Annotated in this window: 76 protein-coding genes, 1 tRNA gene, 1 other RNA gene and 5 pseudogenes; 45 read left to right on the plus strand and 38 right to left on the minus strand. The window is 35.6% G+C overall.

Annotated elements, in window-relative coordinates; genetic code table 11:
* Positions 1-127 (minus strand): annotated as a pseudogene (locus M4Z11_RS04715) (lambda exonuclease family protein); the annotation flags it as partial.
* A 1-nt stretch (position 128) separates the two neighbouring features.
* The gene (locus M4Z11_RS04720) at positions 129-503 is read right to left on the minus strand and encodes a recombinase RecT (RefSeq protein ID WP_249677032.1); all 375 of its coding nucleotides are present in this window, start codon (positions 501-503) and stop codon (positions 129-131) included.
* Positions 504-505: 2 nt separating this feature from the next.
* On the opposite strand from M4Z11_RS04720, the pseudogene M4Z11_RS04725 reads away from it, so the two are divergent.
* The 6 genes and pseudogenes from M4Z11_RS04725 (at position 506) to M4Z11_RS07430 (ending at position 3,866) form a co-directional block, all read left to right on the plus strand.
* Positions 506-1,049 (plus strand): annotated as a pseudogene (locus tag M4Z11_RS04725) (phage tail protein).
* 238 nt (positions 1,050-1,287) lie between these two features.
* Positions 1,288-2,007, plus strand: a complete 720-nt coding sequence (locus M4Z11_RS04730) for an enterotoxin A family protein (RefSeq protein WP_249677034.1) — start codon at positions 1,288-1,290, stop codon at positions 2,005-2,007.
* Between the two features lie 461 nt (positions 2,008-2,468).
* Positions 2,469-2,786 (plus strand): hypothetical protein, encoded by a 318-nt coding sequence (locus M4Z11_RS04735; protein ID WP_249677036.1) that lies wholly within the window; start codon positions 2,469-2,471, stop codon positions 2,784-2,786.
* A 139-nt stretch (positions 2,787-2,925) separates the two neighbouring features.
* Positions 2,926-3,039 (plus strand): annotated as a pseudogene (locus M4Z11_RS04740) (phage antirepressor Ant); the annotation flags it as partial.
* Positions 3,040-3,336: 297 nt separating this feature from the next.
* Positions 3,337-3,646, plus strand: a pseudogene (locus M4Z11_RS04745) (lysozyme); the annotation flags it as partial.
* A gap of 19 nt (positions 3,647-3,665) precedes the next feature.
* A pseudogene (locus M4Z11_RS07430) lies at positions 3,666-3,866 on the plus strand (hypothetical protein).
* Positions 3,867-4,048: 182 nt separating this feature from the next.
* On the opposite strand, the gene M4Z11_RS04750 reads toward M4Z11_RS07430, so the two are convergent.
* A tRNA-Thr gene (locus tag M4Z11_RS04750) sits at positions 4,049-4,121 on the minus strand.
* Between the two features lie 435 nt (positions 4,122-4,556).
* Here M4Z11_RS04750 and M4Z11_RS04755 point away from each other — a divergent pair.
* The 5 genes from M4Z11_RS04755 to M4Z11_RS04775 all read left to right on the plus strand — a co-directional run bounded on the left by M4Z11_RS04755 (position 4,557) and on the right by M4Z11_RS04775 (position 8,181).
* Positions 4,557-4,763 carry a SlyX family protein gene (locus tag M4Z11_RS04755; protein WP_249677038.1) on the plus strand — a complete coding sequence of 69 codons (207 nt, stop codon included), beginning with the start codon at positions 4,557-4,559 and terminating at the stop codon, positions 4,761-4,763.
* 90 nt (positions 4,764-4,853) lie between these two features.
* On the plus strand, positions 4,854-6,287 hold the full coding sequence (locus tag M4Z11_RS04760) for an amino acid permease (RefSeq protein ID WP_249677039.1): 1,434 nt from the start codon (positions 4,854-4,856) through the stop codon (positions 6,285-6,287).
* A 37-nt stretch (positions 6,288-6,324) separates the two neighbouring features.
* Positions 6,325-7,002, plus strand: a complete 678-nt coding sequence (locus M4Z11_RS04765; protein WP_249677041.1) for an energy-coupling factor ABC transporter ATP-binding protein — start codon at positions 6,325-6,327, stop codon at positions 7,000-7,002.
* Positions 6,999-7,622: an energy-coupling factor transporter transmembrane component T family protein gene (locus M4Z11_RS04770; protein ID WP_249677043.1), complete on the plus strand. Its 624-nt coding sequence runs from the start codon at positions 6,999-7,001 to the stop codon at positions 7,620-7,622. Before M4Z11_RS04765 ends, M4Z11_RS04770 begins: the two co-directional genes overlap by 4 nt.
* 4 nt (positions 7,623-7,626) lie before the next feature.
* Positions 7,627-8,181, plus strand: a complete 555-nt coding sequence (locus M4Z11_RS04775; RefSeq protein WP_249677045.1) for a biotin transporter BioY — start codon at positions 7,627-7,629, stop codon at positions 8,179-8,181.
* A 557-nt stretch (positions 8,182-8,738) separates the two neighbouring features.
* On the opposite strand, the gene lldD is transcribed toward M4Z11_RS04775, so the two are convergent.
* A complete protein-coding gene (gene lldD / locus M4Z11_RS04780; protein ID WP_249677046.1) occupies positions 8,739-9,890 on the minus strand; it encodes an FMN-dependent L-lactate dehydrogenase LldD in 1,152 nt (383 codons plus the stop codon).
* 91 nt (positions 9,891-9,981) lie between these two features.
* On the minus strand, positions 9,982-11,070 hold the full coding sequence (locus M4Z11_RS04785) for a 2'-deoxycytidine 5'-triphosphate deaminase (RefSeq protein WP_249677050.1): 1,089 nt from the start codon (positions 11,068-11,070) through the stop codon (positions 9,982-9,984).
* A 326-nt stretch (positions 11,071-11,396) separates the two neighbouring features.
* On the opposite strand from M4Z11_RS04785, the gene mutL reads away from it, so the two are divergent.
* Together mutL and M4Z11_RS04795 are read left to right on the plus strand one after the other, a co-directional pair.
* Entirely contained in the window at positions 11,397-13,235 is a 1,839-nt protein-coding gene (gene mutL / locus M4Z11_RS04790) for a DNA mismatch repair endonuclease MutL (protein WP_249677054.1), read from the plus strand.
* Positions 13,236-13,355: 120 nt separating this feature from the next.
* Positions 13,356-13,589: a DUF2093 domain-containing protein gene (locus M4Z11_RS04795; protein ID WP_249677058.1), complete on the plus strand. Its 234-nt coding sequence runs from the start codon at positions 13,356-13,358 to the stop codon at positions 13,587-13,589.
* 43 nt (positions 13,590-13,632) lie between these two features.
* On the opposite strand, the gene lpxK is transcribed toward M4Z11_RS04795, so the two are convergent.
* From lpxK to M4Z11_RS04840, 9 genes are all read right to left on the minus strand, one after another.
* A complete protein-coding gene (gene lpxK, locus M4Z11_RS04800) occupies positions 13,633-14,655 on the minus strand; it encodes a tetraacyldisaccharide 4'-kinase (protein WP_249677180.1) in 1,023 nt (340 codons plus the stop codon).
* 2 nt (positions 14,656-14,657) lie between these two features.
* A complete protein-coding gene (waaA, locus tag M4Z11_RS04805) occupies positions 14,658-15,968 on the minus strand; it encodes a lipid IV(A) 3-deoxy-D-manno-octulosonic acid transferase (RefSeq protein ID WP_249677060.1) in 1,311 nt (436 codons plus the stop codon).
* A gap of 10 nt (positions 15,969-15,978) precedes the next feature.
* Positions 15,979-16,734, minus strand: coding sequence for a lysophospholipid acyltransferase family protein (locus M4Z11_RS04810; protein ID WP_249677064.1), 756 nt, complete (start codon positions 16,732-16,734; stop codon positions 15,979-15,981).
* A gap of 75 nt (positions 16,735-16,809) precedes the next feature.
* On the minus strand, positions 16,810-17,055 hold the full coding sequence (locus M4Z11_RS04815; protein WP_249677067.1) for a DUF4170 domain-containing protein: 246 nt from the start codon (positions 17,053-17,055) through the stop codon (positions 16,810-16,812).
* Between the two features lie 46 nt (positions 17,056-17,101).
* On the minus strand, positions 17,102-17,911 hold the full coding sequence (locus tag M4Z11_RS04820; RefSeq protein ID WP_249677070.1) for a 3'(2'),5'-bisphosphate nucleotidase CysQ: 810 nt from the start codon (positions 17,909-17,911) through the stop codon (positions 17,102-17,104).
* Positions 17,898-19,232 (minus strand): TldD/PmbA family protein, encoded by a 1,335-nt coding sequence (locus M4Z11_RS04825; RefSeq protein WP_249677073.1) that lies wholly within the window; start codon positions 19,230-19,232, stop codon positions 17,898-17,900. Before M4Z11_RS04825 ends, M4Z11_RS04820 begins: the two co-directional genes overlap by 14 nt.
* 94 nt (positions 19,233-19,326) lie before the next feature.
* The gene (locus tag M4Z11_RS04830) at positions 19,327-20,160 is read right to left on the minus strand and encodes a patatin-like phospholipase family protein (protein ID WP_249677076.1); all 834 of its coding nucleotides are present in this window, start codon (positions 20,158-20,160) and stop codon (positions 19,327-19,329) included.
* 414 nt (positions 20,161-20,574) lie between these two features.
* Positions 20,575-21,132: an RsmD family RNA methyltransferase gene (locus M4Z11_RS04835; RefSeq protein WP_249677182.1), complete on the minus strand. Its 558-nt coding sequence runs from the start codon at positions 21,130-21,132 to the stop codon at positions 20,575-20,577.
* Between the two features lies 1 nt (position 21,133).
* Positions 21,134-22,513, minus strand: a complete 1,380-nt coding sequence (locus M4Z11_RS04840) for a pseudouridine synthase (protein ID WP_249677078.1) — start codon at positions 22,511-22,513, stop codon at positions 21,134-21,136.
* Positions 22,514-22,782: 269 nt separating this feature from the next.
* Between M4Z11_RS04840 and M4Z11_RS04845 the strand changes: the two genes are divergently transcribed.
* On the plus strand, positions 22,783-23,229 hold the full coding sequence (locus tag M4Z11_RS04845) for a nucleoside deaminase (protein WP_249677081.1): 447 nt from the start codon (positions 22,783-22,785) through the stop codon (positions 23,227-23,229).
* Positions 23,230-23,342: 113 nt separating this feature from the next.
* On the opposite strand, the gene M4Z11_RS04850 is transcribed toward M4Z11_RS04845, so the two are convergent.
* From M4Z11_RS04850 to gshB, 17 genes are all read right to left on the minus strand, one after another.
* Positions 23,343-23,921 carry a hypothetical protein gene (locus M4Z11_RS04850; protein WP_249677085.1) on the minus strand — a complete coding sequence of 193 codons (579 nt, stop codon included), beginning with the start codon at positions 23,919-23,921 and terminating at the stop codon, positions 23,343-23,345.
* A 226-nt stretch (positions 23,922-24,147) separates the two neighbouring features.
* A complete protein-coding gene (gene ileS, locus M4Z11_RS04855) occupies positions 24,148-27,063 on the minus strand; it encodes an isoleucine--tRNA ligase (RefSeq protein ID WP_249677086.1) in 2,916 nt (971 codons plus the stop codon).
* Between the two features lie 254 nt (positions 27,064-27,317).
* Positions 27,318-28,193, minus strand: coding sequence for an outer membrane protein (locus M4Z11_RS04860; RefSeq protein ID WP_249677088.1), 876 nt, complete (start codon positions 28,191-28,193; stop codon positions 27,318-27,320).
* Positions 28,194-28,330: 137 nt separating this feature from the next.
* Positions 28,331-29,128, minus strand: a complete 798-nt coding sequence (locus M4Z11_RS04865; RefSeq protein ID WP_249677089.1) for an outer membrane protein — start codon at positions 29,126-29,128, stop codon at positions 28,331-28,333.
* 143 nt (positions 29,129-29,271) lie between these two features.
* On the minus strand, positions 29,272-30,111 hold the full coding sequence (locus M4Z11_RS04870) for an outer membrane protein (protein WP_249677092.1): 840 nt from the start codon (positions 30,109-30,111) through the stop codon (positions 29,272-29,274).
* A gap of 405 nt (positions 30,112-30,516) precedes the next feature.
* On the minus strand, positions 30,517-30,843 hold the full coding sequence (locus M4Z11_RS04875; protein WP_249677093.1) for a hypothetical protein: 327 nt from the start codon (positions 30,841-30,843) through the stop codon (positions 30,517-30,519).
* 626 nt (positions 30,844-31,469) lie between these two features.
* The gene (locus M4Z11_RS04880) at positions 31,470-32,090 is read right to left on the minus strand and encodes a ribonuclease D (protein WP_249677095.1); all 621 of its coding nucleotides are present in this window, start codon (positions 32,088-32,090) and stop codon (positions 31,470-31,472) included.
* Positions 32,083-33,477, minus strand: coding sequence for a M20/M25/M40 family metallo-hydrolase (locus tag M4Z11_RS04885; protein WP_249677097.1), 1,395 nt, complete (start codon positions 33,475-33,477; stop codon positions 32,083-32,085). The genes M4Z11_RS04880 and M4Z11_RS04885 overlap by 8 nt, the downstream gene beginning before the upstream one ends.
* Positions 33,478-33,553: 76 nt before the next feature.
* The gene (mutM, locus tag M4Z11_RS04890) at positions 33,554-34,429 is read right to left on the minus strand and encodes a bifunctional DNA-formamidopyrimidine glycosylase/DNA-(apurinic or apyrimidinic site) lyase (protein WP_249677099.1); all 876 of its coding nucleotides are present in this window, start codon (positions 34,427-34,429) and stop codon (positions 33,554-33,556) included.
* Between the two features lie 29 nt (positions 34,430-34,458).
* Positions 34,459-35,706: an aminopeptidase gene (locus tag M4Z11_RS04895; RefSeq protein WP_249677101.1), complete on the minus strand. Its 1,248-nt coding sequence runs from the start codon at positions 35,704-35,706 to the stop codon at positions 34,459-34,461.
* 30 nt (positions 35,707-35,736) lie between these two features.
* Positions 35,737-36,585, minus strand: coding sequence for a cell wall hydrolase (locus M4Z11_RS04900; protein WP_249677103.1), 849 nt, complete (start codon positions 36,583-36,585; stop codon positions 35,737-35,739).
* Positions 36,586-37,047: 462 nt separating this feature from the next.
* A complete protein-coding gene (phoU, locus tag M4Z11_RS04905; RefSeq protein WP_249677105.1) occupies positions 37,048-37,764 on the minus strand; it encodes a phosphate signaling complex protein PhoU in 717 nt (238 codons plus the stop codon).
* A 27-nt stretch (positions 37,765-37,791) separates the two neighbouring features.
* The gene (gene pstB, locus M4Z11_RS04910; RefSeq protein ID WP_249677184.1) at positions 37,792-38,550 is read right to left on the minus strand and encodes a phosphate ABC transporter ATP-binding protein PstB; all 759 of its coding nucleotides are present in this window, start codon (positions 38,548-38,550) and stop codon (positions 37,792-37,794) included.
* Between the two features lie 40 nt (positions 38,551-38,590).
* Complete coding sequence (pstA, locus tag M4Z11_RS04915; protein ID WP_249677107.1) at positions 38,591-39,883, minus strand: phosphate ABC transporter permease PstA; 1,293 nt, start codon at positions 39,881-39,883, stop codon at positions 38,591-38,593.
* Positions 39,880-41,328 (minus strand): phosphate ABC transporter permease subunit PstC, encoded by a 1,449-nt coding sequence (gene pstC / locus M4Z11_RS04920; protein WP_249677108.1) that lies wholly within the window; start codon positions 41,326-41,328, stop codon positions 39,880-39,882. Before pstC ends, pstA begins: the two co-directional genes overlap by 4 nt.
* A gap of 59 nt (positions 41,329-41,387) precedes the next feature.
* Positions 41,388-42,434, minus strand: coding sequence for a PstS family phosphate ABC transporter substrate-binding protein (locus M4Z11_RS04925; protein ID WP_249677110.1), 1,047 nt, complete (start codon positions 42,432-42,434; stop codon positions 41,388-41,390).
* 95 nt (positions 42,435-42,529) lie between these two features.
* The gene (gene gshB / locus M4Z11_RS04930; RefSeq protein WP_249677112.1) at positions 42,530-43,468 is read right to left on the minus strand and encodes a glutathione synthase; all 939 of its coding nucleotides are present in this window, start codon (positions 43,466-43,468) and stop codon (positions 42,530-42,532) included.
* Between the two features lie 88 nt (positions 43,469-43,556).
* Between gshB and M4Z11_RS04935 the strand changes: the two genes are divergently transcribed.
* On the plus strand, positions 43,557-44,345 hold the full coding sequence (locus tag M4Z11_RS04935; RefSeq protein ID WP_249677114.1) for a molybdopterin-synthase adenylyltransferase MoeB: 789 nt from the start codon (positions 43,557-43,559) through the stop codon (positions 44,343-44,345).
* On the opposite strand, the gene M4Z11_RS04940 is transcribed toward M4Z11_RS04935, so the two are convergent.
* The 4 genes from M4Z11_RS04940 to M4Z11_RS04955 all read right to left on the minus strand — a co-directional run bounded on the left by M4Z11_RS04940 (position 44,291) and on the right by M4Z11_RS04955 (position 48,830).
* Entirely contained in the window at positions 44,291-45,901 is a 1,611-nt protein-coding gene (locus M4Z11_RS04940; RefSeq protein WP_249677116.1) for an ABC transporter ATP-binding protein, read from the minus strand. The genes M4Z11_RS04935 and M4Z11_RS04940 overlap by 55 nt on opposite strands.
* A complete protein-coding gene (locus tag M4Z11_RS04945; RefSeq protein ID WP_249677118.1) occupies positions 45,901-47,040 on the minus strand; it encodes an ABC transporter permease in 1,140 nt (379 codons plus the stop codon). The genes M4Z11_RS04940 and M4Z11_RS04945 overlap by 1 nt, the downstream gene beginning before the upstream one ends.
* Positions 47,040-48,161 carry a microcin C ABC transporter permease YejB gene (locus M4Z11_RS04950; RefSeq protein WP_249677120.1) on the minus strand — a complete coding sequence of 374 codons (1,122 nt, stop codon included), beginning with the start codon at positions 48,159-48,161 and terminating at the stop codon, positions 47,040-47,042. Before M4Z11_RS04950 ends, M4Z11_RS04945 begins: the two co-directional genes overlap by 1 nt.
* Before the next feature lie 123 nt (positions 48,162-48,284).
* Entirely contained in the window at positions 48,285-48,830 is a 546-nt protein-coding gene (locus tag M4Z11_RS04955) for a c-type cytochrome (protein ID WP_249677122.1), read from the minus strand.
* Positions 48,831-48,941: 111 nt separating this feature from the next.
* Here M4Z11_RS04955 and M4Z11_RS04960 point away from each other — a divergent pair, with 111 nt between their 5' ends.
* The 23 genes from M4Z11_RS04960 (at position 48,942) to truB (ending at position 71,729) form a co-directional block, all read left to right on the plus strand.
* Entirely contained in the window at positions 48,942-49,673 is a 732-nt protein-coding gene (locus M4Z11_RS04960; protein WP_249677124.1) for a 3-deoxy-manno-octulosonate cytidylyltransferase, read from the plus strand.
* A 152-nt stretch (positions 49,674-49,825) separates the two neighbouring features.
* Entirely contained in the window at positions 49,826-50,227 is a 402-nt protein-coding gene (locus tag M4Z11_RS04965) for a hypothetical protein (protein ID WP_249677126.1), read from the plus strand.
* A gap of 194 nt (positions 50,228-50,421) precedes the next feature.
* Positions 50,422-50,519, plus strand: an RNA gene (gene ffs / locus M4Z11_RS04970) — signal recognition particle sRNA small type.
* Between the two features lie 228 nt (positions 50,520-50,747).
* A complete protein-coding gene (locus tag M4Z11_RS04975; RefSeq protein ID WP_249677186.1) occupies positions 50,748-52,637 on the plus strand; it encodes a DNA polymerase III subunit gamma/tau in 1,890 nt (629 codons plus the stop codon).
* Positions 52,638-52,651: 14 nt separating this feature from the next.
* Positions 52,652-52,978, plus strand: coding sequence for a YbaB/EbfC family nucleoid-associated protein (locus M4Z11_RS04980; RefSeq protein WP_249677128.1), 327 nt, complete (start codon positions 52,652-52,654; stop codon positions 52,976-52,978).
* A 33-nt stretch (positions 52,979-53,011) separates the two neighbouring features.
* The gene (gene recR / locus M4Z11_RS04985) at positions 53,012-53,617 is read left to right on the plus strand and encodes a recombination mediator RecR (RefSeq protein WP_249677131.1); all 606 of its coding nucleotides are present in this window, start codon (positions 53,012-53,014) and stop codon (positions 53,615-53,617) included.
* 91 nt (positions 53,618-53,708) lie between these two features.
* Positions 53,709-54,734 carry a YeiH family protein gene (locus M4Z11_RS04990; RefSeq protein ID WP_249677189.1) on the plus strand — a complete coding sequence of 342 codons (1,026 nt, stop codon included), beginning with the start codon at positions 53,709-53,711 and terminating at the stop codon, positions 54,732-54,734.
* Between the two features lie 236 nt (positions 54,735-54,970).
* On the plus strand, positions 54,971-55,654 hold the full coding sequence (gene tsaB, locus M4Z11_RS04995; protein ID WP_249677133.1) for a tRNA (adenosine(37)-N6)-threonylcarbamoyltransferase complex dimerization subunit type 1 TsaB: 684 nt from the start codon (positions 54,971-54,973) through the stop codon (positions 55,652-55,654).
* Positions 55,654-56,145 carry a ribosomal protein S18-alanine N-acetyltransferase gene (rimI, locus tag M4Z11_RS05000; protein WP_249677134.1) on the plus strand — a complete coding sequence of 164 codons (492 nt, stop codon included), beginning with the start codon at positions 55,654-55,656 and terminating at the stop codon, positions 56,143-56,145. Before tsaB ends, rimI begins: the two co-directional genes overlap by 1 nt.
* Before the next feature lie 31 nt (positions 56,146-56,176).
* Positions 56,177-57,559: a tRNA (N6-isopentenyl adenosine(37)-C2)-methylthiotransferase MiaB gene (gene miaB, locus M4Z11_RS05005; RefSeq protein ID WP_249677136.1), complete on the plus strand. Its 1,383-nt coding sequence runs from the start codon at positions 56,177-56,179 to the stop codon at positions 57,557-57,559.
* Positions 57,560-57,665: 106 nt separating this feature from the next.
* Positions 57,666-58,775 carry a PhoH family protein gene (locus tag M4Z11_RS05010; RefSeq protein WP_249677139.1) on the plus strand — a complete coding sequence of 370 codons (1,110 nt, stop codon included), beginning with the start codon at positions 57,666-57,668 and terminating at the stop codon, positions 58,773-58,775.
* A gap of 12 nt (positions 58,776-58,787) precedes the next feature.
* Complete coding sequence (gene ybeY / locus M4Z11_RS05015; RefSeq protein WP_249677141.1) at positions 58,788-59,264, plus strand: rRNA maturation RNase YbeY; 477 nt, start codon at positions 58,788-58,790, stop codon at positions 59,262-59,264.
* 113 nt (positions 59,265-59,377) lie between these two features.
* The gene (locus M4Z11_RS05020) at positions 59,378-60,400 is read left to right on the plus strand and encodes a hemolysin family protein (RefSeq protein ID WP_249677142.1); all 1,023 of its coding nucleotides are present in this window, start codon (positions 59,378-59,380) and stop codon (positions 60,398-60,400) included.
* Positions 60,401-61,996, plus strand: coding sequence for an apolipoprotein N-acyltransferase (lnt, locus tag M4Z11_RS05025; protein ID WP_249677144.1), 1,596 nt, complete (start codon positions 60,401-60,403; stop codon positions 61,994-61,996). It abuts the gene before it with no gap.
* 144 nt (positions 61,997-62,140) lie between these two features.
* A complete protein-coding gene (locus M4Z11_RS05030) occupies positions 62,141-62,554 on the plus strand; it encodes a helix-turn-helix domain-containing protein (RefSeq protein WP_249677146.1) in 414 nt (137 codons plus the stop codon).
* A gap of 115 nt (positions 62,555-62,669) precedes the next feature.
* Entirely contained in the window at positions 62,670-63,938 is a 1,269-nt protein-coding gene (gene metK / locus M4Z11_RS05035) for a methionine adenosyltransferase (protein ID WP_249677147.1), read from the plus strand.
* Complete coding sequence (gene trmB, locus M4Z11_RS05040) at positions 63,935-64,636, plus strand: tRNA (guanine(46)-N(7))-methyltransferase TrmB (RefSeq protein WP_249677149.1); 702 nt, start codon at positions 63,935-63,937, stop codon at positions 64,634-64,636. The genes metK and trmB overlap by 4 nt, the downstream gene beginning before the upstream one ends.
* 145 nt (positions 64,637-64,781) lie before the next feature.
* Complete coding sequence (gene rimP, locus M4Z11_RS05045; protein WP_249677191.1) at positions 64,782-65,408, plus strand: ribosome maturation factor RimP; 627 nt, start codon at positions 64,782-64,784, stop codon at positions 65,406-65,408.
* A 46-nt stretch (positions 65,409-65,454) separates the two neighbouring features.
* Positions 65,455-67,068 carry a transcription termination factor NusA gene (gene nusA, locus M4Z11_RS05050; RefSeq protein ID WP_249677151.1) on the plus strand — a complete coding sequence of 538 codons (1,614 nt, stop codon included), beginning with the start codon at positions 65,455-65,457 and terminating at the stop codon, positions 67,066-67,068.
* Positions 67,069-67,704 (plus strand): RNA-binding protein, encoded by a 636-nt coding sequence (locus tag M4Z11_RS05055; protein ID WP_249677153.1) that lies wholly within the window; start codon positions 67,069-67,071, stop codon positions 67,702-67,704.
* Positions 67,701-70,232, plus strand: a complete 2,532-nt coding sequence (gene infB, locus M4Z11_RS05060) for a translation initiation factor IF-2 (RefSeq protein WP_249677155.1) — start codon at positions 67,701-67,703, stop codon at positions 70,230-70,232. The genes M4Z11_RS05055 and infB overlap by 4 nt, the downstream gene beginning before the upstream one ends.
* Before the next feature lie 124 nt (positions 70,233-70,356).
* Positions 70,357-70,773 (plus strand): 30S ribosome-binding factor RbfA, encoded by a 417-nt coding sequence (rbfA, locus tag M4Z11_RS05065; RefSeq protein WP_249677157.1) that lies wholly within the window; start codon positions 70,357-70,359, stop codon positions 70,771-70,773.
* The gene (truB, locus tag M4Z11_RS05070) at positions 70,770-71,729 is read left to right on the plus strand and encodes a tRNA pseudouridine(55) synthase TruB (RefSeq protein ID WP_249677160.1); all 960 of its coding nucleotides are present in this window, start codon (positions 70,770-70,772) and stop codon (positions 71,727-71,729) included. Before rbfA ends, truB begins: the two co-directional genes overlap by 4 nt.
* Positions 71,730-71,833: 104 nt before the next feature.
* Here the strand turns inward: truB and M4Z11_RS05075 are convergent, their stop codons facing one another.
* On the minus strand, positions 71,834-73,456 hold the full coding sequence (locus M4Z11_RS05075; RefSeq protein WP_249677162.1) for an MFS transporter: 1,623 nt from the start codon (positions 73,454-73,456) through the stop codon (positions 71,834-71,836).
* Positions 73,457-73,765: 309 nt separating this feature from the next.
* On the opposite strand from M4Z11_RS05075, the gene rpsO reads away from it, so the two are divergent.
* The 3 genes from rpsO to M4Z11_RS05090 all read left to right on the plus strand — a co-directional run bounded on the left by rpsO (position 73,766) and on the right by M4Z11_RS05090 (position 77,538).
* Entirely contained in the window at positions 73,766-74,035 is a 270-nt protein-coding gene (rpsO, locus tag M4Z11_RS05080; protein WP_249677164.1) for a 30S ribosomal protein S15, read from the plus strand.
* A 230-nt stretch (positions 74,036-74,265) separates the two neighbouring features.
* Positions 74,266-76,467 (plus strand): polyribonucleotide nucleotidyltransferase, encoded by a 2,202-nt coding sequence (gene pnp / locus M4Z11_RS05085; protein WP_249677166.1) that lies wholly within the window; start codon positions 74,266-74,268, stop codon positions 76,465-76,467.
* Between the two features lie 72 nt (positions 76,468-76,539).
* Positions 76,540-77,538: a class I SAM-dependent methyltransferase gene (locus M4Z11_RS05090; RefSeq protein WP_249677168.1), complete on the plus strand. Its 999-nt coding sequence runs from the start codon at positions 76,540-76,542 to the stop codon at positions 77,536-77,538.
* A 20-nt stretch (positions 77,539-77,558) separates the two neighbouring features.
* On the opposite strand, the gene hslU is transcribed toward M4Z11_RS05090, so the two are convergent.
* Together hslU and hslV are read right to left on the minus strand one after the other, a co-directional pair.
* The gene (gene hslU / locus M4Z11_RS05095; RefSeq protein WP_249677169.1) at positions 77,559-78,866 is read right to left on the minus strand and encodes an ATP-dependent protease ATPase subunit HslU; all 1,308 of its coding nucleotides are present in this window, start codon (positions 78,864-78,866) and stop codon (positions 77,559-77,561) included.
* Positions 78,867-79,448: an ATP-dependent protease subunit HslV gene (gene hslV / locus M4Z11_RS05100; protein WP_249677171.1), complete on the minus strand. Its 582-nt coding sequence runs from the start codon at positions 79,446-79,448 to the stop codon at positions 78,867-78,869.
* A gap of 202 nt (positions 79,449-79,650) precedes the next feature.
* Here hslV and M4Z11_RS05105 point away from each other — a divergent pair, with 202 nt between their 5' ends.
* The 4 genes from M4Z11_RS05105 to M4Z11_RS05120 all read left to right on the plus strand — a co-directional run bounded on the left by M4Z11_RS05105 (position 79,651) and on the right by M4Z11_RS05120 (position 84,068).
* Positions 79,651-80,640 (plus strand): asparaginase, encoded by a 990-nt coding sequence (locus M4Z11_RS05105; RefSeq protein ID WP_249677173.1) that lies wholly within the window; start codon positions 79,651-79,653, stop codon positions 80,638-80,640.
* Positions 80,641-80,749: 109 nt separating this feature from the next.
* Positions 80,750-81,748 (plus strand): type I pantothenate kinase, encoded by a 999-nt coding sequence (gene coaA, locus M4Z11_RS05110; RefSeq protein ID WP_249677175.1) that lies wholly within the window; start codon positions 80,750-80,752, stop codon positions 81,746-81,748.
* 13 nt (positions 81,749-81,761) lie between these two features.
* The gene (locus M4Z11_RS05115) at positions 81,762-83,135 is read left to right on the plus strand and encodes a leucyl aminopeptidase family protein (protein ID WP_249677177.1); all 1,374 of its coding nucleotides are present in this window, start codon (positions 81,762-81,764) and stop codon (positions 83,133-83,135) included.
* A gap of 78 nt (positions 83,136-83,213) precedes the next feature.
* Positions 83,214-84,068, plus strand: a complete 855-nt coding sequence (locus tag M4Z11_RS05120; RefSeq protein ID WP_249677179.1) for a C40 family peptidase — start codon at positions 83,214-83,216, stop codon at positions 84,066-84,068.
* The last annotated feature ends 465 nt before the right edge of the window (positions 84,069-84,533 follow it).

Here is an 84,533-nt window from a genome sequence, read left to right on the forward strand (position 1 = left end):
TGATTTTGTATTCTTCATATTTGCTTGTGGGCAAGTTTTTAGTGGTTCGACTAAGGACGTTGTAAATATTTGAAGAGGTGACCTTCCCTAAACGTGCTTGAAACCATTCTGCAGTTCTTTGCTTCATCTCACACCGCCCGTTGCTCTGGGTGATGAACACTGTCTTGACTGTAAGCCTCATCATAGTCATAGACAATTTCAACAGGCTGTTGTTCTTGAGAGGAGTGCTTCTCTCTTTTTTTCTGTAAGAGATGCAAAACCGTCTGTCCTTCTTGAAGAGAAAGATCTATTATATTTCTGACATTTGCAAAGCTCAAAACTTTCGTTTCGTCTGTTTGTGTTTCATGCATAAGGCTTTGGATTTCCATGATCATTTCCTCGGAGACAGGCTGCCTTTGTGAACTGGCGCCCTGATTAATCCGTTCAGCTTCATCTTCGTCATAAATACCGGAAAATCCGAAAGCATAACGAGCACATTGGATAACTGCTTTATGACGCAACATACGTGCAGGATACTTTTGCCAGTCTTCAAGCACCACATCTTAATTGGGCTTTGCGTAATGCTGTAAACACCTCTGCAAAACAAGTCGAACGCTTTGCTGAAAAACAAATTGCTGACGTTACATCTGCCCAATCAAAGCGTGTCAAAAAAGGTGTTTATATTAAAGAAAAGGCTACAACAAAGCTTCTCGAGACAGATATCATTGGTTCTGGAACACCGATAGCTCTTAAATTTTTCCAAGCAAAAGAAACAAAACGCGGTGTGACTTACAGAATGTTTGGCAAAAAAGAAATCTTGCCTCATGGTTTTATCAAGGGTGGGAGTTTTCCAAAACGTGTTGAATTAAAAAAGATGAAAGGGAATGTGTTTCAAAGAGTGGATGGAGATAATTTCCCATTGCAAAACAAGACGGACCGTCAATTGCTGCGGTGATGTCCAAGCCAGAAATTGCAAGTGCTATTGTAAAAAAGCCAATGAAAAACTAATCAAAAACATACAGTACCAACTTGCTCGTCAAGAATATGCCGCCAATAAGAAAGCTAAATAATGTTCTTAAGCTATGCTTACAAACTCCTCACTTTAATTGTAATTTTAAAAACAGATTGTCGCTTGTGTTTTGATCTTTCCCAAAAAAATTAATGAGAATTTACCCTTACTTAACTTAAATTTTTATATTAGAAAAGTAAATGAAACCTTTCATAAGGAAAGTAAGAAAGTAAGAGCTTGCTCATATGTTCTATAAAGTGATCAACTCATCCTTAAGGATGCGAGGGGGATAAAAAAAAGTGTTTAAATTATTTGTTTCTGTAATAATTATTATATTTTCGCAATCTGTCTTTGCGAATGATCTTGTTCGTAAAGTCTATCGAGCGACTATGCAATCTCCTGAAGAAATAAAACGTGAGGGTGGTTTCCTATCGCGAGGGATGGATGGAACACGGCCTAATCAACCTCCACCAGATATAAATTTATGGAATCATGTGACTGGAAATGCGACAGGAATGGCGCGCCATAATTCTGGCTATGTATCTACAACAATCAATCGAACAATTGCAATTGATTGGGTAAATGATCGTCTTAATCATAATGGTTATGTTTATCATATTAGAGCTACTCCTAATTTCATTGATGTTAATGCGTCGTTAGGGGGTTACTCTCCATACCATGATGAAGAAGAAATAGCTGCATTGGGTATGATTCACTGGAATCAAATTATTGGATGGGAAAGTGTGAGAGGGGAAACTGTTGGTGATTTTGTTCCGAATCCAGATTATAGAGAGCAGTTATATATGTATCTTGCAGGCGGAGGAGCTCAACCGCAGCTAGCTGCTTTCCCTGATAGACATCCAGCTTGGGGAGAAGAGAAATGGAAGAAATACGCTGAATGTACATCAAAGTCATTCTGTTCTCCTAAAAAATCACCACAGCAATTTGGAACGGATTGGTTTTGGAAATCTCATTACGCTATACTTGCAATATTCGTTATTAATCTTGATGATGAGTAGCTTATAAATGTATTTACTATAATAAAAAAATATATTTTTTTATAAATCAAATACTGCATAAATAATAACAGAATATTTTTATCCTTCATATTGTAAAGCCTTGTTTTTAAAACATGAATATAAGATGTGCATTAATTAAAACTTGCAAAAGGGAGCCTGGAAAAACTGGAGAAACAAAGCAAAACAAAAATCATGTTTAAATCGCTCTATCTGAGATTAATCTTGGTATGAGTTTAGATAATAATCTGCTTACAAAAAGCTGATAGGGAGATAGTTTATTAATATTAGTATCACTGCACAACACAAACCGCATCTGTTTTTCTCGCAGTCATATACAGAGAAAATGGGTAAGCGCAAACAAATTTTGAATATGTAAAAGGAAAACTCTTAAGAATCTTTATCCTTTGCAATGAGAAGAAAATTAAATTCTACTATTTTAAATTTTAGAGAGGGAAACTATTATGAAAATTAAAAGAAAAATACTTCTATCCTTGATTATGACAATCTTAATGATAAAACCATCTATCAGCGCATCTTATGTACAACCAGGTTATATAGATTCGGTTACAGTTAAAACAGAGGCACCTACCTGTACTTTAAAAATAAAATATAAGTCCAGTTCAGATACACAGTTAGGAGCTTGGTCCTGTGACAACCTAGCGGGAAAAGCCATCCTTGATTTGGCTAAAATAGCAGCCATACTAGACAGACCAGTAGAGGTAATCTTTACGGCTGGTACACAAACAGTAAAACAAGTAATAGGCATTACTTTAAAATGAAGTCAATAATTGAAATCGAGTTTAGGAATACTAGTATTTCTGTAAATGCCTTAGATATTATTTTTCTCTCCGCACTAATAAAAAAATGGGGCGACTAGTAAGAGGCTATGTTATTTAAAAATAATATAGCAATAGACTGCTTCACATGCATCTTGTTAAAGCCTTTACGCTAGCAGAAGAGAGCAAACACTACAAAGCCCTCATTAAAAAGGCAAAACAAGTCTTAGCAAGATCTGTCGTGAAAGCTGCTTAGATTTAAAATACAATCTTATCTTCTCTACTTTCAGAGTAGAGAAGATGTTAATTTAAAGAAGATTATCAATTATGCCTCTCCTATTTCCAAAAAAATACAATAAAATCAATGCAAAAGGTACTTTCCAGCAGGTTAGGTCTGTTGCGGGGCGGAACAGCGCGAACTATCGCTAGCGACAGAATTTTTAAATTGACTGTACATTGTACAGTATATGATTATTATAAGATAAAAACTATTTTTATTCTTTACATTATTGCATCAATGTATATTTCCAAGTTAAGTACTTGAAAACACCCTGAACTACAAAAATGGACCAAAGCCGGTGATAAGCACTTGCAAGGTCTCGTCTGTCGATGTATAGTAGAAGCAGGGTTATGGGTGAGAGGTGATTTTGATCCTTCCAACTATCAAATAGCAAAATTCAAAGAGCCAACAGGATTTTTTTAAACCAGAATCCTTTGTACCAGTCGTTGGTTCTTTTTCAGGTCTTGGTGGTTTGTTGGCAGGCAATGGTCCAGTGCAATGGACACTAGCCGGCATTATGGTTTTAGTAGCAAGTGTTGCTATTTTCTTTGTCGTCAAATACTTTCAAAAGCATCACTTATGATCTAGTGTATTAGAAAAATCTGCTGATAAAAAGTGCGTCTTTAGCTGCTTTTTTATGACTTTAGCAAAAACTTTTACCCTTGGCAAAAAATTGAACAGAAAAAGCAAACAGAAAAAACTGTAAAAGCAGCAACAACACAACTGGAAGTAGAAGATGAAGTTAATCAAAAATTAACGCCGATGTGCGGACTGCTCTTTCTCGCTGGTTGTGTAACAAATAAGCATATTTTTTGTGTTGGTTGGTTACCCATTATAATCAATCAAAGCAAAATACGGAATAAAGAGTAAATAAGCATAAATTAGGTAAAATTATATAAATCGCAAAGGATGATTGAAAGGTGATCCTCAAATAGTAATTTAAAGGAGAAATCTATATATTTCAATGTATTAAAGACAAAAACGGTGCCGCATGCCGGATTCGAACCAGCGACCCCATCATTACGAATGATGTGCTCTACCAACTGAGCTAATACGGCATAGACTTGTATATTACTTAAAACTAAAGACTATTTCGAGGGTAATAACTAAAAGTATATATAAAAGCAAGCAGGTAATTTTTTCAATAATTCATAAAATGTCACGGTTACTAAAATAGAAAAATAGATCCTTATAAGGAAAAGAAATAAAGTTATATTTCTTGAGTTTTTATTATTTTAAAGCGAATGAAATATTTCTTCGATTTATGATCAATCCAATTTTAGAAGTAGGACTGAAAATAAAAATTTTTGTATAATAAAATGACGCGAAATGTTCTGTTTAGAAGAGTGTTTGTAATTTTGCGAGCAATGAAAAAATAAGAGCGTTTGTGTTTTTATACAATCAAAACCATACTAATATGATAATTATTTAATAGAAAAGTGTTTCTCATTTCTGTACTTATAGTTATAAAGTTAAAATGGAGTTAGAAGGCAATGTCATATGAAAATAGAATAACAGAATTAGAGATTAAACTATCTCATCAAGAAAAGCTTATTGAGGAACTTTCTTGTGTGGTGACTGATCAATGGAAAAGTTTAGATGAAATGTCTAAAAAATTAAATGTTTTAACAAAACGATTGCTAGATTTAGAAGAGCGAAATCTCTCCGAAATTCCTGTTGAACGTCCTCCTCACTGGTAAAAGTATAGTGAAATTAGCGTGTTTATTCTTCATAGCTTACAAAAGTATTTTTTGTTTTTATATAAAATTTAGGTTGAATACATCAGAATAATGAACAATGTTGAGCTAAAATACAATGAGTTAAAACGTGGCCTTAAAAATCGTCATGTTCAAATGATTGCCTTGGGAGGTGTTATTGGAACAGGCCTTTTTTATGGATCAACAGAAGCTATCCAATTAGCTGGCCCTTCAACTATTTTAGCATATCTTATTGGAGGGTGCATTATCTATCTTATTATGCGAATGCTTGGTGAAATGTCAGCTGAAGAACCAACTTCAGGCGCTTTTAGTTTCTTCGCTTACAAGTATTGGGGATGTCTTGCTGGTTTTATAACAGGTTGGAATTACTGGTTTCTTTATATTCTTGTTGGTATGACCGAGCTGACAGTTATTGGATTTTATCTTGATCACTGGATTTTAATTGATCATTGGAAATCATCTTTGTTCGTTCTCTTGTTTATTACATTGATTAATCTTATTGATGTCCGTTTTTATGGAGAATTTGAATTTGGTTTAGCTTTGATTAAAATTATTGCTGTTGTTGGTATGATCGTATTTGGAATCTTTATCATTATAACAGGGATGAATGGAAGTCAGGCTAACATTAATTATCTTTGGGATCACGGCGGTTTTTTCCCTTATGGTGCAATGGGAGTTGTATTTGCTACTTCTATACTCATGTTTTCTTTTGGTGGCACAGAGCTTATCAGTATTGCAGCTGGAGAAACATCAAATCCACAAAAAACAATTCCAACAGCTATTCGTAAAGTTATGTGGCGTGTTATCATTTTTTATATCGGTTCTATAAGTGTAATTATGATGATAAGCCCATGGAATATGATTAGAAAAAATGGCAGTCCTTTCGTCACTATTTTTGAAACTATAGGTATTCCTGTAGCTGGTCATATTTTGAATTTTGTTGTGATTATGGCTGCTATTTCAGTTTACAATAGTGCCATTTATTCTAATGGCCGTATACTTTATAGTTTAGCAATGCAAAAAAATGCGCCACGTATTTTTAGTAAACTTAATGCTACTTGTGTTCCTTATATTGCCATTCTTTTTTCATCAATTTGTACTGCGACAATTATTGTCATTAATATTTTTATACCAGACAATAGTTTTATGAGAATTATGTCGATTACAACTGTAACAGTAGCTATTACTTGGACAATCATTGTTATTGTACATTTTAAGTTTCGAAAAATACATAAAGGCAAAGAAAAATCGTTTGTTTATGCATTTGGCTTATATCCTTATGCAAATTATCTTTGTCTTTGTTTTCTTCTACTATTGTTTTGCATCATGTTTGTAAGTGGCTTAGGAAAAAATGGGTTAATTGCTCAACTTTTTGAAATGGTAGGAATAAAAGTAAACTTTCTCGAATCCTATATTCCTCTACAAATGCCTGATATGAGCTTAGCAGTTATTACCATTCCTATATGGTGTTTACTTTTGTTACTAGGGTATAAACTTAAACGATAGCTCTGAAATCATATAAAGAAATTGATTGGAATAAATTTTGGGGATAAAATTTGATAAGGTGACGCAAATCTTTGATGATTTATGCGTTTTAAAAAATATTAACATAAATCTCACTGAAAAAAGGATTGCAATTATTGGTGCAAATGGTTCTGGAAAAAGTACATTTGTTCGCCTTATTAATGGTTTACAGCTTCCATCAATTGGCTCTGTAAATATTGATGGATTGGATACAAAACATGATACAAAAGCAATAAGACGTAAAGTAGGATTTGTTTTCCAAAATCCCGATAATCAAATTGTATTACCTTTAGTGGAAGAAGATTTATCCTTTGGTCTTAAAAACTTAAAATTGAGCAAGGATGAAATAAAAAAACGAGTAGATGAAATTTTACAGTATTATGACCTCCAGGCATTTAGAAACCATGCCATTCATTTATTAAGTGGTGGACAAAAACAATTAGTTGCTATCTCAAGTGTGGTGGCAATGAAACCAAACTATATTGTTTTTGATGAACCAACAACATCACTTGATTTACAAAATAAACGCCGCGTTACACAAGCCATTAAAGAATTACCACAAACAACTATCGTTGTATCGCACGATTTGGAATTCCTAAAAGAATTTGATAGAGTGCTTGTTTTTGATAAGGGAGAAATAGCCGTTGATGATATACCTTTGGTTGCAATCAAAGAATATATAAGAAGAATGTCATGATCAGTTCATATATATCTCAAGACACATTTATTCACCGGCTTAGACCAGGAATAAAATTATCACTTCTTATCCTGTGTGGAACCACTATCTTTATGGTTTCATCAATATCTACTTTTTTATTTTTTTTATTATTTATATCCTTATTATATAGAATAGCTAAAATTCCTTTCAATAAAATAATAAAACAGTTTAAATCAGTATGGCTATTTTTAATCTTTATATTTATTTTTCAAGCTATTTTTGATAATTGGCTTACAGGTTTTTCGATTATATTGCGCTTGATTATTCTTATTTCTCTAGCATCACTTATTTCGTTCACAACAAAAGTTTCAGATATGATAACTTCGATTGAAGTAGGGTTTCGATTCTTTTCATGTTTGGGTGTAAATTCATCAAAATTAAGTATTGCCTTATCTATGGCAATTAGATTTATTCCGGTTATTAGTGAAAAATTCAATGAGATACGTGAAGCACAGAGAGCGCGTGGACTTAATATAAACATTATAGCTCTTGCAATACCCTTAATTATCCGAACAATAAGGATAGCATCAGAAGTAGCAGAAGCATTAGATGCACGTTCTTATAATTATGATGATAACCAATTGTATTTAAAGGAATAATTTAGTGAAAACAAAAGATTTAACTTATATTGCTTTATTTGCCGCCCTTTATGCAGTTTTAGGTTTTTTCCCTCCTATTTTTCTTCCTTTTTTTCTTGGTCTTCCTATTACTGCCCAGTCTATGGGACCAATGTTAGCCGGATCTATTCTTGGAGCAAAAAGAGGCGCTGCAGCATCAGCACTTTTTCTTTTCTTGGTTGCTATCGGTTTGCCTCTGTTGGCTGGTGGACGTGGAGGTATTGGTGTTTTTTTGGGAGTTGGTGGTGGCTATATGATTGGTTATCCATTTGCAGCATTCTTTATTGGTCTTATGGTTAAATCGTTTTGGCAACGACTAAATTTTATAAAATTGGTTATAATAAATAGTATAGGTGGAATTGGGATTATCTATCTTTTTGGAATATTTTGGATCGTATATGTTTTTAAGATTCCTTTATTGACAGCTTTCGCAATGTCATTAGGATTTATGATAGGTGATTTGTTAAAAGTTCTAATTGCCTCATTTATTGCGCTTACAGTCAAAAAATCCGTTCCACTCATTGCTTCCTCAAAAAAGTAACAGCCATTCACATCAACTACAAGAATTCTATTCTAAAGATTGCAAAAAATAATTGAAATATTATCAAAACAGATGAAAATATATTTATACTTACAATATTGATGGTTTGTTTAAGCTGTTGGACATCTAATTCTTAGAATTAATGAATTCGTACTGAAAATGACAGGTATAATTTTGAATGAGAAAAATATTTCAGAATTAATTTTCTATAGTCGAAACAAGTTATTGATATGCTACATCGCAACGTAACTATCTTTATAATTTTAGACTTTTGTTGTAGTGTTAATTGTATAATTTTTTTCCAATTCAAGAGCCGTTTCGGAAGCTTCTCACAGAATATAAAGTATTTTTCATATCAGTATAACCCATTACTCTGCAGTTAAACAGAACATGAAACATCCAACCTAATCGTCTTTATTGAATAGATTTAATTTTTAGAAAAAATTACCGATATCGATAATGGCAAAACAAAATCAAATAACAGTACATCATACTTCTCTCGCATTTAATCAAAATAATTTTACGCAATCTACAATGCTAAACTCTTCTTATCTTGATTATCCTTGTAGACTCTCTGGACTAACTAAATTTTCACGTGTAATTTCTCTAATTGTACGCACACCAGTTAATGTCATAGCCACGCGCATTTCTTGAGCAAAAAGCTCAAGGAGATTGATGACACCTTGCTCACCTGCTGCAGCAAGCGCGTAAACAAAAGCACGACCGATCATCACAGCATCCGCACCTTGCGCTATCATACGAATCACATCAAGACCAGAACGAATACCAGAATCAACTAAAATAGTTAAATCACCTTTTATAATATCCGCAATTTTCGGTAATGCCTGTGCAGTTGATAATACCCCATCAAGCTGACGTCCACCGTGATTGGACACAACAATACCATCAGCTCCAAATCGTACTGCCTCACGTGCATCCTCTGGATCAAGAATACCTTTTAAAATCATCTTTCCTTTCCAAAAGTCTCTAATCCATTGCAAATCACTCCAGCCAATTGATGGATCAAAGTTCGCACCAAGCCAACCAATATAATCTTGTAGTGTTGTTTTCTTTTTAAGATAGGCAGAAATATTTCCAAGATCATGTGGATGACCCATAATACCAACATTCCAAGCCCAATGCGGATGAAAAAGAGCTTGTATAATACGGCGCACTCCAGCATAAGGCCCAGACATCCCTGAATGAGCATCACGATAACGCGCTCCAGGAACCGGCATATCAACTGTAAAAACTAATGTACGAACACCAGCAGCCCACGATCTTTCCAATGCATCACGCATAAATCCACGATCCTTGAGAACATAAAGTTGAAACCAAAATTCTTTTCCAACCGCCGCTTGTATTTCTGAAATAGGACAAACTGAAACTGAGGACAAAGTAAAAGGAATATTTTTCGCAACAGCTGCACGTGCAGCCTTTACTTCACCACGGCGTGCATACATACCAGTTAACCCAACAGGTGCAAGTACAACTGGCATACCAAGTTTTTGATCCAAAATCTCAGTTGAAAGATCAATATCGCCAATTTGTTTTAGAATTCGTTGACGCAATGCAAGTTTTTGAAGATCTGTATAATTACGCCGCATTGTTTCTTCAGCATAAGCACCACCATCAATATAATGAAACAAAAAAGAAGGTAAGCGACGTTTTGCTGCTTTACGATAATCAAATGTTGAGGAAATAATCATAATAACACCATTACTCTAAATACAATACGAAAAGCTTTCTTCAAAGAAGAGAATTCTTGCATATATTACATCAAAATCTGTATTTCTAAACTCATTTAAAATGCTTAGACAATTTTAAACCTTGTCCCTGATAATGTGAACCAACATCATGCCCATAAAGCTTTAATGGCCGATTAAGCATATGTTCATAAACTAAACGGCCAATGATTTGGCCATGCTCTAAAATAAATGGAATTTCATGGTTCCTTACTTCTAAAACTGCACGTGCTCCTTTTCTACTTATTTCCATATTTCCAAATCCTGGATCAAAAAAACCTGCATAATGTACTCTAAATTCTCCAATTAAGGGATCAAATGGTTTCATTTCAGCAGCATAAAAGGGAGGAATATGAATAACCTCCCGTGAAACCAAAATATAAAATTCATGAGGATCAAGAACTATTTCTTTCGTTCCATGATCATAAATAGGCTCCCAAAAATCTAAAATATGAGCAACAGCACTTTTATCCACATCGATAACATCAGTATGACGTTTACCACGATACCCAACAAGTCCATTTTCATTGCCTTCTAAATTAACGGAAATTCCAATACCACCATCGTTAATATTAGGAGTATCATCAGATACAAGCATTTCATTTTTATGCAATTCATACAATTCAACTTCTTTTAAATAACTATGTCCCTTACGAAATCGAAGTTGTGATAAGCGTGAACCCGTGCGAACCAAAATCGGAAATGTTCGTGGACTAATTTCAAGATACAGTGGCCCATGATAACCCATACAAATTTTATCAAATTCTTGAGTATAATCTGAAATCACGCGCGTAAAAACATCCAACCGCCCAGTAGAACTTTTTGGATTAGCAACCGCAGAAAGAACTTTCGATAAAGCTAAATTTTCTAAAAGAGGAACGATATAAACACAACCCGTTTCTAAAACTGCCCCATCTTGTAAATCAAATTCGTACAGCTTTAATCGTTCAAGTTTATCAATAACTGTCGCACTAGATCCCGGCATAAAAGAAGCTCGTATACGATATGCCTTATCTCCTAAACGTAAATCAAGACTTGCAGGTTGTATTTGATCCTTATCAAACGAGCAAATGGCATTAACAGTACCATTATTAACTAAAACCTGTATATCACTATCTGCAAGAATACCATTCATGCGTGTCATACATTTTACCTTCCATCTTTTTGATTCCTTTTTGATCAGTATTAGTGATTGAAGCAAGCACTTTCAAAAATAACAAATATTTATACCCAATTTAACAATTTAGTTCACAACCACAATTAATAATTTTGAACTATAAAATGATATTTAGTAAAATATTCTTCTGTAAGAGAAACTCTGGATATCCATCATGAATGAACTTTTACCAAAAGCCTACATATTTCTCTTAGAATATATTTTCAGTTTTTTCTCTTCGAAAAAGTTATAAATATTGCTATTATAGTTTAAAGTTTCTATACAGTGAAAGGGAAGGCTGTTAAAATTTAACTATGATTATACGTCATCTTAGCGAAACTATTATTAATCAAATTGCAGCTGGTGAAGTTATTGAACGACCCGCTAATGTCGTTAAAGAGCTTGTTGAAAATGCTATTGATGCAGGAGCAAGCCGTATTGAAATTGTCATAGCAAATGGTGGAAAAAGCCTGATAAGAGTAAGTGACAATGGCTGTGGTATTCCAGAAGATCAATTAATTTTAGCAATTTCTCGTCATTGTACATCTAAAATTATTGACGATGTACATAATATCTGTTTCCTCGGCTTTCGTGGAGAAGCGTTACCCTCTATTGGCTCTGTTTCAAAACTTAAACTGACCTCACGAACACAAAATTCCAATAGTGCTGCTGAAATTATTGTTACTGCAGGAAGAATTGAAGAACCAAAACCTTCTGCTGCTAATCCTGGAACTATTGTTGAAGTTCGTGATCTTTTTTTTGTTACACCAGCACGACTGAAATTTATGAAATCTGATCGTGCTGAAACAAATGCTATCACGGACACAATTAAACGAATTGCAATCGCCTTTCCACATATACGTTTTTCTCTTGCCGGTATAGATCGAGCGCCCATGGAATTCCCTGCTATGGAACAAAATACCCAAGGGCAATTACAACGTATTACACAAATCATGGGAAAAGAATTTGCTCCAAATAGTCTTCTCCTTGATGCTAAACGTGAATCTGTTCACCTAACTGGTTTTGTCGGTTTGCCATCTTTCAATCGCAGTAACAGTCTTTATCAATTTGCTTATGTTAATGGCCGCCCAGTGCGTGACAAACTTCTATGGGGAGCGATCCGAGGAGCGTATGCCGATGTTATTGCTCGAGATCGTCATGCTATAGCCATTCTTTTTATTCATTTACCGCCTACCGATGTAGACGTTAATGTACACCCTGCAAAAATGGATGTACGGTTTCGTGACCCAAGTCTTATTCGTGGTTTAATCATCGGAGCAATCCGTGAAGCATTGCATCAAACTGGCATTCGTCCTACGTCAACAGGATCTGAAGCAATGTTGGCTGCGTTTCGAACACAACCCTTAGAAGCTGTAAAAATGCATCAACCTTTTTCTGATAATACACCACCATATCATTTTGGGTCAGAGATAACATCAATATTTCATAAACCATTAGATATGACCAGCTCTATTGATTTACAAGAAGATACAATTCCTATTATCGATCACCTTAGCACACCAAGTGGCGATACACGCGCTGCAATTAATACACCAACATCAGAAGAATTACATTATCCATTAGGAGCAGCAAGAGCGCAAATCCATAAAAACTATATTGTTGCTCAAACTCAAGATAGTCTTATCATTGTAGACCAGCATGCTGCTCATGAGAGACTGGTTTATGAATCACTTAAAAATGCTCTGTATTCCAAACCGCTTCCTTCACAATTATTGCTTATTCCTGAAATTGTAGAACTCTCTGAAGAAGATGCCACGTGCCTTTTATTTCACAAAGATACTTTGAAAAAATTTGGATTAGGAATTGAGTCCTTTGGAATTGGGGCAATCGCTGTACACGAAACACCTTCTATGTTAGGAGAAATTAATGTACAAGCTTTAATTAAAGATCTCGCCGATGAAGCAGCTGAATATGATACAATAGATAATTTAAAAGGAATGCTTGATTATGTTGCAGCAACTATGGCTTGTCATAGCTCAATACGTTCAGGACGTCTTTTGCATCCTGAAGAGATGAATGCACTTTTACGACAAATAGAAGCAACACCTAATTCAGCCACATGTAACCACGGACGCCCTACTTATATTGAACTTAAACTGGCTGATATAGAACGTCTTTTTGGTAGAAAATAAAATTTCATAAACTATTCTGGCTAAAAACTACTTGCTTCATTTATGCTCAACTCTATAAAATATCTGTAATATTTTATCTGTATTATTTTTTCATAATTACATAGAAAGGGCACATAAAATATGTTCTCTCAAAATGAATGCGAAGCAACAATTCATTACTTTAATAATAGTTATAAAATTGTTAAATATGGCACTTATACTGTTTGTGCAGTTAGTGGACAAAAAATCCCTATCGACAATCTAAAATACTGGAATCATCAACGTCAAGAAGCATATGCCAGTTGTGAATTATCCTATCAACGTGAACTTGAGTGTAACCCATATCTTAGTCAATTACTAAAAAACATAAAATAGCTCATAAGAAATTCTAAAATAGTGTCCATATGCTTTTAATATATTAATTAAAGGTGATATTTCGTTTCTTAAAACGAGCAATAGTTTTCTCAAGGAGCATATGGCAAAAATCTCTTTGAACAAAATCAACTTTGACATCAAAGACAATAAGCCTTTCTAAGCTTTTATGTAAGTCATTAGCTTGTATGCGTATATAGTCCTTGGCAGTCGTAGTCAGCCATAAATTATGAATTTTGGCCTTCCGTACCAAATTCTTTAAATCCGTAGCTGTAAAAAAATAGTGATCTGGATAAGAATAAGCTTGAACAACATGACCAGACATTTCTTTAATGGATTTGAAAAATTTATCTGGATTGCCAATGCCCGCAAATGCTAAAAAAGATTTTCCAGCAACTTCATCATCAACAAGTGATTTAAGATGCGCATAATGCAAAGGTTTTCCAGTACGTGCAACAAAAAGAGCAACATCATCATTCTCATTCAAACAACCAATGACTAAAACACTATCCATTAAAGATAATTGCGTTTTTAACGGTGCACGCAAAGGTCCCGCTGGAAAAACAGCTTTATTACCAAAACCACGCATCGCATCCACAACAAGCAATGCATAATCCATATAAAGGCGACGACTTTGAAACCCATCATCCATTAAAATAAAATTACATCCCTTTTCTTTAAGCAGTTGTGCTGCTGCATAACGATCAGGTGATATAGCAACAAAAGCATGACGTGCAAGCAAAAGTGATTCATCGCCAACATCATACGCATTATCACATCTAACATCAACGAGGTGCACTCTTTCGGCTCTTCCACCATAACCACGTGATACAATACCAGGTATTAAGCCAAGTTCCTTGGCCACTTGAGCAAAAGCAATAACAACAGGTGTTTTACCTGCCCCGCCTAATGTAAAATTTCCAACACACAAAACTGGCAAATCAATAGCAAGAGGCTCTCTTTCCATACAGCACCGTGCACAATAACCGTAAACCTCAGCAATTGGTGCTAATAAAAAACGCAAAAAGCTTTTATTTTTCCACCAAAAACGCGGAGAGCAAATACGCATGCCTATTTTTGACACTGCCTTAAACCCGTCTGTATCACAAGCGGCTGCAAAAATGGATCAAGAACCTTTAATGTACACTCAAGTGCACCAGCCATACTTGTTGCTACTTTATAAGCTTTATCAACTACTTCTTGTCGCAAAGTTTCATTTGTTAAGAATTTATTCACTTGGATAGCAAGTTGCATCGTATCTTCAACTATAGAAGCTGCATCACAGGATAAAAATCGCTCAAACGTATTTTGAAAATTTGCAATATGAGGCCCAGTTAAAATAGCTACTCCAAGCAAAGCTAGCTCTAATGGATTATGCCCACCATAGTTACACAATGATTTGCCAATGAAAGCAACTTTCGACAAACGAAGAAAAAGACCCATTTCTCCAATTGTATCTCCTAATAAAATATCCGTATCCATATCTGGAATAGTATTGCTGCTTCTAAGAACAAAACGCAAACCCTCATGACCACATACTTTAATAATATCTTCTGAACGTTCAGGGTGACGTGGGACAATAATCGTTAATAAATCTGGAAAATGACTCTTGAGAATTTTATGAACTTTACAAGCAATTCTCTCTTCTCCTTCATGGGTTGAAATAGCTGCCCAAACTGGACGATTACCAATAGCCTTACAATAACGCGTAAGCAATTCCTGATCTCCAACCGGACACACCTCAGCCTTAAGATTGCCAGAAAGCGCAACTGATTTTACACCAAGCGTATAGTAATAAGTTACATCCGTTTCATTTTGGCCAATAGCTACATCAATATGTTTAAAAATATGCTTAGCAAGAAAGAGTCGTTTGTGCCAAGCTTTAAAAGACTGTTCTGACATACGAGCATTAACTAAAATCTGTGGAATGCGCATTTTAGCAAGTTCTTTAATACGTAAAGGCCAAATCTCTGATTCACAAATCAATGCCAAGTCAGGTTTCCAATGACTAATAAAATGACGCACAGCCAATTCTAAATCCAATGGAGCATATTGGTGAATTAATCGATTGCCAAAATATTTCTTAACAAGCGCAGAAGATGTCACAGTACATGTTGTCAATAATACCTGTATTTTTAAAGATAAAATATAATTAATGAGTGGCAAAAGAGCTACTGTTTCTCCAATACTCGCCGCATGAAACCAAATTAATGGACTTTGAGGACGCACTTTTTGGCTTTTCCCTAAACGCTCCTTGTGTCGCCCTCGTTCCTCTTTCCCACGCATCGCTCTAAAAAACAAATAAAATGGTACCACAGGATGTAAACAAAAACCAACTATCCGATAGATTGAAAGGGCCACACGTGCCTTTAATTCCATCATTTTACCCCCCTTATTTTCTTGTCTTGAGATAGCTGTAAGCTTCATCTGTCAAACGATTCATTATACTTGTTAATTGTATACGTTTTTCTTCTAACAAAGAATTATCTGCATCTTTAGGAACAAAAAATGCTTCACCTGTGAGAACAATCGAACGTCCAAAAGGAAGTGGAATTGCAGTTTTATCCCGTGTTTTTTCAAGAATTTTTTCTCGCGAAAATGCATACACACAAGGTATAATAGGACGGCCAGATAATTTAGCTAATAAAATAATTCCTTTTCCAGACTCACGTGCTTTTCCACACGCGATATCTGCAATCATAGCAGCTGTTTTACCAGATTTAAGAGCATTTTTAAGCGTTAATAATGCTTTTGCTCCTCCTTTATGAATATGATGCGTTTTGCCGCGCCCCCCTGAGCCACGGACAATTTCAAGTCCTAATTTTTGGGCTAATTGTGCATTTATTTCTGCATCAGCAGAACGAGAAAACATAGCAATAACTTCTTCACTTTGAGAACGTAAAAAAGGCCCCATAATATGACGTCCATGCCAAAAAGTTATAATAAACGGATTATAAGCATTATATATTTTTCTAATATCATTTGAATTTTTTAACCGTGGATTCGTCCAATAAACAAAACGCAGATAGTTCGCCAAAATCCATACAACAAAAACTTTTATAAATCGTGTTTTCATTAATGAATGACGATTATCCCGCCACATTTTTTTCAAAACGCTATTTTTTTTCTTATTAAAAGTTTCTCTCATACCGATATCAAAATTAGTAAACTCAATCTTGTAGTATCCTTGTAGAATAAAAAATAATAATTGAATATTTAAACTTTATGATATATCGCTTGTTGCGTGATCAAGAAACTGATGTAAAGGCACAACATAATAACGTTGTAATGCATTATCTACACTGCTTTGTGCTTTTGCCCGCCATACTTCCTGTGCTGACTGATAGTCTGGAAAAATACCAACCACATCCAAGTTACTGAGGTCTTTAAATTGATTATCATTCAGATTTTTTAATTCTCCACCAAATACAAGATGCAATAATTGTCTCTTTTCGTTGACTTCAGCCATATTTGCCCTCCGTATCATTTAAATAATTTAATATGTTTTTATTTGATTAAACTAACTTTGCTTGACGAACAACATTTATCATATTTTGACAGCAATTACTTTCACCAGCAACTAAAAAACCATCTTGATAAGCTCCAATCCCATAAGAAATAAACGGCGCCTCAAGCGGCATAAAACATCCACCACACTCCTGTAAAATAAGATCAGCAGCAGCAATATCCCAATCATGACAATTCGGCTGAACCAATACAATATCAATTTCACCTTGAGCAACAAGAACAATACGGTAAGCAAGAGAAGGAATATAACGAAAAAAACTGATTCGATTACTAAAATCATATGGTAATTTTTGAGCAATTAATTGATCAATCGAAACCCTATATTTTCGATTGATGTTAGATCTTAAAAGAGGCAGTCTTACACCATTCAATGTTGCTCCTTCCCCTGTTATAGCTGCATATATTTCATCTTTAGCAGGACATTGTAAAACACCTACAACAGGACGACTATTCTCAATAATAGCAACCGAAATACACCACTCAATACTTCCGGAAAGAAAACCTCGAGTCCCATCAATGGGATCAACCACAAAATAGCGTTTATAAATAGCTTCTCCCCTATTATCTTCTGTTTCTTCTGAAATCCAACCATAATTTGGACGTGCACCAAGAAGTTTTTCTTTTAAAAAAACATCTATAGCAACATCGGCTTCACTAACTGGTGAATTACCATCTTTAAACCGAACATCCAATTCACATCCAAAATACTTCATTGCTAAATCTCCTGCCTCCCAACAAACATCGAGCAAAAGATTTAAATCTGCATAATCATAATAATGTGCATTATTTTCCTGCAAGTATCATTCCTTCAATTAATAATGTCGGTGCCGATGTACTATAACGTCGATCAATATCATTCGCAGGTATTAAATGCGCCAACATATGGAGTAGATTAGAGCCTAGTGTTACTTCACTCACTGGATAAGTGATGTCGCCATTTTCAATCCAAAAACCAGAAGCTCCACGGCTATATTGCCCCGTAACAAAATCAACACCATGCCCAAATAATTCTGTAACATAAAAACCATTCTGCACACTTTTTACCATATCATGAGGTGATACTAAACCTGGTTCAATAGAAAAATTAGTACTTGCTGGCTGAACAAGCGATGCAGAACGTACACCACGACCATTTGTTTTAAGTCCTAATTCACGAGCCGAAGATGATGAAAGAAGCCAGTTTTTTAGAACACCATTTTCAATAATATTCAGTGTATGTCCTTCCACCCCTTCACCGTCAAAAGGACGAGAAGCATTTCCGCGTAATCTTAAAGGCTGATCCATCACATTAATACCGGCCTTCATGATCCTTTTCCCCTTTAAATTCTGTAAAAGACTTGTTTTGCGAGCAATCGACGCTCCATTAACCATAGACGCAATATGACCAGCGATTCCACGAGCCACACGTGGATCAAAAACAACAGTCACAACCCCAGTTTCTGCACGAACTGCTCCTAAACGTCGAACTGCGCCTAGTCCAGCATTTTTACCTATCGTATCTGCTGATACTAAATCAGAGAAATGTAAAGCCGTCGTATAATCATAATCTCGCTCCATTTCTGTTCCCTCACCAGCAAGTGCGCTACAAGAACGGGAAAAATAGCTGGAATGATAAGATCCGTAAAAACCATCACTGTTTACAAGCACAAACCCATTCTTGCCATAAGCTGTTGCTGCACCACCAGAATTGCTTACGCCCTTCACATCAAGAGCTGCTGCCTCCATTTGCAAAGCATCTTCTGTTAAAAAATGACTTTGTGGAGTAAAATGATCAAAAAGATCAAGATCCTTAGGATGAGTAACTAAACATTCTTTATCCGCCAAACCTTCAAATAAACTATCAGGTGAAGCTTTAGCCATTGCAATAGCACGTTCTGCTAATTCCTGCGGATCAACAACAAAATTAGCAGAAACACTTGCCACCTTTTTACCAACAAAAACCCTCAATGTAAAATCATCACTTTCTGAAGCTTCAGTGGATTCTACTTTGCCAAGACGAACTGCTACACAAACAGAATTTGAGTGGATAACAACAGCATCAGCAGCATCAGCTCCAAAACGCTTTGCTGCTTCAACCAACGAACTAGCTTTATCAAGCTGTTTTTTGTTTATCTTCATAAATATCCTTTAAATAATAATTATTCATCTTAATTAAGAAATTTTAAATGAAAAATATAATTTTTTTCTATTCATAGTTAAAAGTTATGCGCTACTAATGTATCATTTTTCTTTCAACTAATTCTGAAATTTGTCTCTTAGCTTTTTCACGAAAAGGCTCTACACGTTGTAAAATTTCTTTGACTTCAAAAAAATTTAAAATTTGAATCTCGTTAACAGGAGGGCATAATAAAAGATCTAACTTTGCAGACTGCAAACGTGCTGTCACAAGCGCTTGTTGTCCTATAATACCTGTAGCAACAAGACTTTCAGAAATTGAAAGGTGTCCATTTTTACATTCAATAATTGGAAGTCCTGTAACATCAACACCGATTGACAAATCAACTGGTTCAGTAAAACAATCAAAAGGTACTGGATTACAAACCGCCCCATCAATCAAAAAATCATGATTGCGTAAAACAGGCTTAAATAAACCAGGCAGAGCAGAAGAAGCTGCCAAAGCAGAACGCAAATCTCCTTCTTGAATAACAACCATCTCTGCTGTTTTTAAATTTGAAGCTACAGCACAAAAAGGTATTTCTAATGCACAAAAATCTCGCGGAAAGTTCAATGGTAAAAAATTTTCTAAAATTAACTCCAAATTAAATTGAAAAAGATGCAAACTGCATTCGCAAAACTCTCTCCATGACGTCGGCATTAAAGACCATAAACGCCTCAAAATATCATTTGAATTAGAAAAAGTTGATAGACAATACTCTTTCCAATCAGTCTCTGTCATTCCAGAAGCTACACCAGCACCGACAATAGAACCAATAGAAGATCCTGCAATAACATTTGGTTTCAAACCCAAATCCTCGAATGCCCCAATAACTGGAAGATGACCTAAACCACGAGCCCCTCCACCACCGAATGCCAAACCAATTTTCACTCTATTCCTCCTACATCATGCTTTAATCCCCAAGTAAGTATAAAAAACGCTGTCCCCTATGACTACTTTCTTTTATGTTTATAGAAGTCTCTTAGAAACAACAATAAAAAATATGCAATCTTTATCTTCCTTTTAATTCATCCACTAATCTTAGATAATGCGAAATTAATCTGTACGATAATTCGAATACCAATTCTTCAATCATGCTTACTTTAATCCATTAGCTAAAACGAAACTTTGAAACAAAATTCTTTTACTCAATTGCAAAAAATAGCTATTTTCTTTCTCTCAAAATCTTTAACTAAACTAGAAAAAATTCTGCAATAACGAAACAACTTCTTCATAAGGAAATATGGTAAACTATGTAAAATAATCCTGTTTCACTTTATAGAGAAAAAATTTCTCAAATGTAAATTACTGCTGAAGTTTATAGATCCGTATTACTGTATCACTATAAAAACGCTCATCATCCAAATGAAATGGATCAGGCAAATTAATAATCGCTTCTTTTGTTTCTTCAAGAATAAAAAATGTTTCAGTTTTTGCCCATCCTCCTTTAAGAGCTTGAATAAAAGCCTTCTCACCTAAAGAACAACCATAAGGAGGATCTGCAAAAATAACATCAAATGCAAGTATTGTCCCAATATTTCCAAGTTTGGTTGCATCACGGCGTAAAATTCGCCCAACACCTTGCAGCCCTAAAGTTTCAATGTTTTTTTGAATTAAACTACGCCCTTCTATTGAATTTTCAACAAAAACAGCTGCCTTTGCTCCTCGTGAAAGCGCTTCAATCCCTAAAGCACCAGTGCCTGCGAAAAGATCAAGAACACGCTTATCTGTCCAAAAATTTTCTTCCCGACTCGTAAGAATATTAAAAATGCTTTCACGCGTACGATCACTTGTTGGGCGAATGAATCGACCAAGAGGTTTTGCCAAAACATGCCCTGAAAACTTACCGCTGATAACTCGCACATTATCCTCCGGATCGCTTAGATATTCTTGCACCGTGACTATATCTCTTAAACTTCTTCATAGTCTTATCAAAAAACCTAGATTTCCGTTCATTATTAAAAAAATATTCATCATGATCATCTTTAATAACCTTTCCCTCCCTTTTAAATAATTGATCTTTTTTGCTAAGAATACGTGATTCAACGGAAGTTGTTTTGCTGCGTTTTTTAGAAAAATCAATACACTTATCTTTTTCTACTCGTCTTTCTAATCGTTTTTCCTTTCCTCTATCGGTAGATTTCTTATCAATCCAATTGCTCTTACGATCATGATGATTATCTGTATTAGAAGAGGATTTCTTACGTATAATCTGCGGACAAGCACCAGGAGCCATCCAAACATTAGAACAACGTGAACGTAAAAAAGCACGCTCTTCCTTCCCACCCTTGTTTTGATCTTTCCCTCTTAATTTTTCATCAATTTTTTTACTTAATTGTACCTGACTATGCCCAGAAAATTTTCTTTTTTTTCCATATAACAGACTTTCTTTGCTAGAGATAATCCAACTATCCTTAATCACAGGAGTTTTTGTACTGTTTTGTTTTTCAACAACAGCAGAATTTGAAAAAGGTTTAAGAATAGGCGCATCAAAATCCGCATTAGCTTGCAAAATCAAACGTTCTCCTAATTGATCACGCAACATTCGGCCTTTTAACTCACGAACTGCACCTTCTTTCAAATCAGATAATTGAAATGGACCATACGACACGCGAATTAAACGATTCACCGATAATCCTAAAGCTCCCAAAACATTCTTAATTTCACGATTTTTTCCTTCACGTAAAGCTACAGAAAGCCATACATTTGATCCCTGATCACGTTCAATCGAAGCTTCAATTGAACCATAAAAAATCCCATTAACTGCAATACCATTCTTTAAATCTTGAAGTGCGCTTTGTTTAACTTTTCCATGAGCACGAACCCGATATTTGCGCACCCATCCCGTTAAAGGAAGCTCCAATACACGTGCTAAACCACCATCATTGGTTAAAAGCAAAAGTCCTTCTGTATTAATATCAAGCCTCCCCACAGAAAGCACACGAGGCATACCTTTTGGCAAATTATCAAATACTGTTGGTCTCCCTTGAGGATCGCGATTAGTCGTAACAAATCCTGTTGGTTTGTAATAAAGCCATAACCGTGTTCGTTCTATAGGGGGTAAAGGCTTACCATCAACTGTAATAACATCAGAGCGAGTAACATTAAAAGCAGGTGTAGTTACAACTACACCATTAACAACAATACGACCTGCAGCTATCATCATCTCTGCATCACGCCGTGATGCTAATCCGGCACGCGCTAATCTTTTAGCAATTCTTTCACTTTCACTGTTTTCACTCATTTTCTCTTCATTTCGATTTTTTTAAATTGTATAGTAAATTTCTCATGCACACTATATCGTTTATTCTGAAAAGAGGGGGAGTGCAATCGTTCATCATATTCTATCATTTTATATCCTAAGTCCCCATTTACTTTTAATGCAGCTCTAAACACTTTTAAGACGTAATAAAACCCTTTCATTACACAATGTTCATAATAAAACAGCTTGCTCACTTCATAGACCTCTGTAATATAACTTTTTAGTTACTTATACTTCAATGGAAGAATAATATGAGACTTACTCCTATGGAAATAGCCCTTTTAGAAGCACAATCAGCAAAAAAACAAGATGAAATTCCCGTAGGAGCAGTTATCACACATGGTCAAACAATCATTGCACGTGCTGGCAATTACACAAAAAAACCACATGATCCTACAGGACACGCGGAAATGCGTGTCATTCGTATAGCTTGTCAAATCTTCAAAAGTGAAAGAATTCCTGAATGCGATCTTTATGTAACACTCGAACCATGCGCTATGTGTGCCGCGGCCATTTCATTTGCACGCATAAGAAACTTGTATTATGCAACCAAGGATTCAAAGGGTGGCGCTATTGAACACGGATCGCGTTTCTACCAACAACCAACCTGTCATCATAAACCTAATGTTTATTCTGGTTTTAAAGAAAAAGAAGCCTCTCAATTACTCAAAGACTTTTTTATACAAAAACGACGTTAAAAATAAACTTTACTTCAACCTAAATATCCTAATCTTTAAAAAACAAAACCCTTTTTTTAAAATTCTTATTGCTTCCTACTTGCCAACTGCTGTCTCTTCTCACATATTTTTATTTATTCTTCTTTTTGTTCTGCAGGTGCAGTTACTGCTGGTTGACGATAAATTAAAGGTGGCTCACTAAGGTAGCGACGATAATTTGCATTGCCACCGATAGCTTCCTTTTTCTGACGCAAATACTCCTCACGTTGTTGTTTTTCATTAAGCTGTACAACACCCTTTGGATCATCAAAATTTGCATGATCTCTTGTCACTACTTTTTTATCTGAAGCAAAAGAAACCTTACCGTTAGAACTCATTCTATTAGCCCCTACTCCATTTCGCAAATTTTTCTGAGACTGCTCGGACATCTTTATCTCATTATGAGAATTAATCTCCGTACTATCCACCTGAGGTAGAGGTAAAACTACATGCGTATTAGGTTCTGGAAATACAAGTTGTGGGCGCTGTTTCATAACAAGCTGACTATTCTTATTTGTTGATTTTAGTGAAGCAAGATTAGTTATATCATCAAAAAATTGTAATGAAACTGTTTTATCTGTACCGTAAGTAGGAGCAGACAAATTACACCCCGTCAATATATAACATACACTCAGCGTACTCGCTAAAAATATTTTCATTGCATATTTATTCATTGCTCACCCACTTTCCTAAGCGCACAATTCACTGACATTATTATGTCTCTTTGGAGACTGCCAATAACGTACAAATTGCCTATTCATAGATAAAACAACACATTTTATTTCTGACATAAATTTCCTCTCCATCAATGATAGAATTTAAGTGATGTTAAAACTATCGAATATCGCCCTTTCACACTGCTCTGCTCAAAACATCTTCTACTAAAATAGGTTGAACCTCTTAAACTTTGCCAAGTGCTTGTAATTCTCGTAAAGCAGCTGCATCACGGGCAGAGACATCAGGATAATTTGGATCACTCCCAACATCTTGTGTATAACGCCATGATCGAGCACATTTAATACCCACAGCCTTATTCGAATATACACCAACACCTTCAACATCGCTCAAAGCAAAAGCATCTGAAGGAGGTTTATCTTGAACGATTGTTAGAGCACTGGTAATACAAATCTCTGCCATATCTAAATTGTTCAAAGATTCTAATAAAACCGGATTAGAAATAAAAACAATAGGTGCTGCTTCTAAAGATGACCCAATACGTCTATCTGCTCGCTCAATCTCTAAAGCACCCGTTACAACTCTACGAACCTGTCGGACTTTTTTCCAACGCTCTGCTAAAAGTTCATTTTTCCATTCTGCCAACACAGGACGAAACTGCTGCAAATGCACCGAACAACTTTCTGGATAACGTTCTAACCAAGCTTCTTCCATTGTAAAAGGTAACATTGGAGCAAGCCACGTTACCATTCGATCAAAAATTTCACGAATGACTTGCAAAGAGGCTTTACGTTTTCCTGATGAGGACGGATCACAATAAAGAGTATCTTTACGAATATCAAAATAAAACGCCGATAACTCAACGATTGAAAAATCTAATAATGCACGCATAATTTTCTTAAAATCAAACTCATCATAGGACCGATTAATCAACTGATCAAGTTCATAAAGCCGATGCAATATCAATTTTTCAAGATCTGGTAGTGTACAATAGGGTATTTCTTCTCCTTCATCATAAACTAAAATGCCAAGCATCCAACGAATTGCATTCCGCAATTTGCGATATGAATCCACATTTGTTTGAAGAATCTTTTTACCCAAACGCTGATCTTCCCAATAGTCAGTTGTCATCACCCAAAGACGAAAAATATCAGCACCAAATGTTTTAATAATATCTTGTGGCATAATCGTATTGCCTAAAGACTTAGACATTTTTTTGCCATTCTCATCCAAAGTAAAACCATGTGTAACAACAGCTTTATAGGGTGAACAAGCTCGTGTTCCACAACTTTCTAAAAGAGAAGACTGAAACCATCCACGATGCTGGTCAGATCCTTCAAAATAAACATCAGCAGGCCATTTCAAATCAGCACGGTCTTCTAATACAAAACTATGACTCGCTCCAGAATCAAACCAAACATCTAAAATATCATAGACCTGTGTCCAAGTTTCATGAACACGTTCACCTAGAAAACGTTCACGAGCTCCTTCTGTAAACCACGCATCTGCCCCTTCTGCTTCAAAAGCTTTTAAAATACGTTTATTCACTTGCTCATCTTTAAGAATAATCCCCTCCTCATTAACAAAAATACAAATTGGAACACCCCAAGCACGCTGACGAGAAAGTACCCAATCTGGACGATCTGCGATCATAGAAACTAAACGATTTTGAGCGGAAGATGGAACAAAACGTGTCATCATAACAGCTTCCAGAGCTCGGCTACGTAAGGTTGAACCATCACCAAGATCTTTATCCATTGCAATAAACCATTGAGGCGTGTTCCGGAAAATAATTGGTTTTTTTGAACGCCAACTATGAGGATAAGAATGTTTTAAACGACCACGCGCAAATAATAGCCCTGCTTTCATTAAAGCATTAATAACTTCTTTATTAGCATTACCCATTTTTCCATTATCATCAATAACACGAAGAGCTCCTTCTTCACGATCTGGCCCAAAACCGGGGACATCTTTCGTATAAAAACCTGCATCATCAACAGGAAAAGGTATAGTAGTGTCAATACCAGCTTGCTCCAATACAGACCTATAAGCATTCCAAATTTCAAAATCCTCACGCCCATGGCTAGGTGCTGTATGGACAAAACCTGTACCAACATCCTCTGTCACATGGACGCCATCAAGCATCGCAATCTTATGGTTGTATCCCCCAGCTAAACCTTTAAGCGGATGAGAAAGAATAAGAGTTTTAAGTTCATCAGCGCACACAGAACGCAAACGCTTTAAAATAAGTTTTGCTTTTTCTGCACAATTCTCAACTAACGCATCAGCAAAAAGAAGTTTTTCCCCAACCTGAGGACCAAAATCATTTTCTGCGCTTTCCACAAGATAAACGCCATAAGAAATTTGTGAAGAGTAACTAACCGCACGATTACCAGGAATTGTCCATGGCGTTGTTGTCCAAATCACAACATAGGTATCATATAAATCACAAGAACACGTTTCCAAAATAGGAAATTTAACCCAGATAACATCAGATTCATGATCATGATACTCAATTTCTGCTTCAGCCAAAGCTGTACGCTCAACAACAGACCACATCACAGGTTTTGAACCACAATAAAGTTGATCAGACATAGCAAATTTTATCAATTCGCTAGCAATGCGTGCTTCCGAATGAAAAGCCATCGTCGTATAAGGATTTTTAAAATCCCCCACAATGCCAAGTCTCTTAAATTCTTCACTTTGAACTATTATCCAAGACTGCGCAAAATCACGACATTCCTGACGAAATTCACTAAGGGGAACATCATCCTTGTTTTTCCCTTGAGCACGATACTTTTCCTCAATTTTCCACTCAATTGGAAGTCCATGACAATCCCAACCAGGAACATAATTCGCATTAAAACCTCGCATTTGAAATGAACGAACAATAACATCCTTTAAAACTTTGTTTAAAGCATGCCCAATATGAATATTGCCATTTGCATAAGGTGGACCATCATGAAGAATGTAAGGTGGACGATCTTTCGCTTGTTGTCGCAATTGAGTATAAAGATCTATCTCTTCCCATCGGGTTATTAATTCAAGCTCTTTTTGCGGCAAACCCGCACGCATAGGAAAATCAGTTTTTGGTAAATAAAGAGTTTTTGAATAATCTATTACTTCATTTTTCACAGACATTGTGAAATATTCCTGTTCACTTTTAATATTTTATTTTTACCATTTCCCTGAACCCTGAAAATATAGTTATCTAATCTATGAAAGAAGCTAGACTAATAATTCGTACTCAGCAGTGATCAAGAATACATAATACCACAAATTACGTGGCTTTATCATGAAACCATTAAAAAAGAAAACAAAAAAAATAACTCTTAAAAAAAAGACCCTACATAAGTAGAGCCTTGTTATAATGAAAGTTTAAATTTCTCAATAAATTAGAATTTATAAGCTACACCGACACGAAAGTCATTGGTTTTATAACTAAGCTCAACTTCTCCTTTTGCAAATTCCTTTTTACCAAAATCTGAATAACGATACTCGGCACGCATAACAACATTACCAATCATTGCAATATCAATACCACCACCAACGGTATAACCGACCATTTTCTTTTTTTCAGTTATTTCACTCTCTTGAGTAACTAACGATACCGATAAAGTATCTTTAAGCTCCACATAAGAAACACCAGCAGCAATATAAGGCATAATATGATCAGCAGCAAAACCTATACGTACCCGCGTAGCACCAGTCCATTTTTCTTTTAAAGTGTGATTAAAAATGCTGACATCCCCTTCTGTATTATCTATTTTAGCAATATGATTATACATCGCACTCTTATTTCTGAAACTTCCTAAAGGATTGAATATCACCCTCCCGCTTCCATTTAACTCCCTGTGCTTATACATTGGCATATTACCATTATCTATGATAATATTTCGGCTATCCTCTTTTCCGGACCACGTTATATCCGTATCAACACCTACAATAAGACCATTACCAATATCAATATTTAGACCTGTATAAATACCACCCCTTATCCCTAAGGGTTTAGGCAAAAAAACCGGATCAACTTTATGCCATTTATTAGTTTTGCTCCTATCATCTAGTAGAGGTATTTCAAGATCCAAAGCTTTTGCAGCGACCGTACTTGAAAAATTACTAATCTGACCACCAACATAAAAACCCGTCCAAGAAAATCGAGAAGAAGCTGATGATGATATTGGTTCTTGAAATGACATACGTTCTGATGCTTGCACTACGGAAACACAAGCTGAAGTAATAGTTAATAATAAAAAATATTTAATACTCATAGATCTACCTCCATATAAATTCCAGAGTGTATTCTATATAATATCTAATTTGGAAAATCTGTAGTAAAAATAACACAACAAAAAGATCTCCGCTTCAAAGCAAAGCAGAGATCTTTTATGATCCAATCACCAATAAACTAGAATTTATAAGCTACACCGACACGAAAGTCATTGGTTTTATAACTAAGCTCACCATCTTCCTTCGCAAATTTCTTTTTACCAAAATCTGAATAACGATACTCAGCACGCATAATAATATTATCAGTCATTGCAACATCAATACCACCACCAATACTATAACCAACTAGAATCTTTGTTTCATCTAATTTCACTTCATTTGTATCTTTTTGTATTTTTCCTGTAATTTCTGCTTTCTTTACTTCAAAAACATTTTGAAGCTGCACATAAGAAACACCACCAGAAACATAAGGCATCACACGATCGACTATAAAACCAACACGCATTCGCGTAGCACCAGCCCATTTTTCTTTTAAGATATAGTTAAATTGACTTGTTATATTAGAATCAATAAACTGGTAATTTGTCCTTTCAAGCTCATCTGGTGTATTAATCACTTTTGTATATTTTTTTCCAGACCACGCCATATCAGTATCAATGCCTAGAATAATGTCTTTGCTCAAACCAACATTCGAACCTGCATAAACACCCCCTATAAAACCTGAAAGCTCAGGTGATAGCAGTTTAGAAAACTCTTCATTCTCATCATCTCTACTTTTTAAGGTAGCTTCACCTGAAAAACCACCAAGCTGACCACCAATATAAAAACCCGTCCAAGAAAAATTGCTAGAAGATGCAATCACCGGTACTGGTTGATAACTCTGTGACTGATGCGGTCTCATAATGTCAGCTGCTTGTACTATAGAAACTGGAATAAAAGCCCAAATAAAAGCTCCCTTAAATATCTTAATATTCATACAATACTCTCCTACTTCTAATTATCCAAACTGAGCTTTATAAAATACTTTATTTCGAATATCTGTAACTTAAATGATACTCTCGCAGAAAAAAAGGCCCTATCTCTGATAGGACCTCTTTATGACTTAAATTTTACAATAAATTAGAATTTGTAAGCTACCCCAACGCGGAAATCATTGGCTTTATAACTAACTTCAAATTTGTCATTATGCAATTTCTTTTTACCGAAATCTGAGTAACGATACTCTGCACGAAGCATTACATTGTCAGTCATAGCAAAATCAACACCAGCAGCAAGAGTATAGCCAATCATTGTTTTTGATTCATCAACCGTACTTGTCTGACTAGAAGGCTCTGTTTCATCAACTCTTTGTACAGGCATTTTCCCCTGACTAACTGACACGTCAAGGGTATCTTGAAGCTGTGTATAAGCAACACCCCCAGCAACATAAGGCATAATACGATCAGCAGCAAAACCAATACGAACCCGTGTAGCACCAGCCCACTTCTCTTTTAAAGTATGATTATATTTCGTAATTTCAGCGTCTTTTTCCTCTGGCGCTGGCTCCTCTTCTTCCTTTTTTTCTGTGCTTGGATTTCTTAATTCAACTGCCACTGTGTGCTCTTTTGTGTCTTTCTGTCCAGACAAAACAATATCCGTATCAACACCTAGAATCAGGCCGTTTCCTAAATCAACATTCGAACCTGCATAAAAACCACCCATAAAACCTGAAGGCTTAGACCACAAAGCTTTATCAAGCGGATTCCACTTATTAAGATCATCACCATCACGGCCACTGAAAGAAGTCTTACTAGAAAAACCACCAATCTGTCCACCAAAATAAAAACCCGTCCAAGAAAAAGCTGGAGCAACAACAATTGTTTCTCCTATTTCTTGAGGAACTGTAATATCCGCTGCTTGTGCTGCAGAAGCTGTCATTAAAGCAATAACAGACGCCGTCATTAAACATTTCATATTCATAAATTTGCTCCATAGCTAATGTTCATGGGCATATATGTTACACACTTACTTCAAAATATCTGTAGCAAAAATGACACAGACATAAAAAAACCATAATTATAAGTGATAATTCTTGGCTTTTTGCTTAGTTTGTAGATATAAAAATAGAATATTGTAACCATAAAGCTCACTATTTCCAAAATTTCTTAATTACTAAAATTCGAATAATACTGATTATTATGGAATCAACAATATCATGGATATAATGAAATCACATCTTGCTGAGTTGTATTCAGTTATCTAGAATATTCTTCTAGCCACCCACTTTTCTCACTGACTAGAAACAAAATTAAGCCTCTGCAACCAGTGATAACAAAATATATCCCCGAAAATAAAAAACCCACGTAAAAACCGCACACTTATCAACTACCAACCCAATGGACTTAACTTAGATAAACTAGGTCTTTTTTTTCTGTGATGAGATGTCTCTGGCCCTTTCTTTTTTTTATATTTTATCTTTCTTGAATCATTCGATGCAAAAATCACACGCACTGGTTCTGTTATTTCTTCCCACTTACTGTAAACACTACGACCATAAATTAGAAAAAAATCTTTTAACGACTTCTTATTCCATTCACTAACACAAAAAGTTGAAGAAATAAGTGGTATCTCCTTTTTAAGATCAGATCCTTGAACTGTAGAAGCTGTCATCATAGTGAAACTCGTTACTGTAATAAAATACTTTATATTCATAACTTATCTCCATACAATAAAATACAAAACGTGTCTTTTATAAATCATTTCATAACACATATCTACAAAAAAATGATGTACACATAGAAAAATCAAAAATCTTGTCTTTAACAAGGTCTTCCTATAAATTACCCTCATAACACATTAAAATTTACGAGATGCACCAATGCAAAAATCATTAGTAAAGAAAATTTTAAATTCTAAATAAAATCTGAGTAATGTTATCGCTTAGCGCTTCAAAATTAACGGTAAGTCTAGAAAAAAAAGAAGGTATTTTTATTTTATCTATCTCATCACCAATTCAATAAGCTCTTCATAAGTTCAACTTGATTTGAAAAATACCTTACCAAACTCATTTTTCTGAATAGCACGTTCACTGATTAGCCGTATTCCCAAAGATAATCCTAACAACAACACAAAACCTCATATTCATAAAAGATTCATTTGTAACCTACTATCATACTTTATAAAAACATAATGTATTTTACTTTTTGTAAAAATGTCAGTTGACACTCCTCAAAATGATACAGAAAAATGGATAAAGAAAGATTTGTAATGCACTGATATTCTGTATAATGATATCAACTATTTCTTCTGTTTCCGATTTCAGAAATAAATTTTAAAGCTCAAACATGTGCAAAAATATCAACTTCTGACCATCCCAAAAGATCAAGCTTTGCTCTTACAGGCAAAAATTGAAAACACGCCTTTGCAATATCTTCGCGTTCTTCACGTTTTAAACGTTCTTCAAATATACTTTTTAAACGATGTAGATATAAAACATCGGATGCTGCATATTCAATTTGTGCACGCGATAAAGCATCTGCTGCCCAATCTGATGATTGTTGCTGTTTAGAAATATTAACATTCAATAATTCACTACAAATTTCCTTCAAACCATGCCGATCCGTATAAGTACGCGTCAGTTTTGAGGCAATCTTTGTGCAAAAAACAACATCGGGCATCACAGCAAATGTATGCGCTAAAATAGCAAGATCAAAACGTCCAAAATGAAATATTTTCGTAATTGTTTTATCTTCAAGCAATGCAACTAAATTAGGAGCTCTATTTTGTCCTTTAGCAATCTGTATAATATCAGCAGTACCATCTCCAGAAGAAAGTTGAACTACACACAAACGATCACGGTGTGGCTGTAATCCTAAAGTTTCAGTATCAATTGCAATAGAATCAACACAATAATTATCCAAATTTGGTAAATCACCTTGATGAATACGAATCTCAGCCATTTATTCTCCTGTTTGCTAAGGCAGCAAGAATGCGTACCCAAGACCGTTGCCCCTTATGAAATGATTTTAAATTATATTTCTCATTAGGTGAATGAATCCGATCATCAGCTAATGCAAATCCAACTAAAATAGTTTCCATATTAAAAATTGATTGAAAGTCCCCAACAATTGGAATAGAGCCCCCCATAGCCGTTAATAAAGCAGGTGTCCCCCATTCCTGAAATAAAGCGTCTTGTGCTACTTGAATAAAAGGCGACTTATAAGAAAGTTGAATTGCTGGAGAAGCACCATGCTCTTTAAATGCAACTTTACAATCTGCAGGAATAAGAGAGTGCACATAATTACGAAAAGCTTGGCGTATCTTTTCTGGATTCTGCTTATGCACTAAACGAAAAGAAACTTTTGCATACGCTTGAGAAGCAATCACCGTCTTAAATCCTTCGCCCTCATATCCTCCACTAATGCCGTTAATTTCTGCTGTAGGACGAGCCCATATTTGTTCTAAAAGACTCCGTCCCTTTTCTCCAGCAGGAATAGAAAGACCAATAGGATTAAGAAATGTCTCAGCATTACAACCAAGTTTATCCCATGATTGTAAAATTTGTAAAGGCGTCTCTTCTACACCATCATAAAATCCAGGAAGTGTTACTCCACCATTTTCATCATGAAGCCCTGCCAAAATTTTAGTTAAAATGCGAATAGGATTAGCTGCTGCGCCTCCAAAATAACCTGAGTGCAGATCACAATTAGCTGCCGTAACAATAATCTCTTCCTCTAGAATCCCTCGAAGACCGACAGAAATCGATGGCGTATTCGCATCCCACATTGAGGTATCACAAACTAATGCACAATCAGCCTTCAGTTCATTAATATTTTCCTTTAAAAAAGGAATAAGTGAAGGCGAGCCACTTTCTTCTTCACCTTCCAACAAAATAGTAACCTTTACAGGAAGCTGTTTTGTTTCTTCTTTAAAAGAACGACATGCCTCAATAAAAGTCATAAGCTGGCCTTTATCATCTGAAGCACCACGAGCACAGATAATCTTGTGTCCATTCTTCTCTTTTAAAGAAGGCTCAAACGGATTATTTTCCCATAAATCTAGTGGATCAACTGGTTGTACATCATAATGCCCATAAAATAATACATGCAAACAATCATCAAAAGGTCCTGGATGATGACCAACAACTATTGGATGACCAGGTGTATCACGGCGTGAAGCTGTGAAACCTATACTCTTCAAATCTTCCACCAGCCAATCAGCTGTTTTACGACATTCATCTTTATATGCTGGATCTGTAGAAATAGATTGAAAACGTAAAAGAGAAAAAAGATGTTCAAGATTTTTTTCTAGATTCCTATCAAGATGCTCTAACACTTTATTAAGCATAAAAAAAAGCCTTCCAATCTTCGAAAATTATAGATATGACTTTAAGCTTGTTACAAAATTTTGCAAGACACATTATTCATTTTTGACATTGTGGACAATAAAAACTCGAACGCCCTGACTGTAAAATACGCACAATAGGTACCCTACAATTCAAACATTCTTTTCCTTCACGTCCATAAACTGAAAAATAATGTTGAAAGTATCCAAGTGAACCATCTGCATGCATATAATCACGTAAAGAAGTCCCCCCAGAAATAATTGCTTCAGTAATCAAATTACATATATTTTGTGCAAGAAAATTTGCAGATTCCAGCATATATACATCTTCTAATGCCAATGTAAATGCACTACGCCGTGGTGATAAATGACTACGCCAAAGTGCTTCACAAACATAAATATTCCCCAGGCCAGCAACAATAGACTGATCAAGCAAAGCTGTTTTCAGAGATGTTTTTTTATTGGCAAAAGCTTTTTTTAAATAAGCACCAGAAAGCGTATTGTTCATAGGCTCAACCCCTAGCCTTCTTAAAAGTGGATGTTCATAAAGCTTTGTTGTATCTGTTAAAAGTATAAAACCAAAACGGCGAGCATCATTATAAGTGAGACGATAAATTTTATCATCTTTTGCTTGAACATTTATAATACAATGATCATGCGCAACTAATTTGCCTATAGAAGAATGCTCTTTTCTTGAAAATTCATCCTCTATACGCCACGATCCTGACATACCTAAATGACTTAAAATTGTTTCATTATGTGAAAGATAAAATAATAAATATTTCGCGCGACGACTAAGTTTTATGATCGTTCTACCCACCAATCGCTCAGAAAATGCTTCTGGAAAAGGAAAACGCAAATTTTTACGATTAAGTTTAACAGATATAATTTTTGCGCCAGTTAAAAGCGGATCAAGTCCACGGCGAACTGTTTCTACTTCAGGAAGTTCAGGCATTATCTCCCCAATGATTTCATATGTGTAAATTAAGCCCACTCACCCTGACGAAATACAGGAATTTTTGCACCATTCTGCATAACACCGTCTATGTTGATTTCATTTGATCCAATCATCCAGTCAATATGAATAATACTCTTATTCCCACCACGCATCTCAATCTCTTCTGTCGTCAATGCTGCTCCATTTAAAAAACATTTAGAATAACATTGCCCTAAAGCGATATGACATGCAGCATTTTCATCAAACAATGTATTATAAAAAAGTAAACCGCTCTTAGAAATAGGTGAAGAATGGGGGACAAGAGCGACTTCGCCCAATCGACTAGCACCCTCATCGCTTTGTAAAACTTTTCGCAAAACTTCTTGTCCCTTTGAAGCCGACGCATTGACAATACGCCCTGCTTCAAAACGCACTTCAATATTATCAATGAGCATTCCTTGATAGGAAAGTGGCTTCGTTGAACGAACAAAACCATCAACTTTATAAGCATGAGGAGTTGTAAATACTTCTTCAGTAGGAATATTAGGGTTACAGACAACGCCATTTTGAGCAATCGAGGCACCTCCATGCCATTCATGTTCATCAGCTAAACCAACCATTAAATCAGTTCCTGGACCTGTAAAATGCAAAGCAATAAAACGTTGCTCATTAAGCCAAGCTGAACGTTGTTTTAAATTAGCATTGTGCGCATGCCATGCATATACAGCATTATCCTGTGTCACACGTGAAGCAAAAAAAATAGCTTCTGCTAATTTCTGAATTGCTTCACCAAGAGGCAAATCAGGAAACATTGCTGTAGCCCATCCCGCTGTTGGATAAGCGATAATTGACCAGTTAATCGCAAAATTCGATATTTTATTAAGAGCTGGCTGATAAGCTACTGAAGTGGCCTTATTCAAACGTGAAACCTTATTCAAATCTTGATTGGAAAGCAACAACGGATTATCTCCAACAATTGCCAAACGTGCAGCACCATTTTCAAATGCTTTTGCCATTCCTTCATAAAGCCAAGAAGGCGCACAATCAAAACTAGCAGAATGCGCATTTTCAAAACGGATAAGTGATAATGCTTCATCACCAAACAGTGGTGTAATAACGCCAGCGCCAGCTTTATAAGCATGATAAGCTACCTGTCGAACCAAAGGTAAAGCTGTAACTGGAGCTGTCAAAACAAGATCCTGCCCTTCTTGTAAATTGAGCCCTACCTTTATTGTGACTTCTGCAAGGCGGTCAAGCATTTCAGGAGAAATCATCTCATCAAGATCAAAACGCATAACCCTCATCTCTTATTTTAACTACAAAAATTACCGACTCTTATATCGTTCTTCTAACATTGCAACAACTGCATTTAACTGGTGTGTTGAAGGCATAGCATATGCTAAAATCGTTGTGTTTTCTCTTAGCTCATCTTCACGACGAGGTGCAGATATAGGAATAGGGATTCTATCAAGCTGTGCAACAACAAAAGGTACAAAACTCTTTTTATCTGCTTGTGCAATCTCTATTGAAACAGGAACTTCTTGTATTTCTTCTGTTTTTATTTCTCTACCGTCTACACTTGAATTCATAAAGTTGGGCATATCATCAGAACGTTCCTGAGAAAAAGCAAACGCAACATCATAAGGACGGTCATTAACAGGAACTTGAAGCGATCCATCATGCAAACGTTTTTCATAGAAAGCGTTGCCTCCCGCGACACGAACATAGTGCATATTTTTATAAGGAAAAGATAAACCAGCAGTATGGAAAAACATGGCATTTTTACTTTTCTTATCTCGCTCACCACGTAAAACAGCATCGGCAGCCTCTTTAACACGAGCAACAGATGCTTTCTCAAGCATAGGGCGTGTTAAAACACCCGGAGCAAATTGCTTACGCTGACCAACAACACCACAAATAGTCTTTGGATAAGCGCTTGAATTTACACGATTCATAACAACCGTTCCAACAGCAATCATTCCCTCACGACTTGAACGATTTGATTCAAAATACATTGCACGCATAAGACATTGGCGTTCTGTCAATGAATACTCAACTGATTTAGTTTTTTTATAGTCGCTCGCTTTTTGAAGATTCACATGATCTGAGGAGCACCCTACGATAACGGACGATATAACGCAAAGAATAATAATAACCCACTGATTTTTTTTCATTTTACAAAATACGTTCCTATGCCTTCAAATATCAAAAATTCAAATGAATTTTTAAATACAAATCAAAAAAGTATACAATTAATTGCTTAATTGCTAATTTTTAACACATATAATCTAATCATCAAAAAACGCTTATACACAAAAAACAATAAAAAAATCTTAATTTAAAACATCTCTCATTGTCTAAATGATTCAATGAAACATTGTTTTATTCTTAAGTTTCAAACATAACCTTACAAGACTAATATCTCTACAATTACTATAGTATTCGATAACCAATAAACATTCACACCTCAGTACCATCCAAAAACTTTTTACACAAAAAATAAAGCTGAGTAGATCCATAAAAATTTTGCCATCCTCAAATGTAATTCAAAACAGATTTAGAAGTCTTATAGGGCATACCAGTTAACAACAAAGTCTATCCCTCCTTAATAATCGGTTCATTTAAAATAAAAAAGCCTAATCTGTTTTCTTCTCACTCACTCCAACTTTATACGTCATATCATCACGGGGACGACCAGACGTCATATGATGGCCTGTAATAATATAATGAAGCGTTTCAGCAATATTAGTCACATGATCACCAATCCGTTCAATATTTTTTGCACAAAAAAGTAAGTGTGTACAAACTGTAATATTACGCATATCTTCCATCATATAAGTTAAAAGTTCACGAAAAAGAGATGTATACAAAGCATCAATTTTATCATCACTTTCACGTACTGCATCAATGCGATCTAATAAACGACTCCTATAAGCATCAAGGACTTCCTTTAACTGATTGCGTGCTAAAGCTGTAATTGTTTCAAGCCCACGGTAAAAAGCTGCAGGTTGACGTGTTTCCGAAATAGCAACTGTCCGCTTTGCAATGTTTTTCGCCATATCTCCAATTCGCTCAAGATCAGAAGCAATACGGATAGCACCAACAATTTCACGTAAATCAACAGCCATTGGTTGGCGTTTACAAATAATGGTAATCGCTTTTTCATCAAGATCACGTTCTGCTTCATCCAAAAATAAATCATCGGCAATAACTGTAGCCGCTAACTCAGAATCATCACACACAATTGATGCCACAGCACGTTCAATCATTCTTTCAGCATGGCATCCCATTTCAGAAATCTTGGATTCCAAATATTCTAATTCTATATCATAAGAATGAACAATATGGCTCATGATAGTACCTTATACCCTTCAATTCACTTACCCAAAACGCCCAGTAATATAATCCTGCGTCCGTTGCTCTTTTGGTGAAGTAAACATCATTTCTGTTGCACCAACTTCGACCAAATGCCCTAAATGAAACATAGCCGTATATTGAGAAACACGTGCTGCCTGTTGCATAGAGTGTGTCACAATAACAATTGTATAATTTTGTCTCAACGCATCGATCAGCTCTTCAATACGCGCTGTCGCAATTGGATCAAGAGCTGAACAGGGCTCATCCATCAATATAACTTCAGGACTTATAGCAATAGCACGTGCAATACATAAACGTTGTTGCTGTCCACCTGATAAACTCGTTCCTGGCCCATGAAGGCGATCTTTCACTTCTTCGAATAATCCCGCTTGTATCAAACTTTTTTCAACAATATCCTGTAATTCAGTACGAGATTTCACTAAACCGTGAATACGTGGCCCATAAGCAACATTTTCAAAAATAGATTTTGGAAAAGGATTAGGTTTTTGAAAAACCATTCCAACACGTGCACGCAATTCTACAACATCAATACGTGAGTTATAAATATCTTCCTCATCTAAAGTAATCAAACCTGTTACTTTAGCACCTTCAATTGTATCATTCATACGGTTAAAACATCGTAAAAAAGTCGATTTTCCACAACCTGAAGGTCCAATTAATGCAGTGACTTGATGTTCAATAATATCAAGAGTGATGCCATGAATAGCCTCTTTCTTTCCATAAAAAACACGAACATCTTGACCACGCATCTTGATCTTCATACTAGATTCAACCTCAGTTTTATACATAAACTCTCCAAAATTACCAACGTTGTTCAAACCGTCGGCGCAAAAGAACAGCTGAAATATTCATAAAAATAAGAAAAATCATTAATATAATAATAGCACCTGATGTCTTCTCAACAAAAGAACGTTCTGCTTCACTTGCCCACATAAAAATTTGAACAGGCAAAGCTGTTGCTGGATCCATTGGTGTCACAGGAATATCTACAATAAAAGCAACCATCCCAATCAAAAGCAAAGGTGCTGTTTCACCTAAAGCTTGAGCCAAACCAATAATTGTACCTGTCAAAATACCAGGAGCGGCTAAAGGAATAACATGATGAAAAACCATCTGCGTCTTCGATGCACCTAATCCTAAAGCTCCTGCACGAATAGAGAATGGAACAGCTCGTAAAGCAGAACGCGTAGCAATAATAATTGTTGGTAACGTCATAAGAGCTAAAACAAGCCCTCCAACAAAAGATGCTGAACGCGGCATTCCCATAAAATTGATAAAAACAGAAAGCCCTAAAAGACCAAAAACAATCGAAGGAACAGCAGCAAGATTATTAATATTAATCTCAATAAAATCTGTAAATTTGTTTTTTCGTGCATATTCTTCAAGATAAAGAGCTGTCGCTATCCCTATTGGCAATGAAATTACTAAAACAATAATCGTCATATAAAAAGAACCAATCATTGCGACACCTAATCCCGAAGTCTCAGGACGACTCGATGCACCAAATGTAAAAAAATGACGATTGAAAGTCTTATAAAGAGTACCGTCATTAATTAAATATTTCATCCATTTTATCTGTTGATCAGAAATTTTACGATTTTTTTCTGGTACATGTAAATCAATTTGCCCTTTATAGGCTGAATCAATGTCTGATGCTGCTAAAACTTTAACTTTTTGCGTCGTCCCAATTAAGTTTGGATTTTTTATCACTATATCACGCAACTGAACGCGAACGCTCTGAGAAAACATACGGTTAACATCACGCATAGATATCTGATCATTGTGATCTACCCCAAGTTTTTTCGCCAAAGCATTCCGTACAAGAAGTGGGTAATTAGCAGTTATCAATATTTTTGGATCACTCTTACGATGACCACTAGGGTCAATCACTTTTTCATCCAAATAAACCGACAAAATCATCTCGCTTTGAAAAAAAGCTGTATAACCTTGACTAACAATAGACCATAAAAGAACTGCCAAAAAAAACAAACTAATAAAGATAGCACTTAAACCATAAGCGCGAAAACGACGCTCAGCTCGATAACGACCTTTGAGACCAATATTACGACGATGCGAAAAAAAAACTTCACTCATTCATATCGTTCCTGATATTTACGCACTATATAAAGAGCTAGAATATTCATTAAAAGAGTCAAAATAAAAAGCGTCATCCCCAACGCAAAAGCTACAAGTGTTTGTGGAGAATTAAACTCAAAATCACCCGTTAATTGATTAACAATTTTAACCGTCATTGTAGTCATCGCTTCAAATGGATTAAAAGTAAAATTTGCTGCAACACCGGCCGCTAACACCACAATCATTGTCTCTCCAATCGCACGTGATGCTGTCAACAGAAGTGCTCCTATAATCCCAGGAAGTGCAGCTGGTAGAACTACTTTTTTAATTGTTTCAGATTGTGTTGCTCCTAAACCATAAGAACCTTCACGTAAAAAACGTGGAACAGCAGTAATGATATCATCTGACAAAGATGAAACAAAAGGAATCAACATAATTCCCATGACAATACCAGCTGTCAAAACACTTTGAGCCATAATAAAACTAATCCCACCAGAAAGAGACAGTGAAAGATTATGTAGAAAAGGCCCAACAATTTTCAAAGCAAAAAAACCGTATACAATAGTTGGAATGCCAGCAAGTACTTCTAATAATGGTTTCACAATCGACCGTAATCGAGTTGAAGCATATTCAGCCATATAAAGAGCAGAAAATAACCCAATAGGTACAGCAAAAAGCATAGCGACAAAAGCGATATAAAGTGTACCAGCTAATAGCGGTATTAAACCAAATTGTCCCACACTATTGTCTGCATTATTCATTGAAAAACGAGGATCCCATACTGTTCCAAAAAAGAAATTTGAAAATGATACAGATTGAAAAAAATTCATTGTTTGAAAGAACATAGAAAGCGCAATACCAACTGTTATTAAAATAGCAATTGTAGATGCACAAACCAATCCAATAACAATCAAGCGCTCAACTTTATTACGGGCACGTTGGCGCGGAGAAACTTGCATAATACCAAAAATAAAACAGCAAAGTGTAATAATAAAAAACAAAATATGACCAATAAATTGCAATTTATCATAAAAAAAGTGCCATAACTCTGCAACTTTCAACATGTAATCCGGCACTATTAAAGGCAAAACAAACCCTTGCGCTAATAATTGGTTTCTCATACTCTCATATACAGTAGCAGTAAGAGCTCCTTGAAAGTGAGGTATCATTTTGCTTAACCTGCCGATAAGTCTACGATTATCTATTTCTGTCGTAGGCACCATATATGCTTCTAGTTCTCGTGAAACAATATATTCCAAATAAGCAGAACTACCACCATTCCAAAAAATTAAAAAAATCAGAGCTGGAATAATAGTTATTAAAAATGTCCACCAACCATAATAATGTGCACGAGAATGCATCTTAAATCCTGAACGTTCAAAGAAACGAGCTCGCATATAAGAAATGCAAAAGCCAACAATACTAAAAATCAACAAGAGAAAAATAATGAAAGAAACAGGCATCTTATTTTTCAATTTCTATAAAAAAACATAAAAGAATTTCACATCATCAACGCAGAAAATTATTGCAAGACCATGACTTTGCCAGAAGAAAAAGCATCTCGTTGCACCTGTCTTGCTCTTTCAGAAATAGGAACTAAGCCGTATTCAGCTAATGGACTATGTAAACCAATCATTTGATCAGAAAGAAACAAATCAATATATTCCTGCATACCTGGAACAATGTTTAAATGCAATTTCTTAACATAAAAAAACAATGGGCGTGAAATCAAATATGAGCCATCAGAAATTGTTTCGACACTTGGATAAATACCATTAATAGATGCAACCTTAAGTTTATCTGCATTGTTTTCATAAAAAGACAAATCAAAAACACCAATCCCTGTTTTACCAGAAGTAAGACGAGCAAATGTCTCAGAATAATCACCATCAATATCAATAGCTTTCCCATCTTTACGGACAGCAATACAAGCAGCATTAATGGCCTTATCACTCATTCCCAAAGCCTTCATCTGCTCAACCGCACCACTGGCTTTACAACCAACAGCAAGCACCTTTTCTTCAAAAACTTCACGAGTTCCATGCTTTTCGCCAGGAATATAAGCTGTAATTGTCCAATCAGGAAGATCACTATTGACTGCACTCCATTTCATAAATTCATTTGGTTGCAATTTTCCATCAACAATAACCTGCGCAGCTAATGCTCTGTAAAAATCTACTGGTTGTAATTTCCAATCAGGACCATTGATATCTGTTGCAAAAACAATACCATCATACCCAATACGCATTTCTTCAATATCCTTTACGCCAGTATTAAAACAAGATCGTAATTCATCTGGCTTCATTGCCCGCGAAGTATGAACAATATCAACTGTATTATTACCAATACCACGACAGAATTCCTTAATACCAGCTCCTGAACCTCCGGATTCAATAATAGGAACTTTAAAATTAGAGTATATTTCTCCAAAAATCTCAGCAACAATTTTCCCATAAGGCAAAACCGTCGATGAACCTACAATATGAACTCGATTGCGAGCATAACTAATATCAATCAATAATATAATAGAGAAAACAAAACCTATTCCAATTGATAATAATTTGCTCATCTATAATTCCTTTAAATTTAATTCACATCAATCGTATGATAAATAAAAAATGACGTTTACAATTCTTTTTATAATAAAGTATGTTTTAGTCATCTTTAATTTAAACGTTTAAGTTCAACAATGTCCCAAAAAAGAGAAGCTATATCTGCACCTCCAAAGCGTTTAATTTCACGAATGCCTGTAGGAGATGTAACATTGATTTCAGTTATATAGTCTCCAATCACATCAATTCCTACGAGAAGCAAACCACGTTTTTTCAAAGATGGGCCAATACGTGCACAAATTTCATAATCACGTTCTGTCAAATCAATACATTCTACGCGCCCTCCAACATGAATATTAGAACGAACATCAGTAGCTATAGGAATCCGATTAATTGCCCCAACCGGTTCACCATCAAGCAAAATAATTCGTTTATCTCCTTCTCGTATGCTCTCTAAATAACGCTGCACAATAAAAGGTTCTTTATAACTTTTTTCAAACATTTCGATAAGTGAGGCGAAATTGCGATCATCGTTTTTTAAATGAAAGACACCTATCCCTCCATTTCCATAAAGTGGCTTAATAATGATATCACCAAACATAGATCTAAATGCCTTTATTTCTTCAATATCCTTTGTAATGAGTGTTTCTGGCATCAAATCAAAAAATTCAGTAACAAAAATCTTTTCCGGGCTATTACGCACCCATACCGGATCGTTCACAATTAGTGTCTTAGGATGAATACGTTCTAAAAAATGAGTAGTGGTAATATAATTCATATCAAAAGGAGGATCTTGTCGTAACAGAACTACGTCCATATCTACCAATTCTGTGCGCACAGACTCACCTAATTGATAGTGACATCCTTCTTCATCACGCACAGTCAGTGGTTCTAACCGTGCAATCACACACCCATTGTGTATAAATAAGCGGTCCGGTGTATAATGGAATAGAGAATGTCCACGTTCTTGAGCGGCCAAAGCAAGTGCAAACGTAGTATCTCCCTGAATTTTAAGAGTCGCAATGTGATCCATCTGAATAGCAATTTTCATTAATAAATCCTCCTACCGCTGAATGCGAACTAGTCAAGAAAACATAAACTTATTAAATAGTAAAAGAAACTATGACAAGAGAGAGCCTATGATAAAAGAAGTTGATGAAAAATTAAGTAAAGAGGAAATTGAACGCTACGCACGCCATATCATCCTGCCTGAAATTGGTGGAATAGGACAACAAAAGCTTAAAGCTGCACGTGTTCTTGTCATTGGTGTAGGTGGTCTTGGAACTCCTGTCTTACTCTATCTTGCTGCAGCAGGCATTGGAACTATTGGAATTGTTGATGATGACATTGTTTCATTATCCAATTTACAACGCCAAGTTATTCACAACACAAATACAATTAACCAATACAAAACCATCAGTGCAGAAACAACAATAAAAGCAATAAACCCTCATGTTAAAGTTGAAAGATACAACATTCGATTAAATGAAAGCAATGTGGATCAACTACTTAACGCCTATCACATCATTATTGATGGCAGCGATAATTTTGCCACGCACTATCTCCTTGCAGATCATGCTGCCCAATGTGCAAAGCCTTTAATAAGTGGAGCTATACACCGATTCAAAGGTTCACTAACAGTACTTATGCCTTATAAAGATAATAATCCACACTATCGAGATTTATTTCCTAATCCCCCACCTCTAGGTACTACACCGGCATGTGCTGAAATTGGTATCATCGGTGCCTTGCCTGGAGTTATCGGCACATTACAAGCAATGGAAACAATTAAATTGATCACAAATATTGGTGAACTTTTAGTGGGAAAGCTCCTCCTTTATAACGGATTGTTAGCACAATTTGATATAATTTCCTATAAACGATCAGCTTCTAGCGCAAATGCAGCAGACATCAAAGTTTGCGTATAAGGATTTTCGGGACAAGAAAAAATACGATCAGCAGAACTATATTCAACTATTTTGCCATGATGCATAACGATTACTTCATGTGCAAGCGCTTTAACAATTTTTAAATCATGACTAATGAACAGATAACTTAAATGATATTTTAGTTGCAAATAACGTAAAAGATTAACAATTTGTGCCTGCGCACTCATATCAAGAGATGACGTTGGTTCATCAAGCACAATAAGGCGTGGTTTAAGAATAATTGCACGTGCAAGGGCAATCCGCTGTCTCTGTCCACCAGAAAACTCATGAGGATAACGAAAACGGGTCGTAGGATCGAGATCAACTTCACACAAAACTTCAATCACACGAGCATTACGCTCAGAATAAGAAAGCTTAGGTTCATGAATTGATAACCCTTCAGCAATAATTTCACCGATAGACATACGTGGAGAAAGTGAACTAAAAGGATCTTGAAAAACAATTTGGATGTGACGACGCAAAGAACGCATCTGCTTAAAATTAAAATTGCTTATATCAATACCATCAAAAATAATTTGACCTTTAGAAGAAAGCATTCGTGTTAATGCGAAGCCTAATGTTGTTTTTCCTGACCCCGATTCTCCTACAACGCCAAGCGTTTGGCCAGAACGAATTATAACATCAATATCCTGAACAGCTTTTACATAATCAACCGTTTGTCGAAACAATCCTTTTTTTATTGGAAACCAAACTCGTATTTTTTGACCTTGCATCAAAACAGGTGCGTTATCATCAACTTGAAGAGGATGATTCTTAGGCTCTGCTGCTAATAATTGCTTGGTATAAGGATGTTGAGGATTTTTAAAAATTTCATTTGTTAAACCACTTTCAACAATTTTTCCCTCCTTCATAACGTAGACACGATCTGCAATACGACGCACAATAGCCAAATTATGCGTAATAAAAAGCATTGACATTTTATGATGTTTTTTAAGCTGTATTAATAGCTCAAGAATTTGTGCTTGAACAGTTACATCAAGTGCAGTTGTTGGCTCATCAGCAATCAATAATTTTGGATTATTCGCAAGTGCCATTGCAATCATCACACGTTGTCGTTGACCACCTGATAATTGATGAGGAAATGAATCTAAACGTTTTTGTGGTTCACAAATACCTACTTTTTTCAGTAAATCAATAATATGCATGCGTAACAGTTTATCAGAAATAACTGAATGCATCTTAAGGACTTCACCTATTTGACGTTCTACAGTATGTAAAGGATTAAGAGAGATCATCGGCTCTTGAAAAATCATGGCAATATCTTTGCCACGAATTTTACGCAAATCCTCTTCTTTCAACTTCATTAAATCTTTATTATTAAAGAGAATTTCACCCGATTGATCAAGCCTTTTTAAAAAAGATAATAATTGCAAAATAGATAGTGCTGTTATTGATTTTCCTGAACCTGATTCTCCAACAAAAGCGACTGTTTCTCCTTCCTGAATATCAAAAGAAATCTGTTTAAGAATATATTTTTTTGTCTCTGCCTGACGAAATACAACCGAGAGATCACGTACTGAAAGCAATTTTGTCATTATTGTATTTTTCTCGGATCAAAAGCATCGCGAGCTGCCTCGCCAATAAATGCCAGCAATGACAATATCACAGCAATAACAACAAAACCTGTAATACCAATCCAAGGGGCATTTAAATTAGAAGTAGCTTGCCGCATCACTTCTCCTAAAGAAGCATAACCAGGAGGAAGACCAAAGCCTAAATAATCAAGCGATGTCAACAATGAAATCCCTGATGTCAATAAAAACGGCAAATAAGTTAAAGCAGCAACCATAGCATTAGGCAATAAATGACGCATCATAATGATTCTATTAGGAACACCTAATGCACGTGCAGCACTAATATAGGTAAAATTTCTTGCTCGCAAAAATTCCGCACGTACTACGCCAACCAATACTACCCATTGAAAAAGCAACATAACACCTAATAGCATCCAAAAGCCCTGTGCTAAAACTGCAGCCATAATGATCACTAAATAAAGTGATGGTACAGACGACCATATTTCAATCAAACGCTGACAAATTAAATCGATCCAACCACCAAAATAACCCTGAACTGCACCAACTATAATCCCTATAATTGCAGAAATAGCTGTTAAAAGAATACTAAAAATTATTGATACACGAAAACCATATAAAACCCGCGCAAAAATATCACGTGTTAGATCATCCGTTCCAAGCCAATTCCAATGATTAACGTTACATTCTGGATGAGCATTTCCCTGTGCATAACCAACACAACGCTCTTCTTTATTTTGGAGCCAAAAAGGAGGAGATAATGCTAAAGCTTTGTTCCCTACTATCGTACTATAAGAATAACGGACCGGTGGCCAAAATGCCCAACCATATTGGGCTATTTCACTTTGGATTAAAGGATCACGAAAATCCGCCTTAGCTAAATTGCCACCAAATTTTTCATCAGGATAATCAAAAAAAATAGGAAAAAGAAGCTCTTTTTTATAAGACACAATAATCGGACGATCATTAGCAATAAATTCTGCAGCAAAAGAACAAATACATAAAAATAAAAAGAGCCACAACGACCACCAACCACGACGATTCTGTTTAAAACTGTGCCAACGCCGCACATTTAATGGAGAAAAGAAAGTCGACCGTTTCAATTTATCATCACACAATCTATTACCTCTTTCCTTTTCCATTATAAATCCTTTTTATCAAAGTCAATACGTGGATCCACCATCATATAAACAACATCAGAAATAAGGTTTATAATAAGACCAATTAACGAAAAAATATAAAGAGAAGCAAATACAACAGCATAATCGCGATTAACAATAGATGTATAACTTAAAAGTCCTATACCATTTAATGAATAGAGCATTTCAATTAATAAAGATCCACTAAAAAATGCCCCCATAAAAGTCGCAGGAAAACAAGCTATGACAACTAAAATCGCATTACGAAATACGTGGACATAAAGAACTGATCGCTCACTTAAACCTTTAGCGCGAGCTGTAATAACATATTGCTGGCGAATTTCTTCCAGAAAACAGTTTTTTGTCAATAATGTCGTTGTCGCAAAAGAAGAAATGACCATCGCCGTCAATGGTAAAACCAAATGATGTAAATAATCCAATATCTTTGCTCCAAAAGATAATGAATCAAAATTATCAGAAGTTAAATGATTCAATGGGAACCAATCAAAAAATGATCCTCCAGCAAAAAAAACCATTAAAAAAATCCCAAAAAGAAAACTTGGAATTGCATAGCCAATAACAATAACAGTACTTGTCCATGCATCAAAGATAGATCCTTCCCTGATCGCTTTACGGATTCCCAATGGGATAGAAATAGCGTAAGAAATTAATAAATGCCAGAAGCCAAGAGAAAGAGACACAGGTAATGCATCTTTAATAAGATCAATAACTAAACGCCCCTGTATATAAGACTCCCCAAAATCAAAACGCATATAACGACTAAGCATTGTTAAATAACGTTCCAAAGGAGGCTTATCAAAACCGAATTGTTTTTCAAGTTTGACAATAAATTCTGGATCCAATCCCTGTGCACCACGATATTGAGAAGACCCAGACGACAATGATCCGACATGAGTACTATCAGCAATAACATCAGAAGACAAATTAAAATCTCCACTACCAGCTATGCGTCCTATAGCGTCCCCCCCTGTTCCTTGTAATTGAGCAATAATATTTTCAATAGGCCCACCTGGAGTAAATTGAACAATGATAAATGTCATTGTTAAAATACCAATAAGTGTTGGTATAATTAGAAGAAAACGCCGTATAATATAGGTTGCCATTTATTTATTTTCCCTTTCAATAACAACATATCATATCATTTAAATGACGCCTCAATAATAATTTTGATAAATTCAAAAAACAAAATTACAAATAAAATCTAGCCATATGTTTTTTAATATAAACTAATCTTGTTCATCATCCTCTGGTAGAGGGATAGAATAATCAGATAAACTACGCAAATAAAGTAAAAGATCAGCACGATCTTGATCATTGTTAATCCCACGAAAAGACATAATTGTTCCCGGAAATGCTTGACGTGGTGATTGAATATAACGATCCAAAGTAAAAAAATCCCATTTTTTATCAGAATTCGCACGCAACACTTTTGAATAAGAAAAATTTTTTACACTTGCAAAAGGACGGTCAACAATTTCCCAGAGTGACGGACCAACACGATTAGATCCACCACGTTTAGAAGTATGACAGATTGCACACTGACGAAAAATCTTCCGTCCGTTTTCAAGATTTCCTTGTTTAAGAAGATCACTCAACAATAAAGATTCACCAGATATATTTTGTGTTTCTTTAAACATTTCATTATCGGTAATTTTATAAGAATGTTGGACCGAAGCATCATAAATCATATCGCTGATAGTGAAAATGCCCACTAAAATAATCAACAAAAATAAACACGCACAAATTAAATAAACGAAAGTCGATCGATTCATAAAATTTAAACTTTCATATTTTTATATTATTTTCAGTATAGTTCTTTGCAGTTCTTTCCCTTATTAAGGTATAAGGTTATAAATTAAGTACACATTCTTTGGAATTCTGCAATGTCTTTTCAACCACTCATTCTTATTCCCGCTCGTATGGGTTCAACTCGTCTACCAGGTAAAGCCTTAGCTAATATCGCTGGAAAACCCATGATCATTCATGTTGCTGAACGGGCAAAAGAAACTGGATTAGAGCGTATTATCGTTGCAACAGATCATGACAAAATTGCTCAAACCGTCACAGCTTATGGTTATGAATGTATCATAACCTGCACAAATCATCAATCGGGATCTGATCGTATCTATGAAGCCTTAACCAAAGTTGATCCTGAACAGCACTATAATGTTATTGTGAATGTACAAGGTGACTTACCAACAATAACGCCTAATGCCATCGTAAGTGCCTTACGACCTTTAGAAAACAATTTAACTGATATTGCAACATTAGGAACAAAACTTATTGAAGAAAATGAAAAAATAAACCCAAATATTGTTAAAATCATTGGCACCCCAATTGCTAAAAATCGACTTCGTGCCCTTTATTTTACCCGTGCAACCGCACCTTATGGAGATGGACCTTTATACCATCATATTGGATTATATGTTTACCGACGCAAAGCTCTTGAAAAATTTATAACACTTAAATCATCGACACTTGAACAACGTGAAAAACTTGAGCAATTGCGCGCATTAGAAAACAACATGCGTATTGATGTGGAAATCATCAATACAACTTTTTTAAGTGTCGACACACAAAATGATCTCGAAAGAGTCCGTAAAATTTTAGTATAAAACTAACTATAATAATCAACACAATCTATTTTTCAAAAAAATATAGAACTAGTTTCTATATTATTTTTTTTTTGATATATCTTAAAATTAAATAATGTTGTATTGTTAATTAAACATGATCATTCTAAATAACTTAAAAGGGGGATATATAAATGAAAAAGCTTCTATCTCAAGGGCTGATTTTTGTAAGTATTTTGATCTGTAATGATGCTTTTGCTGGATTTGGCTCAAATAAGTGGGTATTTGCACCTCAGGAGAAGGTTATAATTGAGAGACTCGAGTCAATTAAACAAGGGACGGAATATGAATGTAAAAACCTCAACCCTGTAGCCACATTTCGCTTAACATATACACACCCTGATGGTTTAAAATATATGGAAATTATTCCTAACAATCCAAGTCAGGTCTCTCACGATAGAGACAAAAAAATATTTATTATTAGTAATGTTACATCCCTTCATGTAAAGTTCCCTTGGGTAGGAGGACCTTACACTTTTGAGAATATAACCGACAATACAGTTATAGGAACAAACTGTGATGCAGGACAGTTGTAGAAACAAACTATGATGTAGGAGTGTATGGAGAAGAATAATCTTACTTTAAAATTAAGAAAGATTTATTTCTATGTAAGTACGCTTTTATAGCACATCCTGAAAGCTCATCAAATTCAGATACAAATTTTAATCATCTGTATCATGTTTTTGGTTCTTTCTTGATTTTTTATTTTAAATCGATAATATAAGTGAGAGGGGGTTGGTGATGGACGAACTGCTCGCCAATCGGGTCAGATCTGGAAAGAAGCAGCCCTAACGAGTTTTTGTACGGGTCATCGTACCAGCCTCCCTCTTTTAAGTAATCTATATATTTAAGTTTTAAAATATAGTACTTTAGTTTTTACGGTAGTATTTCTGTATCAAAGGAAGAGAAGTTTTGCGCTCTCTTAAATTCAAAAAATATTATTCTTAAAATAAGCTCATTTAAAAAACTCTCTTAATATTTAAAGAGATTTCTGTTAATCTATCCTCCTATATTATTGAATATATATCAAAAAGAGCTTCATAATTGGAACAATTAATAAAAAATACTCCAGCAACAACGTCCTATCGCGTTCTTGCTCGCAAATATCGGCCTCAAAGCTTCTCTGATCTAATTGGCCAAGAAGCAATGGTGTGTACTCTCAATAATGCTTTTAAAACAGGACGTATTGCACAAGCATGGATGTTAACAGGAATTCGTGGAGTAGGAAAAACCACGACAGCGCGTATTTTAGCCCGAGCTCTTAACTATAAAACAAAAGATATTGATCAACCAACTACCTTATTCGATACACTTGGTGAACATTGCACACAAATCATTGAAGGTCGCCATATAGATGTTATTGAAATGGATGCTGCTTCGCATACTGGTATTGATGATATTCGTGAAATTATTGAACAAATCCGTTACCGCCCTGTTTCTGCACGTTATAAAGTATATATTATTGATGAAGTTCACATGCTCTCAACACAAGCATTTAATGGTCTACTAAAAACACTTGAAGAACCTCCTCCGCATGTGAAATTTATTTTTGCAACGACAGAAATTCGCAAAGTTCCTATTACAATTCTTTCACGCTGTCAGCGTTTTAATTTGCAGCGTATTGAAGCAGCTGTTTTGGTCACCCATTTACGCAAAATTGCTCAACTAGAAAAAGTTGAAGCACAAGATCAAGCATTATTCATGATTGCCCGCGCAGCAGAAGGATCTGTCCGTGATGCATTATCTATTCTTGACCAAGCAATTGCTTATGGTAATGGCAAAGTTGATGCCATTGCAGTACGCTTAATGTTAGGATTAACTGATCAATCTCGCATCATTGATCTCTTTGAATCTATTATGAAAGGAAATATTGTTAATGCATTGTACGAATTACGCAATCAATACAATGCAGGTGCAGATCCCTTTGCTATATTAACAGAATTAGCTGATTTTAATCATCTAATCACACGATTACGTTTGACACCAGAAATAATAGAAAATTTATCACTTACAGAAGAGGAACGCTCACGAAGCTTAAATTTTTCACAAAACCTTTCTATTCGTGTTCTTTCACGTAGCTGGCAAATGCTCCTCAAAGGCCTACAGGAAGTTAACCAAGCCTCCCATCCTATTCAAGCTGCCGAAATGTTATTGATTCGTCTTGCTCATGTTGCTGATTTACCAACTCTTGATGAAGCTTTAACAAATCTCACACAAGAAAAAAAAATACCTACGCTTGTTGAAAACCATTCTTCTCAAGAAAAAATAAATAAAAGCAACATTACAAAAACAGAAGGTGCACATAGCTACGCTTCTTCCCCAATTTTAGATACACTGCAAAACCAATCTAGTTGCTCCCCCAAATACATAAAACAATTAAAGATTACAACTTCTGAAAAGACGGACTTTTGTGATAAGATTGAAACAAGCGAAAATGTTCAAACTAATCAACTTGATAAAAACATAATCAATCTATCTCACATTGTACCCCAATCAGAAAAGGAAGCCACAGAACAAAAAATCATCATAAATTCTTTAAAGGATATTATTGATCTAGCTGAACAGCATAATGAAATACATTTCAAATTGTTGATCAAAGAATTCGTTCATCCTGTCTCTTTTGAACCGCAGCACATTACGTTAAGATTTGCTGAAGAAGCTCCTCACTCCCTTGAACGTGATATAAAAAAAATGCTGTACCAATGGACTGGAAAACACTGGACTATAACTCTTATGAATGAAGGAGGAGAACCAACTTTACAAGAAGAAAGTGTCGCTATACAAAAATCTCTTTTTTCCGATGCACAAACAGACCCTGATATTGCAAAAATTCTCAATCATTTCCCAGGAGCAAAAATCATTGATGTTCGCTTCAATAAAAAAGAAAGTGATCTTGATTTAATCTCTAATGTCTTTGACACTGATAGTAATATAAATGATGAATAAGGAAACCAATCCCTATGCGTGACATGATGAATATAATGAAAAAAGTCAAAGAAATGCAAACAAAAATGCAACAAATGCAAAGTGAATTGGCTAATCTGAAAGCAACTGGTATAGCAGGTGGAGGTCTTGTCAATATCACTATTAATGGTCAAAATACCATATCAGAAATAAAAATTGATCCTTCATTAATGAATCCTAAAGATGTAGAAATTCTTGAAGATCTTGTCATAGCTGCCTATAACGATGCTAAAAGTAAACTAGATGTAATTATTAAAGAAAAAACTAACAATGTAACTGCAGGAATGCCAATCCCACCGGGTTTTCAATTTCCGTTCTTATAAATAAACTATATTTTCATCCCTTGGTATAATAGCATGTCTCAACATATTGCAGGCCCTGAAATTGAACGCCTTATTCAGCTTTTAGCACGGATACCAGGTCTTGGGCCACGTTCAGCGCGTCGTGCCGCTCTCTATCTCATTAAGAAAAAAGAAACCCTGCTAGAACCTCTAGGATCTTCACTGCTAGAAACTGCAAATAAAGTTCGAATTTGTTCTGTTTGTGGTAATGTAGATACAATAGATCCCTGTTCAATTTGCACAGATCCTCACCGTGATGAATCAATAATTATTGTTGTTGAAGATATTTCTGATCTCTGGGCTCTTGAACGTGCAAAGTTTTTATCAGCACGTTATCATGTTTTAGGTGGACGATTGTCTCCTTTAGATGGAATAGGACCTGATGAACTAAACATCACCTCTTTAATTAATCGTGTTACCAATAATTCCATTACAGAGATCATCTTAGCCGTTAATGCTACAGTTGAAGGGCAAACGACAGCTCACTATATTACTGATCAACTTTCTCAGTTTTCCATTAAAATCACTCGCCTTGCTCATGGAGTACCAGTAGGTGGTGAACTAGATTATCTCGATGATGGCACTTTAGCTGCTGCCTTACAAGCAAGAACTAATTTTTGAAATTATTTATCTGTTATTTATTTGATAATCCCTAAATTTATGATAGAAATGAGCATTCGATATTATGGAGAATGGGAGGGGAACCCCTGAAATGCCGAATAAAGATTTATCTTCACTCATTAATTTAGGACCGGGAATTTTAATCTGCGCGCTTATATCAGTATTTGCGTATGGTTTAGAAGTTATAGAAAAGCAATTTCTTGCAGAAGCATGGATTGAGACTCTTGTTTTAGCGATTTTATTAGGCTCTATTGTCCGCAGTTGTTCTTCTCTTCCAGCATATTTTGATAAAGGTATCAATTTTTGTGCAAAAATACTTCTCGAAATCGCTATTGTTCTTCTAGGCGCAAGCATTAGCGTCCATACAGTACTTTCCGCTGGTTGGACTTTACTTGCTGGTATTATAGTTATTATATTTCTTACTATTTTCATCAGTTTTGTTATTGGGCGTTTTTATGGACTTTCCAAAAATTCAGCAATACTTGTTGCCTGTGGTAACGCTATCTGTGGTAATTCAGCTATTGTAGCCACTGCACCTGTTATTAATGCGAAAAGTGAAGAAGTAGCTGCATCAATTGCATTCACCGCTCTCTTAGGAGCTATTATCATTTTCATTCTACCTTCTTTACAACCATTCTTTAATTTCTCATTTAACCAATATGGCATATTGGCAGGAATGACCGTTTATGCTGTTCCACAGGTTTTAGCAGCAACAGCACCTATATCTTTCGTCAGTGTTCAAATAGCAACTCTCGTTAAATTAGTGCGAGTTTTAATGCTAGGCCCGATTATTTTTATTCTGGCAATCATTTACCCTCGGCCAGGATATCGTTTACGCTTACATAGTTTCATTCCATGGTTTATCATGGGATTTATTATCATGATGCTTATACGCTCAGCAGAACTTATTCCTACAACTGCTCTTACCCCTATCAACTTTATTACCCAACTTTTCACTATCATTTCAATGGCAGGATTGGGATTAAGTGTTGATATTCGTTCATTAAAAAAAGCAGGATGGCGTGTTATATGCGCTTCAATCAGCTCTATATTTATCCTCAGTATCTTCAGTATTCTTATGATAAAGCTCTTTAATTTTGAGCACATAACATTTTAAAAGTATATTAAATACCTCATTTTACTTAAATATGGTTCGCAGAAAAATCTAAGATACTGAATTTATTTTACATGTGCCTTTTTTCTGTGCTAACAGACATGCTATACTCAAAACACATCTCAAAAAATTATATATCCTACTGATCTAAAAATTTTTTAATATTTTATAGATAAATAAAATTTCTAAAAAATAAAACTGACCTTTTATTTATCACTATATTCGGCTAAAAAGCGTTTATGCTTATTCTTGCCATAGATACTGCTTCAATTTATTGTGCCGTCGCACTTGTTCAGCATAAATCTGTTATCGCACATATCAGCCAATGTATTGGCAAAGGTCATGCCGAGAAACTCATTGGTCAAATCGAACAGCTAACTCATCAAGCAAATATCAAGCTTGATCAGATTAATCGCATTGCCGTCAATATTGGACCAGGATCATTTACAGGTATACGTATAGGTATTGCTACAGCAAAAGCTTTGGCCTTAGCGTTAGAAATTCCAGCCATTGGAGTAAGCTCACTTGAAGCATTAGCTGCACAAGTAGCTAATGAAAGTATCACATCAACCATCACTGTTGTCATTGAAGCCGGTAGAGGGATGTTCTATCATCAAAATTTCAATAAAAATCTTATAGCTTTAAGCATGCCCAGCTTAAAAACACCCGAAAATATTGTCGTAGATCTATTCCAACACACTATACTCACTGGTCCAGCTGCTGAAATTATTGCACTATATATTAAAAACAATACAATAAGCAAAGGAATTATACCGGTTTCCATTCCATGTGATGCAGCGGACATTTTAACTTATGCAAGCCTAGCTGCAAATAAACAGCGGCAAACGCCACCACGTCCCCTCTACTTACGCGATGCTGATGCAAAACAACAAACTGATTTTGCTTTACCACGAAAACAATAATGACTAAATCTTCGTTTACAAAAAAAAAATTTGTAATTGCACCATTAAACTCTGAGGACAGTATTTTTCTTCATCAAATTCATAAAAATTGTTTTGCCTTATCGTGGACAAAACAAACATTTGAAGTCTTTTTAAAAGATCATTCTATTTTTGGCTATAAAGCCCATCCCATTGGACAATCTCATCAAATTTTAGGATTTTGTCTCTGCCGTCTTATTCTTAGTGAAGCAGAAATTATAACGATTGCAGTTCATTCTAACAACCGTCAACAAAAAATTGGTAATTTTCTTATTGATCACATATTTCACCATCTTCGTCGTGAACATGCAACGAAACTTTTTCTAGAAGTAGAAGAAACCAATCTTCCTGCTTTAGCCCTTTATAAACGATTTAAATTTCAAAAGATTGCTAAACGCCCAGCCTATTATCAATCGCACAATGGATTTACAGATGCAATCATCATGCAAAAAACTTTCAAGCAAATAGATTGAGATTAAAAAAAAAAACGTTTAGAAACGTAATATGGATCATCGTAAAAACTCTAAAAACATACTTCCCAATGGCCCCAAAAAAGTTTTTATCAAAACTTATGGGTGCCAAATGAATGTTTATGACAGCCAACGAATGAATGATAGTTTAAGCACTCAAGGTTATATCGCTACACAAACACCAAATGATGCTGACCTTATTCTGATCAATACCTGCCATATTCGCGAAAAAGCAGCAGAAAAACTTTACTCTGACCTTGGTCGCTTGCAAATAATACGTCAAGGACGTACACATGATAAACCTTTGATGATCGGTGTTACAGGTTGTGTTGCGCAAGCTGAAGGAAATGAAATCTTGCGACGTGCACCAACCGTAGATTTTATCATTGGACCACAAATGTATCACCGCCTACCGGAACTATTAAAACAAGTCAAACAAGGAAAAAAAGTTGTTGAAACAGATTATGCCGTTGAAGATAAATTTACCCATTTACCACCTCATAACAAACGAGCTGTGCAACAACGAGGTATTAGTGCATTTTTAACAGTACAAGAAGGTTGTGATAAATTTTGTACCTTTTGCGTTGTTCCCTACACACGAGGTGCAGAAATATCCCGATCCGTTAAGCAAATCACTGATGAAGCGCGCCAGCTTATTGAAGCAGGTGTAAAAGAAATTACACTCCTTGGGCAAAATGTAAATGCATGGCATGGACAGGGTATCGATGGGAAAACTTGGCGCCTTGGAGATCTTCTCCATCATTTGGCTAAAATTAATGGTTTAAAACGACTACGCTATACAACGAGTCATCCACGCGATATGGATGATAGTCTTATTGCTGCACATCGAGATCTTGATATACTTATGCCTTATCTGCATCTTCCTGTTCAATCGGGTTCAGATCGTATCTTGAAAGCAATGAACAGACAACACAAAAGTATTCATTATCTTCATCTCATCGATAAGATCCGTGCTGCAAAACCTGATATTGCTTTTTCAGGTGATTTCATTGTAGGATTTCCAGGTGAAACTGATGAAGATTTTGAAGAAACTATCAAGCTTATTAAACAAGTAGGCTATAGTTCGGCTTATTCTTTTAAATACTCACCTCGGCCTGGCACAGTCGGCGCAACAATGAAGAATCACGTTGATGAAACAGTAAAAAATTATCGCCTCCAGCATTTACAAACCATTCTTCTTGACCAACAACATACATTTTTACACTCTAAAATTGGTCAAACAACTGATGTTCTTATTGAAAAAATTGGTCGTCACTCTGGGCAAATGGTAGGACGTTCCCCTTGGCTTTTACCTGTTGTCATAAATACACAAGCCTCTGTTGGAACTGTTATGAAAATCCGTATTAAAAATGCAAGTTCTAATAGTTTCGTCGGTGAAAAAACCGACATATATTAAAAGAATTTTATAGTTCTATTTTAAAATATAATCTTAAAAAGCTATTTCACTTTTAAAGGAAAATGATTATATTAAAGTTATAATATAAACAGATAAGGAGTATGGGTTGAAAGCATCAACCAAAAAATCAAAGCAAATTCCAAAGATAAAAAATATCCCCTCTCAAAGTAAAAGTATATTTAAAAAAGCTAATACAGTCAATATTAACCATGTTGTTTTAACTTTTGAAAACAACAACACTGCAAAAATAGTTTTTGGTAAATTTGATGAAAATCTTGCTTACCTTGAAAAGAAACTCAAGCTTGATATTCGTCCACACGGTAACAAAATTTTAATCTATGGAACAGCTATTGCCATACAACAGGTACACTATGTATTAGACCAACTTTACCAAAAAGCAAAAACACATCCAGAGCTTACTTTATTAGATATAGAAAGTGCAATCGCTATGGCAAATTTGCCTGATGAGCAACAAGAGAAACTTCAAATAACCCAGCCTTCTGCACAACATACATTAACACAATTTAATACCCATAAAAAAACAATCTATGCTCGTACTTTAACACAAGACGCCTATATGCGTGCTATGGAACACACTGAACTTATTTTTGGAATAGGTCCAGCAGGCACTGGAAAAACATATCTTGCCGTTGCTCATGCTGTAATGCTCCTTAAATATGGTATCATTGAACGAATTATTCTTTCACGTCCAGCTATTGAGGCTGGAGAACACCTTGGCTTCCTTCCCGGTAATCTTAAAGAAAAAGTTGATCCCTATTTACGTCCCCTTTACGATGCTCTGTATGATATGATACCTGTTGAAAAAGTAGAACGCATCTTAGCCTCTGGAGTTATAGAAATAGCTCCTCTAGCCTTCATGCGTGGTCGAACGCTTGCTCATTCAGCAATAATTCTTGATGAAGCACAAAATACTACACCTATGCAGATGAAAATGTTCCTTACACGCATTGGAGAAGGATCACGGATGATTATAACAGGTGATTTAAGCCAAATTGACTTACCTGCAGGACAAAAATCAGGTTTAGTGGAAGCAATTCGTATCCTTTCAGATATAGAAAATATTACAATTATTCATTTTAATGAAAAAGATGTTGTGCGACACCCTCTTGTTTCCACCATCATTCAAGCTTATGATCGTGATTCTATTGAACAGAAAAAGCAATACCACTCCCACGCTTGCCGTAAAAAAAAATGAGTGCAATTTCTCATGATTGCTATTGATATAACTATTGAAAGTGCTAAATGGAATGATGAGGAAATGCTTTACAATATCACTGACAAAGCTCTAGTTACCACATTACAGCATTTATCATTAAATGAGGTAACAAGTGAACTGAGCCTGCTTTTTACAGATGACACGCGTATAGCACAAATTAACGCACAATGGCGTCATCACAATAAACCCACAAATGTTTTATCCTTTCCTGCTTTTCCTCTTAAAGCTGGACAAAATCCTAGGCTTATGCTTGGTGATATCGTTATTGCGCAAGAAACTGTTATGCGAGAAGCAGAAGAAGAAAGAAAATCATTTCAGGATCATTTAACGCATATAATCATTCATGGTATTCTTCATCTTCTTGGTTATGATCATGAAACAAATAATGAAGCTAATCAAATGGAAAAACTAGAAAAAGAAATACTTCAAAAACTATCTATAAAAGATCCCTATACTAAATTGTTGTAAAATAACAAAAGTGAAACTTAAAATTTGTGTTATAAATAATAAAATTTAAAATAATTGACGCAGCTATTATAACAGCTATTATAATTGAGAAAGTTTAGAAAATTTTTAAAACTATGGTGGATAAAATTAATACACAAAATGGTACTCAAATATCTTCTAATTCTGAAGAATATTCTCTACAACGAACAAGCTATACAAAGAAAAATTCATTGCTAAGTTATCTATTTTCATTTTTACGTGGACGCAGCCACACGTCACTACGCGATGATCTTACTGATGTATTTTCTGCTGATAATGAGAAGGGAACAACACTTTTTTCTCCTGAAGAACGTACTATGCTTCACAATATTTTATGCCTACGCGAAGCACGTGTTGATAATATTATGATTCCACGTTCCGAAATAGAAGCATTAGAAATCAATACTCCTCTTGGCGAAGCTCTTAGATTTTTTGCAAAAATTGGACATTCACGTATACCTGTATACGCTGAAACATTAGATGATCCGCGAGGTATGATTCATATCCATGATATCCTCAATTATATAACCTCTTTTATTACCGATTCTGCTCGAAATGAACAAAAATATGACTCTCTACAATTGAATCATAAAGATTTACAACACCCTATCGGTGCACTAGATCTAATTAGAACAGTTCTATTTGTGCCTCGTTCTATGCTCGCGAGCAAATTATTAACACGTATGCAAACCACACGAACACAAATGGCTTTAGTTATCGATGAATATGGTGGTACAGATGGTTTGGTGTCTATAGAAGATATTGTCGAATTGGTGGTTGGTGATATTGAAGATGAACATGATAATATTGATAATGCGATCGTGCGGGAACCTGATAATAAATGGTTGGTCGATGCAAAAACTGAATTAAAAGATGTGGAAAAAGCTCTTGGTCCTGATTTTGTTGTGGGAGAATATGGAGATGAAGTGGATACCATTGGTGGTTTAATCGTTTCCATTCTTGATCGCATTCCTTCAAAAGGTGAAATCATTGAAACTGTACCAGGTTATCGTTTCCGTATTTTAGAAGCTGATAAACGTCGAATTAAACGATTACGCATTTTTCGTATCTCAGAAAATGAAAATCTTAAGGAACAACAGCCTTATAAGGATAGCTAATTGTTATTAAAGAGGCTAAATCTTCTCCTGCTTTCTATCACTGGTTGGAAACGGCACATATGTGTTTTTTTATGTGGTGCATTAACGTCTTTTGCACTCCCTCCCTTTTATTTAACACCCATTTGCTTTTTAACATTTCCCATCTTTATTATTTTTCTCGATGAAATCAATACTATCCAAAACAATAAAAAACGCCTTTTAACAAATGCACTAGTCTTTGGAAACTTTGGCTTTGGCTATTTTGTTTGTAGCCTTTGGTGGATAAGTAATGCGTTATTAGTAGATCCAATCTCTTTTGCTTGGGCACTACCATTCTCTATTTTTTGTCTTCCTGCTTATCTTTCTTTTTATTGGTTTTTTGTTAGTATCATTGTTTTCTTTTTATGGACAAAAAATATAGCGCGCTTCTTTGTTTTGGCCTTCTCACTCGGATTAGCAGAGTGGTTGCGTGCTATCCTATTGACGGGTTTTCCATGGAATGCTCTTGGTTATACAGCTATGCCAACCCCTATGCTTATGCAATCAACTATGATTGTAGGACTCTATGGAATGAATATTCTTGCTGTTTTATGCTATAGTTTACCAACTGTTTTATTAACAAATGAAAAAAAATTCTCAGCCCTTTTACTCTGTTTTATTCTTATATTAACCCATAGCGGATTTGGATTTTACCGTTTGAACACAGCACCCAATATAGCAGAGTACCGTAATAATAACCATTGGGTGCGCATTGTTCAACCTTCTATCCAACAAACCACTAAATTAAGCAATACAAAAAGAGAAGATATATTTGCAGCTCATCTAAACTTAAGTATCAAAACAGCCATTAGCCAAAATCCGGAGCCTGATTTTATCATATGGCCAGAAGCATCCCTTCCTTATATTATTAGTAATACGTCTTCTATTCTTACAAAGCATATTGGCTCTTTTCTCAAACCCAAACAATGGGCCATTATCGGTGCCATTCGAACCGGTACTGCATCTCCTCATACCCAAATACAATATTTTAATACAATTGCAGTCATTGATGCCAAAGGTGATATTCTTCACACATCTGATAAACTTCATCTCGTCCCTTTTGGTGAATATCTTCCATATCAAAATTTACTGAAAAAGGTAGGGTTGCATATTCTCGCTGATAACATTGCTGGATATACCGCTGCAAATGTACGAAGAACCATTATGATGCCAAACGGTTTTTCTTATCTTCCACTTATTTGTTATGAAGCTATATTTCCTAATATAACAGCTTTTAAAGGTCCTCCCCCTCAAGCAATTATTAACATAACAAATGATGCATGGTTTGGTAGAACACCTGGCCCATATCAACATTTTCAACAAGCACAACTCCGTGCCATTGAATTGGGAATACCTCTTATTCGAGCAGCGAATAATGGAATATCAGCTGTTATTGATTCTTATGGAAGAATCGTTTCTTCTCTTGAACATAATATTATTGGCGCTTTTGATGCACCAATCCCACAACCAGTTACCACTATTTGGAACAATAAATACAGAACATTCTCTACTTTCATCTTATTCATTCTTATGCTATTGTATCGTATTAGTTTTGGTTCTACAAAACAGCTTGAATGATTGAGTGCTTATGTACAATATCATGTTATGTGTACCAGTAACGTCAAGAAAAGTATTACATATCATCTTCATTTATAATAAACTAACCTCACATGCACCTAATGTTTGTTTGGAAACAAAGCGCTGAAAATAAAGAGTTGCATTATGACCAAAACTAGAAAAAAACCCGATCCAATAGATATTTATGTTGGAACCCGTATTCGTTTGCGTCGTAATATATTAGGTCTTACTCAAGAAAAACTCGGTGAAAAATTAGGTATTACTTTTCAGCAAATTCAAAAATATGAAAAAGGAACAAACCGTGTTGGAGCAAGCCGCCTCCAAGCAATTGCAGAAATTATGGATGTTCCAGTCTCTTATTTTTTTGATAAAGGAATTGGTATACAATCTATAGAAGGTTTTACGGAAAGCGATAATAATTTTATAGATTTTTGTTCCAGCAGTGAAGGTATTCAATTAATGCGCGCTTTTACCAATATATCTGATGCTAAAGTGCGTCGAAAAATTATTGATTTAGCAAAAGCTCTTTCTGAAGAAGATCATAATAACAAGCTATAAAATTATATTCTTTTTTATATTATTATTGACGATTTGCTATAGGATTGGCAAATAAGGTAAATTTGAGTATACGACACATGAAATATTGATTTCTTTTTTGTTTGAGAGAGTTCCCATGCCGCATCAAGATTATCTTTTTACAAGTGAGTCGGTATCGGAAGGACATCCCGATAAAATTTGTGACAGGATTTCTGATGAAATCGTTGATATGATCTACAGAGAATCTTACAAAGCAGGAACCAACCCATGGTTAATACGAGTTGCTTGTGAAACTTTAGTGAGTGTCAATCGTGTTGTCATAGCTGGTGAAGTACGCGTTCCCGATACACTCTTAAAAAAAGATAAAAACGGTCAATTTATACGTGATAAGGTTGGCTCTCTTATTATTAATCCTACCCCTTTTCGTAAAGTTGTGCGTCATGCCATCCGTGTCATTGGCTATGAACAAGAAGATTTCCATTGGAAAACCGTTAAAATTGATGTTCTTTTACGTCCACAATCAGCTGACATCGCACAAGGAGTTGATAATGCCATTGATCGTCATGGTGAAGAAGGTGCAGGTGATCAAGGCATTATGTTTGGGTATGCTTGCCGTGAAACACCAGATCTCATGCCTGCACCAATTTATTATGCACATAAGATTTTAGAACATCTTGCGATAGCGCGTCATAGGAAAGAGGGAGAAACTTGTAAACTAGGACCAGATGCTAAAAACCAAATAACAATACGATACAAAAATGGGAAACCTGCAGAAGTAACATCGATTGTCCTTTCGGTACAGCACCTTGATGAAAGTTGGGATTCCAATAAAGTCCGTACAATTGTTGAGCCCTATATCTTTCAAGCTTTACATGATATCCCAATTTCCAATCAATGCAGATGGTATATTAATCCAACAGGAAAATTTGTTATTGGTGGTCCTAAAAGTGATGCGGGATTAACAGGACGGAAAATTATTGTGGATACTTATGGTGGTGCTGCACCTCATGGCGGTGGTGCTTTTTCAGGTAAAGATACAACAAAAGTTGATCGTTCTGCAGCTTATGCTGCACGCTACCTAGCTAAAAATATTGTTGCAGCTAATTTAGCAGATCAATGCACTATTCAACTCTCTTATGCAATTGGCATTGCAGAACCTTTGTCCATTTATCTTAACCTCCATGGAACAGGAAAAGTAGACGAAAGTGTTATTGCAGCTACAATTCCAAAAATAATGGATCTATCACCAACAGGTATCCGAAAACACCTTGATCTCAACAAACCTATTTACGCAAAAACTGCTGCTTATGGCCATTTTGGACGCAAACCAGAACACGATGGTTCATTTTCCTGGGAAAAAACTGATTTAGTTGGAAAACTTAAAAAAATGATTAAAATACCATGACTGCACATAAAACGCGTATGAGTGAAGCATTTTTTGGTCGCCGACAGGGAAAACGGCTACGAAGCAATCAAATTACGCTTATAAATACGCTTCTTCCCACTCTTAACATTGATTTAAGCAAACCTGCACCTTTAAAGTTAGTATCTTTATTCACCAATCCAGTAGAAGAAGTTCGACTTGAAATTGGCTTTGGTGGAGGAGAACATTTACTCCATGAAATGAAATGTTTTCCATGCACTGGTTTTATCGGTATAGAACCTTTTATTAACGGAATAGCAAAAATATTGTTATACACTGAAAAGCACAAAGAATATCAAAATCAACTTCGTCTTTATAACGATGATGCTACACGTTTTCTTGATTGGTTACCAACAGCATCTCTTGATGGGATAGATTTATTTTATCCTGATCCATGGCCTAAAAAAAAGCATTGGAAACGAAGGTTCATTAATGAAAAAAATCTAAACCGTTTTTCTCGAGTTCTTAAAGCAGGTAAAAAATTCCGCTTTGCCAGTGATATAGACACCTATGTCAACTGGACACTTTATCATTGTGCTCACCACAATAGCTTTGAATGGCTCGCAGAAAATCCTACAGACTGGAAGCTTCCCCATCCACTATGGCCAAGTACCCGATATGAAGCTAAAGCTCTATGTGAAGGTAGAACACCCACTTATCTTACCTTTATCAAAAAATAAGAAATAAAATGCTTTACTATAAACAACTTGTAAAATTTTCTGTTTAAGAGTATAAGGAGGTAGATTTTCGGCCTTATGATGAGGAGTGGTCCATTTGGAGCCACTCTTTTTTATTGTAAGTTCGATAACAACTTGGATGAATCATATGGACGCAATTGAAAGAATGGGTGATATTAATGAACCACGTTTGTTTGAAGAAGATGGCGTTGCAGCACGTATATCTGCTCTTATTACACCATTACTAAAACCTTTAGGTTTTCATTTAATTCGCACAAAACTTTTGAACTTAAATGGTTTAACACTTCAGATTATGGTTGAACGTACTAATGGCACCATGACAATACAAGACTGCGAAATAGTTAGTCGAACTGTTGCGCCTCTTCTTGACATAGAAAATGTTATTGAACGCAAATATTATTTAGAAGTTTCATCTCCTGGTATTGATCGTCCACTCGTAAGAAAATCTGATTTTTTTCATTGGCAAGGACATTTAGCAAAAATTGAAACCAATACTATTATTAATGGACGCCAAAAATTTCGTGGCAAGCTTACAGATATTACACAAAATGGATTTACTTTAAATATCGTGAAAACAGCTGATAGAGAAGAAGCAAATATATTTATTCCTTTTTCTAATATTACTAATGCGCATTTGATCCTTACTGATGAACTTATTCGTGACACATTGAAAAAAAATAAAGATTTATGCCAACAATTAATCCCGGATGATAATCTTAAACATCTTAAGAACGAAAAAAACTATAACAATTAATATTAACGCCCCCTGCCCTCATGTGGCATAAAAAAGGAGAAAATCAATGGCTATAAGCGCTAACAGGCTTGAACTTCTGCAAATTGCAGATGCTGTTGCACGTGAGAAGTCGATTGACCGTGATATTGTCATTTCTGCAATGGCTGATGCTATTCAGAAAGCAGCGCGTTCTCGTTATGGCCAAGAAACCAATATCCGTGCTGAAATCAATTCTAAAACAGGTGAAATTAAATTACAACGTCTTCTTAAAGTTGTTGATATCGTTGAAGATTATACAACTGAAATCGCTTTATCTGATGCTCTAAAACGCAAAGAAGACGCAAAAGTTGGTGATTTTCTTTCCGATCTTTTACCTCCTATGGATTTTGGACGCATTGCAACACAATCTGCTAAACAAGTTATTGTGCAAAAAGTACGTGATGCAGAACGTAATCATCAATTCGAAGAATTCAAAAATAAAATTGGTGAAATTATTTCTGGTACAGTCAAACGTGTGGAATATGGCAACGTTATTGTCGATATAGGTCGTGGAGAAGCTATCGTGCGACGTGATGAATTAATTCCGCGGGAATCTTTTCGTTATGGAGATCGCATTCGTGCATTTGTTCATGATGTACACCGTGAACCAAGAGGACCGCAAGTTTTCCTTTCACGTACACATCCTCAATTCATGGCAAAACTTTTTACCATGGAAGTCCCAGAAATTTATGATGGTATTATAGAAATTAAATCTGTTGCTCGTGATCCAGGTTCACGTGCAAAAATCGCTGTTGTTTCACGCGATGGCTCAATTGATCCCGTTGGTGCATGTGTTGGAATGCGAGGAAGCCGTGTTCAGGCTGTTGTTACAGAATTACAAGGTGAAAAAATTGATATTATTCCTTGGTCGCCTGATGCCGCAACATTTATCGTTAATGCACTACAGCCTGCTGAAGTTTCAAAAGTTGTTCTTGATGAAGATGCAGAACGTATTGAAGTCGTAGTACCTGGTGATCAGCTTAGTCTTGCAATTGGTCGACGTGGACAAAATGTGCGTTTAGCTTCGCAATTAACAGGATGGAATATTGATATTCTAACAGAACAGGAGGAATCTGAAAATCGTCATAAAGAATTTACTGAACGTAGCAAGCTTTTTATGGAAACTTTAGATGTTGATGAAATGGTTGGGCAAGTTATGGCTTCAGAAGGTTTCATCTCAATTGAAGAAATCGCTTATGTTGATCTTGAAGAAATAAAGTCTATTGATGGCTTCGACCATGACACTGCTTCAGAAATTCAAAATCGTGCACGTGAATATTTAGAACGTAAAGAAAAAGAGCTTAATGAAAAGCGTAAAAAGCTTGGTGTTTCAGATGAATTACAAATACTTCCTGGTATAACAAATGCTATGCTAGTTGCTATAGGTGAGGATGGTATAAAAACAATGGAAGATTTTGCAGGTTATGCAGTTGACGATCTCGTTGGATGGCGAGAATTTAAAGAAGGTCAAACTCAAAATTTTCCTGGCATCTTGACTCCCTTTAATGTTACGCGTTCTGATGCAGAAGCCATGGTGTTAGCAGCACGTGTGCAAGCAGGCTGGATAAATCAAGCTGATCTTATTAAACAGCATCCTGTAGAAAATGAAGCAATAGATAATTTGGATGTGGATACGTTTTAAATGAATGAGCGGACCTGTATTGTAACGAAGAAAAGTGCTTCAGCGGCAACGCTGATCCGTTTTGTCATTGGTCCAAATAATCAAATTATCCCTGATCTTAAAGCTAACTTACCCGGACGTGGTCTTTGGGTTTCTGCTCATCACACTATTATAGAAAAGGCAGTCAAACATAAAGTTTTTAGTAAAAATCTTAAAACAGATGTTGAGGTTTCTGAAAATCTCGCTCATATTGTGGATAAATTATTACTAAAAACTGCCCTTGCAAGCCTTTCTATGGCTCGAAAAGCGGGAACTATTGTCACAGGATCAGCCAAAGTTATTTCCGCTATCCGTGCTGATCAAGTTATTCTTGTTCTTCATGCAAAAGAAGCAAAAGAAGATGGAAAACGCAAAATTTCACAAGCCATCCACGCAATACAACAACGAATAAATCAAAATATAAAAGTTACATCTTTATTTACAAGTGATGAAATGAGTATGGCTTTTGGAACTAATCCTGTGATACATGCTGCCTTATTGAATACGAAAGCTGCAGAGGGATTTATCAAAGCGATATACAAACTGATCACCTATCGTGAGGATAAATGCAATAAGCTTAGTACAATAACGGCAAATGCCGTGAAGGAAATACAATGAGTAAAAACGATAATGACACAATAACAGCTAAAAAAACACTGACCTTAAAACGGTCAGGATTAGAAACTAACATAGTTAAACAAAATTTCAGCCATGGTCGTACAAAGGCTGTGGTTGTCGAAACTAAACGGCGCAAAATTACACGCCCTGATGAAAAAACTGAAGCACCACAGTCTATTACTAAACCACATGTAGCTCAGCACTCCAAACCAAAATTTGAAGAAATACCGCCTAGTAAACCTGTAAACCAATGCAACCTTTCATCAGCAGAAATAGAAGCGAGACGCCGTGCTTTAGAAGAAGCACATATCCAAGAAAAAATAATACGTAAACAAGCTGAAAAAGAAGAACGTGAAAAAAGCTTGTATTTACAAACTCATCAAGAAATGCAAATACTACGAAAAAATAAGAATACTACAGAGCAAATTCCAACTCATACTTCTTCCCCCTCCTCAACAGAACCTATCACAGCAATAGATGTAAAAGCGTTAGAAGTGGCTATTCCGCTTAAAAATACATCCCCAGCGGAAAAACGTATTACAAATGATAATGATAATGAAGACAGATATAACCGGCGTGCTAATTCTTCTAAACCAGAAATACGTTCACTTAAAGTTGTGAAAGGAGCTGATGAACGTCGCCGAGGAAAACTTACCCTTAATAGTGCGTTGGATGAAGAAGGAAATGGACGTGGCCGTTCAATAGCAGCAATGCGCCGTCGCCAGGAAAAATTCAAACGTGCACAAAACCAAGAACCAAGAGAAAAAATTTCCCGTGAAGTTATTCTTCCTGAAACTATTACCATTCAAGAGCTTGCTCAGCGCATGACTGAACGTTCTGTTGATGTTATTAAATTTTTGATGAAACAAGGACAAATGATGAAGCCTGGTGATATCATCGATGCAGATACTGCGGAGCTCATTGCTGTTGAATTTGGTCATACAGTTAAACGTGTTTCAGAATCTGATGTAGAAGATGGCATTTTCAATATCAGTGATAACCCGTTAAAGATGCGCCCACGTCCACCTGTTGTAACCATTATGGGTCATGTTGACCATGGAAAAACTTCTCTTCTTGATGCTATTCGTAAAGCCAATGTTGTCTCTGGTGAAGCAGGTGGAATTACACAGCATATCGGTGCTTATCAGGTTGAACAAAACGGTCAAAAGATTACCTTTATCGATACACCTGGACATTCTGCTTTTACAGCTATGCGTGCTCGTGGTGCTGAAGTAACTGATATTGCTGTTTTAGTAGTCTCTGCTGATGATAGTGTGATGCCACAAACCGTTGAATCCATTAATCATGCAAAAGCTGCTAATGTCCCCATTATTGTTGCCATTAACAAAATTGATAAACCAACTGCTGATGCACAAAAAGTACGCACAGAACTTTTGCAACATGAAGTTTTTGTTGAAACTATGGGTGGTGAAACTTTGGAAGTTGAAGTTTCTGCTAAGACTGGACAGAATCTTGATAAACTTTTGGAAGCTATTCTTCTCCAAGCTGAACTTCTTGATCTTAAAGCGGATTCAGAGCGAACAGCAGAAGGTATTGTTATTGAAGCTAAACTTGATCGAGGACGAGGACCTGTTGCAACTGTTCTTGTCCAAAAAGGTACATTACAGCTTTCTGATATTATCGTTGCCGGCAATGAATGGGGGCGTGTTCGTGCTTTAATTGACGATTATAGTTGTCATATTAAAAAAGCAGGTCCTTCTACACCAATTGAAATTTTAGGCATGCAAGGCACACCACAAGCTGGTGACCGATTTGCTGTAGTATCAAATGAAGCAAAAGCACGAGAAATTGCTGAATACCGTCAACACCTAGCTCGTGAAAAAGCTGTAGCTCGACAAACTAGCTCTCGTGGCTCTCTTGAACAAATGATGACAAAATTACAAGCTACCGGTGTAAAAGAATTTCCACTTATCATTAAAGGAGATGTTCAAGGGTCTATTGAAGCAATCACTTCAGCATTAGAAACACTAGGGAATGAAGAAGTGCGCGCACGCGTCGTGCATTCTGGCGCTGGAGGTATTACTGAAAGTGATATTTCTCTCGCTGAAGCTTCTCACTCTGCTATTATTGGCTTTAATGTTCGAGCAAATAAACAAGCACGAGATGCAGCTAAAATTCAAGGAATTGAAATCCGTTATTATAACATCATTTATGATCTTGTTGATGATATAAAAGCAGCCATGTCAGGATTGTTATCACCAGAACAGCGCGAAACCTTCCTTGGTAATGCCGAAATTCTAGAAATCTTTAACATTACAAAAATTGGAAAAGTTGCTGGTTGTCGAGTTACAGAAGGAAAAATAGAACGAGGAGCTGGCGTTCGATTGATTCGAGATAATATAGTTATTCATGAAGGAAAACTTAAAACACTCAAACGCTTTAAAGATGAAGTTAATGAAGTACAAGTTGGTCAAGAATGTGGAATGGCATTTGAAAATTATGATGATATTCGCGCAGGTGATATTATTGAAACCTTCCGAGTCGAACATATCAATCGTACATTATAAAGTCATTTAAGAACCTTCCTTTCTAATAGCTAAAAAAGAAAAGTATTAAACTTAAGACAATATCTCTATCTTTTCTTATTTTTTAAGAAAACAAAGAAAAAATAGAGTATAAAAGGCAATAATTTTGGTAAAAAATATAAGTTCATCACAACGGCAATTAAGAGTAGGAGAACAAGTTCGCCACGCAATAGCTCATATATTGCAGCGGGGTATTTTGCTTGATGATACCTTTAAAAATATTGTTATTTCTGTCTCTGAAGTGCGTATGTCATCAGATTTGAAAATTGCTACTTGCTTTGTTTCTTTTCTCAATACCGTGGATAAAACTTCTCATGATTCTATCGTTAATGCTTTAAATAAAAATAGCCGTTTTATCCGTGGAGCAGTCAGTCATCAGTTACGGCAAATGAAATACATACCTGCACTCCGTTTTCGATTCGACAACAGTTTTGATAATTTTGCAAAAATTGATACTTTACTCCGATCCCCTGAGGTTGCGCGTGATCTTCATAATGATAAACTTAAAGATAAAAAAACGTGACACGACAACGCAAAAAAAAAGGTCGTTCTATTTCCGGTTGGATCATCCTTGACAAACCCAAAGGAATGAGTTCGACAGCAGCTGTCTCAAAAGTCAAATGGCTTTTTAACGCACAAAAGGCTGGACATGCTGGCACACTTGATCCCCTTGCTTCTGGCATATTGCCTATTGCGCTAGGAGAAGCAACAAAAACCGTTCCTTATGTTATGGACTGTACAAAAACTTATCATTTTTGTGTAGCCTGGGGAGAAGAGCGTTCTACAGATGATTTAGAAGGTGAAATTACTAAAATATCTCTGATACGCCCAACACAAGAAAGTATCCTTACTCTTTTACCCAAATATACAGGTATTATTTGGCAAAAACCTCCACAATTTTCAGCAATTAAAATTGCTGGTAACCGTGCCTATAATTTAGCGCGCAAAGGTACAAGTATTGAAATTTCACCTCGTCAAGTGGAAATTAAAACCCTCAAACTCGTTGAAACTACTGCTCAAGGACATTCTATTTTTGAAATGACATGTGGAAAAGGAACCTATGTACGTTCCTTAGCACGTGATATGGGACATGATCTCGGTTGTTATGGGTATATTGCTGACTTACGCCGTATAAAAGTCGCACCTTTTAGAGAAAATGATCTCATTACATGGGATGAATTAAAAGCAGCAATATCTCGTAAAGAAACAACAGATGAAAATTGTACTTTGCCGAAGAGAGATTTCTCTATACTTGATCAGTTATTGATTAAAACAGATGCCGCATTACATTGCCTACCACACTATACTCTCAATGAAACTCAAGCGCTACATATAAAGATGGGTAATTCAGTACCTTTATTTGAAAACAACATCTCTATCGATAAAGAAAATGTCTATGTAACTTACAAGGACCAGCTTCTGGCTATAGGTACAATTGATAAAAATCAATTTAAACCAAAACGGATTTTCACTATTTAATGAGTTGCTATTTCTAATGCTAAGCTAAGCAGTCCCCTACGAAAGATTTTTTTCTACGTTGACAGCTATTTTCTATTTTATACTCCAATTCTACAACACTCAAATTATTGATTATTTGACAGTTTCAAGTGTATCTCATTAATCTTTGGTACTGTTTGCCACTTAATCATGCGATGCACCTTTACACTATTGGAAATGCAATTTAATCTATCAAGATGTTTGTTAACCTCTACATCTGCTTTTGTGCGACGGCGATTATGGCGCAAATAATCTGCCCATGTTGGTATATGATAAGACTCTGTCCAATATTCTGGTCTCTCAAGATCACGCAAAAGAATCCACTGGCGAGCTCCATCACGTAGTCGAATATGGCGGCGACGTATCATAACCTCGAGAAATTCTGCGAGATCATTTTCATTAATTTGATAATCAATCATAATCATAATTGGACCACTTTGTGCTTCTAGATCTAATGAAAGCTCTGGCTCTCTGAATTGATCAAGCGGCTCAAAATTAATTTGAGGAATTTCTTGAATCTTGAATTTGATACCTGCAAGAGCTCCACAAATTAAAAATATTGCACAAACATTCAAAGCAACTGTTAAAGAATAACCCTCAGCTAATACACCCCAGACTGCACTTCCAACGGCCATACCACCATAAGATGCAGTTTGATAAAGAGCTAAAGCACGTGCAACAACCCAACGTGGTGTAGAAAGCTGTACAGATGTATTAAAGAGTGATAATGCCAAAACCCAACATAAACCAGCAGGAAATAAAATAAAGTGGCTTATAAACAACGAATGACTCATTGCTAAAACAAAGCAAGAAAAGGAAAGTCCAACAAATGCGCTTGCAACAATTATTTCTGACTTAAAATGACTTCGTACAAACGCATTAATCACACCAGCGGTAATGGCTCCTAAACCAAAACAACTAAGTAATGTACCATAAAGCAGTGCATTTCCCTCAAAAAATTCATGTACAACGATTGGCAATAGCGCAAAAATAAAAATAGCACCCGCACAAAAAAGGAATGCTCTTACCATGATATTCAAAAGATCAGGAGACATTACTACATAACGGAGACCATCTGCCACAGCCCCTAAAAACCTCTCCCGTGGTAATGTATTGCTCTTATAATTTGGTTTCCATAAAAACAAAACGCTAATCAAAGGAATATAACTCAGTGCATTGACAAAAAAAGCTGTAATACCACCAAAAGTAGAAATAATAACTCCTCCAATAGAAGGGCCTACACTGCGCATCAAATTTAAACCAACACTATTCAGACTAATGGCAGTAGAAATATCTTCTCGGTTAACAATATCCCCTATTGTTGCTTGCCAAGAAGGATTATACAAAGCGGTTCCACATCCAATCAAAAATGTAAAACATAAGAGAAGCCAGGGGGTAATTAATCCCATATAAGATAAAATAACCAAATTAATTGAGACAATCATCATCATAATTTGTGCGAAAAGCATAATACAACGCCGATTAAAATTATCAGCTAATGCACCTGCCATCAGAGAAAAAACAACAAGTGGTAATGTCGTAGCACTTTGCACAAGTCCTACCATGGAATGCGAAGAACTAATCAATGTCATCATCCAGCTTGCTCCAACCGTCTGTACAAGTCCCCCTAAATTAGCTACAAGAGTAGCAACCCATAAATTTCTGAATATTGAATTATGAAAAATCTCTAACTTTGAAACCCTCTGCATCTTTTGTCTCCAAATCAGCAGTTTATTTTTCTCTTCAACTATTAGTACATTATGTAAAGTTATAACCTTGTCTATCAATTAGAATAATAATTTTTTAAAAAACTTTCATAAAAAAGTCTTAAAATAAACTCATTTAAAGAAAATCTTCAAGGACTAGTATTTTAACTTTATTTCCTATATAAGTATCAAATATCAGCATCAAAACAAGTAAGATTTTCTTCCTTCTTGTTTCTTGTTCTTTTATAACCTTTGCTGAATGGCATCTCGGCTATAGGTGTTTTTTTGTTCATTTTTTGAAAGGATAATACGATGTCAATTACTGCTGAGCGTAAACAAACTCTTATTACAGAATACGCAACTAAAATCGGTGATACAGGTTCACCAGAGGTTCAAGTTGCTGTTCTTTCTGAACGTATTTCTAATTTAACTAACCACTTTAAATCTCATAAAAAAGATAATCATTCTCGCCGCGGTCTTTTAAAAATGGTATCCCAACGCCGTCGACTTCTTGATTACCTAAAAGGCGTTGATCAAGATCGCTATCAGAAGCTTATCGAAAGATTAGGCCTACGCCGTTGAAGATAAAGCAGATGAGTATTTTTCTATGAGAAACCACTCTTTTTATTTTAATATGCTGCTGATCAGCAAAAACTAATGAAGAATCGTGAGCAATATTGCTGGATGCTTTCATTTGATCTGTCATTTATTTCTCTCTGCACAAAATATAGAAATGTCTTGTTGTACTGCCCATAACTTTAAAACATAACTCAAAACTAAAACATAAATATTAGGTCATTTAAGGATAAAAAATGTTTAAAACCCATAAGGTAGAAATTGAATGGGCCGGCCGGCCGCTGATCCTCGAAACAGGAAAAATTGCACGTCAAGCAGATGGTGCAATTATTGCTACATATGGTGAAACTGTTGTTTTGGCAACTGTTGTTTCAGCAAAAACTCCAAAACCAGATCAAAATTTTTTTCCGCTCACCGTTAATTATCAAGAAAAAAACTATGCAGTTGGTAAAATACCTGGAGGTTATTTTAAACGGGAAAACCGTCCAAGTGAAAGTGAGACTTTAATTTCACGGTTAATTGATCGCCCAATTCGCCCTCTCTTTGTTGATGGTTATAAAAATGATACACAAGTAATCGTCTCTGTCATCCAGCATGATTTAGAAAACAATCCTGATATTCTTGCTATAATTGCATCTTCTGCTGCACTAACTCTATCAGGTATTCCTTTTATGGGCCCAATTGCTGCTGCTCGTATTGGTTATTGTAATGGACAATATATTCTCAATCCTAATATTGATGAGATACCTGAATCAAAACTTGATCTCGTTGTTGCTGGAACAGAAAATGCTGTACTAATGGTTGAATCAGAAGCCCATGAATTACCTGAAGATGTAATGTTGGATGCTGTCATGTTTGGTCAAAAAAGTTTTCAACCTGTAATTAATGCCATCATCAAACTTGCCGAAGTGGCTGCTAAAGAGCCTCGCGACTTTATTCCAGAGGATCTGTCTATCCTTGAAAAAAATATGCTTAAAATGATTGAACAAGATCTAAGAGAGGCTTATACAATTACCGACAAACAACAACGCTATGCCGCGATTGATCTTCTTAAAGAAGAAGTTATCAATAAATTCATACAAGAAGCAGAAGAAAACTGTGAATTTAATACAGATCAGATCGCAACTGTTTTTAAAAATTTGCAAGCAAAAATTGTTCGCAAAAACATCCTTGATACGGGAAAACGTATTGATGGACGTAATCTTTCAGATGTTCGTTCAATTCAATCAGAAGTTGGTCTTTTTCCTCGTACACACGGATCAGCATTATTTACTCGTGGTGAAACACAAGCACTTGTTATAACAACATTAGGAACTGGAGAAGATGAGCAATATATAGACTCCTTGACAGGTATGTATAAAGAAACATTCCTTCTTCATTACAATTTCCCACCTTTTTCAGTAGGTGAAATAGGCCGTATTGGTTCTCCCGGCCGCCGCGAAATTGGTCATGGTAAATTAGCATGGCGTGCTATTCATCCCATGTTACCGACAAAAGAATCATTTCCTTACACCATTCGTACTGTATCAGAAATTACCGAATCAAATGGATCTTCTTCAATGGCAACTGTTTGTGGAACCTCACTAGCACTCATGGATGCAGGCGTTCCTTTAGCTCGCCCTGTTGCTGGTATTGCAATGGGCTTGATCAAAGAAGGTAAAAAATTTGCTGTTCTATCAGATATTTTAGGGGATGAAGATCACCTTGGTGATATGGATTTCAAGGTAGCAGGCACAGAAAACGGCATTACTTCTTTGCAAATGGACATAAAAATTGATGGCATTACTGAAGAGATTATGAAAATCGCACTTGCACAAGCCAAGGATGGTCGAATCCATATTCTCAATGAAATGTCAAAGGCCTTAGCTCGTGCACGTAGTGAACTCAGCGAATTTTCTCCACGTATTGAAATGATGAACATTCCTGTAGATAAAATTCGTGACGTTATCGGTTCTGGTGGTAAAGTGATACGAGAAATTGTGGAAAAAACTGGAGCTAAAATTAATATTGAAGATGATGGAACAATTAAAATTGCCTCTTCTGATTTAAAAACCATTGAAGCAGCAAAACACTGGATCCTTTCGATTGTTGATGAACCTGAAGTCGGTTCTATTTACCAAGGAACAGTTGTTAAAATTGCAGAATTTGGTGCATTTGTTAATTTTTTTGGTTCTCGCGATGGACTTGTTCATATCTCTCAACTCGCATTAGAACGGGTAGCAAAAACAACTGATATTGTAAAAGAAGGTGATAAAGTTTGGGTTAAATTAATGGGCTTTGATGAACGTGGTAAAATTCGGTTGTCAATGAAAGTTATTGACCAACAAACTGGAAAAGAACTTATCCGTGATGACACCATAAAAACAGAAAAAAGCAATAATATTCATGAAAAGCATCCATCCGAAAAGAAAAATCGTCGTAAGAAAAAAGAGGATTAATTTTATTTTCTTACTATGAAATAAAATGCCATTCTAAAATATTGAAGAGGCATTTCTTTGAAAGAATAAAATGTGTCTCTGTTTTTACCTTTTGAAAGCTATGATCTCCCTAAACCTTATTCGAACCAACATTTTTTAGGTTTTGGTTTAACCAAAGTTCCTGATAAACAGTGGATAAAAAATCTTGAAATTATAACTCCTTGGCGACAAGACTTTTTAAAATTTACCAATGCTAAATTTCAATGTAGCCCACAAATAAATCAAACTATAATCTATGATGGAGCACTGCTACAACTTAGTAAATATCGTGATCTTAATCAGAATCGTTTTCTTGATCTATTAGAACAAGTCAAACCTGGTGGATGGATTATCATCAGTGGAGAAAAAACTGTTGGTTCTACCTCAATGATGAAATGGATTAATACTCTTGTTCCTATTAGCAAAAAATTATCCAAAAATCATAGTCATGTCTTCTGGCTTCAAGTACCACAACAGATAGATAAACAAAATATTGCTCATTTTCGTTCATCACCACTCAGTTTTGGAAATAAATTTCAAACTACTTCTGGTATGTTTTCTCACGGCCGTATTGATCCAGGATCTGCTGCACTTGTACCTTATATGCACAAAATCATTTTTGGAAAAACAGCTGATTTTGGAGCTGGTTGGGGTTTTCTTTCCTATACTGCACTTGAAGTAAGCAAAAACTTAACCGCACTCGACCTTTATGAAGCTGACTATAATGCTTTAGAGGCAGCAAAAAAACATCTGAAACACATAACAACCTCTCTTCCAATTGGCTTTTATTGGCATGATCTCGTTTATGAGCCTATAAAAAATCTTTATGATACAATTATTTCAAATCCACCATTTCATACACAACAAACAACAGATATTTCATTAGGACAGCATTTTATTATAAATGCTGCAAAATATCTTAAACCTAAAGGTCGCTTGCTTCTCGTTGCAAATTGTCATCTCCCTTATGAAACACTATTAAAAAAACTCTTCCACACAGTTTTTATACATGAAGAAGTTCATGGTTTCAAAATCATAGAAGCACGTCGATAAATTAAAATACACAAAATTTCCTAAAGAACAAAACGTGAAAGATCGATATCAGAAGCAAGTTCTCCTATAGATTTTCTGACATAATCAGCATCAACTTTAAATGAAGTACCGGCTTTATCAGGTGCTGTAAAAGAAATTTCATCCAAAACACGCTCCATAACCGTTTGCAAACGACGTGCTCCAATATTCTCGATCCTCGCATTTAAATCAACGGCGATATCGGCTAAAGCATCAATTGCATCATCAGTAATTTCTAAATGAACTTCTTCTGTTGCCATTAAAGCAATATATTGTTTAATTAAACTAGCTTCAGGTTCAGTAAGAATACGACGTAAGTCTTCCCTTGTTAAAGCATTTAACTCTACACGGATAGGCAAACGACCTTGCAGCTCTGGTAATAAATCAGAGGGTTTAGATACATGAAAAGCACCAGAAGCAATGAAAAGAATATGATCTGTTTTTATTTGCCCATATTTAGTCGCAATTGTTGTCCCTTCAACTAAAGGCAAAAGGTCCCTTTGAACCCCTTCGCGTGAAACAGTAGCAGTTGCCCCACCATCGCGAGTTGCAATTTTATCAATTTCATCAATGAAAACAATCCCATCATTTTCAGCAACACGCAGTGCCTCTTGAATAATTTGATCTTGATCCAGAAGTTTCTCGGATTCATCATCAATTAATGGTTTAAAAGCGTCTTTTACAGTTGTTTTGCGTATTTTTGTACGAATACCCATCTTTCCAAAAAGATCTGATAAATTCATAATACCCATTTGTGCACCAGGCATACCAGGAATATCAAAAGTTGGGGCACTATTACTATTATCAGTTACTTCAATCTCAATTTCTTTGTCATCTAATTCTCCTTCACGCAATTTTTTACGAAAACTATCACGGGTAGCAGGACTTGCGGTTTTTCCTACAAGAGCGTCTAAAACTCGTTCTTCAGCATTAATATGAGCTTTTGCTTTTACTTCATCACGTTTTTTTTCACGTACAAGAGAAATTGCAATTTCAACGAGATCACGAATAATTTGCTCAACATCGCGACCTACGTAACCCACTTCGGTAAATTTAGTAGCCTCTACCTTAACGAAAGGAGCTCCAGAAAGTTTCGCTAATCGACGAGCTATTCCTGTTTTACCAACACCTGTCGGCCCTATCATCAGGATATTTTTAGGCATAACTTCTTCACGCATCTGCCCTTCAAGCTGTTGTCGACGCCATCGATTACGCAGTGCGATAGCAACAGAACGCTTAGCATCATTTTGTCCAATAATAAAACGATCAAGTTCAGAAACAGTTTCACGAGGGGAAAATACAACACACATTCAAATAGCTTTCTCTAAAGGAGGTAATTCAGCATCCAATGCTTCTATTGTAAAATTATCATTGGTGTAAACACAAATTTTAGCTGCAATACTCATAGCTTTACAAGCAATAGTTTCTGCATCTAAATCCGTGTCCATCAGTACTCGTGCAGCTGACAAAGCAAAATTACCTCCAGAACCAATTGCCATCACTCCATCTTCTGGTTCTAATACATCACCAAGACCTGTTAAAGCCAAAGTAGCTTTTTGATCAGCCACAAGCATCATTGCTTCAAGACGACGTAAATAACGATCAGTACGCCAATCTTTTGCAAGCTCTACACATGCACGCATAAGCTGATCAGGATATTGCTCAAGTTTCGTTTCTAATCTTTCTAATAGTGTGAAAGCATCTGCTGTAGCGCCTGCAAAACCAGCTATCACTGCTCCACCCTTCCCAAGACGACGGACTTTGCGTGCATTGCTTTTCATAATTGTTTGTCCAAGTGAAACTTGACCATCACCCGCCATAACTACTTTATTGCCTTTTCTTACCGTTACGATTGTCGTACCATACATAATATCAGGCTTATGCTCTGTCATAAGAAAACTCCTTAACATTGCTTCCTTTTATCATACATAAAATCAAATCACTAATTCCTTTATTTAGTAATATATATAGCAAAACACAATAATTGAGCACACCTCAATTTTTCTTAATATAAAAAATGATATCATTGTTGTATACTCGAATTATTGTTATATTGTTTTGTATAAGCAATCTACCTTCTTACAGGGGAAAATTATGAAAAGAATAGCAGTAGGCACGCTAGGTGGAACAATTGCAATGACAGCCAATAATTTAGGTCAAATGCAACCAACTTTAACATCAGATATACTCATAAAAAATGTTCCTAATTTAGAAAAAATTGCTGATATTCACAATCACACATTAACACAACTACCAAGTGGATCTTTATCTTTTAAAATTCTGCTTGAAACAATAGAATGGGCAAAAAAACAAATCAAGATCGGCGCAGATGGTATTGTTTTAACGCAAGGAACCGACACATTGGAAGAAACAGCTTTTTTTCTTTCCCTCTATTGGAATAAAGCTGAACCACTTGTCGTAACTGGTGCTATGCGTACACCCTGTGCAGCAGGTGCTGATGGACCTGCTAATTTTTTAGCTGCAACCCGTGTTGCTGCTAATCCACAAAGTCGTAATAGAGGAGTCCTAGTTGTAATGAATGATACTATTCATTCACCCTACTGGGTGCAAAAAAGTCACACTGTTAAAGTCGAAACACTACAATCAGGTCTGACAGGCATTCTAGGAACAATTTTAGAAGGAAAACTCTTTTATTTTAATGATCGAAATTTTTTCCCTACAACTTTCGCACTGCCTAAAAAAAATGATCATCAAGTTGCACTGCTATATTCCTCTTTATCATCTGATACGCACTTGATGAAATTTTGCCTTGAAAGTGGACATTATTCAGGCCTTGTCATAGCAGGTTTTGGTGCAGGCCACTGCAGTTTTCAAGAAGCAAATATAGTGCGACAATACGCCAAGAAAATACCAATCATCATTGCAAGCCGCTCTTATCATGGCCCAACAACTCGTACAACCTACGGTTATAAAGGTTCAGAAATTGATATGATTTCTTCTGGTGCTTTAATGTCTGGCTATTTATCAGCAGTAAAAGCACGTTTACTTTTATGGGCTTTTTTGGCAGAAGGTCTATCACAAAAACAAATCATTGCATGCTGGAATGATTGGACTATAAGTTAATTCACTATTTTAAAGCAAAACATGATTTTTAACAAAAAAACAGTCTGTTGTTCTACTCTTAATCATAACAATTTCTAAAAAATAATCTAAAAACTCTTGGCCAATAAAGATGATTGATGCTACTCCATTAAAAACCAATCAAGAAGATAACTTTATCAATTACGTTTCTGATCAATATTCCCCCTATACTTTTTTTACTGTACAAGAATGGTCTCAATTCCGCGCAAATACACCGCTTACCTTAACTTTTGATGAAATTAAGCGCTTACGATCAATCGATGATCCTATCGATTTAGAAGAAGTGCAATGTATTTATCTTTCTTTGGCACGCCTCTTATCATACCATGTTGAAGCAGTACAGGAACTCTTCCGAAAACGTCAAATATTTTTGCATCAAGCAGATACCAAAAAAACACCCTTTATTATTGGAATTTCTGGTTCTGTTGCGGTGGGGAAGTCAACAACTGCACGTATTCTTCAAGAACTTATGAAACGATGGAAATCTAGTCTTAAAGTTGATCTTGTTACGACCGATGGATTTCTTTATCCTAATACCATTTTACAAGAAAAAAATCGTATGAATCGTAAAGGATTTCCTGATTCCTATGATATTAAAAAACTACTGCGCTTTCTTTCTGACGTAAAAGCAGGCGTTGGTAATGTTAGTGCACCGCTTTATTCGCATATGATTTATGATGTTCTAGAAAATCAAAAAATTATTATTGACCGACCCGATATTTTAATTGTTGAGGGTGTTAATGTGCTTCAAATTAATGATTGTCCTAAAGATGGAAAAATTGTACCTTTTGTTTCAGATTTTTTTGATTTCTCAATTTATGTAGATGCTGCAACAGAAATGATCCATCAATGGTATTTAGAGCGTTTTAAACATTTACGTAAAACAGCTTTTCAAAAACCCGAATCTTATTTTCATCGTTATGCACTGTTAAATGAGGAAGAGGCCTCAAAAATCGCTGAAAACCTTTGGTACACAATTAATCTAAAAAATTTACAAGAAAATATATTACCAACGCGACCACGAGCTGATCTTATTTTACGAAAGGGAAAAAATCATTTGGTTGAATATGTTGCACTTCGAAAATTATAAGGATTATAAATACATGCCTCAACATCAAATTAATTTTACTGCAACACGTTCTGATAAGAGCTACCCTATCCTCTTAATTGATACAAAAAACTTTGCTAATTTAGCTCTTGATCCGCCAATAACCTCATGGATGAAAGTTAATGGCTTTACTGGAAAAGCAGGACAAATATTATTTATTCCCCATGAAACAGGACAATTAAAACAAGTTTTATTTGGACTCGGTGATAAGGAAAACGCTTTCATCACTGGCCTCCTTCCTAAAAATCTCCTTACTGGCCATTGGCATTTAGAAGGAACAGCCTCAAATGAAATGAATACCTATCTTGGATTAGCATTTGGAAGCTATCAATTTAACCGCTATCGTCAAAAATCCCCTTCTAAATCATTATCGATCCATGTACATAACGCAATTGATCTGGATGAACTTAAACGAATTTACGAAACTGTCTTTTTTGTCCGTGATCTTATCAATACTCCAGCTAATGATATGAATCCTAACACTCTCGAAATAATAACGCGCCAACTAGGACAGACTTATAATGCTCATGTCACAAGTATTTGTGGAGATGATCTTTTAGCACAAAATTTTCCGATGATTCATACCGTAGGACGAGCAAGCAGCATTGCACCACGACTCATTGAACTACAATGGGGACAAGAAAACCATTCTAAAATCACATTGGTTGGCAAAGGAGTAACTTTTGATTCTGGAGGATTAGATATTAAATCTGCCAATAATATGCTATTAATGAAAAAGGATATGGGTGGTAGTGCGCATGTTTTAGGATTAGCAAAACTAATCATGGATGCAAAACTTCCTTTTTGTTTGCGTGTTTTAATTCCCGCCGTTGAAAATTCCATTTCTGCTAATGCTTTTCGGCCAGGTGATATCCTTCAAAGCCGTAAGGGATTAACTGTTGAGGTTGGTAATACAGACGCTGAAGGTCGGCTTATTCTTGCTGACGCCCTAACCTATGGTGATGAAAAAAGCCCGCAATTCATGATTTGCATGGCGACTTTAACTGGAGCAGCTCGCATAGCGTTAGGGCCAGATCTCCCTGCGTTTTATTGCAACGACTCAATATGGGCGCAGAAAATTTTTCAATCGGCAAATTTCGTTACTGATCCTCTATGGCAAATGCCACTTTGGAAACCCTATAGAGAAATGTTATCATCACCAATTGCCGACATTAGTAATACATCCGGAAACAACTTTGCTGGTTCTATAACTGCCGCTTTATTTTTAAATTCCTTTGTCGAAAAAGCTGAAAATTTCGCTCATTTTGATCTTTATGGATGGACTCCAAAAGAAACACCAGGTTATCCTATCGGTGGAACCGCACAAGCTATTCGTGCTCTTTATAAGCTCTTCAAAGATCAAATTTAAAGAAAATTACAATTTTACTCTTTCTGTTGAATAAAAAATCCATTAATATTTATTAGCTAGTTCGTTAAAGGTAAAAAAATGCCCTATAAAAATTCGGAGTTCCATACATCTCAAGATATCCTCACAAATCAACAATGTGAAAAAAAAATAGAGACTCCATATTCTATCCAAGGGGAAAAAAGGCGCGTTAATACAGCTGTTGCAGGTCTATTTAAAGAGAACAGTAAAAAGAGCGAAAGGCAAACAGAGTGCCTCTTCGGAGAAGAGGTCTTAATTCTTGAGCACGATGAGGCCATGTCAAAGGTAGAATCGCTTAAAGATGGCTATGTAGGTTACATTGATACACAAATCCTTTGCACGTCGACCATAAAACAAACACATATTGTTTCAGTTCCTCGTACTTTCCAATATTCGCAAGCTGACTTAAAAAAAACCGTAGAACGCGCTTTATCTATGGGAAGCAAAGTAACCGTTATTGATGTAACCGAAACACGGGGTACAATGTATTCTATTCTTGAAAATGAAACAGCTATTGTTTCTTCTCATCTTCGTCCTATTGAGCATACGTTCAAAGATTATGTAAATGTTGCTCAGACTTTTATTCGCACACCTTACCTTTGGGGCGGTGTTAGTGCTTTTGGTCTTGATTGTTCTGGACTAGTTCAACTTTCTATGATGATGGCAGGAAAAACAGTGTTACGTGATACTAGTATGCAACAGCAAACTATAGGAAAACAACTAACAGACACTGATATTCTTGAACGGGGTGATTTGATTTTTTGGCAAGGCCATGTTGCAATTATGATTGACTGTGAAAATATTATTCATACAAACGGTTATTCTATGGATGTTATGGTTGAACCTTTAGAAACAGCAATTATACGAATTGCTAAAAGTGGTAAACATCCTGTAGCAAAGCGTCGACCACTTTAACAATACCGTACAAATCTAATAGTTATAACATCTTAAATGCTGTTTCAGAACCTTCTATGTATTGAATTACTTTGAATTTTTAATATTTGTAAATAAAATCTATAGCTCTCTTTATTCTTTTAATGACTATTTTTTCTATATTTAACCTTTTGATACTATAAATTATTTTTTTAAATAAGAAACATATAAACAAATGAAATATTCCTGAAAATTAGAATCAGAATTTCTGTAAGTTCCGCTAAAAAACTTAACGAAACTCACAAACAATCGTTCAAAACAAAAGCAGACTAATTTTGAAGGATTAAAATTGATAACGTAATCCACCCGAAACACTAATTCCAGAGAAACCGGCTTTGGTTAATTTATGTTTGTATAACAAATCGCCATGAAGTGCTATAGTATTAGATAATTGGGCGTGAACACCCATACCTGTTTCAACTGTAGAACCAAATGCACCTAACTGAA

It is taken from the genome of Bartonella bilalgolemi (assembly GCF_023500045.1).
Taxonomy (GTDB): Bacteria; Pseudomonadota; Alphaproteobacteria; order Rhizobiales; family Rhizobiaceae; genus Bartonella; species Bartonella bilalgolemii.

What these genes read in the sequence shown, in the direction of transcription:
- M4Z11_RS04720 (WP_249677032.1), bottom strand. Translation starts at nt 503, where the DNA reads ATGTTGCGTCATAAAGCAGTTATCCAATGTGCTCGTTATGCTTTCGGA.
- M4Z11_RS04735 (WP_249677036.1), top strand. Translation starts at nt 2,469, where the DNA reads ATGAAAATTAAAAGAAAAATACTTCTATCCTTGATTATGACAATCTTA.
- M4Z11_RS04755 (WP_249677038.1), top strand. Translation starts at nt 4,557, where the DNA reads ATGTCATATGAAAATAGAATAACAGAATTAGAGATTAAACTATCTCAT.
- M4Z11_RS04760 (WP_249677039.1), top strand. Translation starts at nt 4,854, where the DNA reads ATGAACAATGTTGAGCTAAAATACAATGAGTTAAAACGTGGCCTTAAA.
- M4Z11_RS04770 (WP_249677043.1), top strand. Translation starts at nt 6,999, where the DNA reads ATGATCAGTTCATATATATCTCAAGACACATTTATTCACCGGCTTAGA.
- lldD (WP_249677046.1), bottom strand. Translation starts at nt 9,890, where the DNA reads ATGATTATTTCCTCAACATTTGATTATCGTAAAGCAGCAAAACGTCGC.
- M4Z11_RS04785 (WP_249677050.1), bottom strand. Translation starts at nt 11,070, where the DNA reads ATGACACGCATGAATGGTATTCTTGCAGATAGTGATATACAGGTTTTA.
- mutL (WP_249677054.1), top strand. Translation starts at nt 11,397, where the DNA reads ATGATTATACGTCATCTTAGCGAAACTATTATTAATCAAATTGCAGCT.
- M4Z11_RS04795 (WP_249677058.1), top strand. Translation starts at nt 13,356, where the DNA reads ATGTTCTCTCAAAATGAATGCGAAGCAACAATTCATTACTTTAATAAT.
- lpxK (WP_249677180.1), bottom strand. Translation starts at nt 14,655, where the DNA reads ATGCGTATTTGCTCTCCGCGTTTTTGGTGGAAAAATAAAAGCTTTTTG.
- waaA (WP_249677060.1), bottom strand. Translation starts at nt 15,968, where the DNA reads ATGATGGAATTAAAGGCACGTGTGGCCCTTTCAATCTATCGGATAGTT.
- M4Z11_RS04810 (WP_249677064.1), bottom strand. Translation starts at nt 16,734, where the DNA reads ATGAGAGAAACTTTTAATAAGAAAAAAAATAGCGTTTTGAAAAAAATG.
- M4Z11_RS04815 (WP_249677067.1), bottom strand. Translation starts at nt 17,055, where the DNA reads ATGGCTGAAGTCAACGAAAAGAGACAATTATTGCATCTTGTATTTGGT.
- M4Z11_RS04825 (WP_249677073.1), bottom strand. Translation starts at nt 19,232, where the DNA reads ATGAAGATAAACAAAAAACAGCTTGATAAAGCTAGTTCGTTGGTTGAA.
- M4Z11_RS04840 (WP_249677078.1), bottom strand. Translation starts at nt 22,513, where the DNA reads ATGAGTGAAAACAGTGAAAGTGAAAGAATTGCTAAAAGATTAGCGCGT.
- M4Z11_RS04845 (WP_249677081.1), top strand. Translation starts at nt 22,783, where the DNA reads ATGAGACTTACTCCTATGGAAATAGCCCTTTTAGAAGCACAATCAGCA.
- M4Z11_RS04850 (WP_249677085.1), bottom strand. Translation starts at nt 23,921, where the DNA reads ATGAATAAATATGCAATGAAAATATTTTTAGCGAGTACGCTGAGTGTA.
- ileS (WP_249677086.1), bottom strand. Translation starts at nt 27,063, where the DNA reads ATGTCTGTGAAAAATGAAGTAATAGATTATTCAAAAACTCTTTATTTA.
- M4Z11_RS04860 (WP_249677088.1), bottom strand. Translation starts at nt 28,193, where the DNA reads ATGAGTATTAAATATTTTTTATTATTAACTATTACTTCAGCTTGTGTT.
- M4Z11_RS04865 (WP_249677089.1), bottom strand. Translation starts at nt 29,128, where the DNA reads ATGAATATTAAGATATTTAAGGGAGCTTTTATTTGGGCTTTTATTCCA.
- M4Z11_RS04870 (WP_249677092.1), bottom strand. Translation starts at nt 30,111, where the DNA reads ATGAATATGAAATGTTTAATGACGGCGTCTGTTATTGCTTTAATGACA.
- M4Z11_RS04875 (WP_249677093.1), bottom strand. Translation starts at nt 30,843, where the DNA reads ATGAATATAAAGTATTTTATTACAGTAACGAGTTTCACTATGATGACA.
- M4Z11_RS04880 (WP_249677095.1), bottom strand. Translation starts at nt 32,090, where the DNA reads ATGGCTGAGATTCGTATTCATCAAGGTGATTTACCAAATTTGGATAAT.
- M4Z11_RS04885 (WP_249677097.1), bottom strand. Translation starts at nt 33,477, where the DNA reads ATGCTTAATAAAGTGTTAGAGCATCTTGATAGGAATCTAGAAAAAAAT.
- mutM (WP_249677099.1), bottom strand. Translation starts at nt 34,429, where the DNA reads ATGCCTGAACTTCCTGAAGTAGAAACAGTTCGCCGTGGACTTGATCCG.
- M4Z11_RS04895 (WP_249677101.1), bottom strand. Translation starts at nt 35,706, where the DNA reads ATGCGTTTTGATCTTGATGAGATGATTTCTCCTGAAATGCTTGACCGC.
- M4Z11_RS04900 (WP_249677103.1), bottom strand. Translation starts at nt 36,585, where the DNA reads ATGAAAAAAAATCAGTGGGTTATTATTATTCTTTGCGTTATATCGTCC.
- phoU (WP_249677105.1), bottom strand. Translation starts at nt 37,764, where the DNA reads ATGAGCCATATTGTTCATTCTTATGATATAGAATTAGAATATTTGGAA.
- pstB (WP_249677184.1), bottom strand. Translation starts at nt 38,550, where the DNA reads ATGAAGATCAAGATGCGTGGTCAAGATGTTCGTGTTTTTTATGGAAAG.
- pstA (WP_249677107.1), bottom strand. Translation starts at nt 39,883, where the DNA reads ATGAGTGAAGTTTTTTTTTCGCATCGTCGTAATATTGGTCTCAAAGGT.
- pstC (WP_249677108.1), bottom strand. Translation starts at nt 41,328, where the DNA reads ATGCCTGTTTCTTTCATTATTTTTCTCTTGTTGATTTTTAGTATTGTT.
- M4Z11_RS04925 (WP_249677110.1), bottom strand. Translation starts at nt 42,434, where the DNA reads ATGAGCAAATTATTATCAATTGGAATAGGTTTTGTTTTCTCTATTATA.
- gshB (WP_249677112.1), bottom strand. Translation starts at nt 43,468, where the DNA reads ATGAAAATTGCTATTCAGATGGATCACATTGCGACTCTTAAAATTCAG.
- M4Z11_RS04935 (WP_249677114.1), top strand. Translation starts at nt 43,557, where the DNA reads ATGATAAAAGAAGTTGATGAAAAATTAAGTAAAGAGGAAATTGAACGC.
- M4Z11_RS04940 (WP_249677116.1), bottom strand. Translation starts at nt 45,901, where the DNA reads ATGACAAAATTGCTTTCAGTACGTGATCTCTCGGTTGTATTTCGTCAG.
- M4Z11_RS04945 (WP_249677118.1), bottom strand. Translation starts at nt 47,040, where the DNA reads ATGGAAAAGGAAAGAGGTAATAGATTGTGTGATGATAAATTGAAACGG.
- M4Z11_RS04950 (WP_249677120.1), bottom strand. Translation starts at nt 48,161, where the DNA reads ATGGCAACCTATATTATACGGCGTTTTCTTCTAATTATACCAACACTT.
- M4Z11_RS04955 (WP_249677122.1), bottom strand. Translation starts at nt 48,830, where the DNA reads ATGAATCGATCGACTTTCGTTTATTTAATTTGTGCGTGTTTATTTTTG.
- M4Z11_RS04960 (WP_249677124.1), top strand. Translation starts at nt 48,942, where the DNA reads ATGTCTTTTCAACCACTCATTCTTATTCCCGCTCGTATGGGTTCAACT.
- M4Z11_RS04965 (WP_249677126.1), top strand. Translation starts at nt 49,826, where the DNA reads ATGAAAAAGCTTCTATCTCAAGGGCTGATTTTTGTAAGTATTTTGATC.
- M4Z11_RS04980 (WP_249677128.1), top strand. Translation starts at nt 52,652, where the DNA reads ATGCGTGACATGATGAATATAATGAAAAAAGTCAAAGAAATGCAAACA.
- recR (WP_249677131.1), top strand. Translation starts at nt 53,012, where the DNA reads ATGTCTCAACATATTGCAGGCCCTGAAATTGAACGCCTTATTCAGCTT.
- M4Z11_RS04990 (WP_249677189.1), top strand. Translation starts at nt 53,709, where the DNA reads ATGCCGAATAAAGATTTATCTTCACTCATTAATTTAGGACCGGGAATT.
- tsaB (WP_249677133.1), top strand. Translation starts at nt 54,971, where the DNA reads ATGCTTATTCTTGCCATAGATACTGCTTCAATTTATTGTGCCGTCGCA.
- rimI (WP_249677134.1), top strand. Translation starts at nt 55,654, where the DNA reads ATGACTAAATCTTCGTTTACAAAAAAAAAATTTGTAATTGCACCATTA.
- miaB (WP_249677136.1), top strand. Translation starts at nt 56,177, where the DNA reads ATGGATCATCGTAAAAACTCTAAAAACATACTTCCCAATGGCCCCAAA.
- ybeY (WP_249677141.1), top strand. Translation starts at nt 58,788, where the DNA reads ATGATTGCTATTGATATAACTATTGAAAGTGCTAAATGGAATGATGAG.
- M4Z11_RS05020 (WP_249677142.1), top strand. Translation starts at nt 59,378, where the DNA reads ATGGTGGATAAAATTAATACACAAAATGGTACTCAAATATCTTCTAAT.
- M4Z11_RS05030 (WP_249677146.1), top strand. Translation starts at nt 62,141, where the DNA reads ATGACCAAAACTAGAAAAAAACCCGATCCAATAGATATTTATGTTGGA.
- metK (WP_249677147.1), top strand. Translation starts at nt 62,670, where the DNA reads ATGCCGCATCAAGATTATCTTTTTACAAGTGAGTCGGTATCGGAAGGA.
- trmB (WP_249677149.1), top strand. Translation starts at nt 63,935, where the DNA reads ATGACTGCACATAAAACGCGTATGAGTGAAGCATTTTTTGGTCGCCGA.
- rimP (WP_249677191.1), top strand. Translation starts at nt 64,782, where the DNA reads ATGGACGCAATTGAAAGAATGGGTGATATTAATGAACCACGTTTGTTT.
- nusA (WP_249677151.1), top strand. Translation starts at nt 65,455, where the DNA reads ATGGCTATAAGCGCTAACAGGCTTGAACTTCTGCAAATTGCAGATGCT.
- M4Z11_RS05055 (WP_249677153.1), top strand. Translation starts at nt 67,069, where the DNA reads ATGAATGAGCGGACCTGTATTGTAACGAAGAAAAGTGCTTCAGCGGCA.
- infB (WP_249677155.1), top strand. Translation starts at nt 67,701, where the DNA reads ATGAGTAAAAACGATAATGACACAATAACAGCTAAAAAAACACTGACC.
- M4Z11_RS05075 (WP_249677162.1), bottom strand. Translation starts at nt 73,456, where the DNA reads ATGCAGAGGGTTTCAAAGTTAGAGATTTTTCATAATTCAATATTCAGA.
- rpsO (WP_249677164.1), top strand. Translation starts at nt 73,766, where the DNA reads ATGTCAATTACTGCTGAGCGTAAACAAACTCTTATTACAGAATACGCA.
- pnp (WP_249677166.1), top strand. Translation starts at nt 74,266, where the DNA reads ATGTTTAAAACCCATAAGGTAGAAATTGAATGGGCCGGCCGGCCGCTG.
- hslU (WP_249677169.1), bottom strand. Translation starts at nt 78,866, where the DNA reads ATGTGTGTTGTATTTTCCCCTCGTGAAACTGTTTCTGAACTTGATCGT.
- hslV (WP_249677171.1), bottom strand. Translation starts at nt 79,448, where the DNA reads ATGACAGAGCATAAGCCTGATATTATGTATGGTACGACAATCGTAACG.
- M4Z11_RS05105 (WP_249677173.1), top strand. Translation starts at nt 79,651, where the DNA reads ATGAAAAGAATAGCAGTAGGCACGCTAGGTGGAACAATTGCAATGACA.
- coaA (WP_249677175.1), top strand. Translation starts at nt 80,750, where the DNA reads ATGATTGATGCTACTCCATTAAAAACCAATCAAGAAGATAACTTTATC.
- M4Z11_RS05115 (WP_249677177.1), top strand. Translation starts at nt 81,762, where the DNA reads ATGCCTCAACATCAAATTAATTTTACTGCAACACGTTCTGATAAGAGC.
- M4Z11_RS05120 (WP_249677179.1), top strand. Translation starts at nt 83,214, where the DNA reads ATGCCCTATAAAAATTCGGAGTTCCATACATCTCAAGATATCCTCACA.